Raw genomic sequence first — 82,926 nt, 5'->3', positions numbered from 1 at the left:
TTAAAGCATCTCTATTGAAACGCTTTGTAATAAGGTGCAATACACACTTTTAGGGGAAAATATTGTTTTGACCTAAGAAAATCATGCTATTTTTGCTACAACATTTGCCACATGGTGTAGTAAATGTTGTAGCAAAACATGATAATATGGAGAAAGAAAGCTGGTGTTATTATACTGAAAATCAGTATATTATGACATTATCATAAAACAACGAAAAGCTGGTTATTTCTTCTTGAAAATAGAAAGCGAGCTAACCTCGCGTTTGGACAAATGGCTGTATTTTTTGAAACACTTAGAAGATTTTCAGGCGATGCCGAGCATTTTTAAAGATGATGTTTTTGAGCAGGCTTTCGAGAAAGCAGAATTGGCGCGTATGGGGCAAAGCGATTTGGAAAAATACGAAATGAATCTCAAAGTTTACCGCGACAACAAGGCCGTTTATGATTATGCCATAGAAACGGCCATTAATAAGGCAAAGAATAACGAAAAAATTGAAATTGCCCGTAAACTTATCAGGCGTAATTTGACCAATGAAGAAATTGCGGAAGATACAGGCCTGAGCATCACGGAAATAGAAGTATTGCGAGGAAATTAAAAATCTTACAATAAACTATTTTGTTGTTTTTCTTTTCCCAAAGCCTTAAATCCTTCTCCCAAAAATTCTGCTAAATCGCTGGCGATGAGTGCTTCTTGGCCGTAATGTGCCGCCGCGCAATCGCCCGCAAAGCCATGCAACCAAACACCCAAGATGCTGGCTGTTTCGGGCGTGTAGCCTTGTGCGAGTAGTGCCGTGAGTATGCCCGTGAGCGTATCGCCAGAGCCGCCAGTAGCCATCCCCGCATTGCCTGTGCTGTTAAATGTAACTTGGCCGTTGGGGTGCGCGATGGCCGTATAAGCTCCTTTCAGAACGATGTGGCATTGCAGTTTTTTGGATAAATCATTGAGTAATTGCAGTTTGTGCGTGTCGTTGTCCCAACGCCCCGCCCAGCGCGAAAACTCTTTGGGGTGCGGTGTCAGGATGCTTTGGGCAGGAATGAGGCCGTGCCAGTCGGGTCGCGTGGCCAACACGTTGAGCGCGTCGGCATCTATCACCATTGGCCGCTGATAATTGCCAAGAATTTCCCCTAAAAACATAGCGGTTTCCGTCTCCGTCCCGATGCCGCAACCAACTCCAATCGCTTGATAAGCCGTAAGTTCAGGTATTTTTCCTTGCAAATAATTTTCCCCTTCGTTGAGTAGCGTCATGGCCTCGGGGGCTGTGGTTTGCAAAATAGTATAGCCACATTCGGCGGTAAGCACCGATACCAAACCCGCCCCAGCCCGAAGGCTTGCCCGCGTAGCCAATACCGCCGCACCCATTTTCCCCCTGCTACCCGCCACCACAAGCGCGTGTCCGTATGTTCCTTTGTGGCCAAACTGTTGGCGTGGCCGATACATCGCGGCGCAATCTGCGAGGGTAATAAATTGATAATCTGTATGTTGATTTTTGATAAAATCTTCGTTTAGGCCGATGGGCAGCACGTGCATTTGTCCGATTTTGTGCTGATAGTCGGGGAGCAGCAAAGCCAATTTGGGCAAATGCAACGAAAGCGTATGTCCTGCCGCGATAATATTTTCGTCAATGTTTTGGCTATTGTCTTCACAAAAAAGCCCTGACGGTAAGTCTATGGCTACGATGTTGGCGCGGCTCGCGTTGAGGTGCTCAATGAGGGCGGCGGCCAGTCCGTCGCAAGGCCGATTGAGTCCCGAACCGAAAAGCGCATCAACGACCAAGACGTTTGGCGGAATAGGAGGGAAGTCCGAAATATGATGTAAATAGTTGATTGATAGGCCTAAAGCCTCGTATTGCGTGAGATTGGCGGCGCAATCCGCCGAATATTTTGCTGCGCCCAGTACAAAAACGGCAGTTGCGTAACCTTGCCCGTGAAGCTGTCGGGCGATGGCCAACCCATCACCGCCATTGTTGCCAGTACCCGCAAACACCCACACAGGCGTATGCGGTCGCAGACGTGCCGTAAGCCATTGCGTGCATTGCGTGGCGGCTCGTTCCATCAGGGCCAGCGAACTAATTGGCTCGTGTGCAATGGTGTATTGGTCGGCCAAACGGATTTGGGCAGCAGACAGGATTTTCATGGCAAAAAAGGTTGATTTCTAAGCTGTAAGCGTGTCTGTAATTTTAGTAACAATCTCTTCCACACGTTCCGAGTCAGTAACCGAAATGCGGAAATGTGCTTTTTGGTAGAAAGGTACGCGCAGGTTGTAGCGTTCTGTAAGCCAGCGATTTAGCTGTTCAGGGCTTTGGCCTGCCACCAAAGGGCGTGCGGCTTGTTTGGCCAAAAGTCGCTGGTAGAGTGTCCGCAATTCGGTATCCAAAAAAACAACTGTCCCGACCTGAAGCAATTGCTCCATGTTATCCCAAAAGCACGGCAAGCCGCCACCCGTAGCGATTACCGTCGGGTTGGGCAGCGTGGCCAGTTGCGGAATGAGCTGTTTTTCTTTTTCCCTAAAATAAGGCTCACCGTATTGGGCAAAAATCGCGGGAACGGACTTGTTTTCTTGTTTTTTAATCAAAATATCCGTGTCGGTAAAGCGATAACCCAAACGCGTGGCGAGTGCCGCGCCAATGGTACTTTTACCAGAGGCGGGCATTCCGACCAACAAAATGATTTTGGGTAATGTCATGGAAATCAGTTACCTACATAATTGAATGGCGTAATGGCCAACAATTCTGCTTTCACCGTGTCAGACACTTGCAGGCCATTGATAAACGCGTGAATGGTAGTTGCGTTAATTTTGTCGCCAGTGCGCGTAAGGGCTTTGAGTGCCTCGTAAGGTTGCGGATAGGCTTCGCGGCGCAAAATGGTTTGGATAGCTTCGGCCACTACTGCCCAATTGTTTTCCAAATCGTCGGCGATGGCCGCAGGGTTTAGCTCCAATTTGCCTAAGCCTTTTTGCAAAGATTTTAGGGCAATAAGCGTGTGCGCCAACGGAACGCCCACATTGCGCAAAACCGTTGAGTCTGTAAGGTCGCGTTGCAGGCGCGAAATAGGCAACTTAGCGGCCAAATGTTCAAAAATGGCATTGGCAATGCCCAAATTTCCTTCTGAGTTTTCAAAATCAATGGGGTTTACTTTGTGCGGCATGGCCGACGAACCCACTTCTCCTGCTTTGATTTTTTGTTTGAAATAACCCATCGAAATGTATTGCCATACGTCGCGGTCAAGGTCTATGAGTATGGTATTGAGGCGTTTAAGGCCATCAAAAAAAGCCGCCAAATTATCGTAATGCTCGATTTGGGTAGTGTAACGGCTGCGGCGTAGGCCTAGTGTATTGTTTACAAAATTATGCCCAAATTCTTCCCAGTTGTGTTGCGGATAAGCCACATAATGCGCGTTGAAATTGCCAGTTGCTCCCCCGAATTTGGCCGAAAAAGGCACTTGCTCCAACAAAAGAAGTTGTTGTTGTAGGCGTTCGTGGAACACACGAATTTCTTTACCCAAACGCGTAGGCGAAGCGGGTTGGCCGTGTGTGTGTGCTAACATCGGTACGTCTTGCCATTGTGTCGCCAACGTGTCCAATTGCGCGATAACTTCCTGTAACAGAGGTTTGAAAACTTCCACGTGCGCTTTTTGCAACGAAAGCGGAATCGCCGTGTTGTTGATGTCTTGGGACGTAAGGCCGAAATGGATAAACTCCACGTAGCGATGCAGCCCCAAATCTTCAAAGGCTTTTTTGATAAAATACTCCACCGCTTTTACGTCGTGGTTGGTGGTTGCTTCAATGTTTTTGATAGCAACCGCATTGTTTTCGGAAAAATCGGTGTAAAGCTTGCGCAATGCTCCAAAATGTTGCGGGTCGAAATCGGCCAATTGAGGCAACGGAATTTGACACAGCGCAATAAAATACTCTATCTCTACTTGCACACGAAAACGCATGAGTGCCGCTTCCGAAAAATAGGTTGATAGTTCGTGTGTCTGGCGACTGTATCGCCCGTCGATGGGAGAAATGGCGTGAAGGCTCATAAAATTGGGGAGAAGTTTGGCTTTAGTACCACGTTTTTTGAAGCTACAATATTAGGAACAAAACCCGTATCTCTCAATAATTTTCAGCGAGTTTCACAAATATGATTCAAACGGAGGGTTTGCTTGGCAAAGGATTCTATTGCAACTTGCGTACTCAAAAGAAGGTGGTTGTTTTATTTTTTTCTGAAAAAAGAACCGCCTTCGGACACTGACCCCAAGACACAATCTACTGCATCCATGAGTACGCAAAACATACAAGCCCGCATCGCGGAACTTACCGCCCAACTTAACCATTACAACGAGCAATATTACCAGAATAGCACTTCAGAAGTCTCTGATTTTGAGTTTGATAAATTGCTGGCTGAGTTGCACCAGCTCGAACAAGCGCATCCGCAATGGGCACAACCCGACTCCCCAACGCAACGCGTGGGCGGAGCTATCACCAAAGAATTTGCTACGGTTTTTCATCAATATCCCATGCTTTCGCTGGGCAACACGTATTCGGAAGCCGAGTTACAAGACTTTGACCAGCGTATTCGCAAAATCATCGGCGACAATTTCGAGTACGTGTGCGAACTCAAATTTGATGGCGTGGCCATTAGCTTGCGTTACGAAAATGGCTTGCTGACGGTGGCGGCCACACGCGGCGACGGCGTGCGTGGCGACGACATTACGGCCAATGCCCGCACGATTCGCAGTATTCCGTTGCGCGTAAAAGCGGCCAATTTGCCGCCTGTGTTTGAGGTGCGCGGCGAGGTTTTTATGTCCTACAAAACTTTTGAACAAATCAATAAAGAACGCGAAGACATCGGCGATTCGCTGTTGGCCAACCCCCGCAATGCGGCATCAGGTGCGCTCAAAATGCAAGATTCGGCACTCGTGGCCAAGCGAAATTTGGAATGTTATGTCTATGCCCTGATGGGCGAAAACCTGCCATTCGGCACGCATGAAGAATCTGTAAAGGCTTTAGAATCGTGGGGATTTAATGTTTCACCCACGTATCGCCGTTGCGCTTCTATCGCCGAAGTGATGGATTTTATTCATTTCTGGGAAAAAAATAAAGAAACTTTGCCGTTGGCAATTGATGGTATTGTACTGAAAGTCAATGATTTTGCGCAACGCGAAGAACTCGGCTTTACGGCCAAAAGTCCGCGTTGGGCTATTTCGTTCAAATACCAAGCCGAAGCCAAAACAACGCGCCTGCTCAGTGTGGTGTATCAGGTGGGGCGCACGGGAGCGGTTACGCCAGTGGCCAACCTCGAACCCGTAGAGTTGGCGGGAACGGTCGTGAAACGCGCGTCCATTCACAACGCCAACGAAATACAACGCTTGGATTTGCATTTGGGCGATTTGGTGTACGTGGAAAAAGGCGGCGAAATTATCCCCAAAATTACGGCGGTGGAACTTTCGGCACGTGAGCCAAACAGTCAGCCAGTGGGTTTTATAGACGAATGTCCCGCCTGCCAAACGCCTTTGGTGCGCAAGGACGGTGAAGCGGCGCATTATTGCCCGAATGAGTCGGGTTGTCCGCCGCAACTCAAAGGCCGCATTGAGCATTTTATCCAACGAAAGGCCATGAACATCGAAGGAATTGGCGTGGAAACCATCGAACAACTTTTTGATAAAGGCTTGATTTCCAATCCTGCGGACTTGTATCATTTGAAATTGGAACAACTGCTGGGGCTGGAACGTTTCGCCAAAAAATCTGCCCAAAACCTACTGGACGGCGTACAAAAATCGTTGCAAACACCTTTCGAGCGTGTACTTTTCGGTATCGGGATTCGGTATGTAGGCGCAACGGTGGCCGAAAAACTGGCGCAATTTTTTGGAAATATAGACGCTATCGCCGCCGCTGATTACGAAACATTGCGTACAGCTCCCGAAATTGGTGAGAAAATCGCGCAAAGTGTGGTTGCTTTTTTTGCAGACGAAAAAAACCGCGCCTACATCGAGGCTTTGCGAGCGGTTGGCGTACAGTTGCAAGTTTCCGACGAACATAAACTTGAAAAAGAAAGCGATGTGTTGCAAGGCAAAACCTTTGTTATTTCTGGTACGTTCCAACGCTACGAACGCGACGAGTTGAAAGCCAAAATCGAGGCCAATGGCGGAAAGGTGCTTTCGGGCGTGTCGGGCAAACTCACGTATCTGTTGGCAGGCGAAAAAGCAGGCGATTCTAAGTTGGAAAAAGCCCAAAAATTGGGCGTGTCTGTGATTTCGGAAGCCGATTTTGAGCAAATGATTAGCTAATTTTTTCTGAAAAAAATATTGATGAAAAAACAAACACTTCGTGTAGGCGGGCGGCTGCTTTCGTTGCAAGAACCTGTGGTAATGGGCATTTTGAATGTTACACCCGATTCGTTTCATGCGCAAAGTCGCCACGAAAACGCCCAAAGTTTGCTTCGGAAAGCGGAAGAAATGCTCACCGATGGCGCGACGATACTCGACATTGGCGGTTATTCTACGCGCCCCGACGCGCCAGAAGTAACAGAGCAACAGGAAATTGACAGGGTTTTGCCTGCCGTTGAGTTGTTGCGCAATTATTTTCCGCAGGCCGTTTTGTCGGTGGACACGTTCAGGGCGCAAGTGGCCGAACACGCCATTTGCGCAGGCGCACACATCATCAACGATGTGTCGGGCGGCGATTTGGACGCGCAAATGTTTGAAGTGATTGCCCGCCATAACGCGCCTTATATCCTGATGCACTCGCGCGGAACGCCCCAAACCATGCAGCAACTCACAGACTATCAGGACGTAGTGTTGGAAGTGATGGATTTTTTACAAAAAAGAATTGCTACGCTACGCGAAAAAGGCGTGACGGATATTGTCGTGGATTTGGGTTTTGGTTTTGCCAAAACTTTAGACCAAAATTATGAGTTGCTGGCGCAAATGCCGCTTTTTGAGCATTTGGATTGTCCGATGTTGGTCGGGATTTCGCGCAAGTCCATGATTACGAAACTGTTGGGTGTGAGTGCCGCCGAAGCCCTCAACGGAACTACGGTACTCAACACGTTGGCGTTGGAACGTGGCGCGGCTATTTTGCGCGTGCACGACGTGAAAGAAGCCATGCAGGCGGTCAGGATTTACAACAAACTTCACGAAACAGTTTAGTTTTTGATAATACCAAAGCCACAATTATTGTGTGGCTTATAGAGGCTTTGGGTTATTGGCGGGAGTATTTTCTTGGTCGGGGAGTGGTGTTATTTTATGCGGCGGCAATTGGCCAAAATGAGAGCTGTAATAACGAGCCAACGTGTTGAATAATTTATCCCAAATAAGTGTATAAAAACCAAAATTAACGTGCGCGTCTTGGTGATGATGCGCATGAAAAGTGCTGGTAGTAAACCATTTGAGCAAGAAAATTTTGGTTATTTTTCGGGGAAATGGCTCAATACCCAAATGCCCCACCAAACCAAAAATCAAGTTGGCCGTTAGGTAAATAATCACTGCCCACCACGACACAGGCCGCAAACACAGCAACACCAGCCACAGTCCACCAAAGCCGAGCGTTTCGGCGGGATTGAGCACAAAAAGCGAAATAGGTTGCGGGTTTTCGTAGCGATGATGCAACGCGTGCACCCAGCCGTACAAAAGCCTATGATGCGCCACCCTGTGTAGCACGTACATGGCCAAATCCATTGTCAGGAACAAAAACAGCAAATCGGTAAACACGCACCATCCGTAACAATGTACTACCACAACCCAGCCTTGTTGCCAAAGCCACCAACCCAACCAATTGACGAAGGCATTGAGCAACACGGTAAGCCCTGCCATTCGCCATTCAAAAAACGTGGTCGCAGTGGGTTTGTGGGCTACAAATTGGCTGTTGGGTTGGCGCAAAACCCATTTGCCCAAGCTCATCGCCAGCCCAAAAATAAAAATATTGATGGCCAACGAATAAAAAGCCGCTTGCCAAAGCGTGCGTGTAGCCAAATGGCTGGTGAGTTGCTGAAGCATCTGTTTATGTGTGAGTTATTTAGTCGAATATAACACTTCAAAGGCTTTCTGTAAGACGGTGTCTTGGTGTCGCTGAATGTCTTGTTTGGTATTGGCTACCCGATGCGTCACCGAAACGCCCTTATCTTCGAGTATTTCTTTACCCGCCGAATAATACACCTGATTGGACAGTGTAAAGGCGATGTCGTGCGACAAATTCGCGCCGTACATATCCGATAACATTCCTGATGTATTCGTCCCGACGGTTGTTACGTTGGGTTGTTGGCAAAGCGAAATCGTAAAATCTTCGGCAGAACTGGCCGTTTTGTCGCTGGTCAGCAATATAACTTTGCCGTGATATTGCACGCCGTTGTTGGGCGCAATGTACTGCGGTTCGGGCGTAGAATATTGTTGATAGCCGCCTTTTTGCCGAATGGCTTTGTAGTGTGTCAGACGCTTTTCGGTGGCCAATCGGGAGGCCAATTCCAAACCACCATGTCCGCCACCATTGCCACGCAAATCCACAATTAACGTCTGTATATCAGATATTTTCGTAAGTAGGGAATCGAACAAATGCAGCATTTGGCGCGTGTCCTGGCCTTCTTTTTTATCATCAAAAAGACTTTCTACTTCATTAAAACAACGCGTAATTCGGATATAAGCCACTTGCGGACTTTGGGCAAAATAATAGAGCTTTTCGCCTTTAAATGCTGCACCAATGCCCACTGATTTAGAAAAGCCATTTTGCAATAAAGTAGTATCGACTGTTTGCCAGAAAGCGGCCTCCATGCCTTTAAACTCTTGTTTGAAATGTGAAGTTTTGGGGCTTTTGTAAACCATTTCTTCGCCTTTGGAAATGGTAATGTGGCCATCTTTGAGCGGCGCAACCATTTGCCCCAATATCGAAATTAGTTCTTTTTCTTTGGTTTTGGAGCTAACCATTGGCCTATATTTGGCGTAAGTGCTATCCCAATTGACATTTTTTAAAGCGAAAAAAGCATAATTATCCCTAAAAGTAGTCCAAAATAATTCGAAATCTTTTTCGGGTTGACTGAGTTTTTGGGCATAGTTGTGATTGGTAGCAAATAAAAAAAGTAGGAAAACTAAGATTATGTTCTTTTGCATGATATTGGGTTATATTTTTAGGAATTTAAAAGAAGATTAGATTGGCTAGAATGATGTGTGTGTTTATTGAATTAGATTATAACATCTTCTGCATCAGCACCAAATCCAGCCATTGCCCAAACTTATAACCTACTTGGCGCAAGTGTCCGACTTGTTCAAAACCATTTCGCGCATGAAAGGCACAACTTCCCGTGTTGGCGGCATCTATCACTCCAATCATGGTATGAAAACCCTGTGTTTTGGCAAGCCTGACCAGTTCTAGCAAAAGCATTTGCCCAATGCCTCGCCCCTGAAAGTCGTCTTGTAGATATACGGAATGTTCTACGGTAAAGCGGTAGCCTTCTCGCACCCGAAAAGAACCATACGTCCCAAATCCAACGGCTTTCCCGTCTGCTTCCGCCACGATGACAGGCCAGTTTTGCGCCAATTTGTCTTCAAACCATTGCGTTTGGACGGCCAATGTTTGCGGTTCGTAGGCGTAATGGGCGGTGCTGTGCAAAATAGCATCGTTGGTAATGGACAAGATAACGGGCAGGTCGGAGGTTGTGGCGTTTCGTAGTGTTATAGTTGTATTCATTTGTCTTAAAAGTATTGTTATGGAGTTTTGATTTAATAAAATAATTTTAAATTAACGAAAATAAAAAAATAACAAGACGTAAAATTTTGTAATTTTCGGGTACGAATGGTATTTTGTTTGGCTATATCATTGCGCAAAAGTCTAAAGATTGTATAGCTTTGCAACTTGCCTACGAGCATTGTTCGCAGGTTTTGTTTGATATTCCCTTATTATACAAAGAAACAACACAACCCACCAATAATAAATATTTATGGCAAAAATCAGAAAAGAAGATGCCCTCTATTATCACGAAAACCCCCAACCGGGCAAGATAGAGGTCGTTCCTACTAAGCCAGTTACCACGCAGCGCGATTTGGCTTTGGCCTATTCGCCAGGGGTAGCAGAGCCTTGCAAGGAAATTGCCGCCAACAAAGACGACGTTTACAAATATACGGCTAAAGGTAATTTGGTTGGCGTTATTTCGAACGGCACGGCGGTATTGGGCTTAGGCAACATCGGGCCAGACGCGTCCAAACCCGTAATGGAGGGAAAAGGCGTTTTGTTCAAAAAGTTTGCAGGTATTGACGTTTTTGACATCGAAATAGATTCGCAAGATCCGCACGAGTTTATCAAAATCGTGAAATCTTTGGAGCCAACTTTCGGCGGTATCAACCTCGAAGACATTAAAGCTCCTGAAAGTTTTTATATCGAAACCGAGCTAAAGCGGCAAATGAATATTCCGCTCATGCACGACGACCAACACGGAACGGCTATTATTTCGGGTGCAGCCCTTCTCAATGCACTTGAGTTGGTTGGTAAAAAAATCGATGAAATAAAATTAGTGGTATTGGGCGCAGGTGCTGCGGCTATTGCTTGTACTCGTTTTTATCTTTCGTTGGGCGTTAGCAAGGCCAATATCGTTATGGTGGATAAAGAGGGTGTGTTACGCACCGACTCTGTTTCTACCGATGATATTCGCTACCAATTCGCCACGCACCGCGACATTTATACGCTCGACCAAGCCATGGAAGGTGCAGACGTATTCTTGGGGCTTTCGGCGGGCAATCTTGTGAAGCCAGAACATTTGTTGCGTATGGCTTCCAATCCGATTGTTTTTGCGTTGGCCAATCCTGATCCCGAAATTGAATACGAATTGGCAATGGCTTCTCGCACGGATATTATTATGGCTACGGGGCGTTCCGATCACCCTAACCAAGTGAATAACGTGTTGGGCTTTCCGTACATTTTCAGAGGTGCGCTGGACGTAAGGTCTAAGTCTATCAACGAAGCCATGAAATTGGCCGCAACGCACGCCATTGCGGCATTGGCCAAAGAGCCTGTACCCGATATTGTGAACAAAGCCTATTCGAGCAAAACTATTACGTTTGGTCGTGAATATTTGATTCCCAAGCCTTTAGACCCACGCTTGATTACCACGATTGCCCCAGCCGTAGCTAAAGCCGCGATGGATTCGGGCGTAGCGCGTTTGCGTATCGAAAACTGGGAACAATACGAGCAAGATTTGTTGGCGCGTGTGGGCATGGGCAGAAAGATAATGAACCGTATTACGGCACGTGCGAAAGCGGCACCGCAACGCATTATTTTTGCTGAAGCCGATAACCTCAAAATATTGAAAGCTGCCCAAATCGTGAAAGATGACGGTATTGGCCACCCAATTTTGCTGGGTAATGTACAGGTAATCAGACGATTAATTCGTGAAAATAATCTGGAACTTGACGGCTGCCCCGTGATTGATCCATTGCACGAAGAAGAACGTTGTGCAGAATATGGCCAATTGCTTTACGAAAAACGTAAACGCAAAGGCATTACGCTACACGATGCCAAAAAGAAAATGCGCGACCGCAACTATTTCGGTGCGATGATGCTCGATTTGGATTTGGGCGATGCCATGATTTCGGGTCTTACGAAAGAATACGCCAAAACTATTCGCCCCGCGTTGCGTGTAATTGGTGTGGCCGAAGGCGTAAAACGTGTGGCGGGTATGTATTTGATTGATACCAAACGCGGTGTATATTTCTTTGCCGATACGACGGTAAATGTAAATCCTACGGCGGAAGAGTTGGTGGACATCATCGGGCTTACGGCCAAAACCGTGAAGTATTTTGACATTGAGCCGCGCATCGCGTTGCTTTCGTATGCTAACTTTGGAGCTGGACGTGGCGAAGAACCTGAAAAAATGATGAAAGCCGCGCATTTGGCCAAAGCAAAATATCCTGAAATGTTGATTGATGGAGAAATGCAAGCTAACATTGCCTTGAACGTGGATTTGCTCAAAGAGAATTATCCGTTCAGTGAGTTGGCCGAAAAAGGTGGAGCCAATACGCTTATTTTCCCAACGCTTTCTGCTGGTAACATTGCGTACAAATTGTTGCAAGAATTGGGTGGCGCGGAAGTAGTCGGTCCTGTGCTGATGGGCATGCGCAAGCCTGTGCATATTTTGCAGTTGGGCAGCTCTGTGCGCGAAATCGTGAACATGGTTTGTTTGGCAGCTGTAGAAGCGCAAAAAATGAAAGAATAGTAAATTTCTTTTAGATAAAACAAAAGCCCTCTGATGTATGAATGTCAGAGGGCTTTTGTTTTTTAGGCTGTTTGCTTGAAAAGTTTCAGGGCGTTTGCTGTTGTGATTTTAGCCAATTCCTCCAGCGGAATGGCTTTTATATCAGCAAGTTTTTGCGCAATCAGCGCGATGTACGAAGGTTCGTTGCGTTTGCCTCTGTGCGGTACGGGGGCAAGGTACGGGCAGTCGGTTTCCAATACGATTTGCGAAAGGTCTATGTCTGGCACGGCTTCGGCCACGCCGCCATTTTTGAAAGTAGCTACGCCACCAATTCCGACCACAAAACCCAGTGCAGCAGCGCGTTTGGCATCGTCGGCATTGCCCGAAAAGCAGTGAAAAACGCCTGTAAGTGTGCCGTCTTGTTCGGCTTCGATGATGTCGGCGGTTTCTGCGAATGAGTTACGGCAATGAATCGCAACAGGAATGTTATATTGCTTTGCCCAACGCAATTGTATGCGCAAGGCTTCTTCTTGTTGCTCGCGGAAAGTCATATCCCAATAAAAATCCAGCCCGATTTCGCCCACCGTCACAAATGGCCGCTTCGCAAGCCAAGTTTCCACCTGATAAAGTTCTTTTTCAAAATCTTTTTTGACGTGGCAAGGGTGCAGCCCCATCATAGGTACGCATTGTGCGGGGTATTTCTGTTCCATTTCCAACATGGGGTCGATGGTTTCGCTGTCCACGTTGGGCATATAAATTTTGTAAACGCCTTCTTCGGAGGCTACGCGCAACACGTCGTCAATGTCTTTTCGGAAATCTTTGGCGTAAATATGTGCGTGAGTATCAATTAGTTGTATCATTTTTCTGAAAAATAAATTCAGTTTTAAAATCGGATGCAAACTTAATCTGAATCAGATGCAAATCAAAAACATTACTACAAATGCCTCATTTCAAAAAAACATAATATAGTTTTATTTGTTTCTGTTATATTCGCTTCTACGAAAAACTATAAACACATGAAAAAAATATTTGCTTTAATATTGGCCATAACTGCCTGTTTTTCAGTGAATACACTTGCCCAGAAACTCATGCCTTGCCAAAGTAATGGACTTTGGGGGTATTGCGATGCTTCAGGGAAAAATATAATTCCTACTCGCTATGCGAAAGCCTTGCCTTTTGATGGAAAACTGGCCGCTGTGGTCAAAGAAGGCAATTGGTTTTTTATTAATAAAAAAGGTAAAGAGTTGATAAACACCAATTATTATTATGATGAAACCGACTCTTCGGCGGCTGTGCCTGTTTTTGAAAAAGGATTATTTTCGGTGCAATATTACCACCCAATACACGGCGCAGTAGTGGAATATTACAATAAATCGGGAAAAATAGTAAAGCCTGTGGACGGATTTGAAAATATGACCACAGACACGATTCCGTACACAATTTTTGAGGCAGATAAGGCCATTGCTTACGGAAAAACGAAATTAGGCACACGTTACGGGCAAGATGGGCTGGACTGTTCGGGTTTTATGCGTTTTGTGTTTTCAAATTATGGCTTTACGCTACCGTTTTTTTCGCACGAACAAGCATTGTTGGGCGAGGAGGTGAGTGTTTCGGACGCGCGTAAAGGTGATTTGATCTTTTTTATGCCATACCAAACTACGCCGCGCAAAGTCGGACACGTTGGTATGATTATTTCTGAAAAAGGCCAACCGATTCGTTTTTTGCATGCGGCAGTATCTAAAGGTGTAACAATCAACAACCTAAGCGATGCTTATTATCAACAGCGATTCATGACGATTCGGCGTGTGGTACAAAATGACTAATTTTATCCCAAAAATTAAGCTGGAGAATATTGTATTTTTTTTAAATTTGCCTCTTCAATATTTTATTTTTTCCAATGAAAAAAGTATTGTTCATTGACCGCGACGGAACGATTATTGCCGAGCCACCTACTGATTTTCAGGTAGATTCATTAGAAAAACTGGCATTTTTGCCACACGCGATTACGGCTTTACACCAAATTGCCACGCAACTGGATTATGAACTAGTAATGGTAACTAATCAAGATGGGTTAGGAACTAATTCTTTTCCTGAAGAAACCTTTTGGCCTGCGCATAATGCAATGTTACAGACGCTTGCTGGCGAAGATGTTACTTTTGCTCATATGCATATAGACCCTAGTTTTGAACACGAAAATAGCCCGAATCGCAAACCACGAACGGGAATGTTAGGGCAATATTTTTCGGCTGATTACGACCTTGCCAACTCTTTTGTGATTGGCGACCGCCTCACTGATGCGCAATTGGCATATAACCTTGGCGCCAAAGCTATTTTGTTGGGGCAAGGCTTTCATTTGTTCGACAAACATGAGGAGAGCGGCGCACAAGTGCTTGAAAAAGAAGGAAACGTAGCTAATTTTGATAAAAAAACGGTCAGTTTGGTGGCTTCGGATTGGAATGAAATCCTGAATTTTTTGAGAATGCCGCCACGAATGGCCGATGTGATACGCGACACGCACGAAACCAAAATTCATGTAAAATTGAATCTGGACGGGACGGGTAAAACGGATATTAAGACAGGGTTAGGATTTTTTGACCACATGCTTGAGCAGTTGGGCAAGCATTCGGGGGCAGATTTGTGGGTTCGTGTGCAGGGCGATTTGCACGTAGACGAGCATCACACCATCGAAGACGCAGCTTTGGCTTTGGGAATGGCCTATAAGCAGGCTTTGGGCGAGAAAAAAGGCATCAATCGTTATGGTTTTCTGTTGCCAATGGACGATGTTTTGGTACAAGCTGCTATAGATTTTTCGGGTAGAAATTGGCTGGTATGGGAAGCAGATTTTCGCAGAGAAAAAGTAGGAGATATGCCGACGGAAATGTTCTATCATTTCTTCAAATCATTTAGTGATGCGGCAGCTTGTAACCTCAATATCAAGGCAGAAGGACAAAATGAACATCATAAAATTGAAGCGATATTCAAGGCCGTAGCGAAGGCGATTAGGATGGCTGCTCAACGAAACGCTGACCAAATAAATGAACTACCTACAACGAAGGGCATGCTATAATATTATCAAAAAAAGCACGTGGTACTTGTACTTCTTTCATTTTTTTTATTATACTTACGGCCAAGTTAGAGTAAAATAACCTTCCAACCACACTGTTGGCCACTGTCTTGTATTTGAACTCGAAAAGAGCAAGACGAAACGAAACAAAATGACAAAACCTATCAAAACGGGGATACTGTATGCAGGATATTGAAATAGCAGAATTAAGAAAGCTAACTACGTTAATCAAAGAAAAATATAATTACGATTTCTCCAATTATGCTATTTCTTCATTTAAACGTCGGATTTTGAGGCTTTTGGAACTTGATCGCCTCAGTTCAGTGGACGCTTTGATGAAGAAATTGGAGACGAATCCAGCGTATTTTCAATATTTTGTGTCTGAGATTACGGTAAACGTAACGGAGATGTTCCGTGACCCATCTTTTTGGCGTATTTTGCGTGATAAAGTGATTCCCAATATCATGCTCAATCACGACAAGATAAGTATCTGGCACGCAGGCTGTTCGTCGGGCGAGGAAGTATTTTCTATGGCCATTATGCTCAAGGAAATGAATATGCTTGACAAAGCAAAAATCGTAGCTACGGATCTTGATCGCGAGATTTTGGCCAAAGCCAGAATGGGGCGTTATGCAATGAAGAACATGGACGTGAACGAGAAAAATTATATTCGTTTTCAGGGTGCAGGTTCGCTCAAGGATTATTACAAAGAAGATAATGGCTTTGCGGTAATGGATAAGTCCTTGGTAGAAAATGTCTCTTTTAGAGAGCAAGACCTTGTAATGGGGCAGGCTTTTTCTAAATTTGACCTGATTCTTTGTCGCAATGTGATGATTTATTTTAATCAAACCTTACAAAATAGAGTTTTGTCTGTTTTGCATGAAAGTTTGTTTAAATACGGCTATTTAGCTATTGGCTCTAAGGAGTCTTTAATCTGGTGCGAAATTTCAAATAAATTCATCGTGGCCAATAATGAAGAAAAAATTTACAAGAAAATAAAGGATTAGTTAAACCACAGTACCGACGGCATAATGATAAGACAAGAACATATACATAACCGTTACAAGGCTGTGGTCATTGGGGGTTCGGCGGGTAGTTTTCAGGGGATTACAAAAATATTGTCGAGCTTACCCAGTAATTTTCAACTTCCTATCATCATGAGTTTGCATCGTCTCAAACACGTGCGTCATGGTTTTGTGGAGGCATTATCTATCAAAAGTACCATGCCTGTTAGTGAGCCAGATGATAAAGAAGCCATCAAAAAAGGTTGTGTTTATTTAGCTCCTGCCAATTATCATATGTCTGTAGAACTGGGTAATTCTTTTGCGCTTTCTACGGAAGAAATGATAAATAATTCGCGCCCAGCCATTGATATTACATTGGAAACCTCAGCGTATGTGTATAAAGACAAACTAATTGGTATCTTGCTCTCTGGAGCGAATAAAGATGGAGCAATGGGCATGAAGCGCATCAAAGACAAAGGCGGCCTGACTATTATACAAGAACCGTCTGAGTGTATGATAGATACAATGCCTGTCGCTGCTCAAAAACTTACTGAAATAGATTATATTTATAAAGTAAGCCAAATCATTGATTTTTTAATAGAGGTAAATAAAAAATACGTTACGAACAAATGAAGGTACAATCCGCATCACGTAATTTGTATAAGTGGTTAGGTGTTATTTCTATGACTGTTTTTGTTGTAGGAGTAGGGCTTGTTGTAAACTATATGATTAGTTTTCAGATGGATGTGGCCAACCGCTTGAGTCTTTCGAGCGCAGCGCACATTAACGCCGTCAAACCAATAGCCACGCAGATTTCTTTGATATTAAGTGTGCCACTGCTGGCTGCTCTGTGTACATTACTGTTTACGGTTTTGTATTTTAATGAAGTTTCCAAACAACGTGAAATTATCTACGTGGAAACGATCAAAGAAGAAGATACTGACAGTAGTAAGAAAGAGGCCGAAGAGCAAAAAGAAGAGCAGTCGCTCGCTGAGATTCTGCAGGAACGCAAAAATAATCTCATGCAACACCTTGCGAATGCACCTCAAAAAACAGGTTTGGGCGAACTCGAAGCCTTGATGATGGTTTTGTGCGAAGAAATCCAAGCCGTACAAGGTGCATTGTTTGTGGTTCGCGCCGATCAAACGTTACACATGGTGAGTAGTTATGCATATTTCTCTACCGAAAAAAGAAAAGTAAGCTATGGTTGGGGCGAAGGGCTTACGGGACAAGTGGCCAAAGATGCGCAACTCATTAACATTAAAGCAATTCCTGAAGGATATGTTACGGTACTCTCTGGTTTGGGCAAGTCCAGTCCTAAATCTATGATTATTGCGCCAATTAAAGACGAAAACGGTCATGTAATAGCGGTTGTGGAAGTAGCCTCTTTTGCTATTTTTGATGCAACAGAAGAGCAACTCATCGAAGCTGCCGCGCCGATGCTGGCCAGTACCATTGGCAATAATTATGAAAAAATTGTCGAAGAATTATAGTAGTTAGTCCGATATTAATTTAAGCTACCCCCTCTAACAAGCTATGTTTAGAAAAATAACAGTAGGGAAAAAAATAACAATGACCGTGTTGGCGGTAGTTATGCTTTCTGTGGTGATACTGAGCTTCATTGCTTTTAAGTTGAGCCAACAGGCGGTGATGAATCGCTATATGGAAAGCATCAATGTAATTGCAGATATTAAGGCACAGCGTATTGATAGTTATTTCAAAAATCAGCAAACACGACTTAAATTTTTGCAAGAATTATCGGTGCTGAAAGATGCATTGCGTGCTAATAGTGGCGCACCCGCTGCCGACGGATTAGAGGCTATGGCCGCTGCGGAGTCTGTAGATTTTGGTGCGGCAGCTGCTCCAACAGTTGATTTTAAGCCGATTCTTGACCCTTTGCTCGAAACGTATGGGTATGCCAATTTGTATTTGGTTAGTCCTGACGGCAAGTTTTTGTACAATGCCCATGAAGGTAATGACGATGAGCAAACCGCCGAATCGTTCAATGACCCAGATGGCAATACTCTCCGCGAAGCTGCTAAAGGCGTTTATTTCAGTAGCGTATATAAAGGAATTGACAACCATTTGTATATGTTGTTGGCCGCTCCTATCAAAGACGAGGCAGACCATGTGGGGGGTATCATCATAGGTAAATTGAATATGACCGAACTTTACGGCCTTATTCAAGATACAATTGGGTTGGGTAAAACAGGCGAAACAATTGTCGGTAAGCTCTTTGAAGGTAGTCGCAAAGTAGTGTTCCAAAACTCACTTCGCCACCACGACGGAGCGGCCTTACGCAAAGAAGTAATCGTAGGCGAGGCCTCCATGAGACCATTGCAAGAAGCCGTAAAAAAACAAAATGGCTTTGGCGTGGAAACTGATTACCGCCGCGAAGTTACGCTTTCGGCTTGGCGTTATTTGCCTATCGTGAATTGGGGTATGGTCGTGAAAATAGATCAATCAGAGGTTTTAGAGCCGACCCAAAAACTAAAACTTATATTTTTCTCGGTTGGCTTGCTTATTTTCTTGGTGAGCGCGATTGTAACAACAATATTTTCTCGTGCACTTACAAACCCATTGCTCAACTTGAAAGAAACCATGTTGCTTTTGGGTAAAGGGATTCTGCCTAACCAGATTCAACAAAGAAGCAGTGACGAGATTGGCGAAATGACGGCAACAGTAAACCAATTGGTGGAAGGTTTGAAACGTACAGCCAACTTTGCGCACAAAATCGGGGAAGGTGATTTTCAGGCTGACTTTAAGCCAATGAGCGAAGGCGATACTTTGGGCGTGTCGTTGATGAACATGCGCCAAAGCCTTCAAGATGCTTCCAAACGTGATGATGAACGTAACTGGATTGTTCGCGGGGTGGCCGAAATTGGCGAAATTTTGCGCCGACACAATGAAATTGCCAGCTTAGGCGACGAAATCGTTTCTTTTATTACCAATAAAGTTGGGGCAATACAAGGCGCGTTTTATGTAGTGGACAGACAGGAAAACGGCAAAACGTCTATTGAGCTGAAGTCAAGCTACGCATACAATAAAAAGAAATACTTATCTGCTAAATTTAATTTTGGTGAAGGCCTTGTCGGGCAAGCTGCCATTGAGCAAGATACAATTTTGCGCACCGAAATTCCTTATGACTATGTGAGTATTACGTCAGGTTTGCTTGGCGACCGCCGTCCGAGCTGTATCCTTATTGTGCCGCTTATTACCAACGAAGAAGTAAATGGCGTGTTGGAATTGGCTGGTTTTGAGCGTTTTGCACCTGCTCAGGTACGTTTTGTACAAGAGATTAGCCAAATCATTGCGCGTACCATCTTCAATATTCAGGTAAACGAACGTACTCGTAACTTGTTGGCCGCATCACAAAAGATGAGTTTTGAGTTGCAACAACAACAAGAAGAGTTGCGCCAAAATGCAGAGGAAATGGCTGCGACACAAGAAGAGTTGAAGCGTTCTAACATTCAATTAGAAGAACAAATCGAAGAGGTAAATCGCACCCAAAAACGTATGCAGGTGCTTTTGGAAAACGCTTCCGAAGTTATTACTATCTACGAAGAAGACGGAACTATTCGTTATATCAGCCCTTCGGTAGAGAAGATTTTGGGCTATCGTCCAGAGGAGATGATTGGCATCAAAGACATTGTATATGTGCATGAAGAAGGTGTGGCTGCTGTTGATAAAATGTTCGCAGACCTTATGGCTGACCCAGACCATACCATTACGATTCAGTTTAGCTATATGCGCAAAAATGGAGAACGTATTTGGTTGGAAGCGACTGGTACAAACTTACTTTCCGATCCTGCTATTGAAGGTATCGTAGTGAACTCTCGCGATATTACCGAACGACGCAGAGCAGAGAAAGAGTCGCGTATGCGTGGCCAAATGCAGGCACTTTCTGAGAATAGTCCCGACCTTATTACGCGCGTAAATAAAGAAGGGAAGTTCTTCTATATCAACCCTGTAATCGAACAATATACAGGTGTGAAACCAAGTGATTTGTTGCGTACCAATATCAATGAAACATCATTGGAAGGCGGCTTGTTGGAGGCTTGGCGCAACATTATTGACCAAGTGCTTGAAAAACAAGATAAAGTTGCGACCGAAATTGATTTCAATTCGTTCATGGGCAATAGAATGATGCACGTAAGTGCCATTCCTGAATATAACGAAGAGCAACGCCTTGAATCGGTGCTTCTTGTATCGCATGATATTACCGAACGTAAGCTCATCGAATTGGAGATTCAGACCAAAAACAAGAAAATTACGGAAAGTATTAACTACGCCAAACGTATTCAGGTGGCCATTTTGCCAGACAACGAAACGATACAATACACGTTCCCTGATTCGTTTATTTTGTACAAACCGCGCGACGTGGTGAGTGGTGACTTCCCTTGGTTCTTGCAAAAAGATGATGATATTTTTATTGCGGCAGTGGACTGTACGGGACACGGCGTACCGGGTGCTTTGATTTCGTTGATTGGTTATTTCTTGCTCAACAACGTATTGAAAGATTTCTCGGATACGGGTACTATTTTAGATTCGCTTGATGAAGCCGTAACCAAAACATTGCGCCAAGATGGTGGCGATAGTGCCACGCGTGACGGTATGGATATTGCCTTGTGCCGTATCAATAAAACGACTCGTCAAATGCAGTTTTCGGGTGCGCACCGTCCGCTTTATTACTTGTCGGCTAATGGTGAGTTGGAAGAAATCAAAGGAGATAAGTTCCCTATCGGTGGTGGCCAATACAAAAACCGCTCGAATTTCGCGACAAGAACTATTGATTACAACGATGGTGATGTGTTGGTATTCTGCTCCGACGGCTTCCCAGACCAATTCGGTGGCAGGGATAATCGCAAGTTTTCGCCAAAACGCATTCGCGAGATATTGCAAAATAATGGCAGCAAACCAATGATGGAACTATCTAATATTTATGATACAGAATTTGAAGAATGGAAAGGTGATGGAAAACAAACCGACGACGTTCTGATGATTGGTATCAGATTATAGTTCTTGAAATAAACTTGAAAAAAATAAATTATTTTCCACAAAAACTTTATAATATTGGCCTCGAAATGATATATTGCACGGCCAAGTTTGTTCGATTAAAGAACTTAATGATGCAGTAAAATAAATAAGCTCCCAAATCAAGCGTCTATGAAATATATTTATGAACTCCACAAAACCATGGTATCCAGAAAGTTGATGCTGGTTTACGAAGGTGAATTCACCCAAGAGATTACCAAGTCTGTCCTTTCGATGGCTGAGCGTAATATGGATTCCATTGGGGAAGAGTCGGGCATTAAACGTAAAGTGTTTAACGTGATGGTGGAATGCTTACAAAATATTGTTAAGCACGCCGACGAGTTTTCTGCTGTTGTTGATATGCGAAACAGTGCTATCTTTATGATAGGAAAAGAAAACGACGACTATGTTATTACTTCTGGTAACCCTATCAAAGGTGATAAAGTAGATTTGCTTCGCAACAAACTCGACGAAATTAATAGCTTAGACAAAGAAGGTCTGAAGGCTTTGTACAAAGAAATTATTAAAAACGGAGACCTTTCGGATAAAGGAGGTGCTGGTTTGGGTTTTGTTGATATGGCGCGTAAGTCTGGACAAAAACTTGAATACGACTTCGAACCATTGGAAAACAATGTGTTTTTCTTCTCGCTCAAAACCACTATTTCACGTAAAGCTCTGGACTAGTAGTTAAGCTACGGTTTTATTTTTCGACAAAAAAATCTTTTATAATATATGGAAATCATAAGCCTTGAAGGTACGGAGGATACCCCCAAAATCATCTTAGATAGCAAAAATGGTATTTTTGAAATATCTGGCCGTTCACTTCCTGAAGATACTGCCGAATTTTATCAACCTGTGTTAGACTGGCTTGAAAAATATAGCGATGGCCCTAATTCAGAGACTAAATTCGTCTTCAAACTTGAATACTTTAACACAGCCTCATCTAAACTTATTTTAGATATTCTTTCTAAATTGGAAGATGTGGATAATGCCAGCGTGGTTTGGTATTTCCATGAAGATGACGAAGATATGGAAGAAGCAGGTCAAGAATTCTCGGAATTGGTAGAAATTCCTTTCGAATTTGAAACCTATTAATCAGGACAAAAATCCTTGATCTCAATACAAAAAAGCTACTTTTAATAGTAGCATTTTTTTTATATACACCTCCCAAACAAATCCTTGTGGGAGGCTGGCTCTCTAATGTTATTTTTAGAAAATACCGTTTGTTGTTTGTACTATGAGTGAAGAAATACTCAAAGCCCTGACCCAGCTGTTTGCCATTATTACCAAACAGGACGGCGGGGTAACAGAACGAGAAAGAAATTTTGTATTGCAATACTTTCAGCAGCAACTCGCGCACGATGCTGTAAAAGAGTATATTGCACTTTATGATAAATTTGCAGAAGAAGGAAAAGAAGAAGAGGCTTCTGCTGAGGAAGGTGCAGAAGGCAAAAAACGCAAGCTCACGTCCGTAAAAGACTCTGTAAAAACATTGGGTATTTGTAAGAAAATTAACAAGACTCTTACCCAAAAGCAAAAATTTATCGTACTCGTAAAGTTGCTCGAACTCGTAGCCATTGACAAAAACTTTACGCCACAGCGTATGCAAATCATTGATACAGTTTCGGACGTTTTTAATATCCGAAACGAAGAGTATAAAATGATTGAAAGTTTTGTGGTACAAGAAGAAATTTCGCAACTTGATTATAGTGATATACTCATTGCCGATAGCCGCGAGACCGCACCCCTCCAATTTGCCAAACATATTCATTCTGAGAAACTTGATGGGGAAATAATCTTCCTTTTCATCAAGAGCGAGGATATGTATTTCGTCAAATACACGGGGCATAGCGAAACCTCTCTCAACGGCTTTACGGTGGCTCCGCATCGCATTTACTTGTATTCTCATGGTAGTATCATTAAGGCCTCGAAAGGTGCGCCTTTGTACTATAGCGATGTGGTGAATAAATTTATGAGCGATGCTAAGTCCAATAACCTTTCGTTTAATGTTAATGACTTAGAGTTCCGATTCCCGAACGGCGCGATAGGTTTGCGCGATATAAATATTTCGGAAGGAGCAGGCCGCCTCATCGCCATTATGGGCGGTAGTGGTGCGGGCAAAACGACTTTGCTCAATGTGTTGGCGGGTATCGAAAAACCAAGCTTGGGCGAAGTGCTTATCAATGGCATCAATCTCCATCAGGCCGACGACCGCATTAAAGGCATTATCGGCTATATTGCCCAAGATGATATTTTGTTGGAAGAACTGACCGTTTTCCAAAACCTTTATTATAATGCCAAACTATGCTTTAAAGACTTGCCCGAAGCGGAAATAGTCAAAAAAGTAGAACATACGTTGGCCAGTTTGGGACTGTTGCACATCAAAGACATCACGGTGGGCAATGTGATGAACAAAAAAATTAGTGGTGGACAACGCAAACGCCTTAACATTGCACTTGAGTTGATTCGTGAACCTGCCGTGATGTTCGTGGACGAACCTACTTCTGGTCTTTCGTCGCGCGACTCAGAAAACGTAATTGATTTGCTCAAGGAACTTTCCCTCAAAGGAAAGTTGATTTTTGTGGTAATTCACCAGCCTTCATCGGACATTTACAAAATGTTTGACAAGCTGTTTTTGCTTGATACGGGCGGTTTCCCGATTTTCTACGGCAATCCTGTGGAGGCGGTTACTTATTTCAAGACTACGACCAACCAAATCGACAGCGACAGAGGCCAGTGTCCGACTTGCGGTAACGTAAACCCCGAACAGGTTTTCAATATCGTGGAAGCGTTGGTTGTGGACGAATACGGGCAGTTTACGAACTCCCGCAAAGTAACGCCGAGCCAATGGCACGAGCTTTATGCCAAAAACTTTAAGATAGAAAAACGCGAAGATGTGGCCGATGCGCCACCGCAATCGCTCAATATTCCATCGAAATTTGTGCAGTTTGCGGTGTTTACGATTCGTGACTTTTTGAGTAAAGTTACCAACACGCAATACATGCTCATCAACTTGTTGGAAGCTCCTTTGTTGGCGTTTTTGTTGGCGTTTATTATTCGCTTCCGCAACGCGCCAGATTCGGGCGATTATGTGTTCCGTTACAACGATAACATTCCTGCGTTTATCCTTATCAGCATTATTGTGGCCTTGTTTATGGGGCTGACGGTGAGTGCGGAAGAGATTATTCGCGACCGAAAAATTCAACGCCGTGAGAAGTTCCTGAACCTGAGCCGAACCAGTTATTTATTATCCAAAGTAACAATTTTGTTCTTGCTGTCGGGTGTACAAACGCTTACATTCGTGTTGTTGGGCAATTACATTCTGGACATCGAAGGCATGACGTTCACGTATTGGTTTGTGCTTTTCACTACGTCTTGTTTTGCTAACATATTGGGTCTCAATATTTCGGCTACTTTCAATTCGGCGGTTACGATTTACATTATCATTCCGCTTTTGCTCATTCCGCAAATGATTTTGAGCGGTGCGATTTTCAATTTCGATAAACTCAACGACCAAGTAAGTGCCAAAGGCCGCGTGCCATTGTTGGCCGATTTTACGGCATCGCGTTGGGGATTTGAAGCGATTACCGTACAACAATTCAAAAACAATACTTACCAAGACCTTATTTTTAAGGTAGAAAAAGCAGAAAGCGTAGCCAATTATTACCAAACGTATTTGTTGCCTGAACTGATTAGTAAACTGAATTATTGCTCGGCCAACTATCAGGCTAAAGACGCTGAGACGCGCGAAAAAGTGGCGAAAGAATTGACGATTTTGTATAATGCGTTGCATTCGGATAAATTGGTGAAATTCACCAAAGGCATGGATTTGAAACACGAACTTTCGCCCGAAAAATTCAATACGGCAACGGCCAGCGTGTTGCGTGTGTACATCGACGAAGCCGCCGTGTATTACACGGAGCGTTATAACAAAGCTAACGCGAAGAAAGACGAACTTTTGAGTAAATACGAGGCTAAGCCAACGACCAAATATTCACTTACAGAGCTGAAAAACAAGTATTTCAATGAAAGTCTTTCGGATTTGGTGCGCAACGTAAGTACGAAAAATAAGTTTATTGAGTTTAATAATCATATCGTGCAGCAAGTTGACCCAGTTTACAACGAGCCAAATATGTTACGTTTGCCGATAGATTATCGTACGCATTTCTTTGCGCCCGAAAAACCATTTTTCGGTAAAGTGTTTGATACTTACTACTTTAACATTGTTGTAGTTTGGTTAATGTCGTTGTTCTTGTACTTTACTTTGTACTTAGAATCGCTCAAAAAACTGTTGGATAAGGCTGGCGTTTTGGTAGATAAACTATCGGCCATTAAACTTCCAGAGAAATGGCGCAACAAACTTTCTTTCCGCAAAAAAGTAGAAGAAGTAGTTGAGAAAAAGGGCAAAAAAATAAGGCCTGCGGCTACGAACAAATAATTATCTGATAAAGAAACGGTCTGTTATTCGCTCACAAAGCGCAAAGCAGGCCGTTTTTTGTGGCCTCAAATTTGTGAGCCGTTGGACGTTGTATTTTGTTTAATTTTCTAAAAAATCATAATGAAAAAATATTTTGTACTTTGTTGTTTGTTATTTTGTACACTAACCTGTTTTGCGCAAGATCAATATACCAGTTTGGATTGGGATGCCTTGGCGGGACAGTGGATTATTTCGCCAGAAGAATATCAGGCCGAAAACCGCGACGAATATCTGGACTTTCAGTTTCTGAGCCTGACGCTCACCGACGACGAGACGTTTCAAGCTCGTCTTACGCCGCTTTCCGTTTCCGAAGGTACATTTCAAATCTCTGAATCTGAGCGTACTGTTTTGTTTAAACCTGTGGGTGGTGCGGCGTTGGTTTTGTATTCGGTGGCGCGTGCTGACCAACACGAATTGATTTTGGAGCTAAAATCAGCCAGTCAGGGTTGGCCTTGGCTGCTGGCTTTGCGCCCCGCGCTGACCGTTGCCGACCAAAGTAAAGCCAACGCCAAAAGCATTTATACAAACAAAGCGCACGGCTATTCGGTTACAGTTCCGAAGGGTTGGCAGGGGCAAGCCGTCAAGCATTTTCAGGAAACCGATGCGCTGTGGTTTTCGACCAAAAGCAATATTGCGTTATGGATTGATTTCTCGCCGTTGGGTTATGGCCTGAAAAGTCAGGAGTTGACGAATAAATTTTTGGCTGCCGAAAAAGGAAATTACCGCACGCAAGGCTTGATTACAGGCACTAAAAATATCAAATGGTTTGATTTGTATTACGAACACAATCGCCGTCAAACGCGCCGTTTGGTGTATTTGCTCAGCAACAAAGGTCAACACGTATTGGTAAACGTACAGATGCCCGATGCGGATTGGACTGCACAGAAAAAGCAATTTGATGCTTTGATTAAAACGTTTAAATGGCAATAATAAAACCTTTTTACCTATGAAAACCATCTACTTAACTCGACACGGAGAAACTGAATTTAACAAACGCAAACTCATACAGGGCAGCGGCGTAGATTCGAGTCTCAACGAAACAGGTTTGGCGCAAGCTGAAGCCTTTTTCGAGAAACATTATGACGTAAAGTTCGATAAGGTTTATACCTCGGCACTCAAACGCACTCACCAAAGCATGAGCGGCTTTATTGCCAACGGCGTACCTTGGGAGCAACACGCAGGCCTGAACGAGATTAGTTGGGGCAATAAAGAAGGCCGTGCTGCGACACCCGAAGAAAATGACGAATATTATAGTACGTTGCAACTGTGGCGCGAAGGTCAGACACACGTAACCATGCGCGGAGGCGAAAGCCCAGAGCAAGTCGTGGCACGTCAAAAACCTGTGATAGACCTGATTCTGTCCAGACCAGAAGAGCGTACCATCCTGATTTGTATGCACGGACGTGCCATCAGAATATTATTATGTCATTTGTTGGGCTACGATTTGCGCTATCAAGATATGTTCGAACATCGCAATTTGTGTTTGTATAAACTACATTATACGGGTACGATGTTTACCGTAGAACTGGCCAATTATATTTAAAAGAGATATATCAATTGAATGACTTGTCTATCGTTCTACTCGATAACTTTAACTTAAAAGTCCCTCCATTCCAATAAGTTATTGTAAAAATAAACTCGGAGGAGCGGAGGGGTTATGTTTGTCAGATATATGTGTTATATGCAAAACTATTGAGCCGTCCAGCCACCATCTACTGGAAGAGATGCGCCTGTCATCATGGATGCGGCATCGGAAGCCAAAAACACGGCTAACGCGCCCAACGATTCCACCGTTACAAAATCTTTGATAGCCTGTTTTTTGAGCATGACTTTGGCCACTACGTCGGCCTCAGACATACCGTGTGCGGTGGCTTGGTCTTTGATTTGGCCTTCCACCAACGGCGTGCGCACGTAGCCAGGGCAAATGGCATTGCAAGTAATGTTATAAGGCGCGCCTTCCAGCCCCAACACTTTCGTAAGGCCTGTTACGCCATGTTTGGCGGCCACATACGCCGACTTAAACTCTGAAGCACGCAAACCGTGCGCCGACGTAATGTTGATAATGCGCCCAAATTTGCGTTCTTTCATGCCTTTCCAAACGGCTTTGGAGGTATGAAATGCAGAACTTAAATTAATGCCGATAATAGCGTCCCATTTGGCTGTCGGGAAATCTTCAATCGGCGAAACAAACTGAATACCAGCGTTATTCACCAACACATCTACACCACCAAAAGCAGCTTCCGCGTCGGCTATCATTTGCGCGATTTGGTCGGGGTTGAGCATATTGGCTGCCGAAAAAGTTGTTTTTACGCCAAATTCTTGGCCAATTGCTGCCGCAATTTCTGCGCCATTGGCTTCCAAACCATTGAAAGCCACGTTGTAACCAGCTTTTGCAAATTCTTTGGCGATGCCCAAACCAATGCCACTTGTGCTACCCGTAATCAAAACTGTCTTTGCCATAATTGTTGTTTTTTATGGATTAAATATTATTAAACAAAAGAATGAGACTTTTTCAAAGATAGATAAATTGATTTTAAACAAGAAATAAATAGTATTATTTTTTAGTGAAATTGAAAAATACGCGTTATTATGAAACAAAAAAATGTCAGATTTGGTTATACAACCCAAACACCAATTATATGAAAACATTAGCATTCTTAGCACTATTACTTTTATCTACTTGTTTGGGTATGAACAAAACGACTTCACGTCCAGAAGGCGCGGCAGAAGCTTCCGCCAAATCTTTTTACGATTTCAAACTCAATGGCTTGGACGGGCAACCGATTGAGTTTGCGAAATTTAAAGGCAAAAAAGTGTTGTTGGTAAACGTGGCTTCCGAGTGTGGCTACACGCCCCAATACAAAGAGTTGCAGGAGTTGCACACCAAATACGGCGATAAAGTAACAATATTGGGTTTTCCTGCCAACAATTTTGGTGGCCAAGAACCAGGTTCTAATACCGAAATTGCGAGTTTTTGTAAGAAAAATTACGGTGTTTCGTTCCAAATGTTTGAGAAAATTAGCGTAAAAGGCGACGACCAACATCCACTGTATCAGTGGCTTTCGCAAAAATCCCAAAACGGCTGGAACGACGAAGCTCCCAAATGGAACTTCCATAAATATTTGGTGAACGAAAAAGGCCAGCTCGTGAAAGTATATGCTTCGGGTGTTGCGCCGATGAGTCCCGAACTGATTAAGGCAATTAGTGAATAATTGTATTTTACCTGTTTGTATGCGCCTCTGATGCCGATGGTGTCAGGGGCGTTTGTATTATTCCTTTACGCTGAAACCTTCGCAAACGATGCGGTCGTATTCGGCTTCCGAGACGATTTGCTCGCGCAACACGCGCCCTTCGTCCGTAAAATAAGTGAGTTTGTAGCGTGTTTCGTTGGCTTGGGGAGCTACCGCAATGAAAATCGTGTGCGCGTCGTCGGGGCTTTCGATGGTGTGAATGTAACTTTCCACAAACGGAAACGGTAGTTCGCGTTGGTTGCTCCAAAGCAATTCGCTTTCGCCTCTTCGGAGTTTAATGAGCAGATTATCAGCTTCTTGCCACAGTGTAACGAGGCCGTCAAATTCGCCAAAAGAAAGTTTTTTGCTGATTCCCAAATCCCAAAATGCCCATTTTGACCCGCGACGCACCAGCGCAATGTTTTTCTTCCAAAATAAAATTTCATCAAAATTAAATGGTGCGATAACCTTATTTTGAGCATTGACCAACCCGTATTTTTGCTTGCGAACGGCCATGTAATACAGTCCTTTAGGCGTGTAAGGAACAAGACTTGCCTCGTATTGTGGCGCAATGTTTTTGTTTTGGGCAGGAATCAGTAGCCCGAATCGGCCAGCTTGCAGCGTGTTAAGGCTGCCGTCTGCGTTGCTGCTCAGTCCTTGGTATTGTCGGCTGTCAATTTCTTTTCCGTTGGTGTCCAAAATGCTCCATAAGTCGCTGTTTGATAGTGCGATATATGTTTTGTTGAGCAAACTTATTTTGCTGAATTTGCTCTTGCTAATGATGCGGCCTTGCTTGTTCCAAAGCGTTAGTTTTTGTTTGTTGTCCCAAGCGGCCAGCAGATAAACGGGATTTTTGTTGGTGGCTGCATCGGTCAGGATTTCCAGCCGATTATACGCCCCAAAATCTTGCCATTGACCATTTCCGAACGAAACAGACGTTTTATCGCCGCGTTTGCCCCACAAAATTTTCGGACTTAAAAAGGCGATGGTGTCGAAGTCAAAATCGCTATAACATTGCCCATTTGTTTGCAGCACAGCCCATTTTGCCGCCGCGTTTTTCACCAAAAAATAAAATGAATTGCGCCTAATTTGCGTATAAGTCCCCGTAACACGTTGCGCCTTCGTGTTGAGGGCATAAAAACCGCTATCGTTGCGCACAATCCAGCCTTCAGGTGTTTCGGTAATGTCCAGATTGAGCGGTTTTATTTCCCAAATGCCATTGGATTGGAGTAAACCAAAGCGCGTATTGGCTTGCGCAATCAAGAAATTGGGGTGCGATTCGCCCAAATCGTCCAGCTCAAAAGACAAGGCCAGCGGCTTTTTTTGAAGCGTGGCAAAGAGTTGATTTTCAGTAATAAAGTCCGTTTTCTGATTTTTTTCAAGAATAATCAAGCCGCCTTCCCAACGAATGTGCTCATACTGTGGCGGCAAAAGTTGATGCCCTTGCATCGAATAAAGTCCTTTTTGTTTGCCGACAGTTACCAAAATCAGGCGCGAGTTTAGCGTATCTATTTTATCAAAAATAGGGCTAATTAGCTCATGGTTAGATTTTTGCCAAACGCCAAATTTGCCTTTTTCCTGTACGCGCACAAGGCCAGTGGCCAGCGGCTCGGCCAACTCGAAGCGCAACGGACAGGCCAGACGGTTGTCCAGACCCACAGCGGCAGCCACACGCCCCCGAAAAATACTTACGATATTGCTTTCTATGCCTTCGCACAAATAAGGTTCGGGAATCGAATCAAATTGGGCGTTGAGTGTTATGCGGCCTTCTTCATTGATAAATCCAAATTTATTGTTTTCAATGAACGGAAAAAGCCAATCGGGTTCGTCTTCCAGCAAAGCGGCTTGCCACTGCAAAGCCTTGTGCGCGTATTGGCTGCGCGGATATTGTCGGGCAAAATGCGCGTAAGCGTCGGGCGTATGCGTAGCCGTATAGATGTAGTAAATGTTTTGTTCGGCGCGTTCGCGATACGGATTTTGCGGATAAGTGCGTACAAAATTCTCTAAATCAGAAAGTTGTCCTGATTTGGTTTTGGTTTCGTACAATAAAATATCATAGATTTCTTTCGCATTTTTGGCTTGGCGTGCGTCGGGGTATTTGTCCAAAAAATGTTTGTAACTCTCGTAAGTGTTTTGTTTTTGGGCAATAGCAAAAGCGATGGCGTTTCTTTTTTCGGTGGCCAAAGGGCGTTGCTGCGCGGTCGGGAATTTATCCAAAAACGTTTGGTAGCTGGCTTCGGTATTGGCTTTTTGCGCCACTTCAAACCCTAAGCTGTCTATTTTGGCTTTGGTGCGCGAGAGTGTGCTGTCGTTGATGTCTAAGCGTTTGAGTGTGCGTAAATGCTTTTCTGTGAGAAGTTTATACCCACTTTGGGCAGCCGTGATGTGCCAAAGCGCCGAATCCAAATGGTAGTTAGGGTTGTCGGGCATGATGAAAGCCCAAGCCAACACTGTATGGGCTGCGGTCGGCTGCTGATTTTTGCGTAATGATTTGTATAAAAGTTGGTAGGCTTTCTCAAATTGACTTTTAGAAAGTTGCTTGAGTGCGCGTTTGGGCTTGCTTGCCTCAATGCTATTGCTCCAAAGTATAATTAGTGTAAAAAAAATAAGGCGTTTGCTCATTGTTTTGTTTGGGAAAGAACCCACGTATTAAGAAAAATTTCGGCAAAGCTGCGTAATTTTTAGCAAAAAACAGGACTTAGTAAACCCCTAATTTAATCATAATAAAGCTCTTTTTCAGGATTATTTAAAAGAAAACTCTAATGCGTTGTTTTGAAGCTTTAAGTTTATATCGAAAATAATATTTTGTTGTAATGTAATATTTTGATTGTATTTTTGAGACTATTTACATAGCTTTAACCGCAATTATATAGACATTTAAGCTCACTTATGTATTCAGTTTTTACAGGTAAGGCAAAAGGTTTTGCCAATTATAAAACATTTTTAATGGCTGTTTTGATGTTATGGGTGGCCACATCTTGTAACAAAACGCCTCAGCACGCTAAACACATTCCTAAGCAAGCTTCGGCGGTGGTGGCTATTGATACCAAAAAATTAGCATGGGATATTATTTCTTTTGATGATATTTTTGGTAAAAATACAGATACTACCAGCGACGAAACAGGCAAAAAATTGCAGGAAGCGGGCATCGATTTTTTGAGTACCAGTTATGTATTTTCTACTGGCGCGCTCGACAAAGCTCCCGTAAGTGCGCTTTTGCCCCTTTCGGATGCAGCCAAATTCAAGGCATTTTTGGAAACTTTCGACAAGGAACACCCATTGGTTGTGAAAGAAGAAAATGGATTTAGAGTGGCAGGAAATAATGATTTTGTTGTGATGTTTGACGATAAATTGGCGATTGTAGCCACACTCAAAAACTATGGTGAGGCACAACTCAAAACGCACGCAAATACACTATTTACGTTAGCAGAAGAAAATAGTTTGGCTGAGTCTAACACTTATTTTAAGGGCTTGCTTGAGCATGGTGGCGCTTTGTCGTTTTGGGTTTCGCTTAAAGATGCGATGCCAAGTGAGGCTACAGCCAACAATCCAGCAGCCGACCAAACGAATAAAGCTTTGACAGGCCGTTTTATGACAGCTACTTTAGACTTTGAAAAAGGTAAAGCTGTTCTTAAGTCTGATTTTTATTCTGAAAATGAAGCAGATAAAGAATATGGCAAATTATTAAGCCAACCAATCAATAAAGATTTGCTTGCTGATGTGCCAAGCGACAAGCCAATGGGTGTGGTGGCTCTCAAACTTGATGTGCCTCTTTTGCGTAAACTCATGCAAAAAGTAGGCGTAAGCATGCAGGTAGAAGGTGGCCTCACAATGGCTGGTGTAAGCCCTGACGATTTTTTCGGAATGCTTTCGGGTGACGTGATTGTTGCGGCAACAGAGGCTGCTGCTGAAATGAATGGAACACCTCAAGTGTTTGTAAATCTTGGGATTAGCAACAACGAAACCTGTAACAAAGTCTTGGGTATTCTTTCTTCGCAGTCATTTATCAAAAAAGAAAACGACTATTTTGTGGGTGGAGGAGTTGTGCCAGCGATTTATTCACTTATTCCAAGAGACAAAAAATTGATGTTTGCTAGCTCAGCCAAAATGCGTGATTTGATAGTTGGCAACAAAGCTCCTAAATTCAAGGCTGAGGTAGGTGAAAATGCCATGTATTTCTTGTTGGATTTTGATGTGTTTACTCAACAAATGAGTCAGTTTGCCACAGATTATTCTCGTTTGGCTAACAAGTACGTCAAATCGTTTGAGGCAACGGCAATACAAAAATCTGAAAAACAATCAGAAGCGGTATTTTCTTTGCATACCAAACCCGAAAATGAAAGTAGCTGGAAGGCTCTTGCGGAATATGGCCAAGAAGTTAAAAAACTTGATGAGGCGCAACGCAAACAATGGCAAATGGAAGAACAAGAAATTATAGAAGCTGATACGGCCTCTGTTGCCGTTCCGCTCGAAGAAGAACCCGTGCAGTAGTTTTTATGGAACAAATTATTTTTGATAACGTAACCCCGGCACCACTTGTCGGGGTTACTCGTTTATCGTCGCAGATATGGCAAACAAATCTCGTTTTGGAGCAAGGAAAATGCTATTTGGTGTCTGCGGCGAGCGGTAAAGGCAAAAGCACTTTCGTTGGTATTGTCTATGGTCTGCGCCACGACTACGAAGGGACTGCTACTTACGGCGGCCATCACCTGAAAAAACAAACGCTTGGGTGGTGGGCTGATTATCGACAAGAAAAAGTCTCCATTGTGTTTCAGGATTTGCGACTTTTTCCGCACCTGACAGCCCTCGAAAATATTTTGGTCAAAGCAAATTTGTATTCAAAAACTCCAGATATTCAGCATATTACGGCCATGACCGACGCGCTGAGCGTTACGCATCTGTTAGAGAAAAAAGCCAATACATTTTCTTACGGCGAACGCCAACGTATCGCCATTATTCGAGCTTTGGCACAACCTTTTCAGTGGCTTTTGCTTGACGAACCCTTTAGCCATTTGGACGAAAAAAATATACAAGCCGCTGCCCAACTCATTGAGCAGGAATGCAGTAAAAGAAAAGCCGGCTGGGTAATGGCTTCGCTTTCAGATGCTTATGGCATGAACTGCGACCAAGTTTTGTACTTATAATTGATCCTGAAAACCATACAAAAAAAGTCCTTCGCATTGCCAAGGACTTTTTTATTACTCTAACCTAACCTTAATCTATTGTATTTTGACTTTTATACGCTTTTGGCATAAGCCTCGAAAGCCAAGGCCTTCTCGCGTATTTTTGTAGCTCTAACTAATTCTAAGCTAACAATTAATATCGCTGCTAACAAGTTTGTAACCAGTAATTTATCCAAATGTCCGATAATTGCGAACAAACATGCGCCATGAAATGTGATTGCGAGTACAAGCCCTGAAATATTGGACAGGACAGACGCTCCGTAATCTTTACTTCTACCTAAACCATAGCCCACCATTACTGCCGAAAGGGCATAGAGAACAGAGGAGAGTGCAATAGGCATTAATTGTATGTTTTCATAAAAAAATGTATCTATTATATTTTCGGTACAAGCAAACCCCATGGCTGCCATTAACGTATAAGCTACACCCTTATAAGGTTCATCAAATGTTGGACTACTTAACGCAAACCAGACAACTACTAAATATTTACTCCATTCTTTTAAAAAACTAATAAGGATAGAATAGGTGAATCTGTTTGATATGTCCCCAATCGGAGAAATTTCTAAATCTTTTATTATGAGGTTTAAAACCAGTATAGGAACAATTGCGAGTACGCCACTGGCAAAACTTTTGCTTAACCAACTAGCAGAAATAACATCTAAGCGTTTTTTGTAAAACCAATAGGCTATAACACTTAAAACAGGTGCAATCAGAATATTGAAAATTTGAGTATAGGTTGGCATTTATGTAAATATTTCAATTAAAAATTGTTTTTATTTTCAAATATAGATACAGAATCTATTTTTAAAGTAACCATTTGTGGGTTCTTTTTTTAAAGAAAATATTTATTAAATCCTGTAAAATATTTGTAGTCAAATATTTATGTCAGTATTGTAAGCGCAAATTTTTTTCCCGCCAATGCTTTTACAAGCCCTTGCAATTCCAGCTGGAGTAGGATAGAGGCCAATTGGCTAATCTGAATTTGTGTTTGCCAGCTCAATTCGTCTATGTGAATTTCGGGCTGTTCGTATAGTTTGAGTAAAACGGCGGTTTCTTCGGGGCTATGTGCTTCAAAATTGGGCTTTGCTTTTTGTTTGTTTCGGGTTGTGGGCGTATCGGTTGCCGCCCAATTGAGCAAATACTCGATGTGTTGTGCACTGGTAACCAAATTGGCTTTATTGTTGAAAATCAAATTGTTGCAACCTTCCGATGATTTTTGATGCACGTTACCAGGCACTGCAAAAACATCTTTGTTGTAGCTATTAGCAATTTCGGCAGTAATCAACGCGCCTCCCGAAGCGGCTGCTTCCACCACCAATACGGCATCTACCATACCTGCAATAATACGATTGCGGGCGGGAAAACGCGGTGCATCTGGTGTACAACCAAATCTATTTTCGGTGAGCAAACCACCATTTGTTTCGCGCATGGTGGCCGCTGTTACTTGGTGTTCTGCTGGATAAATAATATCCAAACCGCTGGCCATTACGCCCACCGTTGGCAAGCCTTCGCGCAAGGCGGCTCGATGGGCTGCTATATCAATTCCGTAGGCTAATCCACTTACAATTAGGCAATTATGGGGTCTTAATTCCTGCAAAATTTCTTCCGTTATTCGGCGGCCATAGTCGCTGGCTCGGCGCGTCCCCACGATTCCCAAAATCTTCGGATTATTCAAATCCACATTGCCTGCCAAATACAAAACCGTTGGGGCGTTGGCAATGCTTTTTAGTCGTTCAGGATAATTGTCATCCGTATAAAAAAGTATTTGCGAACCAGTGTTTTCTGCTTTGCGAATCTCTGTTTCGGCGGCCTTCAAAGCCCCATCGCGGCTGCTAATGATGCTATCGGCCAACACTTCTCCAATGTTCGGAATACGCATGAGTTGGCCTTTATTTTGCCTAAAAACGCCTTGTGCCGACCCGCAATAGCTGATGAGTTGACGCGTAAGCATATCGCCGATTCCCGCAATAAATCCTAAGGCTAGTTGGTAATGTTTGGCTGTCTGATTGTTGGGTTCGTGGTACATAAATTAAAAATAGATAGTGTTATCCTGTGGTTTAAATATACTAAAACAAGCATTTTTTGGCAGATTTAATTTGCTTTTGGATAAATTTAAAAAGGTAAATATTTGATTTTCAGTCAATTTTAAATCTAAATGTTTTTCAAAATTGCTGACCTACAATCTTCTTTTATCTTTGCTCACACAAAATACATTATTCATACACCAAAAATTTATCTTAAAAATAAAACGAAATGAAAACCGCATACATCGTGGACATCGTCCGCACGCCCATTGGCAAATATGCAGGTGCTTTGGCTTCGGTTCGCCCCGACGATTTGGCCGCGCACGTTCTCAAAGCTCTTATTAGCCGTAATCCCACTTTCCAACCCGATGATTTAGAAGATGTTATCATGGGTGCGGCCAACCAATCTGGCGAAGACAATCGCAATGTGGCGCGTATGGCGGCATTGTTGGCGGGTTTGCCATTGCATACGGGAGGTCTTACTGTCAATCGTTTATGTGCGTCGGGTTTGCAGGCCATCATGGACGCGGCGCGTGGCCTGATGCTTGGTGAAGGGCAGGCTTACATAGCGGCTGGCGTAGAAAGTATGACGCGTGCGCCGTTTGTGATGCCAAAAGCTGCTACGCCTTTTTCCCGCCAACCCGAAATTTTTGATACAACAATGGGCTGGCGTTTTATTAATCCGCGACTTTCGGCACTGCATCACCCGTACACGATGGGCGAAACTGCTGAAAATGTAGCCAAAGAATTTAATATCAGTCGCTTAGCACAGGACGAATGGGCGCATTTGAGCCAATTGCGTTGGAAAAAAGCGCAAGAAGAAGGCAAATTTGAGGCTGAAATCGTGCCTGTTTCGGTCGCTTCCAAGAAAAACGGGGAGCAAATTTTTAGTACCGACGAGCATCCGCGCTTGTCGAGTTTGGAGGATTTGGCGCGTCTCAAACCTGCCTTTGTGGAGGGCGGCACGGTAACGGCTGGCAACTCGTCGGGCATTAACGACGGTGCGGCGGCTGGTTTGTTGGTAAGCGAAGAGACATTGAAAAAGTATCATCTAAAACCAATGGCGCGAGTGGTGTCGATGGCTGTGGCGGGCGTTTCGCCGCATTTGATGGGCATGGGGCCAGTTCCTGCCGTACAAAAAGCCCTTAGTCGTGCAGGACTTCGCCTTCAAGATATTGATTTAGTGGAACTTAATGAGGCTTTTGCCGCTCAAGTATTGGGTTGTTTGCAGGAGTTGGGGCTGAATCCGGAAATTGTGAACGTAAACGGCGGTTCTATTGCCATCGGCCACCCGTTGGGGGCAAGTGGTGTGCGTATTTCGGCGACTTTGCTACACGAAATGCAACGCCGCGAAGGAGTTCGTTATGGCTTGGCCACTATGTGTATTGGTGTGGGACAAGGCGCAGCAATTATCTACGAAAAATGTTAAAAAGTTTATCGTTGTAATAGCATTATCATATCTTCGGCCAACGCCTCATTACTGGGGCGTTTGGCTTGTTTGTCAAACAAATTTCCGTCTTTATCTATTAAGAAAAATGAAGGAACTTGTTGTATATCATAGCTTAATGCTACTTGAGAATCTACCCCTTTGCTATTGAGATGTATGCCTTGTATGTTGCGGGCTTTGATAGAACGAAGCCAATGTTGCTCGTTTTCGTCCAAAGAAACATACAAAAACACGACATCCTTGTTTACAAATTTTTCTTTCAATTTGTTGGCGTATTCAATCTCTTTAAGGCAAGGTTTGCACCACGAAGCCCAAAAGTCTAAGTACACGACTTTTCCCCTGAAATCCTCCAAACTTACGGTTTTGCCTGCTGTGTTTTTGAGTGTAAAATTTGGAGCTTTGTGTCCTTTACTCAACTTAACGTGCTTATTATAGGTTACTTGCAAAAGCGTTGCATATTCAGCTTGTGGCGCAGAAGCCATATAATCCTGATAGGGTTGCTCTATTAATGCTAATTCTGTGTTTTCCAGCGCATTAACAAGATCTTGGGCTAATACAAAATCTCGGATTTGCTTGTTTTTAAATTGCTGTTTGAGCAAATCGTACATGGCCAAATAGGCGTATTTGAAAGTGCTACCAGCCGAAATATTGCTTTCGCGAAAAAGATAGCGTGCGTATTCTTCCAAAAAATTAGCATAACAATAGCTTATCAGTGCGGCGGGATTTTCTACGGCAGTACTTTTGATAAAATCAAAATAGTTGGCAGGCATCGAAATATTTTCGCCCGTCAGATAGCTGTGCATTTCGGGATAAACCAATAGTTCATAAGCTGCATTGTAGTCTATTTCGTTGTTAATCAGTGCTTCAAACGAGGGACTAATAGCCTGCTGTCTCATATATTTTCCCAAAAAAGTACGCAAAAGTGTTTTTTTGAGTGCAACCGCTCCAATGTAGTCGTTTGGCGCAAGGTCTCGGACTTTGGTGGGAATAAGGCGAAGTTCTGGCGAATGCTCTAACTCATTGGCAAACAGCACGAAATAGTTGTTTTCTGCAGCTCCATTTCCCTGAAAAATAATGTTTTTTGCAAAATTTACAGCATCAGTATGCAGTTCAATATTATCGTTGGGTTGCAAGTACATACGAATTGTCGCGCCGTTGTAGTTCAGTTCGGCCAAACAAGGAGAAGATAAGCTCACGTTTAGCGTAAAGTTACCGCCCGTGTCGATTTCAGCTTCCAACGAAACCTCTTTAAAGTTGATAAAATCTTGTAAGAGGTCTAAACTAACTGCGCCACTTCTCGCCCCGCGTATTTTCCCATACACGGTTACGTCTTCTTGTGCAGCCCAACTACTCAAAGTTGTACTCATCCAAAGGAACAGTATAATAAATGCAGGTTTCATAACCCTAAAAATAAAGAGATAGTATAATGATTGCTGTTACGCAATGATAATAAAAAAAACGAAGAACTTTATAGTAATAACAAAGTAATATTTTGTGATAATATTGCTTTGTAGTTGCTTGTATAGGCAATTTTTGGGTTTTACACAAAAATGATGCACAGTATTAGCTTTTAGTTATTTTTGCAAAATTACGCTATTCGTATAGGTTTTGTTAGTTTATATTTAAAAGATAACTTACGCTGCTATGATTTTGTTGCGCCGACTGTATTCATTTTGGGCTTTATTCTGGTTTGTTTTTACTTTTTTACTTTTGTTCCCTTTTTTCTGGCTATTTATTCAGCGTAAAAGTTGGCAACCTTATACCGTGATTCTTAATAAAATTTGGTCTTATACCTTTTTTACAATCATTGGTTTGCGCATTGAAAAACGCTATTTATTTCAGCCAAAATCTGATGGGCAATATGTGTATTGTGCCAATCATGGTTCCTTTTTGGATATTGCCATGTTGGTATATTTGCTCCCAGATTTTTTTGCTTACATCGGAAAAGAATCTATTCGAAAAGTGCCTTTGTTTGGCTATATGTTTGTCAAACTGCATATTACGGTAAATCGTTCGAGCCGTAAAGATAGCCATCGGGCATTGGTAGATGCAATGGAGAAAGCAGCAGGAGGTCGTAGTTTGGCCATTTTTCCCGAGGGAAAAATAGACCAAAAAGTACAACCAGGTCTTACGCCTTTCAAAGATGGGGCGTTCAGAATTGCCATCGAAAAAGGCTTGCCCATCGTGCCTGTTTGTATGCCGCTGAACTGGTATTTACTACCCGACGATGGCAAACTGTTACCAAATTTCGGAAAAGCATTGGCTATTGTTTACCCACCTATCGAAACAAAAGGGATGACCGAAGCGGACGTTCCTGTCCTTCGTGAGCAGGTGTTTAACTTATTATCTACTGAAATACAGAAGTATAACACTCTAATAAAGCTATAATCTTACTTAGATGTTCGCTTACGAATCCAAGCCGTCGTTACATTTATGACTTTTGGATTAAACATAGTGTGCATCATTTGGCTGTTGCGGCTCTGCATGAGCATCTGGCCTTCTTCTATGGTGTTGGTTTTGATGAAATAATGATTGGAACTATCAAGCCTTATATATTCAGAACCAACGATACCATTTTGATGTAAATGTTGTGCCATACAAAGATGGTCTTGCTCAAAAGCCTGCGTATCAAATGCACCCCAAATGCTCAAAACAGGTGTTTGGGCTTTGCGCCACGCGGTGGCTAGTGGCAAAGAGTCGAGTTGTTGCCAAAATTTTTCGTGTCGCCCCCAAACCATTTTGGTGTTTGGCGTATTCAATAATTCGTTGGTAAGCAATGTTTTGTATTGGGGATTTTTGGCCAAAAGAGTCACGCTTTTCTTTTGCGAAAGCCATTCGTCCAAAAACTGGCGTAAAGTGCGTAGCTGCTTGTCCGAGTCCTCAAAATCAAGACTTCGTAGCCCATTTTGGAAACGATACATTTTTAATAAAAACTCAAACCATGTCTGAAACGTAGTGCCATACACGATAAGGCCTGCGGCGCGTTGTTTTTGAGCAATGTATGGCGCAATCGTGCCGCCTATACCGTGTCCGAACACAAAAATGGCATTAGTATCTACGAAATCGTATTGGCGAACTGCTTTTAAACCTGCTTCGTAGCCTGCGGCTTCGGTTTTCCAGTCGGCTTGGTCGCAATCTGGCGTACTAAGATTGTCGCCCAAACCAGATTTCTCGACGCGCATAACAGCAAAACCTTCGGCGCACCAATCTTTGATTAACAATCCGTATTGCGTGCTTGGCAACTGCTCAATAGGTGTGCATGCATAATCTGTTACAAGCACAATTACTGGTATTTGACCCAATCTGCGTGGTTTGTTAAGGATAGTTCGAATCGTGCCGCCCTGTTTGGTGCGAGCCTGTCCGTAAATGACATCGGTCAGCGAATCAGTTTCTAATGGTTTGGCCAATACGTTGCCAGCCAGCACCATATTTTGGCCTTCGCGCCAAATCTGAACGCGAATCTTGTCGTTTTCGCGGAGTGCATTGGTGATTTTACCTAAATCATTGAGATTATTAACCTCTTTTAAGTTGATTTGTGTAATAATGTCGCCCTGAAGTAGTTGTAGGCGGTCGGCGGTGGAGCGTGGCGCAATTTTATCCACGATCACTCCTAAAGTTACTTTAAGCCCCTGACTAATCGCTGTTTCGTCGGTAAGGTCTGAGGCCTTAATACCTAAATAACCCTTGCGCGGAAGTGCATTTTGGGCTTGTGTGGCTAATGTTATGACAAGCAACCACAGCAAAATAAAAAATTTCCTTAAATTCATAAATGATATAAAAATAGTAAGTATGGTAAAATAATGGTTTCGGATTCTATACGATCAACAAACTTTTTAGGACAAAACAGTACATAAGAGTAAAGTTGAGAGAAGAAGGACAATTTATGTTATTTTTCTGGAAAAATCGTTATGTTTAATAACAATTGTCATATAATATAGAAGTAAGAAGATTTGTTTTTGGATCTGAAGCGTCATTTATAGTAGATTTTGATTTATTATATTACGCTGCAATTCATTTAGTCGTATTGCTTCGTGTAGCACATTTTGAATGTATGTTAAAAATGTGTAACTTCGTGGCATTAAAACAATACACATAACTACAACTACTAAAACATCTATTTTTATGAATACCAAACAAACACATGTCCCTGTGTCTATCTATTTGATAGATGATAACGAGATTATGAACTTTATCAATGCTCGTCTTATCAAACTTATTTGCCCTGACACTCAGGTATTTAGTTTTATAAATGGTTGGGAAGCAATTGCGCATATTGATAGCCAAGAAGTTGCGCCATCAATGATATTTGTGGATATAGAAATGCCCATTATGAATGGTTGGGATTTTCTTGATGTTTATCAAAAGAAATTCTCTCAACAATGGGATGAGACTTCTGTTTATATGTTAAGCTCTTCGGTGAGCGAAGCCGATCGCCAAAAAGCACTTAGCTACGAGTGTGTTAGTGATTATTATTCAAAACCAATCACCGCCGAAATTTTTGAATCGTTGTTTTTTCGCGGAATAGCCAAAAGCGCATAAGTAACTATTTGTATAGAATAAATTATAAAATAAAAAAGCCTCATTTATTGAGGCTTTTTTATTTTATAATAATTGCTTCCAAGTGCCTTTCATGGCGTTGTATTTGAGTGTGGAAGGTAGCGCACGCCACCAATAACGATTGATTTCTACCGCAAAGGAGGGTTGCATATAGCAGTTTATCGTGCAACCTTGGCAGGCTGGCAAACGGCCTTCTTGTTTGATATGTGCTTGTATATCAGTAGATTGATATAATTCGTGCAAATTCCCTGCAATATCAAACTGTTCTATACCCAAATGATAGCAAGGAAGAATAAGTTTGTTTTCGGGCGAAATAACGATGGTGCTGCTCGCCGCTTTGCATACTGGGTTTTCGATTTGATTGCCGCCATCGCGTCGCAAAGCCACAAAGCCTTCGTTCAGGTACACGTTTTTTTGCTTTCCCCACCACGAGAGTTTTTGCAATTGCGCTTCGGTCATTTGGCCGCCCGCCTTGATGTCGCTGTAGTCAAATGCTGGATTAAGAATCAAAATAAGATTATTGGGCAAACAAATATTTTCCCAAACCTGCTGTATTTCGTGCAGATTGTGCCCAAAAACTGTGAACAGAATGTCGGGGCGTTCGCCTAATTTTTTGGCGATTTGTATGGATTCCATGACAAAATCGAAACAGGCCACGCCGCGCCCTGTGTCGTGGGTTTGGCGGTCGGAAGAGTCCAACGAAAAATGCAACATATCCACCAAGCCACGAAGTTTGGTCGCTAATTTTGGATAAAGTAAACCGTTGGTTGTCAGGGTTGTAATAAAGCCTTGTTGTTTGGCTTCTTTCAAAAAAACGTCAATCTGACGATGCAAAAGTGGTTCGCCTCCCGTAAAATCAATGACTTTTACACCTAACTTTTTGAGGTCGCGCAGGTTTTCGCGGACATTTTCCAGCGTTACGTAAGGCGAGGGTTTTTCCCAAATATCGCAGAAACTACACGCCGCATTGCAGCGATAAGTAACATAATAGTTGCACAATACGGGGCGATGAATCAGGCGCATAATCGGAATGTTATCACAGAAAATAGAAGGGCAAGTTACTCAAAAAGCGGTACGCTTGGCGGCGTATTTTTCATTTTCTCCAAAAAAACAAAAAACGGTCGGGCAGTGCCTAACCGTTTTTTACTGGTAAAAAAATACAATCTAAACAAATTTAATTAGAATTTATAAGCAAGGTTTACAGCCACATTGCGTGGGTTGATTTGGTTGATAAAACCACCTCTGTAATATGAGTTGTAACCTAAAACGTCAAAAATGTTATTGAAAAACACGCGAGCCGTTAGGTTTTTGATAGAGTAACCCAATTGCGCATTGACAGTCGTATAAGCCTCCATATTGAATGGTTTTACGCCCGGCTGTGTGTTATGGATAATTACTTTTTGGGTAAACTCGTTGGTTGGGCGTTCGCCTACATAGTAAGCTCCTGCTCCAAACGAAAGTCCTTTGGCAAAGCCTTTATCGAAAGTATAATAAGCCCAAGCGTTAGCCGTGTGTGTTGGCGCGTTAGATGGGGCAGAACCTTCTACATAAGCAGGGCTGCTGTTGTATTGTGCATCAAGGTAGGCATAACCCAAAATCACTTGGAAGTTTTCCAATACGCGGCCAGTAAGTTCTGTTTCGATGCCTTTGCGCGCCAAATCACCTGCTTTGCCATAGAAACCAGTGGCATTGCCTGCGGCGTTGTATTCTGAGTAAGACAAATTGCTGTTCAAGATGTCGAAGTACGTGAAGTTGAAACGTAAGCGGTTATTAAGCCAATCCGATTTTACCCCAAATTCCCACTGACGTGTTACCGATTCGCCGATAGTTCCGCCACCAATCATTGGGTTGCTGGCACTGCGCAAGTCGGTCGTGTTGGTATAAGAGCCAAACAAATTGATGTTTTCGGTAGGAGAAATCATCACACCCGCCAATGGATTCCAAGCATCGCCAGTAGTAACGGCACTAGATGTTCCTGTATTGGCTTCGTAGTAGCTATAACGCAAGCCCATGATGAAACGCAAGTATTTGTTTACGGTCAAAATTTCTTGTGCCATCATACCGTAACTCTGTTGTTTGCTGGTGGTTGGTGCACCTGCCGTAAGTGAGCTTAACGACGTGGTAGAAGGCAATGTGTTAGAAATTTTCTCAAAAACATTGATAGTATCTACGACAAGGGAGTTATAACTAACCGTGCTTTTGTCAAAAGTCGTGTAATCAATACCTGTTTGGAAAGTATGTTTTATTTTGCCTGTATTAAATTCTTTTCCGATAAGATCTAATTGCAACGTGCTGTTTTCGTCGGAACTTGTAGAACGCGTAATCGAACGTTTACGAATGTTATAAGGTTGTTTGCCGATAGTTGTCAATGAGGCGATGCCCGTATTGTCCACGTCCCAAGTAGAAGCGAAGTAAGCTACACGCAAATCCAATTTGTCAGTAATGTTACGCGTCAGGCGTGCGGTAATGGTAGTGTTATCCTGAATATATTTGTCAGAACCAAAGCCCAAGAATTTGTCGCGTGGCATTTCGTACAAAGCGTTTACGCTGTCGTCGGCCAAATTGACTGTACCTCTGTCTGGCGTAGTGGCATCGTGCAAGTGGTCAAGTTCAAAGGTAAAACTGGTGCGTTCGTTGGGTCTCCATTCAAACGAAGGGTTGATGTAAACACGGTTTTTGGTAACGGTTGGGCGGTAGCTATCGGCGCGTTCGTAAGCACCATTGATGCGGAAAGCTACTGTACCTGCTTTATCCAATACGTTTTGTATGTCAAATGTTGGGCGGAATTGTCCCCAACTGCCCACGCGCAAACCAACTTCGCCTTTGTTCACGAATTTTGGCGTTTTGGTGGCTACGTTAATCACGCCGCCTGCGCTGCCTAAGCTGTTGCCGATGCCTTGCGTAATAGAAGCCGAACCTTTTAGCACTTGGATACTTTCCACGCCTTGCATATCGGCTACGGCACTGCCCGTTCTGAAATCCGAGTCCATGCGCACGCCGTTTTTAAGCACTGGCGTACCGCGATACCCGCGCGTGGACATACTTTCACGCACATTTCCATACGAACCGAAAAGCGTAACACCAACCACGTTTTGAGTCGCCTCCGTGATGGTCATAGAGCCTTGTTCTTCAATCAATTTGTTTGAAATAACCGAAACGCTTTGGATTTGCTCCGAAGGTTTGAGCGGCAAACGCGTAATCGCGTCGAGCTTTTCGGGACGTTTGTTGCGGTCGCCGAATACTTCTACTTCTCCCAATGTGCTCACCGCGATAGGCATCGCGAAAGCAAAAGTTTGATTGGCTTGCGAAGGGAGTTTAATCTCTTGTTTTTGGGCTTTATAACCCACTAAAGAAACTTGCAAGGTATAGTTACCATCTGCAATGTTTGTAAATGTAAAATTGCCTTCTGCGTCAGTGCTTGTATTATAAGGTGTACCTTCCAAAAATACCGTTACGGCGTTGAGTGGTGCACCCAAATCGTCTTTCACAATTCCCGAAATTTTGCTTTGAGCCATGACCATTTGGCATAGCAGCATCAACACAACAGAAAGTATAAATTTTGATTTCATATATATTTAAGTTTTATTAAGACTTAATTTAAATAAGTGCCGCAAAGCTATGTTAGGAAGATTTTATATGCAAGAATTATTTAGAATAAGTCTTAATAAATCCTTGTAAACACCTTTAAAGTAGATTTTTAGGAAAGATTTCATTTCTTTGGCTTAGTTTTGCCTGATTAAAAGATATACATTGTTGCCATGACCAATATTGATTTTACAAAATCTGCTGACGGACTTGTGCCAGTTATCGTACAAGATTTTGCATCGGGTAAGGTGCTGATGCTCGGCTACATGAACCAAGAAGCCTTTAACAAAACGACCACCGAAAAAGTCGTTACTTTTTACAGTCGCAGCAAACAACGCCTTTGGACAAAGGGCGAAACTTCAGGCCATTTTTTGCACGTAAAATCTGTGCAGATTGATTGCGACCAAGACACGATTTTGATAAAAGCTCAACCGCAAGGCGCAGTTTGCCATACGGGAGCAGATACGTGTTTTGGTGAAAAAAATGACGATAATTTACAGTTTATCAGTTATTTGTGCGACACGATTCATGCCCGCCGCCTCGAAAATGCGAAGGAGTCGTACACGGCGCATTTGTTCAGGAAAGGAATCAATAAAATAGCACAGAAAGTAGGAGAGGAGGCCGTAGAAGTCGTGATTGAAGCCAAAGACAGCAATGACGATTTGTTTAAAGCCGAAGCCGCCGACTTGCTGTTTCATTACTTGGTGTTGCTCGAAGCCAAAAATATTCCGCTTGCCGATGTGATAGATGTACTCAAATCAAGACATCAATAAAAACTGAAAACCGCGTCAAATTTCGGCTAAGAAGTTTGGCGCGGTTTTGTTTTAAAGTCAATGATTTATTTTACGATTTGTTGGCTAAATGTACCCGCATTGACCCAATACATGCCGCTTGGCCATAGGCTTGTATCAATACGCAAATTTTGTTGATTCGTTACATTTTCTTCCCACATTTTTTGCCCCAAACTATTGAATATCTGCAAACTATTGGATTTTGTTTGTTCGCTCAGGTCAATGTACAAAACGTTGGTAACGGGATTGGGATAAATAGCTACCTTCGCATTTTGCGCCATTTTCGCCACAGCCGTAATCGCTGACGGGCAGTAGGCTTGGCGTAAATTTTCTGAGCTTGAGCAGGGAAAAAGGTATTTACTTTCGGGATAAATGACTGTTGGTGAATCTGTTTGCAGCAAAGGTTTTAGGCCGCTTGGCATGGTTACTTGCGCCAGACTGCCATTGCCCAACGCGACATTTTTTCCCACCAAACTACCCGTAAATGTGTAGTCACACAAGGCGGCGAGCAGGCGATAATAGCCGTAATAATCCAGCGCATCGAAAGTAGCACTGTTAGGCATAGAATGGGCTGTAGAGTAAATATATCCGTTGATGGTATCTGATCGCATTTTGATAAAATCTTTTTCACTATTAGGAATATTGATACGCGAAAAGATATCAACGGCCATACGATGGTCATTGGTTTCGTCGTCATCGAGTATTTGCACTAATACTTTGGTATTTGACGGAAAACTGTCTGCTAATTGTTGGTTTGTAAGTCTGTACGAATACCATTGTGCCATTGCATAAATAAAACGTCCGTTAGAACCCCAATTGTGTTTGCGAAAACAATGCAGTGAGTTGGCAAATGCCGCACCACCACCAAACGAATACCCCAAAAATCCGACGCGTGTTGTGTCTATGATGCTGGTATATTTTCGGGCGGCCATTTTAAAACCTGTCAGCAGGTTGTCGTAACGTTGTTCTACGGTTACGCCTGTGGTTTGGTAAGGGACAAATACGATAGCATAACCTTTTTTGGCCGCAAATCGCAATAATCCCAGTATGTTTTGGGAGTTATAACCGCCATAGGCATGGTTATAAAAAATCGTTGGGACTTTCCCCGTTACGTCTGTGGGATAAAAAACTTGCACGCGTTGCCCCGCGTAGTTGGGGTTGGGAAAAGAGGCCGAGTCAATGGCGTGCGTGCCTTCTGCACCGTAGCCACTGGAGGGTTTGGAAATGTTCGGGTCGTCGTAGATTTGGGCATTAACCGAAAAAAAAGACAGGCTTAATAGCACCAATAGACTAACGGAAAGGGTTGTGAGCTTTTTCATAAAATTGACAGTTAAAATAAAACCAAGACTTAGACTGCCCAGAGGGTTATTAGTCAAATTCTTAGCTTTATTTTTTACGAAAAAATATTTTTAACAAGATAAGTTCCTGATTTCCATCTTGGAGGGCAATGTTTTTTGCTTTAATATTGGCTGAGTTTTAATAGTAATTTTACAAGAAATGAACTACTGGATTATAAAATCAGAGCCGCACAAATATGCGTGGGAAAAGTTTTTGATAGATGGCCGCACGCATTGGGACGGTGTGCGCAACTATCAGGCTCGTAATAATTTACAAGCCATGCGTGAAGGAGATTTGGCTTTGTTTTATCACAGTAACGAAGGCAAAGAAATCGTGGGCGTGGCCAAAGTGGTGCGCGAAGCCTATCCCGACACGTCCAGCACCGAGCCGCAATGGGTGATGGTGGATTTTGCGCCAGTGGAAACTTTGCCCAAGCCCGTAACATTGGCGGCTATCAAAGCAAACCCTGATTTGCAAAATATAGGCTTGCTCCGACAGTCGCGTTTGTCTGTGATTGCCCTCAAACCCGAAGAATTTGATAAACTTTTGTTGATGGCGCACACTGATTAATCAATGTTAGCCTGCTTGTTGTTGCTGGGCAGCGTAAGCGATGGCATAAAGTTTCATTTGCTTCATCATGGAAGCCAAACCGTTGGAACGTTGCGTGCCGATTACGTTGCTCATGCCTATTTTTTCGATAAAATAAAGGTCTGCGTTAGCGATTTGTGCAGGTTTTTGACCAGACAAAACTCTCACTAACAGGCTGATAAGTCCTTTGGTTACGCCCGTGTTGCTGTCGGCCAAAAACACGACGTTGCCGTCTTGGAATTGGCTGTGCAGCCACACTTTGGACATACAGCCTTTGATGAGATTGTCGTCGGTTTGGTATTGTTCGGGCAATGGTGCGAGTTTGTGGCCAAGCTCCATGATGTAATCCACCATCATTTCGCGGTCGCCGCCCAACACCTCAAATTCTTCTATGATTTGATTTTGTATTTCGTTGATAGTCATTGAGTTGATTCTGTTAAATCAAAAATAAATTGTACGTCGGCAAATATAGGATTTGTTGAGAGAAAAGTCCTGACTCTTTTTATTCAAAAATCACACTTTCGGGACGTACCAACACTATTTCTTCCAGCAATTCGTACCCCTTGCGCGTGGACGTGAGCAAGTGGCTGCATTGTGCAGCGCGGCAGGCATGAAGCAAAAAATAATCTTCCATATCCAAATCCAGTTCCGTGTTGGGTGTGGTTTGCACCTGCCAAAGCACTTGTTCGATGTCGGGCAAAGTAATGTCTATCATGTTGTAGTTGTTGCGCAAATACAATAGTTCTTGTTTGGCTAGCTCGTTGGGTACGAACAAATCGGCCAGCAAAGACGCTACCCGCAAAAACATATAAGTAGGGATAAATACTTGAATACCATCTATTTTACTCAACTCTTCTAATGTTTGATGTACTTTTTGGCGGTATAATTCGATTTGTGCTTGTCTTTCGGGTACTACGCGCCCCATTCCGAAGTCTGGTTGGCGATAAAAAAAGTCATTTATCAGTACGTTGGCATCGGCCATAAGACGTGTGTTACGTTCAATTTTCATTATGTTCTTTAATTTTCTCTTGAAAAAAATGTATTATTGCAAAAAACTATATTTTTATTTCCAAAAAGGCCTGAAGGTTGTATTATTTTAGGCTTTTTTTAACGAAACTTGAATCTAAGTTACCATTCTATATACTCACACGTGCAGTTTGCATTGATTTTATTTATTGAACAATGAGAAAATTCTCCAACATACTTTTTTATTTTTTGGTTTGCTTGTTGGTTTTGGCAAGCCCACGTCTTCATGCACAATACAACAACATTACTTTTAAAAATATAAGTGTTCCGCAAGGTTTATCGAACAAAAATGTGCTTTGCGCATTGCAAGATAGCAAAGGATATATGTGGTTTGGTACAAAAGATGGCCTGAATCGTTATGACGGCTATCGTTTTAAAACCTACCGCCACAATCTGAAAGATTCTACGGGAAGTATGGGTTCGCTTTCCAGTAATCACGTTATTGCCTTGTATGAGGACAAAGCGGGATTTATTTGGGTTGGTACTTTTGATGGTGGTTTGTGCCGCTATGACCGCCTAACCGAAAAATTTACGATTTACAAGAACAATCCGCGCGACCCGCAATCCATTAGCACCAACAATGCTTATGCTATCTCAGCAGATGCCAGCGGTAATATTTGGGTTGGTACGTTTGGCGGTGGTTTGTGCAAACTGAATCCCGGTACGGGCAAGTTTAAAAATTATGTAGCCACGCCTTCAAATCCTAATGGCTTGAGTAACAACTCTGTTTTTGCTATTCTTGCAGACAAAAACGGGATTTTATGGCTGGGAACGTATGGCGGCGGTTTGTGTCGCTTTGACCCCGCGAAAGAAACATTTAAAAGCTATAAAGTAGCATCAGGCAACCGTAACGGTATCAGCAGCAACGATGTTTGGGACGTGTTTGAAGACAAAAATGGTACGCTTTGGCTTGGCACGTATGGCGGCGGCTTGTGTCGTTTTGATAAAAATACAGAACGCTTTAAGACGTATCGCCGCGACACACTCAATGAGCAATCGCTTAGTAGTGATTATGTGCTTTCGGTGCAGGAAGATGCTTTGGGTAAATTGTGGGTGGCTACCAAAGGCGGCGGCCTGAATCTTTTTGACAAACAAAAAGAACGCTTTTTGGCCTATAAAAATGACCCTGCCGACATCAACAGTTTGCCGTTTGATGACCTCAATAAAATTTATTCGGATAAGTCGGGGCTAATGTGGATTGCCACCGACGGCAAAGGTATTAGCCGTTTCGAGACCCGCACGTTGCAGTTTACTACCTTTGTGAGTGATAGCAAATACGCCGCAGGTTTTACGGCGGGGGCAGTTAATGCCATGTACGAAGACCGTAACCATGACCTTTGGATAGGAACGTTTAGCGACGGACTTTATAAATATGACCGCAACCGCGACCAATTTACGTCGTATGTAGTTGATTCTATGGGAATAAACAATGGCGTTTCCTCTATTGCGGAAGATGCGTCGGGGGCTTTGTGGATTGGTACGGCTGAAAATGGGTTGGCGCGTTTGAACCGCAGTACGAGTCGTTTCACGTATTATACCCAAGATTTTGCAAACCCCAACAGCATCAGCAGCAATTCCATCGAAACTATTTTCAAATCCCGTAATGGAACCATGTGGATTGGCACGTATGGCGGCGGTTTGTGTCGTTTTGATGCCAATAGCGGAAATTTTACAAGCTACCAAAACAATCCTAAAAATGCTAAGACATTGAGCAGTAATGCTGTAAAGGTTATTTTTGAAGCAAAAAATGGTACGATGTGGATTGGTACACGCGATGCGGGGCTTTGTCGTTTCAATCCCCGAACAGGTATTTTTCATACCTACAAAAACAATCCGAAAGCGGCGAACAGTTTGCCCAACAATTCAATTTCGGCCATTACCGAAACGCACGATGGCTCGTTGTGGGTGGCCACGATTGGCGGCGGTATTGCCAAACTTGATGCGAAAGCCGATACATTTACGGTTTATAACACAGCTAAAGGCTTGGTAAGTAATGATATTACGGGCATGGTAGAAGCCGATAATATGCTTTGGATTAGCACTTCTAACAAAGGATTGGTTCGCTTCGATTTGAATGCTTCTACTTTCCGCAACTTCGATACGGATGACGGACTTTTTAACAACGAATTTATTCAAGGTGCATTTTTCAAAAGCGAAAATAAAAGACTGTATTTCGGCGGAACAAATGGTTTTGTGCAATTCTTGCCTTCGCAGGTAATGGACAATACTTATATGCCTCCCGTTTGGCTTACTTCGTTTGTTATTTTCAATAATGACACGCTTTATAGAGGCCAGAAGTTGGCTGACATGAAGGAAATCGAACTCAAGGCCGCGCAAAACGTATTCAATTTTGAATTTGTGATGCTCAGTTATTTAGCCCCCGAACGCAACGAATATATGTGTATGATGGAGGGCTTCGATAAGGATTGGGTGCCGTTGAATAATTTGCGTTTCAAATCTTATACGAACTTGGATGCGGGTACTTACACGTTTCGGGTGAAGGCCGCAGACCGCGACGGCAACTGGAATGACGTAGGTACGTCTATCACATTGGTGATTCATCCTGCTTGGTATAATACTTGGTGGGCGAGACTTATGGCGGTGTTGCTGGTTATCGGTATAAGTTTGTCGTATTACCGCAACCGAATCAAAACCATTGAGCGGCAAAAAGCGATTTTGGAACAACAGGTAGCCGAACGAACTGCCGAGTTGGTGGAGCAGAAAAAAGAAGTAGAGTTGCAAAAAGACAAGTCTGATAAATTATTGCTCAATATTTTGCCAGAAGCGACGGCCAATGAACTAAAGGAAAAAGGTTCGGCCACGCCGCAGCATTACGGCATTGCTTCGGTGTTGTTCACGGACTTTAAAGGCTTTACGAATTTGGCCGAGAAAATGACCCCAGAACAATTGATTGGCGAGCTGGATAATTGCTTTGTAGCTTTTGATGATATTATTGTTCGCAATAATTTGGAGAAAATCAAAACCATTGGTGATGCGTATATGTGCGCGGGAGGTATTCCGCTACCCAACCCAACCAACCCTTTGAATGCTGTAATGGCAGGGCTTGAAATTCAGCAATTTATGCAAAAAACGCGCGAGCAAAAAGCCAAACAAGGCCAAAGCTACTGGGAGTTGCGTTTGGGTATCCATACAGGACCGATTGTGGCGGGTGTAGTTGGTAAAAAGAAGTTTGCTTACGATATATGGGGCGATACGGTGAATACGGCCAGCCGTATGGAGTCGAGTGGGGAAGTAGGTAAAGTCAATATTTCGGGCGATACGTACGTACAAGTAAACGAATATTTTGAATGTGTGTATCGTGGTAAAATTCCTGCCAAAAATAAAGGCGACATTGATATGTACTTCGTTACGCGCATCAAAGCGGCTTATGCGGCAGATGCCAACGGTTTTGAACCAAACGAAGCCTTCAAAAAGATATTAAACAGAAAGTAATACAAGCACAACGACCCCTAATCTTTTGAGTTTATGGATTTCTTATCAGCAAAAGAATATGCCTTAAAACGATTGCAAAATGAGCTGCCCAGTAATTTATACTACCATGGTTTGCATCATACCAAAGACGTTTGTAATGTAGCAGAGCATTTAGCGCAATTGGAAAAGGTAAAAGAAGAAGACCTTGCGTTGTTGCGCACGGCGGCATGGTTTCATGACATGGGATTTATTACCCAATATGCTAAAAATGAACCAGTTGCCGCAGATTTTGCCCGCGAAGTATTGCCTTCTTTTGGTTATTCGCCTGAGCAAGTAGAGGTTGTGGCGAACTGCATTTTGGCCACTGCCGTACCACAACAACCCAAAACATTGCTTGAAGAAATTCTTTGCGATGCCGATCTGGACTATTTGGGTCGCGATGATTTTTATATGATAGCGCAGAGCTTGCGGCGCGAGTGGCTGGACAATGGTCTGTTTACCAAATCGCTGAAAAGTTGGTATGAAGTGCAATACAAGTTTTTGTCTGCACACCAGTATCATACGCCTTCTGCCATTAAATTACGCCAACCAACTAAACTATTGCATTTGGCCGAACTCAAAGAATTGTTGGGATTGGATGTCTAACAAAATAGGGGCTTGTTAGTGGTTGCTTACAAAAACGTACACTCTTAAATAATTGTCTGTTATAATTGATACCTGAGATATGATACTCATTGCCGATAAAATTAATATGCTACGAGGAGTAGAACTGTTTTCGGATACACCCGAAACAGTGTTAGAGGCTTTGGCTCATGCGTTGAAAGAGATAGAAATTGCCCCAAACGAAAATATTATTCGCAAGGGCGACCAAGGCAACTGTATGTATATCATTTATAACGGTTTGGTAAAAGTACATGATGGCGAACATACCATTGCGCATGTGGGCAATAGTAAAATTTTTGGTGAATTAGCATTGCTGAATCCTGAACCGCGTTCAGCTTCGGTAACCGCCGTAGAAACTACCATGCTATTGCGTTTGGACCAAGATGACTTTTATCGCATCATGGCCGACCGCATAGAGGTTACCAAAGGCCTGATTCGCTTGCTGATTAGTCGTATCAAAAATCAAAATAATTCGATTATTGAAAGCCTCAAGCAGCGCGAAGCGCAATTGGTGGCTTTGGTGGAAGAGCGTACTGCTGATTTGAGGGAAGAAAAACTCAAATTGCAGTTGGCTTATGAGGAAATTTCGGCGCAAAACGAAAACTTGGAAAAGGCTTATGAAGAAATCAATAAGCAAAAAGACGAGTTGCAGGAAAAAACGCGCAATATTACCAGCAGCATTAATTACGCAAAGCGTATTCAAGACTCCATTTTGCCTTCTTTGGAGGTAATTCAGCAATATTTGCCAAATTCTTTTGTGCTGTTCAAACCACGCGACACGGTAAGTGGCGATTTTTATTGGTTTATGCATAAAGAAGACATGACATGGATTGCGGCAGTGGATTGTACGGGACATGGTGTGCCAGGTGCTTTTATGTCTATGATTGGTAATACCTTGCTCAACCAGATTGTAAACGAGAAGCAACACATCACGCCAGCCGAAGTGTTGCGCAAACTGCATATCGGGGTACGTAAAGCCCTAAAACAAGACCAAGCGGACAGTAAAAATCGTGATGGTATGGACATCGCTTTATGTTGTGTGGACACCAAAAAACAACAAATTTTGTACGCAGGTGCAAACAGACCTTTGTTGTTAATCCAAAATAATGAGCTGCAGGAGTATAAAGCTGACAAACATTCGATTGGTGGCCTACAAATGGAAGATGAACGATTGTTTACCGATGTTATTTTGCCAATAGAGCCACATACTTACATTTATTTATTTTCAGATGGTTATGTGGATCAGTTTGGCGGAAAAGACAATCGGAAGTTTATGTCTAAAAAATTTAAGGAGTTAGTAATGCTTGTTCATCAGCGAGCTTTTGATGAACAATGTGCTATTTTTGACCAAACAATAGAGCAATGGAAAGAGGGTTACTCTCAAATAGATGACATTATGGTTATTGGTTTTCGTGTTGCTTAAATGTTTTTTTTGGTTACTTTTTTAGATTAAATCTGATTTAGCCCAAACATTAGCGAGTAAATATCTTCTTTTCTGAGAGCTTTTATTTATAAAATTTTAATTATTTTTTTTAAAGTGCTATAATTGCACCCCAAATCAACATTCAATAAACCAGTGAGTACATTTCAACAACAAGAAGACGAAGGCTTTGATTTTAAAGCTCTATTATTTAAAATCTATGACATATGGTATTATGTGTTGTTTTCTGTGCTAATAGCACTAGTAGCTTCTTACATATATAATAAATACCTCGTTCCAACTTATTCAGTAAGTACGAGTGTGATGTTCAAGAGCCAGCAGAAACGCAGCTTTGATTTAGAGGCACTGATAGATGAAGAAGGTATTTCTTTAGGTGGCGGGGGCGGTATGGATAATGAACTAGCTAAATTAACATCTGCTCAAATGGTAGAGCAGGTGATTGATTCGCTCAAGTTAAATGTGTCGTATTTTGCTCAAGGCCAATTAAGTAGGTTAGAATTGTATAAAGATGCTCCTTATGTAGTTACCACTGATTTTGAGCAAATTCCGAGTGTGCTCGTAAATAAACTGTTGTACTATGAGCCTGTTTCTAACAACGAGTATTTGCTTGTTGATAGTGAGAACTTAGTATTTAATCATATCACCAGCACATTTGTAGAAAGAGAGACATTGCCTAAAAATCAGGCAATGTTTTTGGGGCATAAATATGCTATGGATAGCTCTTTTCTGCTTATTCAGCCAAATTTAGTGGTTCCTAAACAATTGGGAGAAAAGACCCGTAATTGCTTTATTATTCATGATAAAGTAAAACTTTCAGAAAAAATTGCCGCTACTTTGCTAATTGAAAGAACTAAAAAGGGCGGTAATTTGATCAATATATCAATTAAAGGGCCTCATATTCAAAAAATAGTTGACATTATAAATACGCTTATGGCTATCTATGCGGTCAATGATATGAGAGAGCGCAATTTATCTTTGTCTAATACTGTCAATTTTATTGATGATCAACTAGCTCAGGTCTCAACTATTTTGAAATCTACGGAAGGCGAATTGGACGGTTTTCGGAAATTCAATAAATCTATGAGTGTATCACAGATGAGTGCTGAAGCTTTTTCTGAGTTAAAGGGATTTGATAAGGAAAAAGAGCATTTAAAGACAAGGCAGCAGTATTATTTGTATCTAAAAAAATACCTTTCGGGTAATAACCCTATTGATCAAATAGTAGCTCCTGCAATGTTGGGGATTGATGAGCCTCTCATGACAAACTTAATCAATGAGTTGTTGAGTGTTTCTTCAAAACTTAGGGAAAAAAAGTTTTATCAAAATGATGATAACAAGCCGATTATTTCATACAAACAAAAGATAGTTTTTTTAAGGCAACAAATATTAGAAGTAGTTGAGAATGACCTTAGAATGCTCAGCTTGCAGTTACATAATGCAGATGAGAATTATAAGGAAGCCGAATCTCAAATCTTGTCTTTACCAGATAAAGAAAGGCAACAGTTGAGTATAGAGCGACGCTTGAAAATCAACGATAATATTTACACTTTTTTACTTCAAAAAAGAACAGAAATCGGCATGACCAAAGCTGGTACTACGCCTAACGTGAATGTTATCAGTACCGCTAAGCCTCAAAATGCAACTATTGTTGGTATGCAAAAAGTACAGATTTATGCCATTGCTGCTTTAGCGGGTTTACTTTTCCCGATTGTAGTTGTGGTACTGATGATGCTATTGAATGATAAGTTACAAAGCAAAAAAGATGTGGAGCGAATTTCGCGTATCCCTATTTTGGGGCTGATTGGCCACAATACACGCGGTGATTATCTGGTGGTGAATGATAATCCCAAGTCTGTTATCACAGAGGCATTTCGTTCTATACGCCTGAATTTGACCTATTTTGCTCCTGACAAAAAACATAAAGTAATAGGAGTAACCTCCTCGGTTAGTGGGGAAGGTAAAACATTCTTGTCTATGAACTTGGGAGCGGTGTTTGCTCTGGCGGGAAAAAAGACGGTTGTCATTATGGCGGATTTGCGTAAGCCTAAGTATGAAGTAGAATTGGGTCTTGATTTATCAAAAGGGTTGAGCACTTATTTGACAGGGCAGTCAACTTACGACGAATCGGTACAGATTACGAAATTCAGTAACTTATATGTACTGCCTGCTGGGCCTATTCCTCCTAACCCGGCCGAAACATTAGGACTGCCCGCGATGGAAGAGCTAATTAATCGCCTTCGTGAAGATTACGAATGCGTTATTATAGATACTCCGCCACTTGGCTTGTTAGCTGACTGGTTTATTCTTAGTCCGTTTATTGACGCGGGTGTTTATATTGTTCGACATAATTATACACGTAAATCATTTTTGAAAAAGATTAATGAGTTGTACGTGGAGAAAAAAGTCAAAAATATCAGTATTGTAATTAATGATATTGGTAAGAAAATGGCTGGTTACGGCTATGGATATACAAGTTATGGTTATGATTATGGTTATAGCTATTTTGAAAAACCAGCAACTTGGTATCAAAAATTATTTGGTTTGTTTAGCAAAAAAAGAAAAAAATAAATTACAACAATGACTAAAATCGCCATTATTGGATTAGGGTATGTTGGTTTGCCGTTGGCTGTAGAGTTTGGCAAAAAATACAAAGTGGTTGGATTTGATATCAATCACGAACGTATAGAGGAGTTAAGCAAAGGCTATGATCGCACGCTAGAGGTAGAAAAAAATGAGCTGCTTTCTTCGGCTAATTTGAGTTTTGCGAGCAATCCTGATGCCATAACTGATGCAAATGTATATATTGTAACTGTACCTACGCCCATAGATAAACACAAAAGCCCTGACCTTACGCCACTTATTAAGGCGAGTGAAACAGTAGGCAAAGTGTTGAGCAAAGGTGATATTGTAATTTATGAATCAACGGTTTATCCAGGTTGTACAGAAGAAGATTGCGTGCCTGTATTGGAGAAATTTAGCGGCTTGAAATTCAATGTTGATTTCTTTTGCGGCTATTCTCCCGAACGCATCAACCCAGGCGACAAAGTAAATACTTTGGTGAAAATCAAGAAAGTAACCAGCGGTAGTACACCAGAAGTAGCCCAGAAAGTAGATGAACTTTACAAGTCTATTATTCAGGCAGGAACGCACCTTGCGCCTAATATGCGCGTAGCGGAGGCTTCTAAAGCCATCGAAAATGCACAACGCGACGTAAATATTTCGTTTGTAAACGAACTTGCTTTGATTTTTGACCGCTTGGGCATTGATACCACAGCAGTTTTGGAGGCGGCAGCTACCAAATGGAATTTCTTGAAATTCAAACCAGGTTTGGTGGGCGGCCACTGCATTGGTGTTGACCCGTATTATTTGGCGCATAAAGCCGAAAGCGTTGGTTATCACCCTGCTGTAATCCTTTCGGGTCGTCGTGTGAATGACTACATGGGGCGTTTTGTGGCGCAAAAAATGATTAAATTAATGACTCACCAAGACATTAAAGTAAAAAATGCTCGCGTGTTGGTGTTAGGCATTACGTTTAAAGAAAATTGTCCAGATGTTCGCAACACGAAAGTGGTGGATATTATCCAAGAGCTTGAAGAATTTGGCGTAATCGTGGATACTTATGACCCTTGGGCTGATGCGGAGTCGGTACATGAAGAGTATGGCGTAAACTTGGTGGCTGCGCCTTCTGGTCAGTATGATGGTATAGTTTTGGCTGTATCGCATCATCAGTTTGCCGAAATGGATTTAACAGCCTATAAAAAACCAGAGTGCGTCGTATTCGATACGAAGGCCATATTGCCTCAAGAGTTGGTAGATGCAAGACTGTAAGCAGTTATGACAAAAATATTCTTAACAGGGATTGCAGGGTTTATTGGCTCTCACTTGGCGCATAAGCTCCTGCAATCTGCTGTCAGTATTGTGGGTTTTGATAATATTAATGATTACTATGACCCACGTCTTAAATATGCTCGTTTGGCCGAATTGGGCATAGACGGGGCGGAAAGTCTGGAAGATGGTAGCGTGATACAAAGTTCAAAATATCCTTCGTTGCGCTTTGTGAAAGGCAATTTGGAAGATAAAACACTGATAGACAATCTTTTTCAAACCGAAAAATTTGAAGCTGTTGTGCATTTGGCGGCACAAGCTGGTGTGCGTTATTCTATCCAAAATCCTTATGCCTACATCAATAGCAACGTGATGGGCTTTATGAATATTTTGGAGGCTTGCCGACATAACCCCGTAAAACATTTGGTATTTGCCAGTAGTTCAAGTGTTTATGGTTTGGCTTCTAAAATCCCGTTCTCGGTACAAGATGCCACCGACACGCCTGTAAGCCTTTATGCGGCTACCAAAAAAGCCAACGAACTGATGGCGCATACTTATAGCCATTTGTATGGTGTGCCTGCTACTGGTTTGCGCTTTTTTACGGTTTATGGCCCTTGGGGCAGACCAGATATGGCGTATTTTAGCTTTACCAAAGACATTATTGAAGGTAAAACCATTGACGTATTTAACAATGGTAATATGCAACGTGATTTTACTTTCATCGACGATATTACCGACGGACTGCAACAAATTTTGGCCAAACCTCCCGTAAAAGAAGGTGTGCCCCCGTTTGCAGTTTATAATTTAGGTAATAATCAACCTGTTGCCTTAGGTACTTTCATTGAATCCATTGAAAATGCTTTAGGAAAAAAGGCGGAAAAACGCTTTTTGCCCATGCAAGCAGGCGATGTGGTGCGCACTTGGGCAGACATTGACCAAAGCACTCAAGATTTTGGTTATCAGCCCAAAGAACAAATACAGTCAGGTATCCAGAAATTCGTACAATGGTATCTGCAATATTACAAGCCTACCCTTTAATACCTAAAACTAATTTTGCTCTTTAAAGGTTAAATTATACTTTTGTAATATCATTCACCTAATTAGTTTTTTTATAATAAATCGTATGTTCGACTTTAACTACAAAGCCCCTAAAGTGATAGCTGAAATCGGTTGCAATCACATGGGCGAGTTTGAAATAGCATTGGAACTTATCAGAATGGCTAAAGAAGCAGGAGCAGACGTTGCCAAATTCCAAAAGCGCAATAACAAAGAATTGCTTACAGAGGAACAATACAATACACCACACCCAAATCCTTGGAACTCTTATGGCCCAACGTATGGCGAACACCGCGAATACTTGGAGTTCACCACAGAGCAGCACGGTGAATTAAAAAAATATTGTGAGTCTATCGGTGTTACTTACGCTACATCGGTGTGGGAAACTACTTCAGCACGCGAAATCGCATCGTTAGAGCCTGAGTTTATCAAAGTTCCTTCGGCTTGTAACAATCACTTCGAGATGTTGAAAGTGTTGCGCGACGAGTACAAAGGTGATGTTCACTTGTCTTTTGGTATGACTACGCAAGAAGAAGAAGAAGAAATCGTTCGTTTCTTCGAGGAAACTGGCGCGGCTAAAGGTCGTTTGGTTATCTACTCTTGTACGTCTGGTTACCCTGTGCCATTTAAAGATGTTTGTTTGTTGGAAATCAATCGTTTGTATGCAAAATACGGCGACCGCGTACAAGCTATCGGCTTCTCTGGCCACCACTTAGGCATTGGCATTGATATTGCCGCTTATACATTGGGTGCGCATTGGATCGAACGTCACTTCACCAAAGATCGTACTTGGAAAGGTACTGACCACGCTGCTTCTTTGGAGCAACCAGGTTTGCAAAAATTGATTCGCAATTTGCATCAGGCACATGAGTCTTTGCAATTCAAAAACCAAGAAATCTTGGCAATTGAGCAAGTGCAACGCGACAAACTGAAATATCGTACTCGCTAATTTGCTTGCTTTAACGATTTTGCAAAAACCTGATGCCGCCGTGTGTCAGGTTTTTGTGTTTTAGGAAAAATGGCTTGCTTGGGTTTGAAAAATCCGATTTTGCGTAATATGTTTGTACTTTACTGCAAAAATAAACCCAAGCGGTTTATTTTTATTTTAATTTAAAATTCAAAAAATAATTATATCATGGCTTTAAAACAGCAAATTGATGCCGACATTAAAGCAGCAATGTTGGCAAAAGACAAAGAAACATTGAGCGCGTTGCGTGCGATTAAATCACTTATTTTGTTAGCAGAAACCAAAGAAGGCGGTAACGGCGAACTTTCAGCTGCCGACGAACTTGGCCTTTTGACCAAAGCTGCCAAGCAACGCCGCGAATCTGCCGATATTTTTAAAACCCAAAACCGTGAAGACTTGGCGCAAGTAGAAATCGCACAATTGGCTGTAATTGAGCGTTATTTGCCAAAACAACTTTCTGCCGAAGAGCTAAAAGAGAAACTAACGGCCATCATCGCGCAAGTGGGTGCAAAAGCTCCTTCCGACATGGGCAAAGTAATGGGCGTAGCTTCCAAAGAATTGGCAGGCATGGCCGACGGTAAAGCGATTTCCGAAACAGTAAAAGCATTGTTAGCAAACGCATAATTTATTGATAAGTGCAGAGAAGTCCCGTAAATATCGTTTACGGGACTTTTTTGTATCGTTTTTTTACCTTTGGTTGGAGCTTATGGCCGTTTGTAACGTGCAATTTGTCCGTATAAAAGCCGTTGCTTAAATTGTAACAATATTTACGTACTTTTGGGCTTTGATTTAATATTGAAGCAGCTTTTTTATAACAAAATAAAACCCATGCAGTTATCTAATTCAGAAAAAACAAAAAAGGCCAAACCGCAAAAATCGCCTTTGCGCGAATGGGGCGACGCTATCGTATTTTCGGTGATTGCCGCGACCCTGATTCGTTGGTTGGCGGTGGAGGCTTACACGATTCCGACCTCTTCGATGGAAAAATCTTTGTTGGTTGGAGACTTTTTGTTTGTAAGTAAACTTCACTACGGCGCACGCACCCCCAAAACGCCATTGCAAATGCCACTGACGCACCAAACAATTTGGCTTACGAATATTCCGTCTTATACCGATGCGCTACAGTTGCCACAATTCCGCTTGCCTGGTTTTTCGGAAGTAAAAAATAACGATGTGGTGGTGTTTAACTGGCCAGCCGAAGAAGGCCATCCGTCTGACCTGAAAACCAATTATATAAAACGTTGTATCGGCATTGCGGGCGACACATTGGCCATTCGCGACCAACAAGTTTATATCAATGGCAATCCTGCGGCCAACCCGCCAAAAATGCAAAGTAGCTATTTGGTAAAATCGCAAGAGCCTCTTAATCAGCGTCTTTTCTTGCGCATGGGCGTAACCGACGACGTGCAAGAAGACGGACAAGGCACTTACCGCATACAAGGCACAGAAGAAACTGCACAGAAATTCAGAGAGTTGAGCTATGTGGAAAGCGTAACGAAGGAAATGTTTAAGCCTTCGGAAGTGGAACAAGGCATGACGGTTTATCCGCATTCGTCCAAATACCCTTGGAATGTGGACCAATGCGGCGCGTTATGGATTCCGAAAAAAGGCGTAACTATTCAGCTTACCGAAGAAAATATCACGAAATACGAGCCTGTGATTAGCCGTTACGAAGGCCACGACAAAGTAGAAGTACAGAACGGACAATTGGTAATAGACGGCCAAGCCGTGAAAGAATATACTTTCAAGCAAAATTATTACTTCATGATGGGCGACAACCGCCACAACTCTCTTGACTCGCGTTTTTGGGGTTTTGTGCCTGAAGACCACATCGTTGGGAAGGCGTGGCTCGTGTGGCTTTCGCTCGACCCGAACGGCGGCCTGATTGATAAAGTACGTTGGAACAGGTTATTTAGATTTATTGAATAACACTTTTAGTACAATTGATAAAAAACTTTAGCCCATCAACGCGAACCAAAAGCCTTGATGGGCTGTTTTTTCCCTACTATCTTTGTACCACTTTTTGCAAATAGTTAGAAAAAGAAAGGCGATTGCTAACAATTTTAATTACTTTTGCGCATATTTTTAGTGTTAAATATAACATAGCAAGGGGAAACTTGTTTTGTTTTAAGAAATTATAATAGTTCATCTAAACGAAAAGAAAAGTGTCATTAATCAAATCAATATCAGGAATAAGAGGCACTATTGGCGGGAAAACGGGCGACGCGCTTACTCCCTTAGACATCGTGAAATTCACGGCGGCCTTTGGTACTTGGATTCTTAAAACCACTGGAAATAATAAAGTTGTGATAGGCCGTGATGCGCGTCCTTCGGGCGAAATGGTCAATAGAATTGTGGTGGGTACGTTGCAAGGCTTGGGAATTAATGTATTGGATTTGGGGCTTTCTACTACGCCAACCGTAGAAATGGCCGTTCCTGCCGAAAACGCAGGCGGTGGCATTATCCTGACGGCGAGCCACAATCCAATCCAATGGAATGCGCTTAAACTTTTGAATCATAAAGGAGAATTTATTTCGGCAGCAGACGGGCAAGAAGTGTTGGATATTGCTGCCAATGAAGCATTTGATTTTGCAGAAGTTAAAAAATTAGGAGTTTATAGTACAGACGATACTTATATTCAGAAACACATTGACGCGATTTTGGCCTTGCCTTTGGTAAACAAAGACTTGATTGCTTCGCGCAATTTCAGTGTTATTTTGGATTGCGTTAATTCTACGGGCGGTATTGCTGTGCCAATGCTTTTGGAGGCGTTGGGCGTAAAGCAAATCACCAAACATTTTTGCGAGCCTACGGGCTGGTTTCCGCACAATCCTGAGCCGTTGCCTGAGAACTTGCGCCATATTTCTGGCGAAATGCAAAAAGGCAAATTTGATTTGGGTATCGTGGTGGATCCAGACGTGGACAGACTCGTATTTGTTTGCGAAGATGGCAGCATGTTCGGCGAAGAATACACGTTGGTTGCTGTTGCGGATTATATCCTGAAAAACAAAAAAGGCAATACGGTTTCAAACCTTTCTTCTACACGTGCCTTGCGCGATGTAACCGAAAAAGCTGGCGGAAAATATGCTGCGGCGGCTGTCGGTGAAGTAAATGTAGTGGAAATGATGAAAGCTACTGACGCAGTGATTGGTGGCGAAGGCAATGGCGGCATTATTTATCCAGAATTGCACTATGGCCGCGACGCGTTGGTTGGTATTGCTTTGTTCCTCACGCACTTAGCGCAATATGGCAAGTCGGTTTCGATGTTGAGAGCCTCTTATCCGAACTATTTTATTTCCAAAAATAAAATAGAACTTACGCCAGAGATAGATGTAGATAAAGTGTTGGTGGATATTCAGAAACGCTATGAAAAACAGCCAATTAACACGATTGATGGCGTGAAAATTGAGTTTGATAAGCAATGGGTACATTTGCGCAAATCCAATACCGAACCGATTATTCGCATTTATTCAGAATCTGAAACAATGGTTACAGCCGAATTTTTGGCTAATAAAATCATAACAGACATTAAAGAAATTATATCAAATAAATAAGTTTGATATAAAAATAAGGCAAACGTTTGTTTGAAAAAACAGACGAAATACTTACGAACTTTGCACAAAAGAAGTTGCTCAGCCGAGTAGCTTCTTTTTGTTTTTGTCTCTCAATTGTGTTACTTTGCAAGAGTGCTGTATTTCTTTAAGAAAAAAACAGCCATTTGGGTTTTGGCAAATAGCACAAAACCAAGTACAATTTTTAGCATCGAAAATTTAACATAACCTTAATAACGTTTTGTACGTGTTTGTATAATTTGCCTGCCAATCAGTCTGTTATACATTCGGATAAATTTTTAGAAAACAGTAAATCATTATGAAACGAATTGCAGTATTTACTTCGGGTGGCGACGCGCCAGGCATGAACGCTTGTGTTAGAGCAGTAGTGCGCGCGGCGGTGTATTATGGAATAGAAGTATATGGTATCCGCAGAGGATACAACGGGATGATAAAAGGCGACATTGTGAAGCTCGAATCGCATTCGGTGAGCAATATCGTACAGAAAGGCGGTACGCTTCTGAAGTCGGCTCGTAGCGACGAGTTCCGCACGGCAGAAGGACGCAAAAAGGCTTTTGATCAATTGCAAAATCTTGGTATTGAAGGGCTTATCGCCATTGGTGGTAACGGTACGTTTACGGGTGCAGAGATTTTCTTTAACGAATACGGCATCCCGACAGTAGGCGCACCTGGTACTATCGACAACGATTTGTACGGCACAGACAATACTATCGGTTTTGATACGGCAGTGAATACGGCACTTGATGCTATCGACAAAATCCGTGATACGGCAGACTCTCACGACCGCATTTTCTTTATCGAGGTGATGGGGCGCGATTCTGGTTATATCGCTATCCAATCGGGTTTGGGCGGTGGCGCAGAACTCGTGATGGTGCCAGAAACGGACACGGCTATCGAAGAGGTAATCGAAACGCTAAAATCGGGCTGGACTCGCTCTAAGTCTTCGTCTATCATTGTGGTAGCGGAAGGCGACGAAGAAGGCGGCGCAAATGAGGTTTCTATCAAAGTAAAAGAGCATATTCCTTACGGCGACATCAAAGTAACATTGCTTGGCCACGTGCAACGTGGTGGTTCGCCAACGGCACAAGACCGTATTTTGGCAAGCCGCTTGGGTGTGGCTGCCGTAGAAGGTTTGATGGCTGGCCGCAAAAATGTGATGGCTGGTGTAATCAACAACGAAGTGGTTTTCACGCCATTCCACGACACGATTACCAAACGCAAACCGATTCACCCAGACCTTATTCGTTTGGTGAATATTTTGAGCGTGTAGTCATTAAAATATTACAAAAAAAGTTCCATTTTGGGCATATTGGCTTGAAATGGAACTTTTTTTTGTAATCAATGAGATTTTCTTGCTTTTTTTAATAACTTTGCTTTTGGTATAAAAATAATATTATTTATGATAACTTTGCTAAAGACCTACTTAGAACGCTTTTATAAATTAGCTGGCAGTACAATGAAGTACGCATTTTTAGTTAATTTTCTACTTTTTGGGTTAGTACTATTACTTGTTACGCCTACTTATGAAACGAATGATGATGTAGGAATGATTATTATAGAGTCAGGCAATAGTAATATGCTCGAACCCTCCGAATATGTTTTATTTAGTAATATTCTTTTAGGTAAAATTTTAAAAAACCTTAACATAATAAACAACCAAATCCCTTGGCATACAATTTATATTATATTAGCTCTTTTTGCTTCGTATTCTATTTTATTTTATACCCTTATCAAAAGGTTGGGTTATAAATATGCAACACTTTTTTATGTAATTATATTTTTTACTTATGGAGTGAATAGTTTGATTGCGTTGCAGTTTACAAAAACAGCATCAATTCTTGCTATTTCTGCATATATGTTATTGTTTTATGATTATAAAAGCGACAACCAGAATGAGAATATAGTCGTTCGTTATTTAGTAGCTGTATTATTATTTGTTTTCTCTTCTCTCATAAGATTTGACTCATTTTTTCTTATTTCTCTTATTTTTTCTCCCGTATTTTTCTATATATTTTTCCTTAATAAAGTTTATTTGCTAAAAAGATTTGGTATTTTAGTTGTTTCTTTTTTCTTAATAATTGCAGGTTTTTTATATAATAATGCGGCATATAAAAAGTGGGGTAATTTTATGGAATATAATGTATATAGAGCAACTATCGTAGATTATGATGCATTTGAGAAACTAACTGACAAGGAAAATAAAGAGTTACTACAAAAAGTTCAGTGGAGTGAGAATGATAAAAAAAGTATATGCTCATGGTTTTTTGCTGATTCCAATGTATATAGCCTTGAAAAGCTGAAAATAATTCATGAATATACCAATGATAAGATAACAGATAAGACACATTTATTGCATTTAACAGTGGATCTTTTGAAGTCAAAAGACCTAAAAAAATTTGCAAGTAAAATGTTCGTGCTAACTTTGTTTTTATTTTTTATAGCATTGATAAATGGAAAAAAGAAAGAGTTTATCATATCGGTAACGATACTTTTTATTGTAGCACTTTTGTTTATTGCTATTTCTATATTTTATAAAGTACCACCAAATAGAGTATTAGAAGGGATGTTGTGGGCTATAGTAGTATTTTCTTTTTTGTTGATTGATAAAATAGTATTATTTGGAAAAAAAAATTACTATTATTTTTTAATTTTTTTAATTTTTGCCCTAAATAATATTCGTATTATAAAAGCTGATAACAACTTAAGACATAATTCTGGGGAGTATAAGAACTATGTCAATTGGTTGATTTCTAACGAAGAAAAATATACTTATTTCTCTTTTAAAGGAGCTAGTTGCAATGAGCATATTCCTGCTTATTCAAATGTTTATCAACTGCATAAAACAAAAATTGTATCACTGGGAACTTTGCAAAATTCCCCTGCCATGATGAGTACATTAAATAAAATAGGAATTAAAGATGGTTTACTGCTTAAGCATTTAGATAATCCCAATTTTGTTTTTTTATATAAGGATAAGAGAGTTAAATCCTCAGTACTTGAGCACCCTGATTTAGATAACATTTTAATGTTTATGAAAGAACACTATGGAATTACGGGCCATTTTAAAGAAATAGCATCGTTTCCCATAAATAAAATGTTAGTTCATGCTGTTCAATTTGAAAGAGATATGGCACCTGCACATTAAAAAAAAGAGAGAGTCATTTTGTATTTGACTCTCTCTTTTTTTATAAAAACGTCTCAACAAGATTGCAACTTGATTCTTTCCCGATTTTGTCTTTGTGTTCTTTGAGCCAATTTGTTGCGTATTTGCGCCCAAGCTCAAACAGATACATCAGAAATTCCCAGTCAGCATTCAGCTTGCTAGATACGTTAAGCGGTGCTATATCTTCTTGTGGGTTAATGGTATGTATGCGTAACGTATGTAGTTTTCCATCCAAATCAAAGCCGCGTTCGAGCAGTTTTTGTACAAAATTTACGCGGCGCATCTCAAGCATCAGGCTTGAGTTAAATGTGATTTCGTTGATGCGGTCGCGGATTTCAATAGCGGTGGTTGGTGTTTGTTTGATTTCGATGGGATTGATCTGAATAATCATAATGTCGCTGCTAGTAGAGCCATCTATGAGCGGGAAAATAGGCGGATTCCCCATGTAACCGCCGTCCCAATAGTCTTCGCCGTCGATGGTTACGGCCTTGAACAAAAAAGGCAGGCAAGCCGAAGCCATCACCGCATCAATGCTTATTTCTTCCAACGGAAATACTTTGGTACGGCAGCGGCGTACGTTGGTTGCGCACAAGAAAAGCTTGTTTTGGTGGCAATGGCGTAAACGTTCAAAATCTATAATTCCTAATACAATTTCTCTTAGGGGATTGTAGTCCATTGGGTTAAATTGATAAGGAGAGAAATTTTGTACCACAAATTCACTCATCAGAAAGCCCAACGAATAATCCATGTTTCCACTTCCAAGCCAACGATCTAGCATACTAGGTTGGAGCGGGGAAAGTTTGGCTGCCATAGAAACTTTACTCCAAAAATCACACAAAAGCTCTTTGGCTTTTTGCCGCCCACCCACGTTGAGTCCGTAGGCCAACACGGTGGCATTCATTGCGCCTGCACTCGTGCCGCACATATCCTCAATTTCGATGTCGGGCTCATCAAGCAGCCTATCAATTACGCCCCACGTAAATGCGCCGTGCGAGCCGCCGCCTTGCAATGCCAAGTTGAGTTTTTTCATGTTTTCAGGGATAATGTTTGTAATAAAAGCATCAGTAAATATACTTTTTTATTTTCCTTAAATACAATAAAAATTATATTTTTTGAGAAAAAACCTATTTGATGGTTTGGGCTTGTCCAATGCTTTTGTTAGCTATAATATGTTATTTTTCAGGTATTTATACTTGTATTTTTGCGTTTTTTCGGAAAGTTGCGTGTTAAATTTGTTTTTTCGGTTTGGATATAAACTAATTTTTGCGATATTTGCACTCCGTTTCACAAAATCAGTTTACTAAAATGGCGAAAGTTTGTCAGATCACAGGTAAAAGAACCATAGTGGGTAATCATGTTTCTCACGCTAACAATAAAACTAAGCGTAAATTCTTCCCTAACTTGCACGTAAAAAAATTCTACTTGCCTGAGGAAGATGCATGGATTACATTAAAAGTTTCTTCTGCTGCTATCAGAACAATCAACAAGAATGGTATTTACTCAGTGTTGAAAAAAGCAGTAGAGCAAGGACACTTATTGTTCTAAGAACAATTCGAGTAATTGTGATTTTTAGTTGTTTTGTTTAAAAGTGCGATGTTTTGCGAGCGTCGTACTTTTTTTTTGCCTAATTTGAACATTCATTAACCCCAAAACTATGCTTCATTTTTATTCTGCGCCTGATGCGGCTTTGGCCGAATATTTAGCACAAGTTCCTTATTCACAGTTGTTTGTATTGTTGGATAAAAACACCAAAAAGCATTGTTATCCGTTAGTAAAACCGCATTTGCCCAAACATACGCTGTTGGAAATTCCAGCAGGCGAGCTACACAAAAACCTTGAAACTTGCCAGCAGATTTGGCACAAATTGGGTGCGGTAGCTGCCGACCGTCATGCGCTTTTGCTCAATGTGGGCGGCGGTGTGATAGGGGATATGGGCGGATTTTGTGCGGCTCTTTACAAACGCGGTATTCGTTTCGTGCAACTGCCCACTACGCTACTGGCGCAAGCTGATGCGGCCACAGGCGGCAAAACTGGTGTTGATTTTGAGGGTTTTAAAAATCAAATTGGCGTGTTTGCAGAGCCGCTTTCGGTTTGGATTTTCTCGGATTTTCTCAAAACATTGCCAGAACGCGAACTTCGTTCGGGCTTTGCGGAAGTAATAAAACATTGCCTTATTGCCGATGCGACGCGTTGGGATAAGTTGCGCCGCTACGATTTGCACGAGCAGCCATTTTTGGAACTTGTACAACATTCGGTAGCCATCAAACAGCAAGTAGTAGCGCAAGACCCAACCGAAAAAGGTTTGCGCAAGATTTTGAATTTTGGACATACGATTGGCCACGCCGTCGAGAGTCATTTCCTGACCAAGCCCGCCAAAGAACAATTGTTGCACGGTGAGGCCATCGCCGTCGGGATGATTTGCGAAAGCTTTATTTCTCAGCAAAAAGGTTTTATTTCAGAGAAAGAACTCGCTCAAATTGAGGAGTTTATCTATGTTTACTTTGGAAAAATAACGCTTTCGGAGGAAGATTTAACAGCCATTGTGCCACTGGTGAGCCAAGACAAAAAGAATAAGCAAGGCAAAATTATGTGCTCGTTGCTGCAAAAAATAGGCGAAGCCAACTACGACCAAGCCATTACGACCAAAGACATTAAAGAAGCGTTGAATTTTTATAGAGAAGGATAAAAGCAGTTTTAGCTTAAAAGTAAATTTCTTGAAAATGCCTTCAAAAAAGAGGGGTGTTGCTGTGAAAAATTGTTTTTTCTGGCAATACCCCTTTTGTATTTAGGTCTGTTTCTTGGATTTGTGAAAATATTTTTATCAAAAAGTTGTAAATTTTATTCCGTAAAAGTGGATTTATTCAAAATAATGTATTAGTTTAATGCCAAGATACATTTTATTAGTGTTGTCTGTTTTATTTAAAACTAAATAATCATCGCTTATAGGGAATTTTACTAACCGCTTTTCGTATGAAAATACTGGATATTCGGGCTATGCGCGGCCCCAACTATTGGTCTGTTCGCAGACACAAGCTCATCGTAATGAAGCTCGACCTCGAAGAACTCGAAGAACGCCCCACCAATCACATAGAAGGTTTTAGAGAAAAGTTGGAGCAATTGCTCCCGACGCTGTACGAACATCGTTGTTCGGAAGGCTGCTCAGGCGGTTTCTTTAAACGTGTGGAAGAAGGTACTTGGATGGGACACGTAATAGAACATATTGCCCTCGAAATACAGACGCTTGCAGGCATGGACGTAGGTTTTGGCCGCACGCGTAGTACTGGGCAATACGGCGTTTATCATGTGGTGTTTGCGTACATGGAAGAAAAAGCGGGTGTGTATGCCGCGCGTGCGTCGGTGCGTATTGCGGAGGCTTTGGTAAAAAGCGAACCGTATTTGGATTTGGAAAAAGACCTTCAAACCATGCGCGAAATACGCGAAGATGAGCGTTTGGGGCCAAGTACGGGTTCTATCGTGGACGAAGCCGTTGCCAGAGATATTCCGTTTTTGCGCCTAAACCGCCATTCGTTGGTACAGTTGGGCTATGGCATTCGCCAACAACGCATACAGGCCACTGTTACAGGCCAAACGAGCAATATCGCCGTAGAAATTGCCTGCGATAAGGAAGAAACCAAAAACCTGTTGGAAGCGGCTTCTATTCCTGTGGCTTCGGGTGATATTGTGTATGATATAGACGATTTACATTCGGTCGTGAATCGCGTAGGATTTCCGTTGGTGGCCAAGCCCGTAAACGGTAATCACGGACGCGGCGCAACCATTAATATAAAAACGTGGGAAGAAGCCGAAAAAGCCCTTGAGGTGGCGCAGCGCATTTCTTCGGGGGTTATTTTTGAAAGATTCATTACTGGCCACGATTACAGGCTTTTGGTCATTGACCACAAATTTACGGCAGCCGCCAAACGCACGCCTGCCGCGGTGGTGGGCGATGGCAAATCTACGGTTCAGCAATTGGTAGATGTGGTAAACTCCGACCCGCGCAGAGGTTACGGGCACGAAAAAGTGCTGACAGCCATTAAGATAGACCAAAGTTCTTTGGATATTTTGAAAGAAAAAGGCCTGACGTTGGATTCTGTGCTACCAGAAGGCGAAGAGCTTTACTTGAAAGCAACGGCCAATTTGAGTACGGGCGGCACGTCCACTGACGTAACCGATTTGGTACACCCGTACAATGTGTTTATGGCCGAACGCATTTCGCGTATTATTGGCTTGGATATTTGCGGTATAGACGTAATGACGCACGACATTAGCATTCCGCTCAACGAAAGTGGCGGTGCAGTGTTGGAAGTAAACGCAGCCCCAGGTTTTAGGATGCACATTGCCCCAACCAGCGGACTGCCGCGCAACGTGGCCGAACCTGTGTTGGATATGCTTTATCCGCCTGGCAGCAACGCACGCATTCCGATTATCGCCGTGTCGGGGACAAACGGAAAAACGACGACTACGCGCCTGATTGCGCATATCGTCAAAACGACGGGTATTAAGGTGGGTTTCACTACTACCGACGGCATTTATATCCATAACCAAATGGTAGAAAAAGGCGATTGCACGGGACCTGTGAGTGCCGCTTTTGTCTTGAAAGACCCAACTGTTGAGTTTGCGGTGTTGGAATGCGCCAGAGGTGGCATTATTCGGGCTGGTTTGGGTTTTGATAAATCAGATATTGGCATCGTGACCAACGTAGCCGCCGACCACTTAGGCCTGCACGACATCAATACGGTGGAGGAGATGGCCAGAGTAAAAGGCGTGGTAGTGGAAAGCGTGAAAAAAGACGGCTATGCGATTTTGAACGCTGATGATGATTTGGTGTACAATATGGGCAAGTCGGTTTCGTCTAAAATCGCGCTATTTAGCATGGACGAAACGAACCCGCGCATTATCGAGCATTGCCAAGCGGGAGGCTACGCCGCCATTGCCGAAAACGGTTATATCACGGTTTGTAAAGGCACTTGGAAAATTCGTATTGCCAAAATCGTGAATATCCCATTGACATTTGCGGGTAAGGCTATCTTCATGATTCAGAATATTTTACCTGCGGTATTGGCTGGATTTTTGAGCAATTTCAAAACGGAAGATATTCGTGTGGCTTTGGAAACGTTTATCCCGTCGCCGACTCAAACGCCAGGCCGTATGAATATGTTTAAGTTCAACAGGCTTACGGTAATGATAGATTATGCGCACAATCCTGCGGGCTTGCAGGCGTTGGGGCGTTTCTTGGAAAGGATAGAAGATGCGCCAAAAATCGGTATTCTGACGGGTGTCGGAGACCGCCGCAACGAGGATATAATGGAGTTGGGCGTGTTGGCTGGCGAAATTTTTGACGAGGTAATCATTAGGCAAGATAAAAACTTGCGTGGCCGCCAAGACAACGAAATCGTGGAGCTTTTGGAAGCTGGTATCCGCCAAAGTCGTCCGTCTATGAAAATTACGAATATTCCAGACGAAGTGGCTGCCGTAGAATTTGCGGTAACTACTGCCCCGACAGGCGCGTTTATCGTGGTGTGTTCGGACGCTATCTCCGAAGTAGTAGAAGCAGTGTTGCGTTTGCGCGAGCAAGAAGCCGTAGTACAGATTACGCAGGCAGATATTCCAAATCGTTAGGATAATAATACTATAACAATTCCTTCATCAAAGCAGCAGGCCGTTTATAATGTGCCTGCTGCTTTTTTATATAATTTGTTGGAAAGCCAAAACCAGACATTTATCTTTCGCCGAAGTTTTTAATCACAAGAACTTCTTTTATTTATTTTTAAAAATAATTAAAAATATAGAAATGGGTATATCTCTGCAAAAAGGTTCTTCTCTGAACCTTACCAAAAAGCAACCATCGCTCAAAAAAGTAATGATTGGGCTGGGTTGGGAATTGAAAGCGGGTGCGGCCTTAGACCTTGACGCGTCGGTGTTTATGGTGGCGGCCAATGGCAAATTGGTTTCGGACGAATATTTGATTTTTTATAATAACCTCAAATCGCCAGACGGCGCGGTACAGCACACAGGCGACAACCGCAGCGGCGTAGGAGATGGCGACGACGAAATGATTTTGGTGAATTTACCGTTGGTAAATGCTGCCGTGAAAGAAATGTTGGTGGTGGTAACTATACACGAAGCTGCCGCACGCCGCCATAATTTCGGGCTGCTCACTGATGCGTATATTCGTATTCTGGACGTGGAAACACAAACCGAAATTGTACGCTATGACCTTGATGCAGAATTTGGACAAAGCACTGATGTAGAGTTCGGTAAGCTTTCCAATGTGAATGGCGAATGGCATTTTACGGCGGTGGGCGTAGGCAATACCAAAGGCTTGGAAGGTTATGTGAATGCTTATTTATAAACACAAAAAAACAGAACGACAATGGCTATACAATTGCAAAAAGGTTCTTCGTTGAACCTGACAAAAAAAGAACCAGCACTCAAAAAAATTATGATTGGTTTGGGTTGGGAACTCAAGCAAGGCGCACAACTTGACCTTGACGCGTCGGTGTTTATGGTGGGCGCGAATGGCAAATTGCCTTCAGACGAATATTTGATTTTTTATAATAACCTCAAATCGCCAGACGGCTCTGTACAGCACACAGGCGACAATCGCACGGGTTTGGGCGACGAGGACGACGAAATGATTTTGGTGAATTTGCCGCTGGTGAGTCAGAATGTTACGGAAATTTTGGTAGTGGCTACGATTCATGATGCAGTGGCACGCCGCCATAACTTTGGGTTGCTGACTGATGCGTACATTCGCATCGTGGACGTGGAAACCAAACGCGAAATTTTGCGTTACGACCTTGATGCCGAATTTGGAACTAATACAGACGTAGAGTTTGGTAAATTGCACAAACAAAATGGCGAATGGTATTTTACGGCATTGGGTGTAGGCAATAACAAAGGTTTGGAAGGCTACGTGAATATTTATGTCTAAATCTGCCTTAGGCGTGGCATTACTCGTGTTTTACTTAACTATATTAGTTTATAATTTTAAACGAATTAAATACAATAATGGCAATATCACTTCAAAAAGGTTCTTCTTTTAACCTTACCAAAAAAGAACCTGCGCTTAAAAAAATCATGATTGGTTTGGGTTGGGAAATGACTCAAGGTCAGAAACTTGATTTAGATGCTTCTGTTTTTATGCTTGCCTCTAATGGCAAACTGGTAGGAGAGGAGTATTTTGTGTTTTTTAATAATCTCAAGTCGGGCGATGGCTCAGTGCAGCACACAGGCGACAACCGCACGGGTGCAGGCGACGAGGATGACGAAATGATTTTGGTGAATTTGCCGATAGTCAATAGTGCCGTGAAAGATATATTGGTAACTGTTTCGATACACGAGGCTGCGGCGCGTCGTCATAGTTTTGGTCTTTTGCAAAATGCTTATATCCGTATCGTAGATGTGGAAACTAAGCGCGAAGTTTTGCGTTACGACCTCGATGCCGAGTTTGGTAACAATACAGACGTTGAGTTTGGGAAATTGCACAATGAAAATGGCGAATGGCATTTTACGGCGGTCGGCGTGGGTAGTAATAAAGGTTTGGAAGGTTATGTAAACGCATTTGCTTAGGCGTAAATATTGTTTTTCCAAAGAAAAACCTACATTTGTACTATGGTACGTTAAGTCTGTGTATCAGCTAATTTTTTCATAGTCAGTTGATATTTTGTAACTTGCAGCCACAGGGACTTAACCTATTTTTAAAGGTTTTATGGCTTAGGTTTTTAAATAAAAAACGCGATTTATGTCTATCTCACTCAATAAAAAAACAGGAATAAACCTGACTAAGGGTAAAAGCATCTCATTAGAAAAAGCGGGTCGCCATTTGCATCAAGTGTGCGTTGGGCTTAACTGGGGTGTAATTGAAAGTAAGGCCTTTTTTGGTTTGTTAAAAAGCAAAGATGCTGTTGATTTGGACGGTAGTGTTTCGGCTTTTGATAAAGACGGACAGTTGCTTTATACGGTTTATTATCACAAAACGATTTCAAAAGACCGTGCCGTGCGCCACAGTGGCGACGATTTGACGGGTGATGCGTCGGGCGATGATGGCCGCGACAATGAAATTATTCAAATTGATTTGCCGAAGGTGATGCCTGAAGTGCAAACTATTGTTTTTTTCCTAAATTCTTACAAAGGCCAAGATTTTGCCAGTATTCCATATTCAAAAATCCGCATTTTTGAAGGAAACAATACAGAGGTGAGAGATGTTTTGGCTACTTTTAATTTGTCTGCCGAACAAGCATTTGCGGGTTGTGTGGCCATGATTATGGGTAAATTGGTACGTCGCGGAAATGGTTGGGATTTTATAGCCATTGGCGAAGGTGCTAATACTCAGCGTATTGATGATACAATTACGCTTATTCAAGAAAAATATTTATAAGGTTTATTCATTCACAAGGTATTGCTGATGGCCTCTGCCTTGTGAATGTTTACATGAAGGCAGATGAGAGGCTACGCAACGTTTATTTATTGGGAAGATGTGCCAATGGCATAGACTAAAAATTAAATAGAAGAACGATGGCTAACAAAAATAACACCAGAATACCCAACAATAGTGAGTTGTCGGAGCAGTTTGTTTCTGCTTCTGGCAATAATTTTGCTGGCTTTGTTACCAGCATGAACGTGAATAATATTGTTCAAGACGATCAAACACTTGAAGTGGGCGGCATCACGGCATTTGCGGACGAGGAAACGGACGCTTGGCTGTCAGAGGATGTGATTGCCAATCAGATTAAGTTGCTTGCCTATAAGCGTGGCCAAAGTTGCGAACAGATATTAGAAACGGTTACTAAAAAATTAGTGGAAAGCGAGGGCGGAATAGCGCAACCAACACAACCACCTGTGGCCATGTTTGATTATGGGGTTTGGTGGCAACAGTGGTCTAAGTACTGGCTTGATGTAACCAATAGTTTTTTTCAACCGTCACAAGATAGGAAGTAATTTGTTGATTGCTAGTGTTTTATGTGTTTGTTGCGTAAAAAAAATGGCAGTATGTTGTGATTGTTTGTTGAAAATTGATAGTTTTGTTATGATTTATCTATTAAGGAACCTGCGTACTCGCTATATTATTTAGGTTGATTTGAAGACAAGTACACTGACTTATTATGGAGCGAAATTCGCTTGGGATGTCATTTGTGTTTTATTGATAAAATTATAAAAAATATTAGAAGTATTGATTAGAATATTTACCATACCACTCCGAATGATATAAATAGTTACAACATCGTTGTTAGTTGTTTTGCTAATTCCAATCAAAAACAAATGAACCGACAGAACCGTTGTTATTTGAGTCGAAAGAGGCCTCCTTGCGATGACAAGGGAGGCTATACTTGTTTATGGTCAAGTCGGTTTATACATCGTAGTGCTTATAGTCAGATGACACACAAAAACACAAATTCGCTGGTATTCAATTATTCCCCTATACTCTTAAGTGCCATGAAAAAGATATTTACTTTATTTCTACCAATAGTTTTCTTTGGGCTTTTATCCTTGTGGGGAAATACTGCGCAGGCACAGACGGCAACTGTAACAAATGTTTCATGTTATAATGCTTGTGATGGTTCTATTACTATTACAGATATTCCTAATTTTACTGGAAACTATAATGATTATATCTTTTATTGGGAAGATTTGGGTTTTAGTGCCGATACTGGATTATATCACAGAGAAAACCTATGTGCTGCTGCTAATTATAATATATTTATAGTCCTAGTTAATGATATATTTACTTCGTATTCACTGTCTGTTGAAATAACAGAAAACCCTCAAATCACTTTAACGTCAACTGTTACTTCCAGTGTATGTTCTAATGCTGAGCCCTTCCAAATCAAAACATCTACAAATGCAGATGCTTTGCCTGGTACATTTACTTGGACGTATTTAGACGCGTCTAATAACTTACAAACTTTGGTAAAATCTAATACAAATGTCGGTATTGATTATGTTAACCCAAGTCAACTTGCAGTAGGTAATGTGCTATTTACTTGTGTTTTTGTAGATATAAAAGGTTGTTCTGATACCACTACTTTTAATGTTAATATAAAACCATCATCTCCTGTTGATTTTACTTACTCTCCTACGTCTGTCTGTATTAATGAATACACTACTGTGGCTGCATCTGTAGCATTTTCTCCTTTTTTTACCTATAAGTGGGAACTTGCAGGTTTAGGAGAATTTTTGGGTGGCGGTACAACTAAGTTCGGGTACGGCCCTCACAAAGTAAGATGGTTTTCAAGTAATGCTGGTAATGGTATTGTACTTACAGTATCAAATCCTTCTGTTTGCGGAGGTAAAGCAACTAAAAATATTACAGTTTTTAATAATCCAACAGCCTCAATCACTGGCTTATCTTCTTCGTATTGTAATAATATTTCGGCGGCCACTATTACAGGTGGTTCTACTTCAGGTACCTTTAAGTTAGATGAGGCAGTTGTAGGCACTTCCACTACTAATTATATACTGAACCCGTCGGCTCTTTCGCTGGGTTCGCATACGATTAAGTTTATAGCGATTAACGCTGCGGGTTGTAAAGACTCTATTTCTCAGAGCTTTAATGTACTTGAGACCCCTGTGGCTTCTATTTCGGGTATAAATAGTTCGTACTGTATTAATGACCCTGCAGTAACAGCGGTGGGCAGCGGTACGCCAGCAGGAGGTACGGGAACTTTCCTTACTCAAACGGGTCTTACGGCTGGTGGCGTTTTCACACCGTCGGTGGCAGGTGTTGGTATATATACTATTCAGTATGTATATACTTCAGCGAATGGTTGTAAAGATACCGCCAACTTTGATGTTACGGTTACACCGATTCCTGATGTAGCGGCAAGTCCGTCACCTGCAAGCGTTTGTAGTGGCAGCACTACGAATATTGCCCTTACCAGTACAACGCCTTCTGCTACTTTTGCTTGGACAGCAAGTTTGCTAAGCGGAACAGTAACTGGCTTCGCTGATGGTAGTGGCAGTACGATTGCACAGGCACTCAGTGGTGTAGGCGTGGTTCGCTATACCGTAAATTCAAGTGCAAATGGTTGTACAGGAAGTGCAATTTTTGTAGATATAACGGTAAAACCATTACCAACAGCAACCCTTTCGGGTGTTGGCACTATTTGTAGTGGAGCAAGTAGCAGCATTAGTATAGCCTTGACGGGCAGTGCCCCATGGGTTTTGGTGTATAATGACGGTACAGGAAATGTAACAGTCAATAATATCTTAACTTCGCCACATACAATCAGTGTAAGTCCTAGTGCGACAACGACTTATAGTTTGGTGAGTGTAAGTGATGCGAATTGTACTGGCACTGTATCAGGTAGTGCAACAGTAACAGTAAATCCGTTGCCAAATGTAATAGCTACCCCACCAAGTGATGCAATCTGTAGTGGGACAAGTACGAACATAGCATTGACGAGTGGTGTAGCGGGTGCTACGTTTAGCTGGACGGCATCAGGCATAAGTGGCAGTGTATCAGGTTTTTCAGCAGGCAGTGGCAGCACTATAGCTCAGACACTTACGGGCATTGGAGTAGTTCGTTATACAATTACGGCCACTGCAAATGGTTGTAGTGGAAGTACTATAACAGTAGATGTAACAGTGAAACAAGCTCCAACTGCGAGTTTGTCGGGTACAGGTAATATATGTGCTGGTGGCAGTGCGAGTTTAAGTGTGGTGTTGACGGGAACAGCCCCATGGAGTTTGGTGTATAATGACGGCACAGGAAATGTAACCGTAAATAATATATTGGTATCGCCACATACAATTAGTGTAAGTCCAAGTACAACGACGACATACAATTTGGTGAGTGTGAGTGATGCGAACTGTACAGGCACTGTTTCAGGTAGTGCGACAGTAACAGTAAAACCATTGCCAGTAATAACAGCGACACCATCTAGTGAGACATTGTGTAGTGGAGGAGCAACTAATATAGCCTTGACGAGTACAGTACCCACTACGACTATGAGCTGGACAGCCAGTTTGGTAAGTGGAACAGTGAGTGGTTTTTCAGCAGGTAGTGGTAGTACCATTGCCCAAATACTAACAGGCTCAGGTGTAGTACGTTATACTATAAATTCTAGTGCAAATGGTTGTAGTGGAAATACTATAACAGTAGATGTAACGGTAAAACCACTACCAACGGCGAGTTTGTCGGGTACAGGTAATATATGTTCTGGTGGCAGTGCGAATTTGAGTGTGGTGTTGACGGGCAGTGCGCCATGGATTTTGGTGTATAATGACGGCACAAGCAATATTACGGTAAATAATATTTTAGTATCACCGCATACAATTAGTGTAAGTCCAAGTACAACGACGACATATAATTTGGTAAGTGTGAGTGATGCGAACTGTACAGGCACTGTTTCAGGTAGTGCGACGGTAACAGTAAAACCATTGCCAACTGCGAGTTTGTCGGGCACAGGTAATTTCTGTTCTGGTGGCAGTGCGAATTTGAGTGTGGTATTCACAGGTAGTGCACCATGGAGTTTGGTGTATAATGACGGTACAGGAAATGTAACCGTAAACAATATCTTAACTTCGCCACATACAATCAGTGTAAGTCCAAGTACAACGACGACTTATAGTTTGGTGAGTGTGAGTGATGCGAACTGTACAGGCACTGTTTCAGGTAGTGCGACGGTAACAGTAAAACCATTGCCAACGGCGAGTTTGTCAGGCACAGGCAATTTCTGTTCTGGTGGCAGTGCGAATTTGAGTGTGGTGTTGACAGGTAGTGCACCATGGAGTTTGGTGTATAATGACGGCACAAGCAATATTACGGTAAATAATATTTTAGTATCACCGCATACAATCAGTGTAAGTCCAAGTACAACGACGACATACAATTTGGTGAGTGTGAGTGATGCGAACTGTACTGGCACTGTTTCAGGTAGTGCGACGGTAACGGTAAAACCATTGCCAACGGCGAGTTTGTCGGGCACAGGTAATTTCTGTTCTGGTGGTAGTGCGAATTTGAGTGTGGTATTAACAGGTAGTGCACCATGGAATTTGGTGTATAATGACGGTACAGGAAATGTAACCGTAAACAATATCTTAACTTCGCCACATACAATCAGTGTAAGTCCAAGTTCAACAACGACTTATAGTTTGGTGAGTGTAAGTGATGCGAACTGTACAGGCACTGTTTCAGGTAGTGCGACGGTAACGGTAAAACCATTGCCAACTGCGAGTTTGTCAGGCACAGGTAATTTTTGTTCTGGTGGCAGTGCGAGTTTAAGTGTGGTGTTGACGGGCAGTGCGCCATGGAATTTGGTGTATAATGACGGTACAGGAAATGTAACCGTAAACAATATCTTAACTTCGCCACATACAATCAGTGTAAGTCCGAGTGCGACAACGACTTATAGTTTGGTAAGTGTGAGTGATGCGAATTGTACGGGCACTGTTTCTGGTAGTGCGACGGTAACAGTAACGCCAATCCCTGATGTTACAGCAACGCCAACTGCTGAAATGATTTGTTCTACGGCTTCTACTAATATTAGTTTAAGTAGTTCGAGTGGGGCAGCGGTATTTAACTGGACAGCAAGTTTAGTGAGTGGTACTGTAACTGGTTTCTCGGCAGGTAGTGGTAGCTCTATTGCTCAAGCACTAACGGGAACAGGTGTTGTTCGTTATACAATTACTTCTTCTGCTAATGGCTGTTCTAGCACCCCACTTACAGTTGATGTAACGGTTACTTCTATTATAACTGCTTCTGTTTCATTGTCTCGTACACCAAGCGGTTCTATATGTATAGGAAATAATGTAGTGATTACTGCAACGCCTACTAACGGTGGTGCAACGCCTACTTATGATTGGTTTGTGAATGGTTCTTCTACCCCAGTTCAAAGTGGTACAAGTAATGTGCTCAATGTAACAGGATTAACAGCTAATACAACGGTTGATGTCGTGATGACACCAAGTGGTATTGGCTGTTTGGCTAGCCCTACTGCTACAGCTTCTATTTCAATACCTGTAGTTCCTGGCCTTTTGGTATCAAGTGTTGTAACACCCGCTTCTGCTTGCGGTGCTTCTGATGGTTCTATTGTAGTAACGATTACTAATGGAACTACTCCTTCATTCTCTTGGAGTGATGGAAGTACTGTTGTAGCGACAACAAAAGATTTGGTGAATTTCCCTGCAGGAACTTATATTTTAACGGTAACAGATGCCTCATGTTCGGCTTCTTATACTGCTACAATTACTGCACCATTGCCAGCAGGAACAACAGTTACTCCTGTAGTAACACGTACATCTTCTTGCGGTAGTGCAGATGGTGCTATTGCTCTTACTGTATCAGGATTTTCTACCGCGCCAACTTTTGCGTGGTATGCACTTCCTGCAAGAACATTTATTGCTAATACTCAAAACCTCGCAGCCTTAGCCGCAGGACAATATAGAGTAGTGGTGGCTGTAAATAATTCATGTATGGACTCTATTACAGTAACAGTAACTAGTCCAATCGCAGGTTTGGTAGCAACATCTACTCCTACAACTGTTTGCGGTAGTACAGATGGTTCTGCTTCTGTTACTGCAACTGGTTTGAGTGCGGCTACTACTTATTTGTGGCAAAAAATATCTGCTCCAATCAATAATAATGTTTCTACGGCTGCATCAACAGGCAATATTTTGGCTGCTGGTAATTATCGTGTCATTGTAACAGATGGTTTCTGTACAGATACAGCCTTTACCACAGTATTTAGTCCTGCTCCATTTGCTGTGGCTGTTAGTTCTACGAATGAAAGTGCTTGTAATGCTGCTGATGGTTCAATTACATTGACTGTAACGGGAGCTACTGGCTCATTAACGTATGTTTGGAAGAAAAATGGTATAGTTCAATCGGCTTTAACATCATCTTCGGCAACGAATTTATCAGCAGGTATTTATAGAATAATCATTGCACAAGGATTCTGCGTAGATTCTGTTCAAAGAATTATCACAAGTCCAGCCCCATTTAGCTTGGCTGCAACAGTAACTGATGTTACGCTTTGCGGTGCTTCTGATGGTTCAATTACATTGACAACTACAGGTACATTTACGGCTCCACTTACTTATACTTGGACGTCGTTAGGTGGTTATGTGGGTAGCAATAGCCCAAGTCAAACAAACTTACCAGTAGATGTTTACACTATTCTTGTACAAGATGGGGCGGGTTGTTCGGCTGTTATTACAAGAGCTGTAAATAGCCCAGCACCTTATACTTTGTCATCAAGTGTAGTAAACCCGAGTGTATGTAGTGGCGCAGACGGCAGCATCAATTTGAGTATATCTCCAAGTGGAACTTATGATTATACTTGGTTTGATAATATAGGTAATCT

At 42.3% G+C, this 82,926-nt stretch carries 63 protein-coding genes; 44 read left to right on the top strand and 19 right to left on the bottom strand.

All coding sequences use genetic code 11. The features are described from left to right. The first annotated feature begins 232 nt into the window (after positions 1-232). Positions 233-595 carry a PD-(D/E)XK nuclease family transposase gene (locus BM090_RS16520; protein WP_177199986.1) on the top strand — a complete coding sequence of 121 codons (363 nt, stop codon included), beginning with the start codon at positions 233-235 and terminating at the stop codon, positions 593-595. A gap of 5 nt (positions 596-600) precedes the next feature. Here BM090_RS16520 and BM090_RS16515 read toward each other — a convergent pair whose 3' ends face one another. From BM090_RS16515 to purB, 3 genes are read right to left on the bottom strand one after another with little or no spacing between them, the layout of a single operon-like run. Next, the gene (locus BM090_RS16515) at positions 601-2,133 is read right to left on the bottom strand and encodes an NAD(P)H-hydrate dehydratase (RefSeq protein ID WP_091516154.1); all 1,533 of its coding nucleotides are present in this window, start codon (positions 2,131-2,133) and stop codon (positions 601-603) included. Positions 2,134-2,151: 18 nt separating this feature from the next. Beyond that, positions 2,152-2,682 (bottom strand): shikimate kinase, encoded by a 531-nt coding sequence (locus BM090_RS16510; protein WP_091516151.1) that lies wholly within the window; start codon positions 2,680-2,682, stop codon positions 2,152-2,154. 5 nt (positions 2,683-2,687) lie between these two features. After that, positions 2,688-4,022 carry an adenylosuccinate lyase gene (gene purB, locus BM090_RS16505; protein WP_091516147.1) on the bottom strand — a complete coding sequence of 445 codons (1,335 nt, stop codon included), beginning with the start codon at positions 4,020-4,022 and terminating at the stop codon, positions 2,688-2,690. A gap of 237 nt (positions 4,023-4,259) precedes the next feature. Here purB and ligA point away from each other — a divergent pair, with 237 nt between their 5' ends. Both ligA and folP read left to right on the top strand, forming a co-directional pair. Further along, positions 4,260-6,269: an NAD-dependent DNA ligase LigA gene (gene ligA / locus BM090_RS16500; protein WP_091516172.1), complete on the top strand. Its 2,010-nt coding sequence runs from the start codon at positions 4,260-4,262 to the stop codon at positions 6,267-6,269. 21 nt (positions 6,270-6,290) lie between these two features. Beyond that, a complete protein-coding gene (gene folP / locus BM090_RS16495) occupies positions 6,291-7,130 on the top strand; it encodes a dihydropteroate synthase (protein ID WP_091516144.1) in 840 nt (279 codons plus the stop codon). A 36-nt stretch (positions 7,131-7,166) separates the two neighbouring features. On the opposite strand, the gene BM090_RS16490 is transcribed toward folP, so the two are convergent. The 3 genes from BM090_RS16490 to BM090_RS16480 form a co-directional block, all read right to left on the bottom strand. Beyond that, positions 7,167-7,976: a sterol desaturase family protein gene (locus BM090_RS16490; RefSeq protein ID WP_091516140.1), complete on the bottom strand. Its 810-nt coding sequence runs from the start codon at positions 7,974-7,976 to the stop codon at positions 7,167-7,169. Positions 7,977-7,991: 15 nt separating this feature from the next. Further along, positions 7,992-9,080: a S41 family peptidase gene (locus BM090_RS16485; protein ID WP_091516137.1), complete on the bottom strand. Its 1,089-nt coding sequence runs from the start codon at positions 9,078-9,080 to the stop codon at positions 7,992-7,994. Positions 9,081-9,156: 76 nt separating this feature from the next. After that, entirely contained in the window at positions 9,157-9,657 is a 501-nt protein-coding gene (locus BM090_RS16480) for a GNAT family N-acetyltransferase (protein WP_177199985.1), read from the bottom strand. A gap of 250 nt (positions 9,658-9,907) precedes the next feature. Here BM090_RS16480 and BM090_RS16475 point away from each other — a divergent pair, with 250 nt between their 5' ends. Further along, positions 9,908-12,175 (top strand): NADP-dependent malic enzyme, encoded by a 2,268-nt coding sequence (locus tag BM090_RS16475; protein WP_091516133.1) that lies wholly within the window; start codon positions 9,908-9,910, stop codon positions 12,173-12,175. A 62-nt stretch (positions 12,176-12,237) separates the two neighbouring features. Here the strand turns inward: BM090_RS16475 and BM090_RS16470 are convergent, their stop codons facing one another. Further along, positions 12,238-13,014, bottom strand: coding sequence for a TatD family hydrolase (locus BM090_RS16470; protein WP_091516129.1), 777 nt, complete (start codon positions 13,012-13,014; stop codon positions 12,238-12,240). Between the two features lie 156 nt (positions 13,015-13,170). Here BM090_RS16470 and BM090_RS16465 point away from each other — a divergent pair, with 156 nt between their 5' ends. The 11 genes from BM090_RS16465 (at position 13,171) to BM090_RS16415 (ending at position 27,276) form a co-directional block, all read left to right on the top strand. Beyond that, on the top strand, positions 13,171-13,977 hold the full coding sequence (locus tag BM090_RS16465; protein WP_091516126.1) for an NlpC/P60 family protein: 807 nt from the start codon (positions 13,171-13,173) through the stop codon (positions 13,975-13,977). A 74-nt stretch (positions 13,978-14,051) separates the two neighbouring features. Next, positions 14,052-15,221: a bifunctional histidinol-phosphatase/imidazoleglycerol-phosphate dehydratase HisB gene (gene hisB / locus BM090_RS16460; protein WP_091516123.1), complete on the top strand. Its 1,170-nt coding sequence runs from the start codon at positions 14,052-14,054 to the stop codon at positions 15,219-15,221. A gap of 179 nt (positions 15,222-15,400) precedes the next feature. Continuing rightward, positions 15,401-16,225: a CheR family methyltransferase gene (locus tag BM090_RS16455; RefSeq protein ID WP_091516119.1), complete on the top strand. Its 825-nt coding sequence runs from the start codon at positions 15,401-15,403 to the stop codon at positions 16,223-16,225. A 24-nt stretch (positions 16,226-16,249) separates the two neighbouring features. Beyond that, entirely contained in the window at positions 16,250-16,855 is a 606-nt protein-coding gene (locus tag BM090_RS16450; RefSeq protein ID WP_177199984.1) for a chemotaxis protein CheB, read from the top strand. Beyond that, on the top strand, positions 16,852-17,715 hold the full coding sequence (locus BM090_RS16445) for a GAF domain-containing protein (protein ID WP_091516116.1): 864 nt from the start codon (positions 16,852-16,854) through the stop codon (positions 17,713-17,715). Before BM090_RS16450 ends, BM090_RS16445 begins: the two co-directional genes overlap by 4 nt. A 43-nt stretch (positions 17,716-17,758) precedes the next feature. Then, complete coding sequence (locus BM090_RS16440) at positions 17,759-21,241, top strand: PAS domain S-box protein (protein ID WP_091516112.1); 3,483 nt, start codon at positions 17,759-17,761, stop codon at positions 21,239-21,241. A gap of 147 nt (positions 21,242-21,388) precedes the next feature. Then, on the top strand, positions 21,389-21,940 hold the full coding sequence (locus BM090_RS16435) for a SiaB family protein kinase (RefSeq protein ID WP_091516108.1): 552 nt from the start codon (positions 21,389-21,391) through the stop codon (positions 21,938-21,940). Positions 21,941-21,988: 48 nt separating this feature from the next. Continuing rightward, positions 21,989-22,351 (top strand): DUF1987 domain-containing protein, encoded by a 363-nt coding sequence (locus BM090_RS16430; RefSeq protein ID WP_091516104.1) that lies wholly within the window; start codon positions 21,989-21,991, stop codon positions 22,349-22,351. 142 nt (positions 22,352-22,493) lie between these two features. Further along, complete coding sequence (locus tag BM090_RS16425) at positions 22,494-25,694, top strand: ATP-binding cassette domain-containing protein (RefSeq protein ID WP_091516100.1); 3,201 nt, start codon at positions 22,494-22,496, stop codon at positions 25,692-25,694. A 120-nt stretch (positions 25,695-25,814) separates the two neighbouring features. Continuing rightward, positions 25,815-26,663, top strand: a complete 849-nt coding sequence (locus tag BM090_RS16420) for a hypothetical protein (RefSeq protein WP_091516095.1) — start codon at positions 25,815-25,817, stop codon at positions 26,661-26,663. Between the two features lie 16 nt (positions 26,664-26,679). Further along, positions 26,680-27,276: a histidine phosphatase family protein gene (locus tag BM090_RS16415; RefSeq protein ID WP_091516093.1), complete on the top strand. Its 597-nt coding sequence runs from the start codon at positions 26,680-26,682 to the stop codon at positions 27,274-27,276. A 146-nt stretch (positions 27,277-27,422) separates the two neighbouring features. On the opposite strand, the gene BM090_RS16410 is transcribed toward BM090_RS16415, so the two are convergent. Then, positions 27,423-28,193, bottom strand: a complete 771-nt coding sequence (locus BM090_RS16410) for a 3-hydroxybutyrate dehydrogenase (RefSeq protein WP_091516090.1) — start codon at positions 28,191-28,193, stop codon at positions 27,423-27,425. 179 nt (positions 28,194-28,372) lie between these two features. Here BM090_RS16410 and BM090_RS16405 point away from each other — a divergent pair, with 179 nt between their 5' ends. Beyond that, complete coding sequence (locus BM090_RS16405; protein ID WP_091516164.1) at positions 28,373-28,945, top strand: glutathione peroxidase; 573 nt, start codon at positions 28,373-28,375, stop codon at positions 28,943-28,945. Between the two features lie 57 nt (positions 28,946-29,002). On the opposite strand, the gene BM090_RS16400 is transcribed toward BM090_RS16405, so the two are convergent. Next, on the bottom strand, positions 29,003-31,585 hold the full coding sequence (locus tag BM090_RS16400) for a WG repeat-containing protein (protein WP_091516086.1): 2,583 nt from the start codon (positions 31,583-31,585) through the stop codon (positions 29,003-29,005). Between the two features lie 267 nt (positions 31,586-31,852). Here BM090_RS16400 and BM090_RS16395 point away from each other — a divergent pair, with 267 nt between their 5' ends. Together BM090_RS16395 and BM090_RS16390 are read left to right on the top strand one after the other, a co-directional pair. Next, entirely contained in the window at positions 31,853-33,454 is a 1,602-nt protein-coding gene (locus BM090_RS16395) for a DUF4836 family protein (protein ID WP_091516083.1), read from the top strand. Between the two features lie 5 nt (positions 33,455-33,459). After that, positions 33,460-34,107 carry an ABC transporter ATP-binding protein gene (locus tag BM090_RS16390; RefSeq protein WP_091516081.1) on the top strand — a complete coding sequence of 216 codons (648 nt, stop codon included), beginning with the start codon at positions 33,460-33,462 and terminating at the stop codon, positions 34,105-34,107. A gap of 92 nt (positions 34,108-34,199) precedes the next feature. Here BM090_RS16390 and BM090_RS16385 read toward each other — a convergent pair whose 3' ends face one another. Next, a complete protein-coding gene (locus BM090_RS16385) occupies positions 34,200-34,889 on the bottom strand; it encodes a PrsW family glutamic-type intramembrane protease (protein WP_091516077.1) in 690 nt (229 codons plus the stop codon). Positions 34,890-35,026: 137 nt separating this feature from the next. Continuing rightward, positions 35,027-36,172, bottom strand: coding sequence for a DNA-processing protein DprA (dprA, locus tag BM090_RS16380; RefSeq protein ID WP_091516074.1), 1,146 nt, complete (start codon positions 36,170-36,172; stop codon positions 35,027-35,029). 227 nt (positions 36,173-36,399) lie between these two features. On the opposite strand from dprA, the gene BM090_RS16375 reads away from it, so the two are divergent. Continuing rightward, a complete protein-coding gene (locus BM090_RS16375) occupies positions 36,400-37,599 on the top strand; it encodes a thiolase family protein (RefSeq protein ID WP_091516071.1) in 1,200 nt (399 codons plus the stop codon). Between the two features lie 5 nt (positions 37,600-37,604). Here the strand turns inward: BM090_RS16375 and BM090_RS16370 are convergent, their stop codons facing one another. Further along, a complete protein-coding gene (locus BM090_RS16370) occupies positions 37,605-39,017 on the bottom strand; it encodes a TlpA family protein disulfide reductase (protein ID WP_091516068.1) in 1,413 nt (470 codons plus the stop codon). A gap of 364 nt (positions 39,018-39,381) precedes the next feature. Here BM090_RS16370 and BM090_RS16365 point away from each other — a divergent pair, with 364 nt between their 5' ends. Next, positions 39,382-40,005, top strand: coding sequence for a lysophospholipid acyltransferase family protein (locus BM090_RS16365; protein ID WP_177199983.1), 624 nt, complete (start codon positions 39,382-39,384; stop codon positions 40,003-40,005). 2 nt (positions 40,006-40,007) lie between these two features. Here BM090_RS16365 and BM090_RS16360 read toward each other — a convergent pair whose 3' ends face one another. Beyond that, a complete protein-coding gene (locus BM090_RS16360) occupies positions 40,008-41,384 on the bottom strand; it encodes a PDZ domain-containing protein (RefSeq protein WP_091516062.1) in 1,377 nt (458 codons plus the stop codon). 355 nt (positions 41,385-41,739) lie between these two features. Between BM090_RS16360 and BM090_RS16355 the strand changes: the two genes are divergently transcribed. Continuing rightward, positions 41,740-42,156 carry a response regulator gene (locus BM090_RS16355; protein WP_091516057.1) on the top strand — a complete coding sequence of 139 codons (417 nt, stop codon included), beginning with the start codon at positions 41,740-41,742 and terminating at the stop codon, positions 42,154-42,156. Between the two features lie 63 nt (positions 42,157-42,219). Here the strand turns inward: BM090_RS16355 and BM090_RS16350 are convergent, their stop codons facing one another. After that, positions 42,220-43,197: a radical SAM protein gene (locus BM090_RS16350; protein WP_091516053.1), complete on the bottom strand. Its 978-nt coding sequence runs from the start codon at positions 43,195-43,197 to the stop codon at positions 42,220-42,222. Between the two features lie 155 nt (positions 43,198-43,352). Beyond that, positions 43,353-45,743 (bottom strand): TonB-dependent receptor, encoded by a 2,391-nt coding sequence (locus tag BM090_RS16345; protein ID WP_091516049.1) that lies wholly within the window; start codon positions 45,741-45,743, stop codon positions 43,353-43,355. Between the two features lie 189 nt (positions 45,744-45,932). On the opposite strand from BM090_RS16345, the gene hisIE reads away from it, so the two are divergent. After that, positions 45,933-46,532, top strand: a complete 600-nt coding sequence (hisIE, locus tag BM090_RS16340) for a bifunctional phosphoribosyl-AMP cyclohydrolase/phosphoribosyl-ATP diphosphatase HisIE (RefSeq protein ID WP_091516045.1) — start codon at positions 45,933-45,935, stop codon at positions 46,530-46,532. Between the two features lie 65 nt (positions 46,533-46,597). Here hisIE and BM090_RS16335 read toward each other — a convergent pair whose 3' ends face one another. Continuing rightward, positions 46,598-47,869, bottom strand: coding sequence for a T9SS type A sorting domain-containing protein (locus BM090_RS16335; RefSeq protein WP_091516042.1), 1,272 nt, complete (start codon positions 47,867-47,869; stop codon positions 46,598-46,600). A gap of 178 nt (positions 47,870-48,047) precedes the next feature. Here BM090_RS16335 and BM090_RS16330 point away from each other — a divergent pair, with 178 nt between their 5' ends. Further along, positions 48,048-48,458: an EVE domain-containing protein gene (locus BM090_RS16330; RefSeq protein WP_091516039.1), complete on the top strand. Its 411-nt coding sequence runs from the start codon at positions 48,048-48,050 to the stop codon at positions 48,456-48,458. Positions 48,459-48,464: 6 nt separating this feature from the next. On the opposite strand, the gene BM090_RS16325 is transcribed toward BM090_RS16330, so the two are convergent. Both BM090_RS16325 and BM090_RS16320 read right to left on the bottom strand, forming a co-directional pair. Next, positions 48,465-48,899, bottom strand: a complete 435-nt coding sequence (locus tag BM090_RS16325) for a SufE family protein (protein ID WP_091516035.1) — start codon at positions 48,897-48,899, stop codon at positions 48,465-48,467. A gap of 79 nt (positions 48,900-48,978) precedes the next feature. Then, a complete protein-coding gene (locus BM090_RS16320) occupies positions 48,979-49,485 on the bottom strand; it encodes a hypothetical protein (protein ID WP_091516031.1) in 507 nt (168 codons plus the stop codon). Positions 49,486-49,658: 173 nt separating this feature from the next. On the opposite strand from BM090_RS16320, the gene BM090_RS16315 reads away from it, so the two are divergent. From BM090_RS16315 to BM090_RS16260, 12 genes are all read left to right on the top strand, one after another. After that, a complete protein-coding gene (locus tag BM090_RS16315) occupies positions 49,659-52,955 on the top strand; it encodes a two-component regulator propeller domain-containing protein (protein ID WP_091516027.1) in 3,297 nt (1,098 codons plus the stop codon). Between the two features lie 33 nt (positions 52,956-52,988). Further along, a complete protein-coding gene (locus BM090_RS16310; RefSeq protein ID WP_091516024.1) occupies positions 52,989-53,579 on the top strand; it encodes an HD domain-containing protein in 591 nt (196 codons plus the stop codon). A gap of 79 nt (positions 53,580-53,658) precedes the next feature. Next, entirely contained in the window at positions 53,659-55,020 is a 1,362-nt protein-coding gene (locus tag BM090_RS16305; RefSeq protein ID WP_091516017.1) for a cyclic nucleotide-binding domain-containing protein, read from the top strand. A 153-nt stretch (positions 55,021-55,173) separates the two neighbouring features. After that, positions 55,174-57,606: a polysaccharide biosynthesis tyrosine autokinase gene (locus BM090_RS16300; protein WP_177199982.1), complete on the top strand. Its 2,433-nt coding sequence runs from the start codon at positions 55,174-55,176 to the stop codon at positions 57,604-57,606. A gap of 9 nt (positions 57,607-57,615) precedes the next feature. Further along, entirely contained in the window at positions 57,616-58,866 is a 1,251-nt protein-coding gene (locus BM090_RS16295) for a nucleotide sugar dehydrogenase (protein WP_091516010.1), read from the top strand. A 6-nt stretch (positions 58,867-58,872) separates the two neighbouring features. Continuing rightward, positions 58,873-59,901, top strand: coding sequence for an NAD-dependent epimerase (locus BM090_RS16290; protein WP_091516006.1), 1,029 nt, complete (start codon positions 58,873-58,875; stop codon positions 59,899-59,901). An 85-nt stretch (positions 59,902-59,986) separates the two neighbouring features. Beyond that, complete coding sequence (locus BM090_RS16285; RefSeq protein ID WP_091516003.1) at positions 59,987-60,868, top strand: N-acetylneuraminate synthase family protein; 882 nt, start codon at positions 59,987-59,989, stop codon at positions 60,866-60,868. Positions 60,869-61,054: 186 nt separating this feature from the next. Then, a complete protein-coding gene (locus tag BM090_RS16280; protein ID WP_091516001.1) occupies positions 61,055-61,510 on the top strand; it encodes a GatB/YqeY domain-containing protein in 456 nt (151 codons plus the stop codon). Positions 61,511-61,714: 204 nt separating this feature from the next. After that, positions 61,715-62,815, top strand: coding sequence for a signal peptidase I (gene lepB / locus BM090_RS16275; RefSeq protein WP_091515998.1), 1,101 nt, complete (start codon positions 61,715-61,717; stop codon positions 62,813-62,815). A gap of 236 nt (positions 62,816-63,051) precedes the next feature. Next, entirely contained in the window at positions 63,052-64,440 is a 1,389-nt protein-coding gene (gene glmM / locus BM090_RS16270; RefSeq protein WP_091515995.1) for a phosphoglucosamine mutase, read from the top strand. A gap of 316 nt (positions 64,441-64,756) precedes the next feature. Beyond that, the gene (gene pfkA, locus BM090_RS16265; protein WP_091515992.1) at positions 64,757-65,728 is read left to right on the top strand and encodes a 6-phosphofructokinase; all 972 of its coding nucleotides are present in this window, start codon (positions 64,757-64,759) and stop codon (positions 65,726-65,728) included. Positions 65,729-65,857: 129 nt separating this feature from the next. Further along, positions 65,858-67,603, top strand: coding sequence for a hypothetical protein (locus BM090_RS16260; RefSeq protein ID WP_091515988.1), 1,746 nt, complete (start codon positions 65,858-65,860; stop codon positions 67,601-67,603). A 40-nt stretch (positions 67,604-67,643) separates the two neighbouring features. On the opposite strand, the gene BM090_RS16255 is transcribed toward BM090_RS16260, so the two are convergent. After that, the gene (locus tag BM090_RS16255) at positions 67,644-68,651 is read right to left on the bottom strand and encodes a patatin-like phospholipase family protein (protein ID WP_091515985.1); all 1,008 of its coding nucleotides are present in this window, start codon (positions 68,649-68,651) and stop codon (positions 67,644-67,646) included. A gap of 275 nt (positions 68,652-68,926) precedes the next feature. On the opposite strand from BM090_RS16255, the gene rpmB reads away from it, so the two are divergent. The 9 genes from rpmB to BM090_RS16210 form a co-directional block, all read left to right on the top strand. Further along, positions 68,927-69,166 (top strand): 50S ribosomal protein L28, encoded by a 240-nt coding sequence (gene rpmB / locus BM090_RS16250; protein ID WP_091515981.1) that lies wholly within the window; start codon positions 68,927-68,929, stop codon positions 69,164-69,166. A gap of 109 nt (positions 69,167-69,275) precedes the next feature. Beyond that, positions 69,276-70,307, top strand: coding sequence for a 3-dehydroquinate synthase (gene aroB / locus BM090_RS16245; protein WP_091515977.1), 1,032 nt, complete (start codon positions 69,276-69,278; stop codon positions 70,305-70,307). A 284-nt stretch (positions 70,308-70,591) separates the two neighbouring features. Further along, positions 70,592-73,240: a cyanophycin synthetase gene (cphA, locus tag BM090_RS16240; protein WP_091515974.1), complete on the top strand. Its 2,649-nt coding sequence runs from the start codon at positions 70,592-70,594 to the stop codon at positions 73,238-73,240. A gap of 172 nt (positions 73,241-73,412) precedes the next feature. Next, positions 73,413-73,973 (top strand): TerD family protein, encoded by a 561-nt coding sequence (locus BM090_RS16235; protein WP_091516161.1) that lies wholly within the window; start codon positions 73,413-73,415, stop codon positions 73,971-73,973. Between the two features lie 21 nt (positions 73,974-73,994). Next, positions 73,995-74,555, top strand: coding sequence for a TerD family protein (locus BM090_RS16230; RefSeq protein WP_091515969.1), 561 nt, complete (start codon positions 73,995-73,997; stop codon positions 74,553-74,555). 77 nt (positions 74,556-74,632) lie between these two features. Next, positions 74,633-75,193 (top strand): TerD family protein, encoded by a 561-nt coding sequence (locus BM090_RS16225; RefSeq protein WP_091515965.1) that lies wholly within the window; start codon positions 74,633-74,635, stop codon positions 75,191-75,193. Positions 75,194-75,365: 172 nt separating this feature from the next. Next, entirely contained in the window at positions 75,366-76,001 is a 636-nt protein-coding gene (locus BM090_RS16220) for a TerD family protein (RefSeq protein WP_091515962.1), read from the top strand. Between the two features lie 137 nt (positions 76,002-76,138). Beyond that, on the top strand, positions 76,139-76,561 hold the full coding sequence (locus tag BM090_RS16215; RefSeq protein WP_091515959.1) for a hypothetical protein: 423 nt from the start codon (positions 76,139-76,141) through the stop codon (positions 76,559-76,561). A 495-nt stretch (positions 76,562-77,056) separates the two neighbouring features. After that, a partial coding sequence (locus BM090_RS16210; protein WP_177199981.1) for a beta strand repeat-containing protein occupies positions 77,057-82,926 on the top strand: 5,870 nt, incomplete at its 3' end.

Origin of the sequence: Flexibacter flexilis DSM 6793 (genome assembly GCF_900112255.1) — a bacterium.
GTDB lineage: Bacteria > Bacteroidota > Bacteroidia > Cytophagales > Flexibacteraceae > Flexibacter > Flexibacter flexilis.
The sequence above is the reverse complement of the archived record's forward strand: the minus strand, read 5'-3'. Positions and strand labels throughout refer to the sequence as shown.

What these genes read in the sequence shown, in the direction of transcription:
- BM090_RS16515 (WP_091516154.1), bottom strand. Translation starts at nt 2,133, where the DNA reads ATGAAAATCCTGTCTGCTGCCCAAATCCGTTTGGCCGACCAATACACC.
- BM090_RS16510 (WP_091516151.1), bottom strand. Translation starts at nt 2,682, where the DNA reads ATGACATTACCCAAAATCATTTTGTTGGTCGGAATGCCCGCCTCTGGT.
- purB (WP_091516147.1), bottom strand. Translation starts at nt 4,022, where the DNA reads ATGAGCCTTCACGCCATTTCTCCCATCGACGGGCGATACAGTCGCCAG.
- ligA (WP_091516172.1), top strand. Translation starts at nt 4,260, where the DNA reads ATGAGTACGCAAAACATACAAGCCCGCATCGCGGAACTTACCGCCCAA.
- folP (WP_091516144.1), top strand. Translation starts at nt 6,291, where the DNA reads ATGAAAAAACAAACACTTCGTGTAGGCGGGCGGCTGCTTTCGTTGCAA.
- BM090_RS16490 (WP_091516140.1), bottom strand. Translation starts at nt 7,976, where the DNA reads ATGCTTCAGCAACTCACCAGCCATTTGGCTACACGCACGCTTTGGCAA.
- BM090_RS16485 (WP_091516137.1), bottom strand. Translation starts at nt 9,080, where the DNA reads ATGCAAAAGAACATAATCTTAGTTTTCCTACTTTTTTTATTTGCTACC.
- BM090_RS16480 (WP_177199985.1), bottom strand. Translation starts at nt 9,657, where the DNA reads ATGAATACAACTATAACACTACGAAACGCCACAACCTCCGACCTGCCC.
- BM090_RS16475 (WP_091516133.1), top strand. Translation starts at nt 9,908, where the DNA reads ATGGCAAAAATCAGAAAAGAAGATGCCCTCTATTATCACGAAAACCCC.
- BM090_RS16470 (WP_091516129.1), bottom strand. Translation starts at nt 13,014, where the DNA reads ATGATACAACTAATTGATACTCACGCACATATTTACGCCAAAGATTTC.
- BM090_RS16465 (WP_091516126.1), top strand. Translation starts at nt 13,171, where the DNA reads ATGAAAAAAATATTTGCTTTAATATTGGCCATAACTGCCTGTTTTTCA.
- hisB (WP_091516123.1), top strand. Translation starts at nt 14,052, where the DNA reads ATGAAAAAAGTATTGTTCATTGACCGCGACGGAACGATTATTGCCGAG.
- BM090_RS16455 (WP_091516119.1), top strand. Translation starts at nt 15,401, where the DNA reads ATGCAGGATATTGAAATAGCAGAATTAAGAAAGCTAACTACGTTAATC.
- BM090_RS16450 (WP_177199984.1), top strand. Translation starts at nt 16,250, where the DNA reads ATGATAAGACAAGAACATATACATAACCGTTACAAGGCTGTGGTCATT.
- BM090_RS16445 (WP_091516116.1), top strand. Translation starts at nt 16,852, where the DNA reads ATGAAGGTACAATCCGCATCACGTAATTTGTATAAGTGGTTAGGTGTT.
- BM090_RS16440 (WP_091516112.1), top strand. Translation starts at nt 17,759, where the DNA reads ATGTTTAGAAAAATAACAGTAGGGAAAAAAATAACAATGACCGTGTTG.
- BM090_RS16435 (WP_091516108.1), top strand. Translation starts at nt 21,389, where the DNA reads ATGAAATATATTTATGAACTCCACAAAACCATGGTATCCAGAAAGTTG.
- BM090_RS16430 (WP_091516104.1), top strand. Translation starts at nt 21,989, where the DNA reads ATGGAAATCATAAGCCTTGAAGGTACGGAGGATACCCCCAAAATCATC.
- BM090_RS16425 (WP_091516100.1), top strand. Translation starts at nt 22,494, where the DNA reads ATGAGTGAAGAAATACTCAAAGCCCTGACCCAGCTGTTTGCCATTATT.
- BM090_RS16420 (WP_091516095.1), top strand. Translation starts at nt 25,815, where the DNA reads ATGAAAAAATATTTTGTACTTTGTTGTTTGTTATTTTGTACACTAACC.
- BM090_RS16415 (WP_091516093.1), top strand. Translation starts at nt 26,680, where the DNA reads ATGAAAACCATCTACTTAACTCGACACGGAGAAACTGAATTTAACAAA.
- BM090_RS16410 (WP_091516090.1), bottom strand. Translation starts at nt 28,193, where the DNA reads ATGGCAAAGACAGTTTTGATTACGGGTAGCACAAGTGGCATTGGTTTG.
- BM090_RS16405 (WP_091516164.1), top strand. Translation starts at nt 28,373, where the DNA reads ATGAAAACATTAGCATTCTTAGCACTATTACTTTTATCTACTTGTTTG.
- BM090_RS16400 (WP_091516086.1), bottom strand. Translation starts at nt 31,585, where the DNA reads ATGAGCAAACGCCTTATTTTTTTTACACTAATTATACTTTGGAGCAAT.
- BM090_RS16395 (WP_091516083.1), top strand. Translation starts at nt 31,853, where the DNA reads ATGTATTCAGTTTTTACAGGTAAGGCAAAAGGTTTTGCCAATTATAAA.
- BM090_RS16390 (WP_091516081.1), top strand. Translation starts at nt 33,460, where the DNA reads ATGGAACAAATTATTTTTGATAACGTAACCCCGGCACCACTTGTCGGG.
- BM090_RS16385 (WP_091516077.1), bottom strand. Translation starts at nt 34,889, where the DNA reads ATGCCAACCTATACTCAAATTTTCAATATTCTGATTGCACCTGTTTTA.
- dprA (WP_091516074.1), bottom strand. Translation starts at nt 36,172, where the DNA reads ATGTACCACGAACCCAACAATCAGACAGCCAAACATTACCAACTAGCC.
- BM090_RS16375 (WP_091516071.1), top strand. Translation starts at nt 36,400, where the DNA reads ATGAAAACCGCATACATCGTGGACATCGTCCGCACGCCCATTGGCAAA.
- BM090_RS16370 (WP_091516068.1), bottom strand. Translation starts at nt 39,017, where the DNA reads ATGAAACCTGCATTTATTATACTGTTCCTTTGGATGAGTACAACTTTG.
- BM090_RS16360 (WP_091516062.1), bottom strand. Translation starts at nt 41,384, where the DNA reads ATGAATTTAAGGAAATTTTTTATTTTGCTGTGGTTGCTTGTCATAACA.
- BM090_RS16355 (WP_091516057.1), top strand. Translation starts at nt 41,740, where the DNA reads ATGAATACCAAACAAACACATGTCCCTGTGTCTATCTATTTGATAGAT.
- BM090_RS16350 (WP_091516053.1), bottom strand. Translation starts at nt 43,197, where the DNA reads ATGCGCCTGATTCATCGCCCCGTATTGTGCAACTATTATGTTACTTAT.
- BM090_RS16345 (WP_091516049.1), bottom strand. Translation starts at nt 45,743, where the DNA reads ATGAAATCAAAATTTATACTTTCTGTTGTGTTGATGCTGCTATGCCAA.
- hisIE (WP_091516045.1), top strand. Translation starts at nt 45,933, where the DNA reads ATGACCAATATTGATTTTACAAAATCTGCTGACGGACTTGTGCCAGTT.
- BM090_RS16335 (WP_091516042.1), bottom strand. Translation starts at nt 47,869, where the DNA reads ATGAAAAAGCTCACAACCCTTTCCGTTAGTCTATTGGTGCTATTAAGC.
- BM090_RS16330 (WP_091516039.1), top strand. Translation starts at nt 48,048, where the DNA reads ATGAACTACTGGATTATAAAATCAGAGCCGCACAAATATGCGTGGGAA.
- BM090_RS16325 (WP_091516035.1), bottom strand. Translation starts at nt 48,899, where the DNA reads ATGACTATCAACGAAATACAAAATCAAATCATAGAAGAATTTGAGGTG.
- BM090_RS16320 (WP_091516031.1), bottom strand. Translation starts at nt 49,485, where the DNA reads ATGAAAATTGAACGTAACACACGTCTTATGGCCGATGCCAACGTACTG.
- BM090_RS16315 (WP_091516027.1), top strand. Translation starts at nt 49,659, where the DNA reads ATGAGAAAATTCTCCAACATACTTTTTTATTTTTTGGTTTGCTTGTTG.
- BM090_RS16310 (WP_091516024.1), top strand. Translation starts at nt 52,989, where the DNA reads ATGGATTTCTTATCAGCAAAAGAATATGCCTTAAAACGATTGCAAAAT.
- BM090_RS16305 (WP_091516017.1), top strand. Translation starts at nt 53,659, where the DNA reads ATGATACTCATTGCCGATAAAATTAATATGCTACGAGGAGTAGAACTG.
- BM090_RS16295 (WP_091516010.1), top strand. Translation starts at nt 57,616, where the DNA reads ATGACTAAAATCGCCATTATTGGATTAGGGTATGTTGGTTTGCCGTTG.
- BM090_RS16290 (WP_091516006.1), top strand. Translation starts at nt 58,873, where the DNA reads ATGACAAAAATATTCTTAACAGGGATTGCAGGGTTTATTGGCTCTCAC.
- BM090_RS16285 (WP_091516003.1), top strand. Translation starts at nt 59,987, where the DNA reads ATGTTCGACTTTAACTACAAAGCCCCTAAAGTGATAGCTGAAATCGGT.
- BM090_RS16280 (WP_091516001.1), top strand. Translation starts at nt 61,055, where the DNA reads ATGGCTTTAAAACAGCAAATTGATGCCGACATTAAAGCAGCAATGTTG.
- lepB (WP_091515998.1), top strand. Translation starts at nt 61,715, where the DNA reads ATGCAGTTATCTAATTCAGAAAAAACAAAAAAGGCCAAACCGCAAAAA.
- pfkA (WP_091515992.1), top strand. Translation starts at nt 64,757, where the DNA reads ATGAAACGAATTGCAGTATTTACTTCGGGTGGCGACGCGCCAGGCATG.
- BM090_RS16260 (WP_091515988.1), top strand. Translation starts at nt 65,858, where the DNA reads ATGATAACTTTGCTAAAGACCTACTTAGAACGCTTTTATAAATTAGCT.
- BM090_RS16255 (WP_091515985.1), bottom strand. Translation starts at nt 68,651, where the DNA reads ATGAAAAAACTCAACTTGGCATTGCAAGGCGGCGGCTCGCACGGCGCA.
- rpmB (WP_091515981.1), top strand. Translation starts at nt 68,927, where the DNA reads ATGGCGAAAGTTTGTCAGATCACAGGTAAAAGAACCATAGTGGGTAAT.
- aroB (WP_091515977.1), top strand. Translation starts at nt 69,276, where the DNA reads ATGCTTCATTTTTATTCTGCGCCTGATGCGGCTTTGGCCGAATATTTA.
- cphA (WP_091515974.1), top strand. Translation starts at nt 70,592, where the DNA reads ATGAAAATACTGGATATTCGGGCTATGCGCGGCCCCAACTATTGGTCT.
- BM090_RS16235 (WP_091516161.1), top strand. Translation starts at nt 73,413, where the DNA reads ATGGGTATATCTCTGCAAAAAGGTTCTTCTCTGAACCTTACCAAAAAG.
- BM090_RS16230 (WP_091515969.1), top strand. Translation starts at nt 73,995, where the DNA reads ATGGCTATACAATTGCAAAAAGGTTCTTCGTTGAACCTGACAAAAAAA.
- BM090_RS16225 (WP_091515965.1), top strand. Translation starts at nt 74,633, where the DNA reads ATGGCAATATCACTTCAAAAAGGTTCTTCTTTTAACCTTACCAAAAAA.
- BM090_RS16220 (WP_091515962.1), top strand. Translation starts at nt 75,366, where the DNA reads ATGTCTATCTCACTCAATAAAAAAACAGGAATAAACCTGACTAAGGGT.
- BM090_RS16215 (WP_091515959.1), top strand. Translation starts at nt 76,139, where the DNA reads ATGGCTAACAAAAATAACACCAGAATACCCAACAATAGTGAGTTGTCG.